The sequence below is a fragment of the Pseudomonas sp. NPDC089408 genome (assembly GCF_044749445.1).
Classification (GTDB): Bacteria; Pseudomonadota; Gammaproteobacteria; order Pseudomonadales; family Pseudomonadaceae; genus Aquipseudomonas.
The window spans coordinates 57,672-167,138 of sequence record NZ_JBIVHY010000013.1; the positions used below are offsets into that span (position 1 = coordinate 57,672).

General features: G+C 61.0%; 114 protein-coding genes, 5 tRNA genes and 1 riboswitch (1 of these 120 cut by a window edge). Of the genes, 33 read left to right on the forward strand and 86 right to left on the reverse strand.

Going from position 1 to position 109,467, the window contains the following annotated elements; genetic code table 11:
- Positions 1–1,638, forward strand: the 3' portion of a protein-coding gene (locus ACIP02_RS19785) for a C13 family peptidase (RefSeq protein WP_400619515.1). 96 nt of this gene lie to the left of the window's left edge; 1,638 of the gene's 1,734 nt are visible here — the last part of the coding sequence; its start codon lies beyond the left edge, outside the window; its stop codon occupies positions 1,636–1,638.
- A 27-nt stretch (positions 1,639–1,665) separates the two neighbouring features.
- The gene (locus ACIP02_RS19790) at positions 1,666–2,313 is read left to right on the forward strand and encodes an oxidoreductase (RefSeq protein ID WP_400619518.1); all 648 of its coding nucleotides are present in this window, start codon (positions 1,666–1,668) and stop codon (positions 2,311–2,313) included.
- A 151-nt stretch (positions 2,314–2,464) separates the two neighbouring features.
- Here the strand turns inward: ACIP02_RS19790 and ACIP02_RS19795 are convergent, their stop codons facing one another.
- The 4 genes from ACIP02_RS19795 to ACIP02_RS19810 all read right to left on the reverse strand — a co-directional run bounded on the left by ACIP02_RS19795 (position 2,465) and on the right by ACIP02_RS19810 (position 6,779).
- The gene (locus tag ACIP02_RS19795; RefSeq protein ID WP_400619521.1) at positions 2,465–2,752 is read right to left on the reverse strand and encodes a YceK/YidQ family lipoprotein; all 288 of its coding nucleotides are present in this window, start codon (positions 2,750–2,752) and stop codon (positions 2,465–2,467) included.
- Positions 2,749–3,378 carry a flavin prenyltransferase UbiX gene (ubiX, locus tag ACIP02_RS19800; RefSeq protein ID WP_400619524.1) on the reverse strand — a complete coding sequence of 210 codons (630 nt, stop codon included), beginning with the start codon at positions 3,376–3,378 and terminating at the stop codon, positions 2,749–2,751. Before ubiX ends, ACIP02_RS19795 begins: the two co-directional genes overlap by 4 nt.
- Positions 3,375–4,724, reverse strand: coding sequence for a UDP-N-acetylmuramate:L-alanyl-gamma-D-glutamyl-meso-diaminopimelate ligase (gene mpl, locus ACIP02_RS19805; RefSeq protein WP_400619527.1), 1,350 nt, complete (start codon positions 4,722–4,724; stop codon positions 3,375–3,377). Before mpl ends, ubiX begins: the two co-directional genes overlap by 4 nt.
- A 66-nt stretch (positions 4,725–4,790) precedes the next feature.
- Positions 4,791–6,779, reverse strand: a complete 1,989-nt coding sequence (locus ACIP02_RS19810) for a sigma-54-dependent Fis family transcriptional regulator (protein WP_400619530.1) — start codon at positions 6,777–6,779, stop codon at positions 4,791–4,793.
- Positions 6,780–7,034: 255 nt separating this feature from the next.
- Between ACIP02_RS19810 and ACIP02_RS19815 the strand changes: the two genes are divergently transcribed.
- The 9 genes from ACIP02_RS19815 (at position 7,035) to ACIP02_RS19855 (ending at position 16,416) form a co-directional block, all read left to right on the forward strand.
- Positions 7,035–8,555 carry an aldehyde dehydrogenase family protein gene (locus ACIP02_RS19815; RefSeq protein ID WP_400619533.1) on the forward strand — a complete coding sequence of 507 codons (1,521 nt, stop codon included), beginning with the start codon at positions 7,035–7,037 and terminating at the stop codon, positions 8,553–8,555.
- A gap of 206 nt (positions 8,556–8,761) precedes the next feature.
- On the forward strand, positions 8,762–10,210 hold the full coding sequence (gene eat, locus ACIP02_RS19820) for an ethanolamine permease (RefSeq protein ID WP_201199889.1): 1,449 nt from the start codon (positions 8,762–8,764) through the stop codon (positions 10,208–10,210).
- Positions 10,211–10,256: 46 nt separating this feature from the next.
- Positions 10,257–11,651 (forward strand): ethanolamine ammonia-lyase subunit EutB, encoded by a 1,395-nt coding sequence (locus tag ACIP02_RS19825; protein ID WP_400619536.1) that lies wholly within the window; start codon positions 10,257–10,259, stop codon positions 11,649–11,651.
- An 8-nt stretch (positions 11,652–11,659) separates the two neighbouring features.
- A complete protein-coding gene (eutC, locus tag ACIP02_RS19830; protein WP_400619539.1) occupies positions 11,660–12,478 on the forward strand; it encodes an ethanolamine ammonia-lyase subunit EutC in 819 nt (272 codons plus the stop codon).
- A 109-nt stretch (positions 12,479–12,587) separates the two neighbouring features.
- Complete coding sequence (locus ACIP02_RS19835) at positions 12,588–13,046, forward strand: GNAT family N-acetyltransferase (protein WP_400619542.1); 459 nt, start codon at positions 12,588–12,590, stop codon at positions 13,044–13,046.
- A 233-nt stretch (positions 13,047–13,279) separates the two neighbouring features.
- Positions 13,280–13,927 (forward strand): DedA family protein, encoded by a 648-nt coding sequence (locus ACIP02_RS19840; protein WP_019472362.1) that lies wholly within the window; start codon positions 13,280–13,282, stop codon positions 13,925–13,927.
- Between the two features lie 8 nt (positions 13,928–13,935).
- Positions 13,936–14,751 (forward strand): zinc-dependent peptidase, encoded by an 816-nt coding sequence (locus tag ACIP02_RS19845; protein WP_400619545.1) that lies wholly within the window; start codon positions 13,936–13,938, stop codon positions 14,749–14,751.
- Positions 14,752–14,842: 91 nt separating this feature from the next.
- Positions 14,843–15,370 (forward strand): inorganic diphosphatase, encoded by a 528-nt coding sequence (gene ppa, locus ACIP02_RS19850; RefSeq protein ID WP_016484715.1) that lies wholly within the window; start codon positions 14,843–14,845, stop codon positions 15,368–15,370.
- Positions 15,371–15,714: 344 nt separating this feature from the next.
- Positions 15,715–16,416, forward strand: a complete 702-nt coding sequence (locus tag ACIP02_RS19855) for a helix-turn-helix transcriptional regulator (protein ID WP_400619549.1) — start codon at positions 15,715–15,717, stop codon at positions 16,414–16,416.
- A 263-nt stretch (positions 16,417–16,679) separates the two neighbouring features.
- Here ACIP02_RS19855 and ACIP02_RS19860 read toward each other — a convergent pair whose 3' ends face one another.
- Together ACIP02_RS19860 and ACIP02_RS19865 are read right to left on the reverse strand one after the other, a co-directional pair.
- Entirely contained in the window at positions 16,680–17,891 is a 1,212-nt protein-coding gene (locus ACIP02_RS19860) for a glycosyltransferase family 4 protein (RefSeq protein ID WP_400619552.1), read from the reverse strand.
- Between the two features lie 370 nt (positions 17,892–18,261).
- Positions 18,262–20,439 (reverse strand): TonB-dependent siderophore receptor, encoded by a 2,178-nt coding sequence (locus tag ACIP02_RS19865; protein ID WP_400619555.1) that lies wholly within the window; start codon positions 20,437–20,439, stop codon positions 18,262–18,264.
- A 182-nt stretch (positions 20,440–20,621) separates the two neighbouring features.
- Between ACIP02_RS19865 and ACIP02_RS19870 the strand changes: the two genes are divergently transcribed.
- The 3 genes from ACIP02_RS19870 (at position 20,622) to ACIP02_RS19880 (ending at position 23,633) form a co-directional block, all read left to right on the forward strand.
- The gene (locus tag ACIP02_RS19870; protein WP_400619558.1) at positions 20,622–21,314 is read left to right on the forward strand and encodes a response regulator transcription factor; all 693 of its coding nucleotides are present in this window, start codon (positions 20,622–20,624) and stop codon (positions 21,312–21,314) included.
- Entirely contained in the window at positions 21,314–22,660 is a 1,347-nt protein-coding gene (locus ACIP02_RS19875; RefSeq protein ID WP_400619561.1) for a histidine kinase sensor domain-containing protein, read from the forward strand. The genes ACIP02_RS19870 and ACIP02_RS19875 overlap by 1 nt, the downstream gene beginning before the upstream one ends.
- An 82-nt stretch (positions 22,661–22,742) precedes the next feature.
- Positions 22,743–23,633 carry an alpha/beta hydrolase gene (locus ACIP02_RS19880; RefSeq protein WP_400619563.1) on the forward strand — a complete coding sequence of 297 codons (891 nt, stop codon included), beginning with the start codon at positions 22,743–22,745 and terminating at the stop codon, positions 23,631–23,633.
- An 18-nt stretch (positions 23,634–23,651) separates the two neighbouring features.
- Here the strand turns inward: ACIP02_RS19880 and ACIP02_RS19885 are convergent, their stop codons facing one another.
- Positions 23,652–24,638 carry a zeta toxin family protein gene (locus ACIP02_RS19885; protein ID WP_400619565.1) on the reverse strand — a complete coding sequence of 329 codons (987 nt, stop codon included), beginning with the start codon at positions 24,636–24,638 and terminating at the stop codon, positions 23,652–23,654.
- A gap of 142 nt (positions 24,639–24,780) precedes the next feature.
- Positions 24,781–24,922, forward strand: a riboswitch (FMN riboswitch).
- A gap of 80 nt (positions 24,923–25,002) precedes the next feature.
- On the opposite strand from ACIP02_RS19885, the gene ribB reads away from it, so the two are divergent.
- The 5 genes from ribB (at position 25,003) to ACIP02_RS19910 (ending at position 31,065) form a co-directional block, all read left to right on the forward strand.
- Positions 25,003–25,653 carry a 3,4-dihydroxy-2-butanone-4-phosphate synthase gene (gene ribB, locus ACIP02_RS19890; RefSeq protein ID WP_400619568.1) on the forward strand — a complete coding sequence of 217 codons (651 nt, stop codon included), beginning with the start codon at positions 25,003–25,005 and terminating at the stop codon, positions 25,651–25,653.
- 197 nt (positions 25,654–25,850) lie between these two features.
- Positions 25,851–26,093: an exodeoxyribonuclease VII small subunit gene (locus tag ACIP02_RS19895; RefSeq protein ID WP_003255380.1), complete on the forward strand. Its 243-nt coding sequence runs from the start codon at positions 25,851–25,853 to the stop codon at positions 26,091–26,093.
- The gene (gene ispA / locus ACIP02_RS19900; RefSeq protein ID WP_400619571.1) at positions 26,090–26,977 is read left to right on the forward strand and encodes a (2E,6E)-farnesyl diphosphate synthase; all 888 of its coding nucleotides are present in this window, start codon (positions 26,090–26,092) and stop codon (positions 26,975–26,977) included. Before ACIP02_RS19895 ends, ispA begins: the two co-directional genes overlap by 4 nt.
- Before the next feature lie 179 nt (positions 26,978–27,156).
- Positions 27,157–29,052, forward strand: coding sequence for a 1-deoxy-D-xylulose-5-phosphate synthase (gene dxs / locus ACIP02_RS19905; protein ID WP_400619573.1), 1,896 nt, complete (start codon positions 27,157–27,159; stop codon positions 29,050–29,052).
- A 141-nt stretch (positions 29,053–29,193) separates the two neighbouring features.
- Entirely contained in the window at positions 29,194–31,065 is a 1,872-nt protein-coding gene (locus tag ACIP02_RS19910) for a TonB-dependent receptor domain-containing protein (protein ID WP_400619576.1), read from the forward strand.
- Here ACIP02_RS19910 and ACIP02_RS19915 read toward each other — a convergent pair.
- The 12 genes from ACIP02_RS19915 to nrdR all read right to left on the reverse strand — a co-directional run bounded on the left by ACIP02_RS19915 (position 31,043) and on the right by nrdR (position 39,884).
- Positions 31,043–31,855, reverse strand: a complete 813-nt coding sequence (locus tag ACIP02_RS19915; RefSeq protein WP_400619579.1) for a cobalamin-binding protein — start codon at positions 31,853–31,855, stop codon at positions 31,043–31,045. The genes ACIP02_RS19910 and ACIP02_RS19915 overlap by 23 nt on opposite strands.
- On the reverse strand, positions 31,855–32,274 hold the full coding sequence (locus ACIP02_RS19920) for an MFS transporter (RefSeq protein WP_400619582.1): 420 nt from the start codon (positions 32,272–32,274) through the stop codon (positions 31,855–31,857). Before ACIP02_RS19920 ends, ACIP02_RS19915 begins: the two co-directional genes overlap by 1 nt.
- Complete coding sequence (ribA, locus tag ACIP02_RS19925) at positions 32,271–32,888, reverse strand: GTP cyclohydrolase II (protein WP_012270291.1); 618 nt, start codon at positions 32,886–32,888, stop codon at positions 32,271–32,273. The genes ACIP02_RS19920 and ribA overlap by 4 nt, the downstream gene beginning before the upstream one ends.
- Positions 32,889–33,156: 268 nt before the next feature.
- Entirely contained in the window at positions 33,157–33,900 is a 744-nt protein-coding gene (locus ACIP02_RS19930; RefSeq protein ID WP_400619586.1) for a substrate-binding periplasmic protein, read from the reverse strand.
- Positions 33,901–33,916: 16 nt separating this feature from the next.
- Entirely contained in the window at positions 33,917–34,420 is a 504-nt protein-coding gene (locus tag ACIP02_RS19935; protein WP_003255391.1) for a phosphatidylglycerophosphatase A, read from the reverse strand.
- On the reverse strand, positions 34,417–35,385 hold the full coding sequence (gene thiL / locus ACIP02_RS19940) for a thiamine-phosphate kinase (RefSeq protein WP_400619589.1): 969 nt from the start codon (positions 35,383–35,385) through the stop codon (positions 34,417–34,419). The genes ACIP02_RS19935 and thiL overlap by 4 nt, the downstream gene beginning before the upstream one ends.
- 18 nt (positions 35,386–35,403) lie before the next feature.
- Positions 35,404–35,904, reverse strand: coding sequence for a transcription antitermination factor NusB (gene nusB / locus ACIP02_RS19945; RefSeq protein ID WP_201199831.1), 501 nt, complete (start codon positions 35,902–35,904; stop codon positions 35,404–35,406).
- Positions 35,901–36,377: a 6,7-dimethyl-8-ribityllumazine synthase gene (gene ribE / locus ACIP02_RS19950; RefSeq protein WP_391131027.1), complete on the reverse strand. Its 477-nt coding sequence runs from the start codon at positions 36,375–36,377 to the stop codon at positions 35,901–35,903. The genes nusB and ribE overlap by 4 nt, the downstream gene beginning before the upstream one ends.
- Before the next feature lie 91 nt (positions 36,378–36,468).
- The gene (gene ribBA / locus ACIP02_RS19955; RefSeq protein ID WP_400619593.1) at positions 36,469–37,560 is read right to left on the reverse strand and encodes a bifunctional 3,4-dihydroxy-2-butanone-4-phosphate synthase/GTP cyclohydrolase II; all 1,092 of its coding nucleotides are present in this window, start codon (positions 37,558–37,560) and stop codon (positions 36,469–36,471) included.
- Positions 37,561–37,578: 18 nt separating this feature from the next.
- The gene (locus ACIP02_RS19960; RefSeq protein ID WP_201199828.1) at positions 37,579–38,244 is read right to left on the reverse strand and encodes a riboflavin synthase; all 666 of its coding nucleotides are present in this window, start codon (positions 38,242–38,244) and stop codon (positions 37,579–37,581) included.
- Between the two features lie 42 nt (positions 38,245–38,286).
- Positions 38,287–39,417 carry a bifunctional diaminohydroxyphosphoribosylaminopyrimidine deaminase/5-amino-6-(5-phosphoribosylamino)uracil reductase RibD gene (ribD, locus tag ACIP02_RS19965; RefSeq protein ID WP_400619596.1) on the reverse strand — a complete coding sequence of 377 codons (1,131 nt, stop codon included), beginning with the start codon at positions 39,415–39,417 and terminating at the stop codon, positions 38,287–38,289.
- 2 nt (positions 39,418–39,419) lie between these two features.
- A complete protein-coding gene (gene nrdR, locus ACIP02_RS19970; protein WP_009685710.1) occupies positions 39,420–39,884 on the reverse strand; it encodes a transcriptional regulator NrdR in 465 nt (154 codons plus the stop codon).
- Positions 39,885–39,990: 106 nt separating this feature from the next.
- Here nrdR and ACIP02_RS19975 point away from each other — a divergent pair, with 106 nt between their 5' ends.
- The 3 genes from ACIP02_RS19975 to trxA are packed head-to-tail and all read left to right on the forward strand — an operon-like array spanning position 39,991 to position 42,007.
- Positions 39,991–40,443 carry a YbaY family lipoprotein gene (locus tag ACIP02_RS19975; RefSeq protein WP_400619747.1) on the forward strand — a complete coding sequence of 151 codons (453 nt, stop codon included), beginning with the start codon at positions 39,991–39,993 and terminating at the stop codon, positions 40,441–40,443.
- The gene (locus ACIP02_RS19980; RefSeq protein WP_400619600.1) at positions 40,444–41,103 is read left to right on the forward strand and encodes a class I SAM-dependent methyltransferase; all 660 of its coding nucleotides are present in this window, start codon (positions 40,444–40,446) and stop codon (positions 41,101–41,103) included. It abuts the gene before it with no gap.
- Positions 41,104–41,134: 31 nt separating this feature from the next.
- Entirely contained in the window at positions 41,135–42,007 is an 873-nt protein-coding gene (trxA, locus tag ACIP02_RS19985) for a thioredoxin (protein ID WP_400619603.1), read from the forward strand.
- A 142-nt stretch (positions 42,008–42,149) separates the two neighbouring features.
- Here trxA and ACIP02_RS19990 read toward each other — a convergent pair whose 3' ends face one another.
- Positions 42,150–42,494 carry a hypothetical protein gene (locus ACIP02_RS19990; protein WP_400619606.1) on the reverse strand — a complete coding sequence of 115 codons (345 nt, stop codon included), beginning with the start codon at positions 42,492–42,494 and terminating at the stop codon, positions 42,150–42,152.
- A gap of 130 nt (positions 42,495–42,624) precedes the next feature.
- Between ACIP02_RS19990 and ACIP02_RS19995 the strand changes: the two genes are divergently transcribed.
- The 5 genes from ACIP02_RS19995 to ACIP02_RS20015 all read left to right on the forward strand — a co-directional run bounded on the left by ACIP02_RS19995 (position 42,625) and on the right by ACIP02_RS20015 (position 46,606).
- Positions 42,625–43,200, forward strand: a complete 576-nt coding sequence (locus tag ACIP02_RS19995; protein WP_400619608.1) for a DUF2796 domain-containing protein — start codon at positions 42,625–42,627, stop codon at positions 43,198–43,200.
- Between the two features lies 1 nt (position 43,201).
- Complete coding sequence (locus tag ACIP02_RS20000; protein WP_400619611.1) at positions 43,202–43,912, forward strand: ABC transporter ATP-binding protein; 711 nt, start codon at positions 43,202–43,204, stop codon at positions 43,910–43,912.
- A complete protein-coding gene (locus tag ACIP02_RS20005; RefSeq protein WP_400619614.1) occupies positions 43,912–45,177 on the forward strand; it encodes an ABC transporter permease in 1,266 nt (421 codons plus the stop codon). The genes ACIP02_RS20000 and ACIP02_RS20005 overlap by 1 nt, the downstream gene beginning before the upstream one ends.
- Positions 45,178–45,300: 123 nt before the next feature.
- Positions 45,301–45,813 (forward strand): DUF3299 domain-containing protein, encoded by a 513-nt coding sequence (locus ACIP02_RS20010; RefSeq protein ID WP_400619750.1) that lies wholly within the window; start codon positions 45,301–45,303, stop codon positions 45,811–45,813.
- A gap of 109 nt (positions 45,814–45,922) precedes the next feature.
- The gene (locus tag ACIP02_RS20015; RefSeq protein WP_400619617.1) at positions 45,923–46,606 is read left to right on the forward strand and encodes an OmpW family protein; all 684 of its coding nucleotides are present in this window, start codon (positions 45,923–45,925) and stop codon (positions 46,604–46,606) included.
- Here the strand turns inward: ACIP02_RS20015 and ACIP02_RS20020 are convergent.
- Entirely contained in the window at positions 46,594–47,799 is a 1,206-nt protein-coding gene (locus ACIP02_RS20020; protein ID WP_400619619.1) for an MFS transporter, read from the reverse strand. The genes ACIP02_RS20015 and ACIP02_RS20020 overlap by 13 nt on opposite strands.
- A 102-nt stretch (positions 47,800–47,901) precedes the next feature.
- Between ACIP02_RS20020 and ACIP02_RS20025 the strand changes: the two genes are divergently transcribed.
- Positions 47,902–48,345, forward strand: coding sequence for a winged helix-turn-helix transcriptional regulator (locus ACIP02_RS20025; protein WP_400619622.1), 444 nt, complete (start codon positions 47,902–47,904; stop codon positions 48,343–48,345).
- A gap of 144 nt (positions 48,346–48,489) precedes the next feature.
- On the opposite strand, the gene ACIP02_RS20030 is transcribed toward ACIP02_RS20025, so the two are convergent.
- Entirely contained in the window at positions 48,490–49,422 is a 933-nt protein-coding gene (locus ACIP02_RS20030; protein WP_400619625.1) for an NAD-dependent epimerase/dehydratase family protein, read from the reverse strand.
- Complete coding sequence (locus ACIP02_RS20035; protein WP_400619628.1) at positions 49,415–50,299, reverse strand: sugar nucleotide-binding protein; 885 nt, start codon at positions 50,297–50,299, stop codon at positions 49,415–49,417. Before ACIP02_RS20035 ends, ACIP02_RS20030 begins: the two co-directional genes overlap by 8 nt.
- A gap of 523 nt (positions 50,300–50,822) precedes the next feature.
- Here ACIP02_RS20035 and ACIP02_RS20040 point away from each other — a divergent pair.
- Both ACIP02_RS20040 and ACIP02_RS20045 read left to right on the forward strand, forming a co-directional pair.
- Complete coding sequence (locus ACIP02_RS20040; protein ID WP_400619630.1) at positions 50,823–51,596, forward strand: TauD/TfdA family dioxygenase; 774 nt, start codon at positions 50,823–50,825, stop codon at positions 51,594–51,596.
- Between the two features lie 16 nt (positions 51,597–51,612).
- Positions 51,613–52,398: a TSUP family transporter gene (locus ACIP02_RS20045; RefSeq protein ID WP_400619633.1), complete on the forward strand. Its 786-nt coding sequence runs from the start codon at positions 51,613–51,615 to the stop codon at positions 52,396–52,398.
- 213 nt (positions 52,399–52,611) lie between these two features.
- Here the strand turns inward: ACIP02_RS20045 and ACIP02_RS20050 are convergent, their stop codons facing one another.
- The gene (locus ACIP02_RS20050) at positions 52,612–53,421 is read right to left on the reverse strand and encodes a helix-turn-helix domain-containing protein (protein WP_400619636.1); all 810 of its coding nucleotides are present in this window, start codon (positions 53,419–53,421) and stop codon (positions 52,612–52,614) included.
- Between the two features lie 178 nt (positions 53,422–53,599).
- Between ACIP02_RS20050 and ACIP02_RS20055 the strand changes: the two genes are divergently transcribed.
- Both ACIP02_RS20055 and ACIP02_RS20060 read left to right on the forward strand, forming a co-directional pair.
- Positions 53,600–55,042 carry an alanine/glycine:cation symporter family protein gene (locus tag ACIP02_RS20055; protein ID WP_400619639.1) on the forward strand — a complete coding sequence of 481 codons (1,443 nt, stop codon included), beginning with the start codon at positions 53,600–53,602 and terminating at the stop codon, positions 55,040–55,042.
- A 71-nt stretch (positions 55,043–55,113) separates the two neighbouring features.
- A complete protein-coding gene (locus ACIP02_RS20060) occupies positions 55,114–56,103 on the forward strand; it encodes an asparaginase (RefSeq protein WP_400619642.1) in 990 nt (329 codons plus the stop codon).
- Positions 56,104–56,211: 108 nt separating this feature from the next.
- On the opposite strand, the gene ACIP02_RS20065 is transcribed toward ACIP02_RS20060, so the two are convergent.
- The 11 genes from ACIP02_RS20065 to ACIP02_RS20115 all read right to left on the reverse strand — a co-directional run bounded on the left by ACIP02_RS20065 (position 56,212) and on the right by ACIP02_RS20115 (position 69,615).
- A tRNA-Sec gene (locus ACIP02_RS20065) sits at positions 56,212–56,307 on the reverse strand.
- 6 nt (positions 56,308–56,313) lie between these two features.
- Positions 56,314–58,236 carry a selenocysteine-specific translation elongation factor gene (gene selB / locus ACIP02_RS20070; RefSeq protein ID WP_400619645.1) on the reverse strand — a complete coding sequence of 641 codons (1,923 nt, stop codon included), beginning with the start codon at positions 58,234–58,236 and terminating at the stop codon, positions 56,314–56,316.
- Positions 58,233–59,660 (reverse strand): L-seryl-tRNA(Sec) selenium transferase, encoded by a 1,428-nt coding sequence (gene selA / locus ACIP02_RS20075; protein WP_400619647.1) that lies wholly within the window; start codon positions 59,658–59,660, stop codon positions 58,233–58,235. Before selA ends, selB begins: the two co-directional genes overlap by 4 nt.
- A 162-nt stretch (positions 59,661–59,822) precedes the next feature.
- A complete protein-coding gene (gene fdhE, locus ACIP02_RS20080; RefSeq protein WP_400619651.1) occupies positions 59,823–60,743 on the reverse strand; it encodes a formate dehydrogenase accessory protein FdhE in 921 nt (306 codons plus the stop codon).
- Between the two features lie 4 nt (positions 60,744–60,747).
- Positions 60,748–61,404, reverse strand: a complete 657-nt coding sequence (locus ACIP02_RS20085; protein WP_400619655.1) for a formate dehydrogenase subunit gamma — start codon at positions 61,402–61,404, stop codon at positions 60,748–60,750.
- The gene (gene fdxH, locus ACIP02_RS20090) at positions 61,401–62,351 is read right to left on the reverse strand and encodes a formate dehydrogenase subunit beta (protein ID WP_400619658.1); all 951 of its coding nucleotides are present in this window, start codon (positions 62,349–62,351) and stop codon (positions 61,401–61,403) included. The genes ACIP02_RS20085 and fdxH overlap by 4 nt, the downstream gene beginning before the upstream one ends.
- Positions 62,351–65,419 (reverse strand): formate dehydrogenase-N subunit alpha, encoded by a 3,069-nt coding sequence (gene fdnG / locus ACIP02_RS20095; protein ID WP_400619661.1) that lies wholly within the window; start codon positions 65,417–65,419, stop codon positions 62,351–62,353. The genes fdxH and fdnG overlap by 1 nt, the downstream gene beginning before the upstream one ends.
- Before the next feature lie 488 nt (positions 65,420–65,907).
- Positions 65,908–66,777: a DMT family transporter gene (locus tag ACIP02_RS20100; RefSeq protein WP_400619663.1), complete on the reverse strand. Its 870-nt coding sequence runs from the start codon at positions 66,775–66,777 to the stop codon at positions 65,908–65,910.
- Between the two features lie 222 nt (positions 66,778–66,999).
- Positions 67,000–67,455, reverse strand: coding sequence for a hypothetical protein (locus tag ACIP02_RS20105; protein WP_400619668.1), 456 nt, complete (start codon positions 67,453–67,455; stop codon positions 67,000–67,002).
- A 204-nt stretch (positions 67,456–67,659) separates the two neighbouring features.
- Positions 67,660–68,211, reverse strand: a complete 552-nt coding sequence (locus tag ACIP02_RS20110) for a single-stranded DNA-binding protein (protein ID WP_400619671.1) — start codon at positions 68,209–68,211, stop codon at positions 67,660–67,662.
- 9 nt (positions 68,212–68,220) lie between these two features.
- On the reverse strand, positions 68,221–69,615 hold the full coding sequence (locus ACIP02_RS20115) for an MFS transporter (protein WP_400619674.1): 1,395 nt from the start codon (positions 69,613–69,615) through the stop codon (positions 68,221–68,223).
- Positions 69,616–69,744: 129 nt separating this feature from the next.
- On the opposite strand from ACIP02_RS20115, the gene uvrA reads away from it, so the two are divergent.
- Positions 69,745–72,579: an excinuclease ABC subunit UvrA gene (uvrA, locus tag ACIP02_RS20120; RefSeq protein ID WP_400619677.1), complete on the forward strand. Its 2,835-nt coding sequence runs from the start codon at positions 69,745–69,747 to the stop codon at positions 72,577–72,579.
- Positions 72,580–72,651: 72 nt separating this feature from the next.
- Here the strand turns inward: uvrA and bfr are convergent, their stop codons facing one another.
- From bfr to birA, 51 genes are all read right to left on the reverse strand, one after another.
- Complete coding sequence (gene bfr, locus ACIP02_RS20125; protein WP_003255449.1) at positions 72,652–73,116, reverse strand: bacterioferritin; 465 nt, start codon at positions 73,114–73,116, stop codon at positions 72,652–72,654.
- A 163-nt stretch (positions 73,117–73,279) separates the two neighbouring features.
- Positions 73,280–74,719 (reverse strand): catalase, encoded by a 1,440-nt coding sequence (locus tag ACIP02_RS20130; RefSeq protein ID WP_400619682.1) that lies wholly within the window; start codon positions 74,717–74,719, stop codon positions 73,280–73,282.
- A gap of 172 nt (positions 74,720–74,891) precedes the next feature.
- Complete coding sequence (rplQ, locus tag ACIP02_RS20135) at positions 74,892–75,278, reverse strand: 50S ribosomal protein L17 (RefSeq protein WP_003255451.1); 387 nt, start codon at positions 75,276–75,278, stop codon at positions 74,892–74,894.
- Positions 75,279–75,320: 42 nt separating this feature from the next.
- Positions 75,321–76,322, reverse strand: coding sequence for a DNA-directed RNA polymerase subunit alpha (locus ACIP02_RS20140; protein ID WP_003255452.1), 1,002 nt, complete (start codon positions 76,320–76,322; stop codon positions 75,321–75,323).
- A 22-nt stretch (positions 76,323–76,344) separates the two neighbouring features.
- Positions 76,345–76,965, reverse strand: a complete 621-nt coding sequence (rpsD, locus tag ACIP02_RS20145) for a 30S ribosomal protein S4 (protein WP_012270238.1) — start codon at positions 76,963–76,965, stop codon at positions 76,345–76,347.
- 15 nt (positions 76,966–76,980) lie between these two features.
- Positions 76,981–77,370: a 30S ribosomal protein S11 gene (gene rpsK, locus ACIP02_RS20150; protein ID WP_012270237.1), complete on the reverse strand. Its 390-nt coding sequence runs from the start codon at positions 77,368–77,370 to the stop codon at positions 76,981–76,983.
- A gap of 18 nt (positions 77,371–77,388) precedes the next feature.
- Positions 77,389–77,745 carry a 30S ribosomal protein S13 gene (rpsM, locus tag ACIP02_RS20155; RefSeq protein ID WP_003255457.1) on the reverse strand — a complete coding sequence of 119 codons (357 nt, stop codon included), beginning with the start codon at positions 77,743–77,745 and terminating at the stop codon, positions 77,389–77,391.
- A gap of 131 nt (positions 77,746–77,876) precedes the next feature.
- Positions 77,877–77,993: a 50S ribosomal protein L36 gene (gene rpmJ, locus ACIP02_RS20160; protein ID WP_002555468.1), complete on the reverse strand. Its 117-nt coding sequence runs from the start codon at positions 77,991–77,993 to the stop codon at positions 77,877–77,879.
- 28 nt (positions 77,994–78,021) lie between these two features.
- Positions 78,022–79,353, reverse strand: a complete 1,332-nt coding sequence (gene secY / locus ACIP02_RS20165) for a preprotein translocase subunit SecY (protein ID WP_003257108.1) — start codon at positions 79,351–79,353, stop codon at positions 78,022–78,024.
- Positions 79,354–79,788, reverse strand: coding sequence for a 50S ribosomal protein L15 (gene rplO / locus ACIP02_RS20170; protein WP_003255461.1), 435 nt, complete (start codon positions 79,786–79,788; stop codon positions 79,354–79,356).
- A 3-nt stretch (positions 79,789–79,791) separates the two neighbouring features.
- Positions 79,792–79,968: a 50S ribosomal protein L30 gene (gene rpmD / locus ACIP02_RS20175; protein WP_003255463.1), complete on the reverse strand. Its 177-nt coding sequence runs from the start codon at positions 79,966–79,968 to the stop codon at positions 79,792–79,794.
- A 2-nt stretch (positions 79,969–79,970) separates the two neighbouring features.
- On the reverse strand, positions 79,971–80,471 hold the full coding sequence (rpsE, locus tag ACIP02_RS20180; RefSeq protein WP_003255465.1) for a 30S ribosomal protein S5: 501 nt from the start codon (positions 80,469–80,471) through the stop codon (positions 79,971–79,973).
- 3 nt (positions 80,472–80,474) lie between these two features.
- Positions 80,475–80,825 (reverse strand): 50S ribosomal protein L18, encoded by a 351-nt coding sequence (rplR, locus tag ACIP02_RS20185; protein ID WP_003255467.1) that lies wholly within the window; start codon positions 80,823–80,825, stop codon positions 80,475–80,477.
- A gap of 10 nt (positions 80,826–80,835) precedes the next feature.
- Positions 80,836–81,369 carry a 50S ribosomal protein L6 gene (gene rplF, locus ACIP02_RS20190; RefSeq protein WP_003255469.1) on the reverse strand — a complete coding sequence of 178 codons (534 nt, stop codon included), beginning with the start codon at positions 81,367–81,369 and terminating at the stop codon, positions 80,836–80,838.
- A 12-nt stretch (positions 81,370–81,381) separates the two neighbouring features.
- Positions 81,382–81,774, reverse strand: coding sequence for a 30S ribosomal protein S8 (gene rpsH, locus ACIP02_RS20195; protein WP_003255471.1), 393 nt, complete (start codon positions 81,772–81,774; stop codon positions 81,382–81,384).
- A gap of 209 nt (positions 81,775–81,983) precedes the next feature.
- Entirely contained in the window at positions 81,984–82,289 is a 306-nt protein-coding gene (gene rpsN / locus ACIP02_RS20200) for a 30S ribosomal protein S14 (RefSeq protein ID WP_008089807.1), read from the reverse strand.
- A gap of 13 nt (positions 82,290–82,302) precedes the next feature.
- Positions 82,303–82,842, reverse strand: a complete 540-nt coding sequence (gene rplE, locus ACIP02_RS20205) for a 50S ribosomal protein L5 (RefSeq protein ID WP_003255474.1) — start codon at positions 82,840–82,842, stop codon at positions 82,303–82,305.
- 20 nt (positions 82,843–82,862) lie between these two features.
- The gene (gene rplX / locus ACIP02_RS20210; protein WP_003255476.1) at positions 82,863–83,177 is read right to left on the reverse strand and encodes a 50S ribosomal protein L24; all 315 of its coding nucleotides are present in this window, start codon (positions 83,175–83,177) and stop codon (positions 82,863–82,865) included.
- A gap of 11 nt (positions 83,178–83,188) precedes the next feature.
- Positions 83,189–83,557 (reverse strand): 50S ribosomal protein L14, encoded by a 369-nt coding sequence (gene rplN, locus ACIP02_RS20215; protein WP_002555479.1) that lies wholly within the window; start codon positions 83,555–83,557, stop codon positions 83,189–83,191.
- A 23-nt stretch (positions 83,558–83,580) separates the two neighbouring features.
- A complete protein-coding gene (gene rpsQ / locus ACIP02_RS20220; RefSeq protein ID WP_023534981.1) occupies positions 83,581–83,847 on the reverse strand; it encodes a 30S ribosomal protein S17 in 267 nt (88 codons plus the stop codon).
- 2 nt (positions 83,848–83,849) lie between these two features.
- On the reverse strand, positions 83,850–84,041 hold the full coding sequence (rpmC, locus tag ACIP02_RS20225; protein ID WP_002555481.1) for a 50S ribosomal protein L29: 192 nt from the start codon (positions 84,039–84,041) through the stop codon (positions 83,850–83,852).
- Complete coding sequence (rplP, locus tag ACIP02_RS20230; protein WP_003255479.1) at positions 84,041–84,454, reverse strand: 50S ribosomal protein L16; 414 nt, start codon at positions 84,452–84,454, stop codon at positions 84,041–84,043. Before rplP ends, rpmC begins: the two co-directional genes overlap by 1 nt.
- A gap of 12 nt (positions 84,455–84,466) precedes the next feature.
- Positions 84,467–85,153 (reverse strand): 30S ribosomal protein S3, encoded by a 687-nt coding sequence (gene rpsC / locus ACIP02_RS20235; RefSeq protein WP_003255481.1) that lies wholly within the window; start codon positions 85,151–85,153, stop codon positions 84,467–84,469.
- Between the two features lie 13 nt (positions 85,154–85,166).
- Positions 85,167–85,499: a 50S ribosomal protein L22 gene (rplV, locus tag ACIP02_RS20240; protein ID WP_003103908.1), complete on the reverse strand. Its 333-nt coding sequence runs from the start codon at positions 85,497–85,499 to the stop codon at positions 85,167–85,169.
- Between the two features lie 11 nt (positions 85,500–85,510).
- Complete coding sequence (gene rpsS, locus ACIP02_RS20245) at positions 85,511–85,786, reverse strand: 30S ribosomal protein S19 (protein ID WP_010486981.1); 276 nt, start codon at positions 85,784–85,786, stop codon at positions 85,511–85,513.
- Positions 85,787–85,802: 16 nt separating this feature from the next.
- On the reverse strand, positions 85,803–86,627 hold the full coding sequence (gene rplB / locus ACIP02_RS20250) for a 50S ribosomal protein L2 (RefSeq protein WP_400619706.1): 825 nt from the start codon (positions 86,625–86,627) through the stop codon (positions 85,803–85,805).
- Between the two features lie 14 nt (positions 86,628–86,641).
- A complete protein-coding gene (gene rplW / locus ACIP02_RS20255) occupies positions 86,642–86,941 on the reverse strand; it encodes a 50S ribosomal protein L23 (RefSeq protein WP_003255484.1) in 300 nt (99 codons plus the stop codon).
- The gene (rplD, locus tag ACIP02_RS20260; RefSeq protein WP_003255485.1) at positions 86,938–87,540 is read right to left on the reverse strand and encodes a 50S ribosomal protein L4; all 603 of its coding nucleotides are present in this window, start codon (positions 87,538–87,540) and stop codon (positions 86,938–86,940) included. Before rplD ends, rplW begins: the two co-directional genes overlap by 4 nt.
- Before the next feature lie 12 nt (positions 87,541–87,552).
- The gene (gene rplC, locus ACIP02_RS20265; protein ID WP_003255486.1) at positions 87,553–88,188 is read right to left on the reverse strand and encodes a 50S ribosomal protein L3; all 636 of its coding nucleotides are present in this window, start codon (positions 88,186–88,188) and stop codon (positions 87,553–87,555) included.
- Positions 88,189–88,268: 80 nt separating this feature from the next.
- Positions 88,269–88,580 (reverse strand): 30S ribosomal protein S10, encoded by a 312-nt coding sequence (gene rpsJ, locus ACIP02_RS20270; RefSeq protein WP_003186070.1) that lies wholly within the window; start codon positions 88,578–88,580, stop codon positions 88,269–88,271.
- 141 nt (positions 88,581–88,721) lie between these two features.
- Positions 88,722–89,915, reverse strand: a complete 1,194-nt coding sequence (gene tuf, locus ACIP02_RS20275) for an elongation factor Tu (RefSeq protein WP_400619712.1) — start codon at positions 89,913–89,915, stop codon at positions 88,722–88,724.
- Positions 89,916–89,942: 27 nt separating this feature from the next.
- The gene (gene fusA / locus ACIP02_RS20280; RefSeq protein ID WP_400619714.1) at positions 89,943–92,087 is read right to left on the reverse strand and encodes an elongation factor G; all 2,145 of its coding nucleotides are present in this window, start codon (positions 92,085–92,087) and stop codon (positions 89,943–89,945) included.
- Positions 92,088–92,117: 30 nt separating this feature from the next.
- Complete coding sequence (gene rpsG / locus ACIP02_RS20285; RefSeq protein WP_003246741.1) at positions 92,118–92,588, reverse strand: 30S ribosomal protein S7; 471 nt, start codon at positions 92,586–92,588, stop codon at positions 92,118–92,120.
- Positions 92,589–92,694: 106 nt separating this feature from the next.
- A complete protein-coding gene (rpsL, locus tag ACIP02_RS20290; RefSeq protein ID WP_003255492.1) occupies positions 92,695–93,066 on the reverse strand; it encodes a 30S ribosomal protein S12 in 372 nt (123 codons plus the stop codon).
- Between the two features lie 211 nt (positions 93,067–93,277).
- Complete coding sequence (rpoC, locus tag ACIP02_RS20295) at positions 93,278–97,477, reverse strand: DNA-directed RNA polymerase subunit beta' (RefSeq protein ID WP_400619719.1); 4,200 nt, start codon at positions 97,475–97,477, stop codon at positions 93,278–93,280.
- Between the two features lie 64 nt (positions 97,478–97,541).
- Positions 97,542–101,615: a DNA-directed RNA polymerase subunit beta gene (gene rpoB, locus ACIP02_RS20300; RefSeq protein WP_400619721.1), complete on the reverse strand. Its 4,074-nt coding sequence runs from the start codon at positions 101,613–101,615 to the stop codon at positions 97,542–97,544.
- Positions 101,615–101,785, reverse strand: a complete 171-nt coding sequence (locus ACIP02_RS20305; protein WP_155951450.1) for a hypothetical protein — start codon at positions 101,783–101,785, stop codon at positions 101,615–101,617. The genes rpoB and ACIP02_RS20305 overlap by 1 nt, the downstream gene beginning before the upstream one ends.
- A 50-nt stretch (positions 101,786–101,835) precedes the next feature.
- Positions 101,836–102,201: a 50S ribosomal protein L7/L12 gene (gene rplL / locus ACIP02_RS20310; protein WP_003255496.1), complete on the reverse strand. Its 366-nt coding sequence runs from the start codon at positions 102,199–102,201 to the stop codon at positions 101,836–101,838.
- 77 nt (positions 102,202–102,278) lie between these two features.
- Entirely contained in the window at positions 102,279–102,779 is a 501-nt protein-coding gene (gene rplJ / locus ACIP02_RS20315; protein WP_003255497.1) for a 50S ribosomal protein L10, read from the reverse strand.
- Between the two features lie 197 nt (positions 102,780–102,976).
- The gene (gene rplA, locus ACIP02_RS20320; RefSeq protein ID WP_016392127.1) at positions 102,977–103,672 is read right to left on the reverse strand and encodes a 50S ribosomal protein L1; all 696 of its coding nucleotides are present in this window, start codon (positions 103,670–103,672) and stop codon (positions 102,977–102,979) included.
- Positions 103,672–104,103: a 50S ribosomal protein L11 gene (gene rplK / locus ACIP02_RS20325; protein WP_003255500.1), complete on the reverse strand. Its 432-nt coding sequence runs from the start codon at positions 104,101–104,103 to the stop codon at positions 103,672–103,674. The genes rplA and rplK overlap by 1 nt, the downstream gene beginning before the upstream one ends.
- Before the next feature lie 119 nt (positions 104,104–104,222).
- Complete coding sequence (gene nusG / locus ACIP02_RS20330; protein ID WP_003255501.1) at positions 104,223–104,756, reverse strand: transcription termination/antitermination protein NusG; 534 nt, start codon at positions 104,754–104,756, stop codon at positions 104,223–104,225.
- Positions 104,757–104,765: 9 nt separating this feature from the next.
- Positions 104,766–105,134 (reverse strand): preprotein translocase subunit SecE, encoded by a 369-nt coding sequence (secE, locus tag ACIP02_RS20335; protein WP_008089117.1) that lies wholly within the window; start codon positions 105,132–105,134, stop codon positions 104,766–104,768.
- 44 nt (positions 105,135–105,178) lie between these two features.
- Positions 105,179–105,254: transfer RNA gene (locus ACIP02_RS20340), tRNA-Trp, on the reverse strand.
- A gap of 54 nt (positions 105,255–105,308) precedes the next feature.
- The gene (gene tuf / locus ACIP02_RS20345) at positions 105,309–106,502 is read right to left on the reverse strand and encodes an elongation factor Tu (protein ID WP_003255489.1); all 1,194 of its coding nucleotides are present in this window, start codon (positions 106,500–106,502) and stop codon (positions 105,309–105,311) included.
- Positions 106,503–106,580: 78 nt separating this feature from the next.
- Positions 106,581–106,656 (reverse strand) — tRNA-Thr (locus ACIP02_RS20350).
- 29 nt (positions 106,657–106,685) lie between these two features.
- A tRNA-Gly gene (locus ACIP02_RS20355) sits at positions 106,686–106,759 on the reverse strand.
- A 24-nt stretch (positions 106,760–106,783) separates the two neighbouring features.
- Positions 106,784–106,867, reverse strand: a tRNA-Tyr gene (locus ACIP02_RS20360).
- 153 nt (positions 106,868–107,020) lie between these two features.
- Entirely contained in the window at positions 107,021–107,446 is a 426-nt protein-coding gene (locus tag ACIP02_RS20365; RefSeq protein WP_400619729.1) for a hypothetical protein, read from the reverse strand.
- 7 nt (positions 107,447–107,453) lie between these two features.
- Positions 107,454–108,203: a pantothenate kinase gene (locus ACIP02_RS20370; RefSeq protein WP_400619732.1), complete on the reverse strand. Its 750-nt coding sequence runs from the start codon at positions 108,201–108,203 to the stop codon at positions 107,454–107,456.
- Positions 108,193–109,152 (reverse strand): bifunctional biotin--[acetyl-CoA-carboxylase] ligase/biotin operon repressor BirA, encoded by a 960-nt coding sequence (birA, locus tag ACIP02_RS20375; RefSeq protein WP_400619735.1) that lies wholly within the window; start codon positions 109,150–109,152, stop codon positions 108,193–108,195. The genes ACIP02_RS20370 and birA overlap by 11 nt, the downstream gene beginning before the upstream one ends.
- Between the last annotated feature and the right edge of the window lie 315 nt (positions 109,153–109,467).

Genomic DNA, 109,467 nt, shown 5'->3' on the forward strand with positions numbered 1-109,467 from the left:
GGGCGCTACCGGGGTGAGGTGGTCGATGGCCTTTTGCAAGGCGAGGGCCGTATCGACTACCCCAACGGCAGCTGGTACGCGGGCAGCTTCAAGGACGGCCAGTGGCACGGCCAGGGCGAATGGCATGGCCAGAACGGTGAGGTGTATCGGGGCCAGTTCGCCGAGGGGCTGTTCCAGGGGCTGGGTGACCTGACTACCCCGGGCAGCCATTATGGCGGTACCTTCAAGCATGGTCGCCGCGACGGCGAAGGCACCCTCAGGCAGGCCGACCAGACCTACCGCGGCCAGTTCAAGGACGACCAGTACGATGGCGCCGGCGAACTGGAACTGGCCGACGGCAGCCGCTACCAGGGCCTGTTCGCCAAGGGCAAGCCCAACGGCGCCGGGGTGCGCAGCGATGCCAGCGGCAACCAGTTCAGTGGCCACTTCCTCAACGGCCAGTTGCAGGGCAGCGGCACCTACGACAGCGTCGACGGCGAGCAGTACATCGGCGAATTCAAGGACAACCGCCTGGAGGGCCGTGGCCGCTACGAAAATGCCGATGGCGATGTGTGGATCGGCGAATTCAAGGATGGCTCACTGATCGGCGAAGGCGAGCTGCTGGGCAGCGATGGCAGCCACTACAAGGGCACCTTCGCCGACTGGCGCCTGTCGGGCGAGGGCAGCTTGCAGCTGGCCGACGGCAGCAAATACATCGGCGGTTTCCTCAACGATGCCTACCACGGCAAGGGCCGCTTGATCCTGCCCAGCGGCAAGGTCGAAAGCGGCGTGTGGGCCAACGGTGTGCGAGTGCGCGACCAGAAAGGCACGCTGCTGCCCGACCCATTGGACATTGCCCTGCTCAACCAGGGCCGTCTGCTGGAAGAGGCACTGGCCCGGGTGCCGCGCTCGGTGCCACCGATCCAGCTATACAGCCTGGTGGTGGCCGGCGATGGCCAGCAAAGCGTATTCCTGCGTGAAGCCGACTACGTCAGCAACATGCTCAAGGTGCGCTTTGGCGCCCATGGCCAGGTGACCCTGGTCAACCACCGCGACCACATGGCCAGCCGCCCCATGGCGACTCGCGAGAACCTGACCCGCGCCGCCCGCACCCTGGCCGAGCGCAGCGGCCCCGAAGACCTGGTGTTCATCTACCTCACCAGCCATGGCAGCGCTGACCACCAGCTGGTGCTCGACCAGCCGCGCCTGCAACTGGCCGACCTGTCCGCCGATGAACTGGCCACCGCACTGGCGCCATTGAAGGACCGCGACAAGGTAATCGTCATCTCCGCCTGCTATTCAGGGGGCTACATCGCCCCGCTCAAGGATGAGCGCACGCTGATCATGACCGCCGCCCGGGCCGACCGTGTGTCCTTCGGCTGCTCGGAAGAAGCCGACTTCACCTACTTTGGCGATGCCCTGTTCGCCGAAGCCCTGAACCAGACCGACGACCTGAAACAGGCGTTTGAACTGGCACGCACCAGCGTTGCCGAAAGAGAACAGAGGGAAGGTTTCGAGGCCTCCGAGCCGCAGTTGTGGGCGCCACCCGCGGTGCTTGAGCACTGGCAGCACCTGCGCCGACAACAGGCCGAAGAAGCATTGCGAAACGCCACGCAGGCCAAGGTGGGGGCACAGGCAGAAACGCCTGCCAACCACTAGACTTGTGTGTAACAAGGGAGAGACATCATGTATTTGACGCCTCAGCATGTCCTGCTTGCCGGTGCTACCGGCCTCACCGGTGAACACCTGCTCGATCGCTTGCTCAACGAGCCCACCATTACCCGCGTGCTGGCCCCTACCCGCCGGCCGCTGGCCGAGCACCCGCACCTGGAAAACCCGGTCGGTGACCCGGCCGTGTTCCTGCCGCAGCTGGCCGGCCGGGTGGATATCGCCTACTGCTGTTTGGGCACCACGTTGAAGCAGGCCGGATCGGAGTCGGCCTTCCGCGCGGTGGATCTGGACATGGTGGTCGCCTTCAGCAAGCGTGCCCGTGAAATGGGCGCGCGGCATTTGCTGGTGGTCAGCGCGTTGGGCGCCGACCCGAAGTCGTCGATTTTCTACAACCGGGTCAAGGGCGAGATGGAAGAAGCGCTCAAGGCGCAGGACTGGCCGCAACTGACCATCGTGCGGCCGTCGTTGCTGCTGGGTGAGCGGATTGAGCCACGGCTGGGTGAACAGTTGATTTCGCCGTTTTCCAAATTGATACCGGGTAAGTACCGCGGGATCGAGGCGTGTACCCTGGCGCGGGCGCTGTGGCGTTTGGCGCTGGAAGAAGAGGACGGGGTGCGGGTTGTGGAGTCGGATGAGTTACGCAGGTTGGGCAAGACTCCCTAAACGCTGCATGTTGCTGTTGTAGGAGCGGCCTTGTCTCGCGACAGGGCCGCGCAGCGGCCCCCGGATTTCAACTTTAGCACAACCCTTGCTGGGGCCGCTTTGCGACCCTTTCGCGACACAAGGCCGCTCCTACAGGGAACTGCGGCGCTCTCTAGAGGCCCCCTGTGGCCTGGAAGCCTACACCAGCGGCAGTCAGCAACGACAACGGCAACAACAAGGTGTCGAGCAACATGCTCCCTGGCAGGTCCAGCCCCGGATAGGCCGGCGCTTCAGCCCCATAGAGATCCCGCGGGCAGCACCCACCATTGATCACATACAAATCCAGGCGCGTGCCGGCATACACCACCGGCGCCCCCGGTTTGTTGGCATCCAGCGTGCGCACCGTGGCGCAGCCACTCAGCAACCCCAGCGCCAGCAAGCCGGCCAGCGTTCGCTTCAATCATCCACCCCGAAGTGGTGCTCGCCCCAACGCGGCAGCATGTCCTGGGGAATATTCAGCAGGTTGAGAATGCGCGCCACGACAAAGTCGACCAGGTCGTCGATGGTCTGTGGCTGGTGATAAAAGCCCGGTGCGGCCGGCAGGATCACAGCGCCCATCTGCGACAACTTGAGCATGTTCTCCAGGTGAATGGTGGAGAACGGTGCTTCACGTGGCACCAGGATCAACTGGCGACGCTCCTTGAGGGTGACGTCGGCAGCGCGTTCGATGAGGTTGTTGCAGGCACCGGTGGCAATCGCCGACAAGGTGCCGGTAGAACAAGGCACCACCACCATCGCCGCCGGAGCACCGGAGCCCGAGGCGACCGGCGACATCCAGTCTTCCTTGCCATACACGCGGATCTGCCCATCGGCAGCGCCGGTGTATTCAGTAAGAAAAGCCTGCATCGCCTGTGGCTTGGCCGGCAGCACCACGTCGGTCTCGGTGGCCATCACCAGTAGCGCGGCCTTGGAGATCAAAAAGTGCACCTCACGGTCTTCACGCACCAGGCAATCCAGCAGGCGCAGGCCATACTGGGCGCCCGAGGCGCCCGTCATGGCCAGGGTGATGCGTTCCGGCCCGCTCACTTCAGCGCCTCGGCCAGCTTGCCGTGCAGGCCGCCGAAGCCGCCGTTGCTCATGATCACCACGTGGGTGCCCGGGCGGGCCTGGCCCTTGATGCGTTCGATGATCGCTTCGAGGCTGTCGGCAACCACGCTCGGTACCTTGCACTGCGCAGCAGTAGCAGCCAGGTCCCAGCCGAGGTTGGCCGGCGCGTACCAGATCACCTGGTCGGCGTCGTTGACGCTTTCTGGCAAACCATCACGGTGTGCACCCAGCTTCATCGAGTTGGAGCGAGGTTCGATCACCGCGATCACCGGCGCCTCGCCAACGCGCTTGCGCAGGCCATCGAGGGTGGTGGCGATGGCGGTCGGGTGGTGAGCGAAGTCATCGTAGAGAGTCACGCCCTGCACTTCGGCAACCTTCTCCATGCGCCGCTTGACGCTCTTGAAGGCGCTGAGGCCCTCGATGCCCATGGCCGGCACCACGCCGACATGGCGGGCGGCGGCCAGGGTAGCCAGGGCGTTGGCGACATTGTGCTGGCCGGTCAGGGCCCAGTCGACAACGCCTTGCGCTTCGCCGTCGAACAGCACTTCGAAACGGGAACCGTCGGGGCTGAGCAAGCGGGCCTGCCACCGGCCGCCTTCACCGGTGGTTTGCACCGGGGTCCAGCAGCCCATACCGATGACCCGCTCCAGCGCTTGTTCGGTAGTCGGGTGGATGACCAGGCCTTCGCTGGGGATGGTGCGCACCAAGTGATGGAACTGCCGCTCGATCGCGGCCAGGTCCGGGAAGATGTCTGCGTGATCGAACTCAAGGTTGTTGAGGATCGCGGTGCGCGGGTGGTAATGCACGAACTTCGAGCGCTTGTCGAAGAAGGCACTGTCGTACTCGTCGGCTTCGACCACGAAGAACGGTGTGTCGCCCAGACGCGCCGACACCGAGAAGTTCTGCGGTACGCCGCCAATCAGAAAGCCCGGGCTCATGCCCGCGTGCTCCAGCACCCAGGCCAGCATGCTGCTGGTGGTGGTTTTGCCGTGGGTACCGGCAACGGCCAGCACCCAGCGGCCTTGCAGCACATGGTCGGCCAGCCACTGCGGGCCGGAGACATAGGGCAAACCCTTGTTCAGCACGTACTCAACTGCCGGGTTGCCGCGCGACATGGCGTTGCCGATCACCACCAGGTCGGGTGCCGGCTCCAACTGGGCCGGGTCATAGCCTTGGGTCAGTTCGATGCCCTGGGCCTCGAGCTGGGTGCTCATCGGTGGGTAGACGTTGGCGTCCGAGCCGGTGACGCGATGGCCAAGTTCCTTGGCCAGCACCGCCAGCGAGCCCATGAAAGTGCCGCAAATACCGAGAATGTGAATATGCATGGTCGACCTCGCAAAACATCGAGGCAGGGTAGCCCAGGGCGCGATAAATCGCACCCGCTGTTTCGCTTAGTCGCCCCTGGTGATGCCGTGTTTGCGCAGTTTTCGATACAAGGTATTGCGGCTGATGCCCAAGTGCTCGGCGACGCGGGTGAGGTGCCAGTGTTTTGCCTGCAAAATGGCCAGCAAGGCATCACGCTCGGCATCCTGTAGGAGCGGCCTTGCGTCGCGATCGGGCTGCGCAGCAGCCCCGGCAATCGGGGCTGCGCGGCTGAGGCACTGGGGCCGCTCTGCGGCCCTTTCGCGACACAAGGCCGCTCCTACAGGGACGGGGTTGTTGCGGATGATGGCGGGGAGATCCGGGAAGGTGATGCGGGCATCGTCGCTAAGCGCCACCAGGGTACGCAGCACATTGCGCATCTGCCGCACGTTGCCCGGCCAGGCAAAGTCGAGCAGTGCCTGGCGCGCCTGGGGTTCGATGTCGATCAGGTGCCCCTGCGCCTCCTGGCGCAGCAAAAAGTCCAGCAACTGCGCCTTGTCACTGCGCTCGCGTACCGCCGGCAACGCCACTTCCAGGCCATTCAGGCGGTAATACAGGTCTTCGCGGAAACTGCCCTGCTCCACCCGCTCCAGCAGGTCGCGGTGGGTGGCGCTGACAATGCGCACATCCACTGCTTGCGGCTCGCCGCCGATCGGCACCACCTGGCGCTCTTCCAGCACCCGCAGCAGGCGGGTTTGCAGGGCCAATGGCATGTCGCCGATCTCGTCCAGCAGCAAGGTGCCGCCGTCGGCCTGCAACAACTTGCCGCGCATGCCTTCCTTGCGTGCACCGGTAAAGCTGCCGCCGCGGTAACCGAACAGCTCGCTCTCGATCAGGCTTTCCGGGATCGAGGCACAGTTGATAGCGACGAACGGTTTGGCGCGGCGTTCACTGGCCTGATGCACAGCCTGCGCGAAGGCCTCCTTGCCGCTACCGGTCTCGCCGCACAGCAGCAAGGGCACATCACGCTCGAACACCCGCACACTGCGGCGGAAATCGTTTTGCAGGGCCGGGTCAAGCAGGCACACCAGTGGCTCCACTTCACGCATCGGCTGCGGCTGGGCGATGGGTACCGACCACACCGGCACCCGCGCCTGGCCGCGCAGGCTGGCGAACACCTCGCGACCGTCCAGGGTACGCAGCGGCCAGGCCGTGCTGCCGCCTGGCGTGGCGCGGCTGAACAGTTCGTCATGGCTACAGGCAAAGAAGCGTTCCAGCGGTTTGCCCAATACGCCGCCGCGCACGGTGCCGAGCAAATTGAGCGCGCTCTGGTTGGCCGCACAGATACGCCCGTCGCCGTCGAAGGCCAGCAGGCCTTCGCTGAACAGGCCGACCGACTCGGCCTGCAGGTGAAAACGCAGCAGCCATTGCTGCTCGAAGTGGCGCAGGAAGTAGCAGCTTTCGATCATTTTCGCCGACAGGTTGACCAGCGCCATGGTGTGGAACTGGCTTTGCCGCGATACGTCGGGCCGGGCCGAAGACACATCCAGCACGGCCAGCAACTCGCCATGCGGGTCGAATACCGGGCTGGCCGAGCAGGTCAGGCCGGTGTGGCGACCACGGAAGTGCTCGTTCTGGTGAATGGTCAGCGCCTGGCGCTCGACCAGGCAGGTGCCGATGCCGTTGGTGCCCTCGCGCGCCTCGCTCCAGTCGGCGCCCAGCCACAGCCCGGCATGCTCGAAGCTGCGCCGCTCGCTGGGGGCGCTGACGCAGTTGAGGATCACCCCGCGGGCATCCGTTAGCAGTACCGCGTGGCCCGCCCCGGAAAGCTGCTGGTGCAGGCTGTTCATTTCAGGGTCGGCAATCTGCAGCACCTGGCGCAGGCGTTCGCGGCTTTCCAGCAGGCGCCCATGTTCTAGCACCACCGGGGCCTCGATCACTGCAGGGTCGAGGTGGTAATCCTCCAGGCAGCGCAGCCAGGACCGGGCAATGGACGGGTCACTGCCGCCCTCCCCGGGGCCGCCGTGGGCAACGTCGTGCACCTGCCGCGCATGGCGACTGAAATGATTGCTCTGCATTGTTGTAGTTCTCCGCAGATAGAGAGTCCTGCCAGCATCCTCCACCCGCGAAGGCTTTGCAATGCACGCGCCGGTGACGTGTCGCAAATGGCACAAAGTGTCACCCCCATGCGTACCGGCCCTGGCACAACGGCGCTTGGCCAAGCCTGCCGTAATGACCCAAGTCATTGATTTGCCTGGTGCTGCCAACGCTGGCCCAACCTTTGCTCTACGCTTTTCAACTCCCTAACAAACACAATAGCCAGGAGACACACCATGCGTTACGCACATCCGGGTACCGAAGGCGCGAAGGTTTCCTTCAAGAGCCGCTACGGCAATTACATCGGTGGTGAGTTCGTTCCTCCGGTAAAAGGCCAGTATTTCGAAAATACCTCCCCGGTGAATGGCAAGCTGATCGCTGAATTCCCCCGCTCCACTGCCGAAGACATCGATAATGCGCTCGACGCCGCCCACGCCGCTGCCGACGCCTGGGGCCGTACCTCGGTACAGGACCGCTCCAATGTGCTGCTGAAGATTGCCGACCGCATCGAGCAGAACCTCGAACTGCTGGCCATTACCGAAACCTGGGACAACGGCAAGCCCATCCGCGAAACCCTGAATGCCGACATCCCGCTGGCGGTCGACCACTTCCGCTACTTTGCTGGCTGCATTCGCGCCCAAGAGGGCGGCGCTGCGGAGATCAACGAAGGCACCGTGGCCTACCACATCCACGAGCCGCTGGGCGTGGTCGGGCAGATCATCCCGTGGAACTTCCCGATCCTGATGGCCGCCTGGAAGCTCGCCCCGGCCCTGGCTGCCGGCAACTGCGTGGTGCTCAAGCCGGCCGAGCAGACCCCGCTGGGCATCACCGTGCTGCTGGAGGTGATCGGCGACCTGCTGCCAAAAGGCGTGCTCAACGTGGTGCAAGGCTATGGCCGCGAGGCCGGTGAAGCGCTGGCTACCAGCAAGCGCATTGCCAAGATCGCCTTCACCGGCTCCACCCCGGTGGGCTCGCACATCATGAAATGCGCGGCCGAAAACATCATCCCGTCCACCGTCGAACTGGGCGGCAAGTCGCCGAACGTGTACTTCGAAGACATCATGCAGGCCGAGCCGAGCTTCATCGAGAAGGCCGCCGAAGGCATGGTGCTGGCGTTCTTCAACCAGGGCGAAGTGTGCACCTGCCCGTCACGGGCGCTGGTACAGGAGTCGATCTACCCGCAGTTCATGGAAGTGGTGATGAAGAAGGTGCTGCAGATCAAGCGCGGCGACCCGCTGGACACCGACACCATGGTCGGCGCCCAGGCCTCGCAGCAGCAGTTCGAGAAGATCCTGTCGTACCTCGACATCGCCCAGGAGGAAGGCGCCGAGCTGCTGACAGGCGGCAAGGTGGAGAAACTGGAAGGTTCGCTGGCCACCGGTTACTACATCCAGCCGACCCTGCTCAAGGGCAACAACCGCATGCGCGTGTTCCAGGAAGAAATCTTTGGCCCGGTGGTAAGCGTAACCACCTTCAAGGATGAAGCCGAAGCGCTGGCGATTGCCAACGACACCGAGTTCGGCCTGGGTGCCGGCGTGTGGACCCGCGACATCAACCGGGCCTACCGCATGGGCCGCGGGATCAAGGCTGGCCGCGTGTGGACCAACTGCTACCACCTGTACCCGGCACATGCCGCATTCGGTGGCTACAAGAAGTCCGGGGTTGGCCGTGAGACGCACAAGATGATGCTCGACCATTATCAGCAGACCAAGAACCTGCTGGTGAGCTACGACATCAATCCGTTGGGCTTCTTCTAAACCGCGTCGTGGCCTTCGCGGGTAAACCCGCTCCTACATCTATCGCACAACCCTTGTAGGAGCGGGTTCACCCGCGAAGAGGCCAGACCTGCAAACACAAATACCGAGCGGCAACCGTGCACCAGCCGCTCTGGCTCGCTTCCTGCAGTACCCATCACCATCGGCCCGGAACCCTCCGGCCACCAAGAAAAACAACAGGTGAAACTATGCCAAGCGATCATTCCGCCGGCTCGCCGGCAGGCTCTTCCGTCGACTTCGAAAAGGTCGGCTCGGACTATTTCCAGCAACGTGAACTGAAAAAAGGCGCCGCCGGCTGGGTGCTGCTGGTCGGCCTGGGTGTGGCCTATGTCATCTCCGGCGATTACGCCGGCTGGAACTTCGGCCTGGCCCAGGGTGGCTGGGGCGGCATGTTCCTTGCCACCTTGCTGATGGCCACCATGTACCTGTGCATGTGCTTCTCGCTGGCCGAGCTGTCGTCGATGATCCCTACCGCGGGCGGCGGCTACGGCTTTGCCCGTAGCGCGTTCGGCCCATGGGGCGGCTTTCTTACCGGTACGGCCATCCTTATCGAATACGCCATCGCCCCCGCCGCCATCGCCACCTTCATCGGCGCCTACTGCCAGTCGTTGTTCGGCATCGGTGGCTGGATGATCTACCTGGCGTTCTACGTGGTGTTCATCGGCATCCACATTTTCGGCGTGGGTGAAGCACTGAAGCTGATGTTCATCATCACCGCCATCGCCGCCATTGCCCTGGGCGTGTTCCTGGTGGCAATGGTGCCCCATTTTGATGCAGCCAACCTGTTCGACATCGCCAAAACGGACGCCGCCGGCGCCAGCAGCTTCCTGCCATTCGGCTATGTCGGCGTATGGGCGGCCATCCCCTATGCCATCTGGTTCTTCCTGGCGGTCGAAGGCGTGCCGCTGGCCGCCGAAGAAACCAAGAACCCCAAGCGTGACCTGCCACGCGGCCTGATCGGCGCCATGCTGGTGCTGGTGGCATTCGCCCTGCTGATCCTGGTGGTCGGCCCCGGCGGCGCCGGTTCGGAAGCGCTGAAAGCCTCTGGCAACCCGCTGGTCGAAGCACTGGCCAAGGCCTACGGCGGCTCTACCTGGATGGGCAGCTTTGTCAACCTGGTCGGCCTGGCCGGGCTGATCGCCAGCTTCTTCTCGATCATCTACGCCTATTCCCGGCAGATCTTCGCCCTGTCCCGTGCCGGCTACTTGCCACGCAAGCTGTCGGAAACCAACAAGAGCAAGGCCCCGGTGCTGGCCCTGGTCATCCCCGGCATCATCGGCTTTGCGCTGTCGCTGACCGGCCAAGGCGACCTGCTGATTCTGGTAGCGGTGTTCGGCGCCACCCTGTCGTACGTGCTGATGATGGCCGCGCACATCACCCTGCGCATCCGCCGGCCGAAGATGGAGCGCCCGTATCGCACCCCTGGCGGCATCTTCACTTCCGGCCTGGCCCTGGTGCTGGCTTGCATCGCCGTGGTCGCCGGTTTCCTGGTCGACCCGCGCGTGGTGATTGGCGCCGCAGTGATCTATGCGGTATTAATTGCCTACTTTGCTTTCTACAGCCGCCACCACCTGGTCGCGGGCACACCGGAAGAGGAATTCGCCGCGATCCAGAAGGCCGAAGAGGCCCTGCACTGATCGCCGACACCCGCCGCGGGGCAACCCGCGGCTCTGGAGATTCTGTATGGCAAGTTTCGTACACACGGTCGGCCACCTGGTCTACCGCTTCGACAGCCTCAAGGACGTGATGGCCAAGGCCAGCCCGGCGCGTTCGGGTGACTACCTGGCAGGCGTTGCGGCCAGCAACGACGGCGAACGGGTCGCCGCACAGATGGCGTTGGCCAATATCCCGCTGACGCATTTTCTCAGCGAAGCCCTGATCCCCTACGAAACCGATGAAGTGACCCGGCTGATCATCGACACCCACAATGCCCAGGCCTTCGCCCCGGTCAGCCACCTGACCGTCGGCGGCCTGCGCGACTGGCTGCTCAGCGAGCAAGCCGATGAAGACAGCCTGCGCGCCCTGGCGCCCGGGCTGACACCGGAAATGGCGGCGGCGGTATCGAAGATCATGCGCGTGCAGGACCTGGTGCTGGTGGCGCAGAAAATCCGCGTGGTCACGCGCTTTCGCGGCACCATGGGCCTGCGCGGGCGCCTGTCGACCCGACTGCAGCCCAACCACCCGACCGATGAGCCGGCCGGCATTGCCGCCAGCATTCTCGACGGCCTGTTGTATGGCAACGGCGACGCCATGATCGGCATCAACCCGGCCACCGACAGCATCGCCTCGATCTGCGCCCTGCTGGAAATGCTCGACGCAATCATCCAGCGCTACGACATCCCCACCCAGTCCTGCGTGCTGACCCACGTCACCACCTCGATCGAGGCGATCAACCGTGGCGTGCCGCTTGACCTGGTGTTCCAGTCCATCGCCGGCACCGAGGCGGCCAACGCCGGCTTCGGCATCAACCTGAACGTACTGCAGGAAGGCTACGAAGCCGGCCTGTCGCTCAAGCGCGGCACCCTTGGGCAAAACCTGATGTACTTCGAAACCGGCCAGGGTAGCGCGCTGTCGGCCAACGCCCACCATGGCGTCGACCAGCAGACCTGCGAAACCCGCGCCTATGCCGTGGCCCGCCATTTCAAGCCATTCCTGGTCAACACCGTGGTCGGTTTCATTGGCCCGGAATACCTGTACAACGGCAAACAGATCATCCGCGCCGGCCTCGAAGACCACTTCTGCGGCAAACTGCTGGGCGTGCCGATGGGCTGCGACATCTGCTACACCAACCACGCCGAAGCCGACCAGGACGACATGGACACCCTGCTGACCCTGCTGGGGGTGGCCGGGATCAACTTCATCATGGGCATCCCCGGCTCCGACGACATCATGCTCAACTACCAGACCACCTCGTTCCATGACGCGCTGTACGCGCGCCAGACCCTGGGCCTGAAGCCCGGGCCGGAGTTCGAGGCATGGCTGGCCCGCACCGGCATCTTCACCCAGGCCGATGGCCGGGTGCGCTTCGGTGACAACCTGCCGCCGGCCTTCCGCCAGGCCTTGGCACAGCTTGCATAGGGATGACCATGGACCATCGCACGCCTACCCCCGACAACCCTTGGCTGGCCCTGCGCAACCTGACACCGGCGCGCATCGCCCTCGGCCGCACCGGCACCAGCCTGCCGACCGGAGCGCAACTGGACTTTCAGTTCGCTCATGCCCAGGCCCGTGATGCCGTGCACCTGGCCTTCGACCACGCTGGCCTGGCTACCCAACTGGGTGACCGCGGGCGCGAAAGCCTGGTGTTGCACAGCGCTGCCAGCGACCGCCACCAGTACCTGCAACGGCCAGACCTGGGGCGGCGCCTGAGCGAAGACTCGATCGCCACCCTGCGCCAGCACGCCCAGGCCAACCCCGGCGGCGTCGATTTGGCCATCGTCGTTGCCGACGGCCTATCGGCACTGGCCGTGCACCGCCACACCCTGCCATTCCTGAACCGTTTCGAAGAACAGGCTGCCGCCGACGGCTGGACCAGCGCCCCGGTCGTGCTGGTGCAGCAAGGCCGCGTGGCAGTGGCCGACGAAGTTGGCGAACTGCTGGGCGCCCGCATGACCGTGATGCTGATCGGCGAACGCCCCGGCCTCAGCTCGCCAGACAGCCTGGGCCTGTATTTCACCTACGCACCCAAGGTCGGCCTGACCGATGCCTATCGCAACTGTATTTCCAACATCCGCCTGGAGGGCTTGAGCTACGGCATGGCGGCGCACCGGCTGCTGTACTTGATGCGCGAAGCCTGCCGACGTCAGCTGTCCGGGGTGAATCTGAAGGACGAAGCCGAGGTCCATAGCCTGGAGAATGAAGGCAGCGCCAGCCAGAAAGGTAACTTTCTGCTCGGCAAAGGTTAAAGAACATGTCACGGAAGGCGGATTGCACTTGCTCCGTGCATTGGGGCAGCATGCCCTTGAAAGCTGCTGGCATTCCGCTGTTTCCCCAAATGGACTCTGAGGGCCGCACATGCGCATCATCAAGGCAACCCTGGAACACCTCGACCTGCTCACGCCGTTGTTCGTCAAATACCGTGAGTTCTATGGGCAGCTGCCCTACCCCGACAGTTCACGCAGTTTTCTGGAAAAGCGCCTGAAGCGGGATGAATCGGTGATCTACCTGGCACTGCCGGATGATGACAATTCCAAGTTGATGGGCTTCTGCCAGCTGTACCCGAGCTATTCGTCGCTGTCGCTGAAGCGGGTATGGATCCTCAACGATATCTATGTGGCCGAAGACTCGCGGCGCATGCTGGTAGCCGACCACCTGATGCGCGAAGCGAAGAAAATGGCCAAGGAAACCAACGCCGTGCGCATGCGGGTTTCGACCAGTGCGGACAATGAGGTTGCGCACAGGACCTACGAATCCATTGGGTTTCGTGAAGATACCGAGTTCAAGAGCTACATCCTGCCAATCAGCCAGGACTGACCTGTACCGGCCTCTTCGCGGGCACGCCCGCTCCCACAGGGCTAGACAGATCTCTGTGGGAGCGGGCGTGCCCGCGAAGAGGCCGGCACAGGCATACACCTGCATCGTAACCCCCCGCTACAAACTCCCCGGGCATGTTCTTCACTTAGCCGTATAATGCCCCTCCTGTCATGTGTGAAAATTTACCCATCCCCCGGTAACCGAGCCTACGCCCCAGAACACAGGTGCTGTACATGGATTTCAACCCGCTGGACCTTATCCTGCATCTCGATGCCTACCTCGATCTGCTGGTCACCAATTACGGTCCCTGGATCTACGCCATCCTGTTCACCGTGATCTTCTGTGAAACCGGGCTGGTGGTGATGCCGTTCCTGCCGGGCGATTCGCTGCTGTTCATCGCCGGTGCCGTGGCTGCTGGCGGTGGCATGGACCCGGTATTGCTGGCTGGCCTGCTGATGGCCGCCGCAATCCTGGGCGACAGTACCAATTACGTGATCGGGCGAACGGCCGGCGAGCGCCTGTTCAACAACCCCAATTCGAAAATCTTCCGCCGCGACTACCTGCAGCGCACCCACGAATTCTATGAACGCCACGGCGGCAAGACCGTGACCCTGGCGCGATTCCTGCCCATCCTGCGTACCTTCGCGCCGTTCGTCGCCGGTATCGCGCATATGCATTACCCGCGCTTTCTCGGCTTCAGCGTCGCCGGTTCGCTGCTGTGGGTCGGTGGCCTGGTCACCCTTGGTTACTTCTTCGGCAACGTGCCCTTCATCAAGCAGCACCTGTCGCTGATGGTGGTGGGTATCATCGTGCTGTCGCTGGTACCGATGATCCTCGGCCTGCTGCGTGGCCGCCTGGGCCGTGCGGCCAAGGCTCACTGATCGCCTCCATGTGGTCATTCAGCGCCTGGCGGCGCAAGCGCACCCTGGCGCGTTACCCGATCACGCCACAGCAATGGCAGGCCGTACGCGAGCGCCTGCCAATGCTGGACGGCATCAGTGACGAAGAAGACCACTGGCTGCGCGAAGCCTGCATCCTGTTCCTGCTCGACAAGCACCTCACCTGCCTGCCCGGCGTCGAACCGGACGACGTGCAGCGGCTGTTGCTCGCTGCCCAGGCGCAGTTGCCCCTGCTGCATTTGGGTGCGCTGAACTGGTACCAGGGCTTCCACGAAATCATCCTGTACCCCGACGATTTCAAGAGCCCGCAGCGCCACCGCGATGCCAGTGGCGTGGAGCACGTGTGGGACGGTGAACACAGCGGTGAAGCCTGGCAGCAAGGGCCGATCATCCTGGCCTGGAATGGCGTGCTGGCCAGTGGCGGCTGGGAAGCCTACAACCTGGTCATCCATGAGCTGGCGCACAAGCTCGACATGCTCAATGGCGATGCCAACGGCCTGCCACCGCTGCACAGCGGCATGCCGGTGGATGAATGGGCAACCGCCATGCAGCAGGCCTACGACGACCTCAACCGCCAGCTGGACGCCAACCCCGACGCCGAAACCGCCATCGACCCGTATGCTGCAGAAAACCCGGCAGAGTTCTTTGCGGTTACCAGCGAATACTTCTTTAGTGCCCCCGACCTGCTGCAACAGGCTTATCCGTTGGTCTACCGCCAGTTGTCGCTGTTCTACCGGCAAGACCCGCTGGCGCGCCTGTGCCGGCTGCAGGCCGAACACCCCGAGTACCGCGAAAGCCACGCCTGACGGGGCCGCACATCAGGCCAGGCGTGGCATGCCCCGGCAGAATGTGCCTATAATCGCCGCCACTTTTTGGTCAAACACGGGGGCAATGCCCATGAGCTACAGCAAGATTCCGGCGGGCAAAGACCTGCCGAACGACATCTACGTCGCCATCGAGATCCCGGCCAACCACGCGCCGATCAAATACGAGATCGACAAGGACAGCGACACCCTGTTCGTCGACCGTTTCATGGCTACCCCAATGTTCTACCCAGCCAACTACGGCTTCATCCCGAACACCCTGGCTGACGACGGTGATCCGCTGGACGTGCTGGTCGTTACCCCTTACCCGGTAGCCCCAGGCTCGGTTATCCGCGCCCGTCCGGTTGGCGTACTGAACATGACCGACGACGGCGGCGGCGACGCCAAGGTCATCGCTGTTCCTCACGACAAGCTGTCGCAGCTGTACGTCGACGTGAAGGAATACACCGACCTGCCAGCCCTGCTGATCCAGCAGATCGAGCACTTCTTTGCCAACTACAAAGATCTCGAGAAGGGCAAGTGGGTCAAGATCGAAGGCTGGGATGGCGCTGACGCTGCCCGTGCCGCGATCACCAAATCGGTTGCTGCCTACAAAGGCTGATACCGGTTGCAGAAAAACCCCGCTCTGCGGGGTTTTTTTATGCCTGAGGAAAAGACCTGGCGTCACGATGCCTGTAGGAGCGGCCTTGTGTCGCGATCGGGCGCGAAGCGGCCGTAAAATCAGCAAACGCGTTCTTTCAGACGCGTCGCGCAGGATGGCTTTACGGCCGCTTCGCGCCCGATCGCGACACAAGGCCGCTCCTACAAGGTGCGCGTTGATGTTAATGGCGGTAATAAATCCTACGCACTCCTACACCAACGCCCTACAAACAGCCTGTTTTCCCACAAGCCACATCAACACACGGTTCATATCCTTGCTGGCACCGCGCCGCTACACTCGCCGGCATGAACACTTCCGGTGACCGCCTCAAGGCCCTGCTCCATGAATGTGGCCTGACCCCTTCCGACTTCGCCGCCCAGCGCAGCGTCACAGCGCAGCACGTGAACAATTGGTTCAAGCGCGGGGTGCCGTTGGCCCGGCTGGACGAACTGGCCGACCTGTTCTGTGTGCACCGCCGCTGGCTGCGCAGCGGTGAGGGGCCCAAGCACCCCAACCCGATCCTGCGCAATGGCCCGCCGCGGCCCGCACCCGCCAACCCGCCTACACCGCTGTCGGTGGGCCAGGGTCGACTGGTGAATGTGCCGTACTACGAACTGAACAGGGGCCTGCTGTCACCGGTGCCCAGCAAGCACCTGCGCCTGCCGGCCAAAGCCCTGAAGGCCTTGGGTGTGCAGGCTGCCAACGCGATCAGCATGGCGATGCCCGACAGCAATATGTTCCCACTGATACCGCTGGAGGCCACCCTGGTCATCGACCTGGGCATGACCCAGGTGATCGACGGTGAAACCTATGCCTTGCTGCACAATGGCTCGCTCAGGGTACACAACCTCAGCCTTGGCCAGCACGGCACGCTGTACCTGCACAGCCATGACCGACGCAACTACGCAGTCGAACGCTACACCCTTGCGCAGCGTCAGGCGCAGGGCCTGGAAATACTGGGTTGGGTGTTTCACTGGTCGCATTTCCGTCAACAGCGGCCCGGCTGAAACACCCTGTGCCATTTTTTGCTGGGCATCCTGCGCGTGCCCTTGTATGCTACGCGGCACATTCAGCCCCGACCGGCGCAAGCCGCAGTCCAGAGGGCTCGGCGATATCCCACACGGGTATTTGCCATCTCTTTCAGGCCCCTGCTGGCCACACAGTTAAGGCGGTTGCGGCTTACCATAAATTAGTCGGAAGCGTCCCCGAGAAGCCGGCCACAAGCCGGCTTTTTAATGCCTCCAACCCATACGGTATCGCCGTTGGTCCTTCAGATGGACGGGCTGCCAGCGGGCGCGAGGCTGTTCTTCAAGAACGCTTCGCGGACCTGGTGCATCTGCAAGTGCGTCTTTCCCGCTGCATAATCCAGCCCCGCAAGCCCCATTTTCAACGCAAGTTCGGGGTATCGGGCAGCGTGCCGAATACGCTCAGCCAAGCTTGAGGGGTTACCGGTTTCAAACGTGAGCGCATTATGCTTGCTGGTAATATCCAGCACGCCGCACGTATCGGAGCCTATCACCGGCACGCCCTGGCTGAACGCGTCGAAGATGATTCGGGGTTGTTCCTGCTTCAGGGTCGGAACCAGCAGCCAATCATGTTGGGCAATAATCGTGAAGAAGTCTTTGCCATAGTCGACTGCGCTCATGAACCTCACCGCGACGGCGCCCCGGTGCTCAGTTGCAAAGCGCAGACAGTGCGCTTTCAAATCGCCCTCGCCCATGATGGTGAGTGTGACATCAACGCCTTCGACCTCTAGCTGCTCAATGGCTTCCAGGACGACCATCACACCTTTGTCCATGACCAGGCGTGAGGGGTAAAGCAAGTTGAGTGTGCGGCTGCGCCTGCTCTCGAACCTTTTTCTGACAGCCTCCGGGGTGGCCATGAATGATTTATCGAGCCAGCTGGCAGGGTTGATCAGTGTGTGCCTGTTGTCACTGCCCAGGAAGTATTCCTTGTAGAAGGACTGGGTGAATATCCTGGCGTTCGCCAGCCTCAGGCAGCGCTTCAATACAAAGGTGTGCACATGGTGTTCGATGATTTTCCTGGGGGTCCGTGCCTCCCCATGGCCCAGCATCCAGAATGAAGACTCTATGACAACAACCCACTGAAAGCGGAATAATGGCTTGAGCGGCAAGAGGTAGAAAGACAAAGGGAATGCCCAGCCGGCACCGTCAGAATGCACGACCTTCGCCTGTTTGCAGGCGTTGATGACCGTAATGAAATTCGGCAGGAAGTTCTTTAATACAGAGGCAAGGCCACGGTCTTTTTTTAATGCATGAAGCCATTTGATATTCAGGTGGCTGATACTCTGCAACCCTTCGACATGCTGGCTTTTCTCAACAGGGCAGCAGAGCCCGAAATGTTCGATGTAACTCAGGTGCAGCTCTATATCCTTGACCCACAAGGGGTCGGTGAAGCGTTCGCCTTGCTCATTGATTACTATTGGAATTCGGGTAAACAGGATGTATGGGTCGTCGATCATATTCCCCTCGCAGGGACGCCAAGACACGCGTAATTGATTGTTTACATGGGGCTTACTCCTCAATACCAGCCGTCCATTTCAACACTATTCCAGCGTCCTTGCAGACCTCCTGCATACGCAGCAAGCGCTCCGTAGGGCTTCACTGTAGTGTGACTTCATGGATCGCACACGGCGTGTTCAACAATTTCTCGTGGGGCGGTGAGTTTTCCATTGCCTGGGCTGGCCTCTTCGCGGGCACGCCCGCCCCCACAGGTACAGTGCAAGTCGTGAGAACTGCGATGACCTTGTAGGAGCGGGTTCACCCGCGAAGAGGCCAGCCCTGGCAACACATCAATGAAGCCTCGGCTCGACAGCCTCACCCCCCTGGCTATCAGAAGTCATACCGCGCCCCCACCATCATGCTTCGCGACGGCCCATAGAAATTGAACGTCGAGGTCGAGCCCACCCGCGACAGGTAGTCCCGGTCGAACAGGTTGTTGACGTTGAAGGTGGCGGTAAGCTTCGAGGTCACCGGGTACGACAGCATCGCATCCACGGTGGCATACCCCGGGGCATCGATGCGCACGCCGCCGTTCTCGGAGTAGAAGTTGCTCATCGCCGAAATACCGCCGCCTATTGCCAGGCCGGTCAGCGGGCCTTGGTTGATGGTGTACTTGCTCCACAGCGAAGCCTGGTTGCGCGGCATGATGAAGAACGTGGTTTCGGCATCGCCCTTGACGGTTTCGGTCTCCATCCAGGTGTAACCGGCCAGCAGCTCCCAGTTCGGCGTCAGCTTGCCGCTCACTTCTATTTCGGCACCCTTCACGCGTGTCTTGCCAGCGGCAACCGAGTCGGTGGTCGCCACACCATCAGCGTCGTACAGGGTGGTGGCGCGGTTCTTGTCGGTCAGGCGGAACACCGACAAGCGGGTGTTCAGGTCACCGCCAAAGTAGCTGCTCTTCAGGCCGAACTCGTACTGCTCGCCTTCACGCGGCTTCAGCACCCGGCCGTTGCTGTCGGTGTCGGACTGCGGCTTGAACACCTGCGAGTAGCTGGCGTACAGCGCGTGGTTGTCGGTGAGGTCGTAGACCAGGCCGCCATATGGGGTGAAGTGGCCGTCCACGCGCTTGCTGTCGTCGGTGGTGGCGCCGCTGCTGAGGGTGGTGGTGTAGAAGTCGCCGCGGTACCAGCTGAAGCGGCCACCGGCGATCAGCGCCAGGCGCTCGACCGGGCGGAAGGTGACCTTGGAGTACAGGCCGTATTCCTCTTCCTGCATGCCGGTCTCGGTGCTGTAGTTGGGCGACGGCTTGGCGAACTGCTTGGGCGAGTAGGTGTTGACGTTGATGGTGCCCAGGTTGGTGGTGCCATTGAGGTACTCGGTGTCGTAGTTCTTGTAGTCGCTGCCGACCACGAACTCGCTGACTTGCCCGAAGGTTTCGAACGGCTGGCTGTAGCTGGCATCCAGCGAATAGGTGTCCTGGGTGAAATCACGGGCGCTGGCGCGTTCGGAGTTTGCACCGGTGGTGGCATTGGTCGCCGTGAAGGCATACAGGTAGTTGGTGTCGCGGTGCGAACCACGCGCCGCAACGCGGCCATAGCCGCCGTTGTCGAAGCGGTGGGTCAGCTCGGCAACCAGGTCGGTGGCCTTGCCGTCGAAGTAGTTCCAGTCGGCACCAAGGAAGCGCGAGTGGCTGAAGTCGGGCACCTCGCCGGACAAGGTGGCCGGATAGCCGTTGTGCGGTGTTATGTTCTTCACTTCATGCATCAGGCCGAACGACAGCGTGGTGGCGTCGTCCAGGTCGATGTCCAGCGCACCGTAATAGCTGTTGCTGGTATTGGCGTTGTAGTCGACCTCGCCGTTGGTGTCGTCACGCGAGGCGATAAAACGCCCGCGCACGCGGCCGGCATCGTCCAGCGGCCCGCTCAGGTCGATTTCTTCGTGGTTGGTGTCCCAGGTGCCGTAGCTACCTTCGATATGCCCCTGGAACTCGGCGGTCGGGCGCTTGCGCACCATGTTGACGATACCGCCCAGCTCACTGGTGCTGCTGAACAGCCCGGCCGGACCGCGCATGATTTCGACGCGGTCGAACGCCGCCAGCGACGGCACGGTGCCGAAGATGCTGGCCATGGGCGCCGGCAAACCGTCGATGTTGAACTCGCTGTACTCGTAGCCTCGGGCGTAGATCGACGAACGGCCGCTGTCGTTGGTCAGGGTACGCAGGCCGGCGGTGTACTTGGCCAGGTCATCCAGGTGCACGAACTGGCGATCCTTGACGTAGTCCTGGGTGTAGACGGTGATCGACTGCGGGATGTCCTTGAGCGCTGCCGGTGTCTTGGTGCCCACGGTGGCCGCATCGACGCTGTAGCCACCGGTTTGTTCCGAAGGCAGCATGTCGTACAGCCGGTTGCCCTCGATGGTCAGTGCCGGCAGGTCGAGCGCGCCGTCCTCGGCGGCCGCCTGAGTGGCCACTGTTTCAGCCAGTGCCGACAACGAAAATGGCGCCAGCAAGCCCAGTACCAACCAGCCCCGCGCCCGTCGCGAGCGCCCCACACCTTTGAAACCGTTCATGACACACCTTCCGCCCAAGTGATAATAATTCGCAAACGAAACAAGTTGCTTTTTGCGAACGATACCGGAGCGAAAACGGGGGTGCAGCATCATTAACCTTCTTAACACATTGCAGCGTTGCCCTCGGCCCACCAGCAATGGGATGATCCGTAACTGATAGAAGTTCTCATTCAAGGCTCGCCGTGCCCACTTCACTTCTCCTTGCCGAAGACGACCCACGCCTGCGCCAGGACCTGGAACGCCATTTTCTCAATCGAGGCTTTCAGGTGCATGCCTGTGCCAGCGGCACTCAGGCCTTGCACGCCATACAGCAATCGCGCTTCGAATTGGTATTGCTGGACATTATGCTGCCGGGCATCGACGGCCTCAGCCTGCTCGACGAACTGCGCCGCCAACAGGCGGTGCCGGTGATGTTGATGTCGGCGCTGGGCGCCGAGCAGGATCGCATCAGCGGTTTTACCCGTGGCGCCGACGATTACCTGCCCAAGCCGTTCAGCCTGGCCGAACTGGACGCCCGGGTTGATGCCTTGCTGCGGCGCGTGGCGTTCGATCGTCGCCCGGCTGCGCGTGCCGACGTTGGCGAGGTGATGCTGGACCATGACCGCCAGGATGTTATCCACAACGGCCAGGCGGCCGGCCTTACCGCATCCGAATTCCGCTTGCTGGCCACCCTGCGTGCTCACCCCGGGGAGGCCCTGAGCAAACCATTCCTCTACCAGACCGTGCTGCACCGCGCCTACACCCGCCTGGACCGCGGCCTGGATGTGCATGTGTGCAACTTGCGCCGCAAGCTGGCCGACATCGCTGCCCAGCACTTGCAGATCCAGGCGGTGCGCGGCCAGGGTTACATTCTGGTCGACACGGAACAGCCCTGATGCGCCGCCACCCTTTGCTATGGAAACTAGCCATTCTGCAGGTCGGTTTCTGCCTGCTGCTGACCTGGCTGATCTGGACCTGGGGCCTGTCGGTGGAGCGCAGCACCTACTTTCTGTCGCAGGCCGACCAGGACTACCTGGCACGTTACGCACAGCAGGCCGAACAAGCCTGGAAACAGGGCGGCGCTCAGGGCGCCGAGGCATGGCGCCAGCAGCTGGCGCGCGCTGAAGACACCTGGGTAGCGGTGATCGGCCCGCGCCTGCAAAGCCTTGGCACCACACCGCTGAGTGCCGAGGAGGCCAGCCACCTGACCTTCATGCGCAAACTCGACTGGCCGATGAGCCGACGCCTGCAGGACGAGCTGCCTTACGTCAGCATGGCGTTCCCGCAACACCCGGAAAACGGCCGCCTGGTCATGCAGTTGCCCGAACACCTGCTGCCCACCGGCCTGACGCCCTGGACCCATGTGATCACCCACGGCGTCGCCCCCACCCTGCTCGCCCTGCTGCTGGGCCTGGCGCTGTACCGCCATCTTGTCGTGCCGCTGAACCGCCTGCGCGACCGCGCCGACGCCTTGCGAGCCGATGACCTCGACAGCCCCGCCCTGCCCTTGCAGCAGCGCCGCGATGAACTGGGCGAACTGGCACAAGCCTTCGAGCACATGGCCGGGCGCCTGCGCCAGAGCCTGGAACAACAGCGCCTGCTGCTGCGCACGCTGTCCCACGAACTGCGCACACCCCTGGCACGGCTGCGCATCGCCCATGACAGCGACTTGCCGCCGCAGCAGTTGCGCGAGCGCCTGGACCGCGAAGTCGCCGATATGCAAAAGCTGCTGGAAGACACGCTGGACCTGGCCTGGATGGACACTGAACAGCCCTGCTTGCCGACCGAGCCGGTGATGCTGGTGTCCGTGTGGGAGGCCTTGTGCCAGGACATCTGCTTCGAAAGCGGCTGGGAGCGCACCCGCCTGCCCTGCTCGCTCGGCACCGAGTGCCTGGTGCAGGCCCACCTCGACAGCCTGGCCCAGGCCCTGGAAAACCTGATGCGCAATGCCATTCGCCACTCGCCGGCCGAAGGCCGGGTCAGCCTGGATGGCTGGCGTGAGGGCGACTGTTGGCACCTGCGCCTGAGCGACCAGGGCCCCGGCGTACCGCACGCCGACCTTGAGCGTATCTTCCAGCCTTACCAGCGCCTGGCCGATAGCGGCGCAGGCTTCGGCCTGGGCCTGGCCATCGCCCGCCGCGCCATCGAACTGCAAGGTGGCCGCCTGTGGGCCAGCAATGCTCACCCGGGCCTGTGCCTGCACATGACCCTGCCACTGGCCCAGGACTGTTTAGAAAGTTAATGCGCTTTACGCTCAATCAGGACTGATTATCATCTGGGCGTTCCCGCCAGGTATTCCTGGCCATGTCCTAATGAGACGCCTGATGAACAAGACAACCCTGGCCCTGACGCTGGCACTGGCGCTTTCAGCCCCTGTTGCACTGGCACAGCCCGACCATGAACAGAAGATGGACGCGTCGCTGCTGCTCCGTCAGGACCTGGCCTACCGCTTCAGCCAAGTGGACCTGGACTCGGCCGATGGCCGACGTCATTACCGCTTGTGGATCGGCAAACCGAACCGCCCGGCGCCAGCATCGGGCTACCCGGTGCTGTGGATGCTCGATGGCAATGCCGCGCTGGGCGCACTGAACAGCCAGCAACTGGGCACGCTTGCCGCCGGCCAGGCGCCGTTGCTGGTGGTCGTGGGTTACCAGACCGAACAGCGCATCGAACGCGCCGGGCGCACGTATGACTACACCCCGGCCTTACCAGGGCAGGCTGAGCAGCTGGACCCGCTGACCGGGCAACCCAGTGGCGGAGTGGATGCATTTCTCGACCTGCTGACCGGGCGCATGCGCACGCTGGTGGCGGGTGTGGCACCGATCGACTTGCAGCGGCAGACGTTATGGGGGCATTCCTATGGCGGGTTGGCCGTGCTGCATGCGCTATTCACCCGCCCCGGGGCATTCAGTGACTATGCTGCGGCCAGCCCGTCGCTGTGGTGGCATGACGGCGCGATCATGGGCGAGGCGCAGGGGCTTGGGCAGCGCCTGGGTGGCAGCCGGCCCCGGTTGTTGCTGATGCGAGGCAGCGAGGAGCCCGCTACCCCAGGGGTTGAGGTAACAGGCGACGCGGAGCGCCCGGCCCGCGAGTTCGCCGCTGACCTGGCCCGTATCAAAGGTGTGCGCGTGCGCTTCGAGCGGTTTGAAGGGCTGGGCCATGGGCAGATGCTACTGGCTTCACTGAACAAGGTGATCGAGCAGTTTGCCGATTAACGCGTGAGCCAGTCGCACTCAAGGGTAAGAGAATTTGAGCACGTACTGGCTCAACTCGCGCAGCGCATCGGTTGATACCTGAGGCACCAGCTCTGTGCAGCGGCCCAGGGTCTTGCAGCAAGCCTTGAGCATCTGTTGGCGCACCTGCTCGTCAGCCATGCCGGCATGGACTACCTGGGCATATTGCAGGTAAGTGCTGGGGAAGCTGGCTGCAAGGTTGCGCCAAATCTGCAGGTCCGCATCGTGGTGAGGGGCACGGAAGAAGGGCTGCCCGTTATGAGCGGGCTGTGGTGTCAGCTCGCCCAGGCTTTCACACGTGCTGTGGCACAGCACCTTGCTGTCCTGGCCCGTCTCGAAACCACGTTCATAAAGAATGACCTGGGATCCAGGGGCCTGGATGCAGGCGTTTTCGAATGCGTTCAGGATCAGTTTTGCATTCGCCTGGGAAGCTTCGATCTTCGACAACGGCAGGAACCGCTCCAGCTCACCCTTGGCAACACTTTTTACCCCACGATCAAGGGAAGCCCAGTGGCTGAACGTTTCTTTGCAGGCAATCATGTGAACCTCAAAGCGATAGCCCGCCTCGACAGCCGCCGGTGGGAAGGCGGCAAACTCCACACTATCCAGCGCAGTTTCCATAATGATGTTGTAGCGGTTGGCGAAGGCGTACTCGAACACCTTGCCGCTCAATGCCCAGACGAATGCCTCGGTATGCTCGTAGGCATGCAGCACCCCCTGCTGGCTCATTTGTGCGTAGTGCGGGTGCAGTTGGCGATATTCCGGCAGGTAGAGCCGAACGTAGTTCGCATAGCGCTCGCTGGGCAGCAGGGTGTGCTCCAGCAGGTACGTTTTGCCTGAGCCCTGGGCACCGGCAACGATGAGCATCTTCGGGCTTGGGTCACGATCGGCCCCGTCGGCTTCGCGCGCCTTGTCAAACAACGTTTCGCTGAGTGTGGTGAAAGCCTGGACAACATCTTCATCGGTAAAAGGGTAATGGGTGGCCATGTCTGCAATCCTTGAATATCTGCCCGAAGCGGGCTGCCCGACACTCTAGGAATGGGCCCCGTTCTGTGTGTGGTAGCGGGCTACCGCCGAAGGTCGTAGAACCGTTGGGTTGCCAGTGGGGTGGCACTGTGCGGTATGCTTGGGCGGTCTTCAGGGCGGGGTGAAAGTCCCCACCGGCGGTAAATCGAAAGATGAGCCCGCGAGCGCCCCGGCCATGCCGGGGGTCAGCAGATCTGGTGCGACTCCAGAGCCGACGGTCATAGTCCGGATGAAAGAAGGCGTCAGGCAGGGGCCATTCGGGCGCCCCTGCGCGCGCATTTTGTTCGCCCCGAGACGTTCATCGATCATTCACGAGGAGCGTTTCATGTCCACCCAGCACCACTCGCAATTTCCCAATGTTTGCGCCGCCATCGCCGCCTTCAAGGCCGGGCGCCCAGTACTTTTGCTCGACGATGACGACCGCGAGGACGAAGCGGACATCATTGCCGCCGCCGAAAACATTTCGCTGCAGACCATGGCCATGATGATTCGCGATTGCAGCGGCATCGTCTGCCTGTGCCTGGACGAAGCCACCGTCGACGCGCTGCAACTGGCGCCCATGGTGCAGAACAACCAGGCCCGCCATGGCACCGGCTTCACTGTCACCATCGAGGCGGCGGAAGGGATCACCACCGGGGTCTCTGCCCAGGACCGCATCACCACCATTGCTGCGGCACTGCGTTCCAGCGCCGAACAGCGTCATATTGTCAGCCCGGGGCATGTGTTCCCGCTGCGCGCGCGCAATGGCGGCGTGCTGACCCGCCGTGGCCACACCGAGGGGTCGGTGGACTTGGCGCGCCTGGCCGGCCTGCGCCCGGCGGCGGTACTGTGTGAACTGATGAACCCCGACGGGACCATGGCCCGTGGCGAACAGGTGGCGGTTTATGCGCGGCAGTACAACTTGCCGGTGCTGACTATCGAAGAGCTGGCGCAGTACCGGGAGGCGATGGTCGAGCGGGAAGCCGAGCCTGCCTGATAGACCCCATTGGGCCCATTCGCGGGCTCGCCCGCTCCCACAGGGACATCACAGCCTTCCAGACCTGTGGTGAACCTGTGGGAGCGGGCAAGCCCGCGAAAGGGCCCTTGAAACCAACCTCATTGCCCCTGAAGTTTGCTCCCCCCGCCCCGCTCTGCTAGTGTCGCGCCGTTCTGAATGCCACCGAGACAGTCGCCATGGCCCGCAAAAAAGCCTCCCTCGATTTCGAGCAATCCCTCGCAGACCTGCAAGCACTGGTCGAGCGCCTGGAGAACGGCGAGTTGTCGCTGGAAGAGTCGCTGGCCGCCTTCGAGCAAGGCATCGCCCTGACCCGTGATTGCCAGGGCGCGTTGGCCCAGGCCGAACAAAAGGTGCAAATCCTGCTGGAGCGCGATGGTGAGCTGGCTGCTCAGCCCTTCGACGCGGAGCCGGAAGCATGATCGGCACCTATCAGGCCAGTTGCCAGGCGCGGGTCGACGCCGCCCTCGAACCGCTGTTCATCGCCCCGACCAAAGAGCTCGAACGCCTTTACGCCGCCATGCGCTACAGCGTGATGAACGGCGGCAAGCGCGTGCGCCCGCTGCTGGCCTACGCGGCCTGCGAAGCCCTGGGTGCCCCGGCCGAACAGGCCAATGGTGCGGCCTGCGCTGTTGAGCTGATCCATGCCTATTCGCTGGTGCATGACGACCTGCCGGCCATGGACGACGACGACCTGCGCCGCGGCCAGCCCACCACCCACAAAGCTTTCGATGAAGCCTGCGCCATCCTCGCCGGCGACGGCTTGCAGAGCCTGGCCTTCAGCGCCCTGCTCGACCCGGGCTTGAGCCCGCAGGCCGACGGTATCCGCCTGGCCATGGTCCAGGCCCTGGCCAAAGCGGCCGGCCCGGCCGGCATGGTTGGCGGCCAGGCGATCGACCTGGGCTCGGTAGGCGTAAAGCTGGACCAGCAGGCGCTGGAATTCATGCACCGGCACAAGACTGGCGCATTGATCGAAGCCAGCGTGCGCCTCGGCGCCCTGGCCAGCGCCCGTGCCGAACAGCCGCAGCTGGACGCCCTGCAAACGTATGCACAGGCCATCGGCCTGGCATTTCAGGTGCAGGACGACATCCTTGATGTAGAAAGCGACACCGCCACCCTGGGCAAGCGCCAAGGTGCTGACATCGCTCGTGACAAACCGACCTACCCGGCATTGCTGGGCCTGGAAGCGGCCAAGGCCTATGCGAACGAACTGCGCGACCAGGCGCTGGTCGCACTGGAAGGGTTCGGCGAAAAGGCCGAGCCGCTGCGGGCCTTGGCGCGTTACATCGTCGAACGCCGTAACTAAACACTGATACCACGCCCAGTGTAGGAGCGGGTTTACCCGCGAATGCGGCGGTGAATGCACCACCGTATTCGCGGGTAAACCCGCTCCTACACTGGCTATCGCAAACAGTGGTTGAATGGGCACTTTTCCCACAATGGGGTAAACTGCCGCGTCTTCACACACCTATAACGACTCGCCTGATGCCCACGACGTTTCAAGAGATCCCCCGCGAACGCCCGGTCACGCCGTTGCTCGACCGCGCTGACACGCCTGCCGGCCTGCGCCGGCTGGCCGAAGCCGACCTGGAGACCCTGGCCGACGAGTTGCGCCAGGAACTGCTCTATACCGTTGGGCAGACCGGTGGGCATTTTGGTGCCGGCCTGGGCGTGATCGAGTTGACCATCGCCCTGCACTACGTATTCGACACCCCGGATGACCGGCTGGTGTGGGACGTGGGCCATCAGGCCTACCCGCACAAGATACTCACCGGGCGCCGCAACCGCATGCTCAGTCTGCGTCAGAAAGACGGCATCGCCGCCTTCCCGCGCCGCAGCGAAAGCGAGTACGACACCTTTGGCGTCGGCCACTCCAGCACCTCGATCAGCGCCGCGCTGGGCATGGCCATTGCCGCCCGCCTGCAAAACAGCGCGCGCAAGTCGATTGCAGTGATCGGTGACGGCGCGCTGACTGCCGGCATGGCGTTCGAGGCGTTGAACCACGCCCAGGAAGTCAACGCCGACATGCTGGTGATCCTTAACGACAACGACATGTCGATTTCGCGCAATGTCGGCGGCCTGTCCAATTACCTGGCCAAGATCCTTTCCAGCCGCACCTACGCGAGCATGCGCGAAGGCAGCAAGAAAGTGCTGTCGCGCCTGCCAGGCGCCTGGGAAATCGCCCGCCGCACCGAGGAGTATGCCAAGGGCATGCTGGTGCCAGGCACGCTGTTCGAGGAACTGGGCTGGAACTACATCGGCCCGATCGACGGCCACGACCTGCCGACCATGATCGCCACCCTGCGCAACATGCGTGACCTCAAGGGCCCGCAGTTCCTGCACGTGGTCACCAAGAAGGGCAAGGGCTTCGCCCCGGCCGAGATCGACCCGATCGGCTACCACGCCATCACCAAGCTGGAACCGGCCGACAAGCCGGCCGCGCCGAAGAAAGCCAGCGGCCCGAAATACTCCGCCGTGTTCGGCCAGTGGCTGTGCGACATGGCCGCCGCCGACAACCGCCTGGTGGGCATTACCCCGGCGATGAAGGAAGGCTCCGACCTGGTCGACTTCAGCGAGCGCTACCCGGAGCGCTACTTCGATGTGGCGATTGCCGAGCAGCACGCTGTTACCTTGGCAGCCGGTATGGCCTGCGAGGGCAGCAAGCCGGTGGTGGCCATCTATTCCACCTTCCTGCAGCGTGCCTACGACCAGCTGATCCACGACGTGGCGGTGCAGAACCTCGACGTGCTGTTCGCCATCGACCGCGCCGGCCTGGTCGGCGAAGACGGCCCGACCCACGCGGGCAGCTACGACCTGTCGTACCTGCGCTGCATCCCGGGCATGCTGGTAATGACCCCGAGCGACGAGAACGAGCTGCGCAAGATGCTCAGCACTGGCCACTCGTACAACGGCCCGGCGGCGGTGCGCTACCCGCGTGGTACCGGCCCGAATGCACCGATCAGCGGTGACCTTGAACCGCTGGAGATCGGCAAGGGCGTGGTCCGCCGCCAGGGCGAGAAAGTCGCCTTGCTGGTCTTCGGCGTGCAGTTGGCCGAGGCCCTGCAGGTTGCCGAGCAGATCAACGCCACGGTGGTCGACATGCGCTTCGTCAAGCCGCTGGATGAGGCCTTGGTGCTGGAGCTGGCTGGCAGCCATGAGTTGCTGGTGACCATCGAAGAGAACGCCATCATGGGTGGTGCCGGTGCTGCGGTGGGTGAGTTCCTGGCCAGCCAGGCAGTGCTCAAGCCACTGCTGCACCTGGGGCTGCCTGATATTTATGTCGAGCATGCCAAGCCGGCGCAGATGCTGGCCGAGTGCGGGCTGGATGCGGCCGGGATCGAGGCTTCGGTGAAAGCCCGCATGGCCAGGCTCGGCCTGTAAATTTTGGGGGCCGCTTTGCGGCCCATCGCGACACAAGGCCGCTCCTACAGAGACCGTGCCGCTCTCCCGGTCTGTGCAATACCTGTAGGAGCGGCCTTGTGTCGCGATCGAGGGCGCAGCCCTCGCAAAATGGTACTGCCCATGAAATCTCCAGCCTTTGCCACCCTGCTCTGCCTCCCGCTGCCGCTGCTGGCCGCCGAACGCGACGACGCGCTCAAGCTCCCCGACGTGCTGATCAGCGCCAGCCGCCAGGTCGAATCGCGCACCGCCACCAGCGCCGCCAACACGGTCTTCACCCGCGCCGACATCGACCGCCTGCAACCCGGCAGCGTTACCGACCTGCTCAGCCGCGTACCCGGCGTGCAAGTGGCGCCTACCGGTGGCCGTGGCAGCCTGCCGGGCATCTTCATCCGCGGCACCAAGGCCGCGCAGAGCCTGGTGCTGGTCGACGGCGTGCGTATCGCCAACGCCACCTCCGGCGACAGCGGCTTGCAGTTTCTCGACGTCGACCAGATCGAACGGGTGGAAGTGCTGCGCGGCTCGCGCTCGGCGGTGTATGGCAGCGATGCCATCGGCGGGGTAATCCAGATCTTCACCCGGCGCAGCAACGGCCCCGGCCTGCAGCCACGCCTGCGCATGGCGGCCGGCAGCAACCAGACCTTCCAGCGCAGCCTGGGGCTTTCGGGTGGCAATGGCGCGACCCGTTTCAACCTTGGCGCCAGCCTGGATGAAACGGCCGGTATCGATTCCACTGGGCCGTCCTTCGCCAGCGACGGCGACCATGACGCCTATCGCAACAAGTCATTCAACCTGAGCCTGAGCCACACCTTCGGCGAGCGCTACGAAGCCGGCCTGAACCTGCTCGACAGCCGCGGCCGCAGCGAATACGACAACCCGTTCGGTGGCTTCGACCCGGTTACCTTCGAGAGCTTCGGCCAGCAGCCCTACACCGACTTCAGTGTCAGCAGCGTGGGCAGCTACTTTGACGCCCAGTTGACCGATACCTGGCACTCACGCCTGGAACTGGCCCACAGCGAGAACCGCGACGACAAGCGCGACAAACTCAGCGCCGAGCGCTTCGTGTTCAACACCCACCGCGATCAGGTCACCTGGCAGAACGACCTTGCCCTGAGCGAACACAACACCGTGCTGATCGGCGGCGACTGGTATGAAGACCGTGTCCATGGCAGTACCGACTTCACCGAGGATAGCCGCTGGAACCGCGCCGTGTTCATGCAGCACCGCTACCAGGGCGAGCAGTTCTCTACCGAACTGGGCGTGCGCCATGACCGCAACCAGCAGTTTGGCGGCCAGACCACCTGGAGCGGCAGCCTGACCGTGCCGTTGAACGCGAATAACGATGTACTGCTGTCCTACAGCGAAGGTTTCCGCGCCCCCACCTTCAACGACCTGTATTACCCCCAGTTCAGCAACCCGAACCTGGACCCGGAGCACTCGAAAAGCTATGAGCTGCAATGGCGCAGCCAGCTGTCGGCCGACACCCGCCTGGAAACCTCGCTGTACCGCACCGACCTGCGCGACGCGATCATCTTTGGCCAGGACTCGATCCCCCGCAACGTCGCCTCGGCGCGCATCAATGGCCTGGAAGTGGCGCTGACGCAGCAATGGGGCGCCTGGCATAGCCAGTTGGGCCTGGCACTGATCGACCCACGCGACCGCGACACCGGCCACACCCTGGCCCGCCGTGCCCGGCGCACCCTGAGCCTGGACCTGGACCGTGATTTCGGGCGTTTCAGTGCGGGCGCCAGCTGGCAGGCCGTCAGCAACAGCTATGACGATGAGGCCAACCGCAACCGTATCGGTGGGTATGGCCTGTTCGGGTTGCGCGGTAGCTGGGCGGCTACCGATGAAGTGAAACTGGAAGCCAAGCTGGATAACCTGCTGGACCACCGCTACAGCCGCGCCCTGTACAGCTACGAGGGCGCTTACCAGCCTTACCGCGAAGAAGGCCGCACCCTGCTGTTCAGCGTCACCTGGACGCCGGCGCTTTAGCCGCCAGCAGCGCGCACAAGCGGGCGGTGGCTTCGATCATCTGCCCGCTGGGGCGCTCCAGGCCTTTGTCAGGCACCACCAGCAAGCGCCCATCGGCGACCGCTCGCAGCTGTGGCCAGGCCTTCCAACTGGCCAGTTGCGCCTGATCACCGGCCAGGATGACCTGCGGGTTACGCAGCAATACAGACTCCACATTCACCTGTGGCGCCGGCTGGCTGAGGTCGGCGAACACGTTGCGCGCACCGCACACAGCCAATGCATCGCTTACCACCTGGCGGCCACCGAGGGTGTACAACGGCCGATCCCAGACCTGATAGAACACCTGCAAGGGCTCGTCGCGCCGATACTGCTGGCGAAGCTGCTGCAACCGCTCACGCAGGGCGTGAGCGTACTGCCCGCCCTGCTTGGCACGCCCGACGCGCCCGGCAATGACTTCGATCTGCTCGATCAACTGGTCAATGTTGTGGGGTTCGGCGCTGAAAGTGGCTATTCCGAGACGCTTGAGCTGGTCGCGCTGGGCCGGCGGCACGCTGCCCGGCCACAGCAGCAACAGGTCGGGGCGCAGGCTGAGCAGGCGCTCCATGTCCAATTGCCCCTGGCGCCCGACCGAGGGCAGGTCGCGCAATGCCGTAGGGCGATCACCACCGTCGAGCACGCCCACCAGCAGGTCATCGGCCTGCAGTTCGAGCATGATTTCAGTCATCGAAGGGGCAAGGCTGACAACCCGCAAGGGTTCGCCGGCCAGCACGGTGCAGGCGAACAGCGCCAGCAGGCCCGGCAGCAGGCGCATCAGCCGAGCTGGCGCGGAATGCGATAGAGGTAAAGCACTACCACGGTGGACAACGCCAACAGGATCTGTGGCACCGCCTCGAGGCCGACCAGCACCGACAGCGCAGCGACCCAGGCCGGGAAGCAGGCATAGAGCATGGCCAGGCGCCGCACCCGCGCCAGCTCGATCCAGGCGGCGGGCTCTTCACCAGTGCCAAGCACTTTGGAGGTCGCAATGAGTGCACGCTTGTAGGCACCGAAGCGAGGCAGGCTGAGGAACATGGTGGCCGCGCCGGCAATGAACAACGGCATGGCCAGCACCGGGATCAGTGCATCACCCCCACCAAAGGCCCAGGCCATGACCGGCAGCGGTACCAGGCCTATCGCAAGGTACTGCCACCAGGCCAGTGCCAGGCGCCGCTTGACCTCGCTGCGGGTCACGCCTGGGGCGCCTCGCCCTGATGTTCGTTGCCCAGCATGTGGCCCAGCTTGCCGGCCTTGGTCGCCAGGTAATAGCGGTTGTGCGGGTTGTGCCCAGTGTGCAGCGGCACACGCTCGGCGACGACAATGTTCATGTCGGTCAGGGCCTTTACCTTGCGCGGGTTGTTGGTCATCAGGCGCAGCGACTTCACGCCCAAGTGCTCGAGCATCGGCAGGCACATGGCGTAGTCACGCTGGTCGGCAGCAAAGCCCAGGCGCTCGTTGGCTTCGACGGTATCGGCGCCGCCATCCTGCAGCTCGTAGGCGCGGATCTTGTTCAGCAGGCCGATGCCGCGGCCTTCCTGACGCAGGTACAGCAGCACGCCGCGGCCTTCGCGAGCAATGGCCTGTAGCGCGGCCTCCAGCTGCGAGCCGCAGTCACAGCGCTGGCTGAACAGGGCATCGCCGGTCAGGCACTCGGAGTGCAGGCGCCCCAATACCGGCTGGCCATCCGCGATATCACCCAGGCTGAGCACCACGTGCTCACGGCCAGTGGCTTCGTCGAGAAAGCCATGCATGGTGAAGGTCGCGAAGGGAGTCGGGAGTTTAGAGGCGGCAACAAAGACGACGGGCACGTTGTGCTCCTGGCATAAGTAGGAAATTTCTCGTGAGCCGATTGTATCAGCAGGTTGGGCAATGTGGGCCGGCTGAATACCGTGGGGTAAGATCGAAAAGTTCGATGCTTAGTTGAGACCGACACCCAGTCAACTCCGGTTCGCACAATCCCTGTGGGAGCGGGTTTACCCGCGAACACGGGCGAAGCCCGTGCCAGGCACCGCGTTGTCTTCTTCGCGGGTGAACCCGCTCCCACAGGGAACCAAGCCGGGTCAGATGATCGCTGCCTCAGTGCGGTTTGCTGTCCGCGCTGAACGGATACGGCTGCCGCCAGTGCTCGAAAATCGGCTTCAGCTCACCACTGCGCACCAGCTCGGCCATGCGCTTGTCGAACAGGTCGCGCAGGGCCCTGGCCTGGTCGTTACGAGCAAAAGCCAGGTACAGCGGCAGTTCGGCGACATGGGTACGGCGGAAGCGCTCGGGCTGCGATGACTGGCCCAGGACATAATCGACTTCGGTCTGGGCATCGATATAGAAGTCCACACGGTCATGCTCGAGCATTGGCAGAATGCCTTCGCGGCGCTGGATTTCACGAAATTCATGCACATCGGGCAGGTAGCTGCCGTAATCGTAGCCACGCACCCAGGCCAGGCGGTACTTGCCAACATTCTGCGGCGTAGGCGCAGGCTTGCTGGCCAGCCCCAGGGCGTAGATATGGTCCATGTCGAAGTGCCAGCGCGGGTACAGGTTGCCGTTGTTCTCGTCCTTGTACGAGCCCACCCAGGCATCCGCCTCGCCACGCTTCACCAGCCCGATCGCGCGGCTGTAGGGCGCGCTTTGGGTAACCACCTTGACCCCGGCCGGCTCGAACACCTTGCGCAACACGTCCCAGGCTACCCCGGTACCGTCGGCGTTGGTGTAGTCGAGCCATTCCTCGCTGACCAGGTGGACCTGCTTCGGCACGCCTTCGGCAGCCGCCACCCATGGCGCAATACTCAGCAGCATTGCCAGCAGCCCAGTCCTTATGGCCATTCACGCGCTCCCTGTTTCAGGCAACCGCCCACACCAGAACCTGCATGCCCAGCCAGGCGAACACGCCGGCCAGGATATCGTCGAGCATGATGCCGACGCCCCCGTGCACATGGCGGTCGATCCAGCGGATCGGCCACGGTTTGAGGATGTCGAAGAAGCGGAACATCAGGAACCCTGCCAGCAACCATTGCCAGCCTTCCGGCACCAGCCAGAGGGTGATCCACATGCCGACAATCTCGTCCCAGACAATGCCTTCATGGTCGTGCACGCGCAAGTCATTGGCGACTTTGCCGCACAGCCAGAAGCCGAACAGCATGCTTACGCCGAGCAGCAGCCAGTAGCCCCAGTCGGGCAGCATCTGCCACAGCGGAATGAACGGTATGGCCACCAGCGAGCCCCAGGTACCCGGCGCCTTGGGCAAGGTACCAGAGCCGAAGCCGAACGCGATGAAGTGCCACGGGTTGCGCCAGACCGAAGGCGGAACAAACTCCGCAGGCACCTGGTTGGGGTGATCGGTCACGGTGTCTCCCTAAAGTGTTGATAGCCCCGCTGCACGGGGGTTATGTCCTGGCCTTGTGCGTCGCGCAGCGTCACGCCCTGCCCTTCGAGCACACGGCCAATGATATGTACCTCGATGAAACCGAGGTCAGCCAAGGGCGCCACTGCTTCGGGCGGCAACGTGAAGGCCAGCAGGTAATCGTCGCCACCGGTGAGTGCTGCCTGCAGCGCCGCTTCGCGGCCGAGGAACGCCTCTAGAGCTGGAGACACTGGTACCTGCGCCAGGTTCACCTCCAGCGCCACGCCGGACGCCTTGGCGATATGCCCGCAGTCCGCGAGCAGGCCATCGGAGATGTCCAGCGCCGCCGTGGCTTTGCCCCGCAGCCACGCGCCGAGGGTGAGCTGTGGCATTGGCGACCAGTAATGGGCCAGCAATGGCTCGGCCAGCTCGGCAGGCGCCTCACGCTCCCCCAGCACCAGCGGCAAGGCACCGGCGGCCTTGCCCAGCGAACCGCCAACACACAGCAGGTCGCCCGGCCGTGCGCCGCTGCGGCGCAACGCCTGGCCTGCCGGCACGCGGCCGAACACGGTCACGGTGATGCTCAGTGGACCACGGGTAGTATCCCCGCCAATCAGGCTCATGCGGCAACGGTGGGCCATGCGGCTGAGGCCGTCGGCGTAGGCTGCCAGCCAGTCCGGGCCAACGTCAGGCAGGGTCAGGGCGAGGGTAAAGCCGATGGCAGTCGCGCCCATGGCGGCCAGGTCACTGGCCGCCACGGCCAACGAACGCTGGCCCAGCAGCAGCGGGTCGCAAACAGCAGGAAAGTGCACCCCGGCGACCAGCGTGTCGGTCGACACGGCCAGTTGCTCACCGGGTGGGAGATCCAGCAGGGCACAGTCGTCGCCGATGCCCAGGGCCACGCCCTCGCCGCCCTGCGCACAGGGCGCGGCGGCGAAGTAATGGTTGATCAGCTCGAACTCACCCATGGCCAGGCAGCGCCAGGATCAGCGCTTGTTCGCCTTGACTTCTGCTTCACGCAGGGCCGGGGCAAGCTTGTCCAGCACGCCGTTGACGAACTTGTGGCCGTCGGTGGCACCGAAGACCTTGGCCAGCTCCACACCTTCGTTGATCACGACGCGGTACGGCACGTCAACGCGCTTGATCAGTTCCCAGGTGGAAAGGCGCAGCACGGCCAGCTCGACCGGGTCGAGCTCGTCCAGCGCGATGGTCATGCACGGCACCAGCGCCTTGTCGATTTCGCCCTTGATTGCCGGGACCCCATGCAGGATCTCGCGGAAATAGGCACCGTCGACATCGGTGAAATCGTTATCGACCCGGAACTGCGCTTCGATCTCGTTCAGCGAATGCTGGGCCATGTGCCACTGGTAGAGGGCCTGGGTCGCGAGCTTGCGGGCTTCGCGGCGCTTGGCGCTCTTCGAGGGCTTGCCGGCATCCGCAGGTTTTGGATCGCGCGGGTTGAAACGATCGCTTTCGTCGCTAATCACTTGGCCTCCAACTGCGCCAGCAGGCTGACCATTTCCAGAGCGGACAGGGCAGCTTCACCGCCTTTGTTGCCAGCCTTGGTGCCGGAACGCTCGATGGCTTGCTCGATGGAGTCGACGGTCAGTACGCCGAAGGCCACCGGAACACCGAACTCCATGGACACCTGGGCCAGGCCCTTGGTGCATTCGCCTGCCACGTATTCAAAGTGCGGGGTACCACCACGGATCACGGCGCCTAGGGCGATGATCGCGTCGTAGGCGCCTTGCTGGGCGACCTTCTGTGCTACCAGCGGGATCTCGAACGCACCCGGGGCACGGATGATGGTGATGTCGCTTTCGCTGACACCGTGGCGAACCAGGGTATCAACGGCACCGCTTACCAGGCTTTCGACAACGAAGCTGTTGAAGCGGCCAACCACCAAAGCATAGCGACCTTTGGGGGCGATGAAGGTACCTTCGATGGTCTTCAGGGTCATTCCGATATTCTCATCTTCAAGAGCGAGGCCGCATACAAGCGGCCTCGACAGGGGTCTGGACTCGAGCAGAGGGCGTCATTGCCGCCTCAAGTCACTCGGAGGGCACGTATTCTACAACTTCCAGATCGAATCCGGATATCGCGTTGAACTTCATCGGCGAACTCATCAGGCGCATCTTGCGCACACCGAGGTCGCGCAGAATCTGCGAACCGGCGCCAACAGTGCTGTAGGTGGTCGGTGCCTTGGTCGGTGCATCGCCCGCGCTTTCGCGGATGTGCGCCAGCAGCACGTCGCCGTCCAGCGGATGGCCCAGCAGCAACACCACGCCGCTGCCGGCCTCGGCCACGGCGGCCATGGCCGCGCGCAGGCTCCAGCGGCCCGGTTGCTTGACCAGCAGCAGGTCGCGCAGCGGGTCCATGTTGTGTACACGCACCAGAGTCGGCTCTTCGGCGCAGATGTTGCCCAGGGTCAGGGCCATGTGCACGTCGCCTTCCACCGCGTCGCGGTAGGTGACCAGGTTGAACTCACCCAGCTCGCTTTCCACCGGCTGCTCGGACACACGCTGCACAGTGCGCTCGTGGATCATGCGGTAGTGGATCAGGTCGGCAATGGTTCCGATCTTCAGGCCGTGTTCGGCGGCGAACACTTCCAGCTCGGCGCGACGCGACATGGTGCCGTCGTCGTTCATCACTTCGCAGATCACGCCGCTTGGCTCGAAACCGGCCATGCGCGCCAGGTCGCAGGCCGCTTCGGTGTGGCCGGCGCGGGCCAGGGTACCGCCAGGCTGGGCCATCAGCGGGAAGATGTGGCCAGGGCTGACGATGTCTTCGGCCTTGGCATCCTTGGCAGCGGCAGCCTGCACGGTACGGGCGCGGTCGGCGGCGGAGATGCCAGTGGTGACGCCTTCGGCGGCTTCGATCGACACGGTGAACTTGGTGCCGAAGCCCGAGCCGTTGCGCGGCGCCATCAGTGGCAGCTTCAGCGTTTCGCAACGCTCGCGGGTCATCGGCATGCAGATCAGGCCACGGGCGTGCTTGGCCATGAAATTGATGTGCTCGGGCAGGCAGCATTCGGCTGCCATGATGATGTCGCCTTCGTTCTCGCGGTCTTCGTCATCCATGAGGATGACCATTTTGCCCTGGCGGATGTCTTCGACCAGTTCTTCGATGCTGTTGAGCGCCACGCGGCACCCCCTTCTCAATCAGGATTTCAAGAAGCCGTTGGCGGCCAGGAAGCTTTCGGTAATGCCACTGCCCTTGCTCGGTTCGGCAGCCTTGTCACCCAGCAGCAAACGCTCCAGGTAACGGGCCAGCAGGTCGACCTCAAGGTTTACCCGACGCCCTGCGCGGTAGTCGGCCATGATGGTTTCGGACAGGGTGTGTGGGACAATGGTCAGCTCGAACTCGGCGCCATTGACCTCATTGACCGTCAGGCTGGTGCCGTCGACGGTGATCGAACCCTTGTGGGCGATGTACTTGGCCAGCTCCTTCGGTGCACGCACCCGGAACTGGATAGCGCGGGCGTTATCGCTGCGCGAAATGATTTCGCCGACCCCGTCGACATGGCCACTGACCAGGTGCCCGCCCAGGCGGGTAGTGGGGGTCAGGGCCTTTTCCAGGTTGACCTTGCTGCCGCTCTTGAGGTCGATGAACGCAGTGCGCTTGAGTGTTTCGACACTGACGTCGGCCCAGAAGCCGTTACCCGGCAGTTCCACGGCGGTCAGGCACACGCCGTTGACGGCGATGCTGTCGCCAAGCTTGACGTCAGCCAGGTCGAGCTTGCCGGTTTCGACGTAGACGCGCACGTCGCCACCCTTGGGGGTCAGGCTGCGGATGGTGCCGATGGATTCGATGATGCCGGTGAACATGGGGTCTTCCTCAAAAACGGTTTGCGCGGGGCAAGCCCGGCATTATACGCCGGGCGCCGGCAGGGGGATGGCCGTGACCCGCCAGTCATCGCCCACTGCACGCATTTCGGTAATTTTCAGCCGCGGTGCTTGGCTCATCTTCTCCAGTGGCCAGTCCAGCAGCGGGCGAGCCTGGGAGCCGAGGAAGGTACCGGCGACGAACAGCTGGTACTCGTCGACCAGGCCTTGGCGAGCAAAGGCCGCGACCAGGCCGGCACCGGCTTCCAGCAGGATTTCGTTGACGCCACGGGCGGCCAGTGCCTGCAGCAGCGCCGCCAGGTCGACCTGGCCATTGTCGCTCGGCAGGCGGAGCAGTTCGTGGCCGGCAGCGGCATAGCGCGGGTCATCCGCGACAGCGGTCACCACCAGTGCCGGGCCGGCCTGGAAGAATGGCGCATCCAGTGGCAGGCGCAGGCGGCCATCGACCAACACACGCAGCGGGGTGCGGCTGAGTGCTAGGGCGGTGGTTTCGGCATCCAGGCCCAGCTCGGTGCCTCGCACGGTCATGCGGGCGTTATCGGCCAGCACGCTGGCGGCGCTGGTGAGCACCACGCTCGACCGGGCGCGCAGGCGCTGCACTGCCGAGCGGGCAGCCGGCCCGGTGATCCACTGGCTTTCACCACTGGCCATGGCGGTGCGGCCGTCCAGGCTCATGGCCAGCTTGGCACGGACGAACGGCAAGCCGTGCTCCATGCGCTTGAGGAAACCCGGGTTGAGGGCACGGGCCTCGGCTTCGAGTACACCGCTGGCCACTTCGATACCGGCCGCGGCCAGGCGCCGCAGGCCCTGCCCCGCCACTTGCGGGTTAGGGTCCTGCATGGCTGCCACCACCCGCGCCACACCGGCATTGACCAGCGCCTCGGCACACGGCGGCGTGCGGCCATGGTGGCTGCACGGCTCCAGGGTGACGTAGGCACAGGCACCACGGGCACGCTCACCGGCCTGGCGCAAGGCATGCACTTCGGCATGCGGTTCGCCGGCGCGCACGTGCCAGCCTTCGCCGACCACTTCGCCATCGCGCACGATCACACAGCCTACGCGCGGGTTCGGGTGGGTGGTGTACAGGCCCTTGCGCGCCAGCTCCAGCGCGCGGGCCATGTAGTGGGCGTCAAGGATGGCGGCTTGGCTGGGCATGTTCACTCTTTAGCCGGCTCACGGGCCAGGCGATCGATTTCTTCGCGGAACTCGTCGAGGTCCTGGAAGCGCCGGTACACCGAGGCAAAGCGGATATAGGCCACTTCATCGAGCTTGCGCAACTCGGCCATGACCATTTCACCTACCACCAGCGATTTGACCTCGCGCTCGCCGGTGGCACGCAGGCGGCTCTTGATGTGCGCCAGTGCCGCTTCCAGGCGCTCGACGCTGACCGGTCGTTTTTCCAGCGCCCGCTGCATGCCGGCACGCAGTTTGTCTTCGTCGAAAGGCTGACGCGTGCCGTCCTGCTTGATCAGCCGGGGCAGCACCAGCTCGGCGGTTTCGAAGGTGGTGAAGCGCTCGCCACAGGCCACGCATTCGCGGCGGCGGCGCACCTGCTCGCCTTCGGCGACGAGGCGAGAGTCGATGACCTTGGTGTCGTTGGCACCGCAAAAGGGACAGTGCATGGTGGCAGGCAACAAAAAAAGGGAGGGCCATGGTAGCGCATTGCACTGGCAAGACAAGCCAAAGGGGTTAACATCCATGGGAAATCTGCCCGTGAAGGACTACTCCATGCACTACCGAGCGCTCGTCGTGCTGTGCTGCGCCGCCCTGCTCGCCGCCTGCGGCAGCGACAGGCCGAAGACCGATACCCCTCCCGCACCCGCGCCGGCCCGCTCGGCCAAGCCGGCCGAAGTACTCGGCCCGCTGCCGGCCTACCAGCGCGAACTCAGCGGCACCTTGCTCGAGATCCCGGCCGGTGCCGACGTAGAACTGGCCTTGCTGGTCATCGATGAACGCGACCGCCCGCAACGGCTGCTGGCCAGCAGCAACCTGACCGGTACCGGCCAGGCCCTGCCCTACCACCTGCGCTTCAACCCCGAGGCCTTCCCGGCCGGGGCGCGGGTCGAGCTGCGTGGCCGCGCCAGCAGTTCTGGCCAGCTGATCATGCACCTGCCGCCGGTGCGCATTACCCAGGCCCAGACCCAGGCCACCGGCCCGCTGCGTTTCGAGAAGGCGCCGTAAGTGGTGCCAGACGCCCTGCAACAGGCCCTCAGCGGCCTGATCGGCGAAGCGCGGCTGACCGTCAGCGAGCTGCCCGGCTGCGACCTGAAGCTGTGGCTGATCGACGAGCAGAACATGGACCGCGCCTTCAGCAGCGAAGAGACCCGGCGCATTCTTGAAGAGCCACCCTACTGGAGCTTCTGCTGGGCCAGCGGCCTGGCCATGGCCCGCTACCTGGCCGAGCGCCCGGAATGGGTGGCCGGCAAACGCGTGCTGGACTTTGGCGCCGGCTCCGGCATCGCAGGTATTGCTGCAGCGCGCGCGGGCGCCCTGGAGGTGGTGGCCTGCGACCTCGACCCGCTGGCACTCGATGCCTGCCGCGCGAATGCCGCGCTCAATGGGGTGGAGCTGAGCTACAGCAGCGACTTCTTCGCCGAAGACGACCGCTTCGACCTGATCCTGGTGGCCGACGTGCTGTACGACCGCGCCAACTTGCCACTACTGGATGCCTTCCTCGGTCGTGGTCGCCAGGCACTGGTGGCCGATTCGCGGGTACGCGACTTCAGCCACCCGCTCTACCAGCAACTTGGCGTGCTCGAAGCACTGACCCTGCCAGACCTGGCCGAGCCACACGAATTCCGCCGGGTCAGCCTGTACCACGCCAGCCGCGACACCTTATAGTGGTGTTATTCACGAGTTTGCGAGAGTCGCAATGAGCCAAGACACGCCTTACATTTTCGACGCCACCGATGCCACCTTCCAGCAACTGGTGATCGACAACTCCTTCCACAAGCCGGTGCTGGTGGACTTCTGGGCCGAGTGGTGCGCGCCGTGCAAGGCACTGATGCCGTTGCTGGCGAAGATCGCCGAGGGTTACCAGGGCGAACTGCTGCTGGCCAAGATCAACTGCGACGTGGAACAGCAGGTGGTTGCCCAGTTCGGCATCCGCAGCCTGCCGACCGTGGTGCTGTTCAAGGACGGCCAGCCGGTGGACGGTTTTGCCGGTGCACAGCCGGAATCGGCGATCCGCGCCATGCTCGAGCCGCACGTGCAAATGCCTGCCGCCCCTGTCGCTTCGCCGCTGGAGCAGGCCAAGGCGCTGTTTGCCGAAAGCCGTTTTGCCGAGGCCGAAGCGCTGTTGCAGGCGCTGCTGGGTGAGGACAACAGCAATGCCGAGGCGCTGATTCTGTACGCCCGTTGCCTGGCCGAGCGCGGTGAACTAGGGGAAGCCCAGGTGGTGCTGGATGCAGTCAAGACGGACGAACACAAGGCCGCGCTGGCGGGTGCCAAGGCCCAGCTGACGTTCCTGCGCCAGGCGGCCAGCCTGCCGGAAGTCGCCGACCTGAAAAGCCGCCTGGCGCAGAGCCCGCAGGATGACGAGGCGGCTTACCAGCTGAGCATCCAGCAACTGGCGCGCCAGCAGTATGAGGCGGCGCTGGAAGGGTTGCTGAAGTTGTTCCAGCGTAACCGTGGCTATGAGAACGGGCTGCCGCAGAAGGCGATGCTGCAGGTGTTCGAGTTGCTGGGTGGTGACCACCCGCTGGTTGGGGTTTATCGTCGCAAGCTGTCGGCGGCTATGTTCTGAGATTTTTGGGGCCGCTCTGCGGCCCATCGCGACGCAAGGCCGCTCCTACAAGGGACCGCGAGCAATCAGGCTTTCGCGTTTTTCTGTAGGAGCGGCCTTGCGTCGCGATGGGCTGCAAAGCAGCCCCAAAATTCTGAAACTTTCATCCCACCCAATGATAAACCGGCGCATCTACGCCACTTTCCACCTTCACCTCACTGCTGTGGCGCAAACGCACCAGCAGCCGCTTGCCCGCCGCCGTACTCCCGGCCAACCCTTCCAGCCGGTCGAGCAATTCCGGCCCGCTCATCTGCCCGGCCAGGCGCAACACCTCGCGCGCCGCCGTCCATTGCCCGTCATCCTGCCGTGGCGCTGCCGCCGGGGCAGCCGCCACTGCATGCGCCGCCACCGGCACCTCGATCTGCCGCCCCAGCTGCGCCCATTCTTCAGGCTCAAGCTCGATGGTCAGGTCCACTGGCCAATCACCAATCTGCCCACGAATTCTCACGATGCGTTCCTTGAACCCAGGTCAATGCCCCCATCCTACCGCAAGATGAAACCTGCACCACACAGGCTGGCGGCGCGCAGAAAAGTTGTTATAACATAACCAGATTATTCAGCCCGCCCCGGAGTCGTCCATGCGTCGCCTGCTGCTCGCCCTGCCCTTCGCCTTGCTGCCACTGGCCGTGGCCCATGCCCACGATGACCATGATCACGACCACGCGCATGGCACCCTCGGCGCCCACGAGCATGGCGTGGCCAAGCTCAACGTCGTGCTCGACGGCAACACCCTGGAGCTGGAGATGGACAGCCCGGCGATGAACCTGGTCGGTTTCGAACACGCCGCCAGCAGCGAGGCCGACAAAGCCAAGGTTGCCGCTGTGCGCCAGCAGCTCGAACAACCGCTGAAGCTGTTCGGCCTTGCCTCGGCTGCAGGCTGCAAGGAAGACCAGCAAGCGCTGGAAAGCCCGCTGTTCGGTGACGCAGCCAAGGCTGACGACGACGGTGACGAGCAGGAGAAAGGCCACGTGCACAGCGACATCAACGCCCACTACCAGTTGAACTGCGCCACCCCGGACAAACTCGCCCAGATCGACCTTGCCCCGCTTTACAAAGCCTTCCCGGCCACGCAGAAGATCAACGTGCAACTGATCGGCCCGAACGGCCAGAAAGGCGTCGAAACCTCGCCCGCCAAGGCTGTGGTCGCATTCTGAGATGAGCCAGGCGCTGATTGAACTGCAGGACCTGGTGTTCGCCTGGCCCAACCAGGCGCCGTTGCTGGATATTCCGGCATTGCGCCTGGAAGCCGGCGAAGCGTTGTTCCTGAAAGGCCCCAGCGGCAGTGGCAAGACCACGCTGCTGGGTTTGTTGGGTGGCGTCACCGTTCCGGGCCAGGGCCGCATCCATTTGCTCGGCCAGGACCTTGGCAGCCTTGGCCAAGGCGCCCGCGACCGCTTCCGGGTCGATCACACCGGCTACATCTTCCAGCAGTTCAACCTGCTGCCGTTTCTGTCGGTACGTGAGAACGTCGAGCTGCCCTGCCGCTTCTCGCGCAGCCGCAAGGCGCGCGCCGAGCAGCGCCATGGCAGTGTCGACCAGGCCGCCAGCACGCTGCTGGCCCACCTGGGCCTGGGCGACCCGGCCCTGCTCGCGCGCCGCGCCGACAGCCTGTCGATCGGCCAGCAGCAGCGGGTTGCCGCCGCCCGTGCACTGATCGGCCAGCCTGAACTGGTGATTGCCGACGAACCGACCTCGGCACTGGACGCCGACACCCGCGAAGCATTCATCCGCCTGCTGTTCGACGAGTGCCGCGCCGCCGGTGCCAGCCTGCTGTTCGTCAGCCACGACCAGAGCCTGGCCCCTCTGTTCGACCGCCACCTGTCGCTGGCCGAACTCAACCGCGCCGCCAAGCCCCGGGAGGCCTGATGTACCTGCTCCGCCTTGCCCTGGCCAGCCTGGCCAACCGCCGTTTCACCGCGTTCCTCACGGCTTTTGCCATTGCCCTGTCGGTTTGCCTGCTGCTGGCCGTGGAACGGGTGCGTACCGAAGCTCGCGCCAGCTTCGCCAGCACCATCAGCGGCACCGACCTGATCGTCGGTGCCCGCTCTGGCTCGGTGAACCTGCTGCTGTACTCGGTGTTCCGCATCGGCAACGCCACCAACAACATTCGCTGGGACAGCTATGAGCAGTACGCCAAAGACCCACGGGTAAAATGGGCCATACCGATCTCGCTGGGCGATTCGCACCGCGGTTATCGGGTGATGGGTACCACCACGGAGTATTTCAGCCATTACCAGTACGGTCGCCGCCAGCATCTGGCACTGAGCCAGGGCCGTGAGTTCGCCAGCGACCCGTTCGAAGTGGTGCTCGGCGCCGAAGTCGCCGAGGCGCTGCACTACAAGCTCGGTGACCAGCTGGTGCTGGCCCATGGTGTAGCCGCCATCAGCCTGGTCAAGCATGACGACAAGCCGTTTACCGTGGTTGGTGTGCTCAAGCGCACCGGCACGCCGGTCGACCGCACCTTGCACATCAGCCTGGGCGGCATGGAGGCGATTCACATCGACTGGCACAACGGCGTACCGGCCCGTGGCGCCGGGCGTATCAGCGCCGACCAGGCTCGCACCATGGACCTGCAACCGGCTGCCATCACCGCATTCATGCTGGGCCTGAACAACAAGATTGCCACGTTCAGCCTGCAACGGGAGATCAACGAGTACCGCAGCGAGCCGTTGCTGGCGATTCTGCCCGGGGTGGCCCTGCAAGAGCTGTGGAGCCTGATGGGCACTGCCGAACAGGCATTGTTCGTGGTCTCGTTGTTCGTGGTGCTTACCGGCCTGATCGGCATGCTCACGGCGATTCTCACCAGCCTCAACGAGCGCCGCCGGGAGATGGCGATCCTGCGCTCGGTCGGGGCCAGACCGTGGCATATTGCCGGGCTGCTGGTGCTGGAGGCGCTGTCGCTGGCGGCGGTCGGCATTGTCGCCGGGTTGGGCTTGCTGTATGCGGGGATTGCCCTGGCGCAGGGGTATGTGCAGGTCAACTATGGTTTGTACTTGCCCTTGGCAATGCCGAGCGCCCATGAATGGACCTTGCTGGCTATCATTCTTGGCGCAGCCTTGCTGATGGGCAGCGTGCCGGCGTGGCGGGCCTATCGGCAGTCGTTGGCCGATGGTTTGTCGATCCACCTCTGAGAGCCAGTAATGATCCAGTACCTCATGCGCTTCTTCGCGGGTAAACCCGCTCCTACATTGGATTGCGTTCCCCTTGTAGGAGCGGGTTCATCGAGGCGTCGAACCGCCGCGAAGAGGCCAGCCCTGCAAATGCTGCTGATCCTGCTGCTTACGGTAGCGATGCCCCTATGGGCCGCCGAACCCAAGGAGCTGGACTGGCCCGCCCTGATCCCCGAGGGCGCCCCGGTCATCCCGCCACAACTCGCCCCGCTGCACGACCTGTCGCAACTCAGCAATGCCTTGTCTGCCGAGTCCGCACCGGCAGCACGCCAGCAAGCCCCCGACGCGCCAGTGGTGAAAAGCCTTGACGGCCAGAAGATCAAGCTGCCCGGCTACATCGTGCCACTGGAGGTCAGCGAAGAGGGCCGCACGACAGAGTTCCTGCTGGTCCCCTACTACGGCGCCTGCATCCACGTACCGCCACCACCGTCGAACCAGATCGTGCACATCTTCAGCGAAATGGGCGTGCGCGTCGAAGACCTCTACCAGCCCTACTGGATCGAGGGGAAGATGCAGGTTAGAGCCTCCAGCAGCGAGCTGGCCGATGCCGGATACCAGATGGAAGCCGAGAAAATATATGCTTATGAGCTGAAATGAGAACTGTTACCGACTTGTGACAACGCTTCTTTGAGCTGGGTCAAACTTTCTGTTTAGACGCATCCGTACCATTGGACTACTCGATTACTCACGTCCTTTGGGAGCTTCCATGAACAAGTCCTTGCTCGGTGCCGCATTCGCGGCCCTGGCGCTCGCCGCCCCTGTTGCCCACGCCCACCAGGCGGGTGATGTCATCGTCCGCGCCGGGGCCATCACCACGGCGCCGAACGAGAGCAGCGGCGACCTGAAATTTGATGGCAACAAGGTTTCGGGCACCAAGGCGACCCTGGACAGCGATACCCAGTTGGGCCTGACGTTCGCCTACATGCTCACCGATCACATCGGCCTGGAACTGCTGGCCGCCACACCGTTCAAGCACACCGTCGGCGTAAAAGGCCTGGGTGGCGGCCTGGACGGCAAGCTGGCCGACATCAAGCAACTGCCACCGACCCTGTCGCTGCAGTACTACCCGATGGAGCCGAACTCCAGGTTCCAGCCGTATGCCGGTGTGGGCATCAACTACACCCTGTTCTTTGATGAAGACCTCAGCAGCACCCGCAAGCAGCAGGGCTTCAGCAACCTGAAGCTGCAGGACTCGATCGGCATTGCCGGCCAGTTGGGCATGGACTACATGATCACTGACAACCTGCTGGTCAACGCCTCGGTCTGGTACGTCGACATCGACACCAAGGCCAGCGTCAACGGCCCAACCGCGCTGGGCTATAGCAAAACCAAGGTCGACGTCGAAGTCGACCCATGGGTATACATGGTCGGCCTTGGCTACAAGTTCTGACCAGAACACTGCAGGGCGGCTTCGGCCGCCCGGTTTTTTGGCTGCCATAGCCAGTAACCCAGAGCAGCCGCGCTGATGGCCATGCCCAGGCCGCACACCGCAGCCCACCCCCAATGGGCATATACCCAGCTCGCCAGCACCGCCCCCACACCGCTACCCAGCGAATAGCAACACATGTAGGCACCAATCAAACGGCTGGCCATCTCGCCACGACCGCCCAGCAACAGGCTCTGGTTGGTGACATGCACCGCCTGCACGGCAAAGTCCAGCACCAGCACACCCAGCACAAAGGCCGTCAGCGATTGCCCGACAAAGGCTGTGGGCAGCCATGACAGCGTCAGCAACACCAGCGCCAGCCCGGTGGTGCGCTCCCCCAGCCCTTGGTCGGCCAGGCGGCCGGCGCGCGACGCGGCCAATGTGCCTGCAACACCCGCCAGGCCGAACAGGCCGATCTCGGTGTGGCTCAGCGACAGCGGTGCAGCGCTGAGGGGCATGACCATCGCACTCCAAAGCACGCTGAATGCGGCGAAGATCAACACACCGAACACACCGCGCTGGCGCAGCAACCTGTCGTGCCGGTACAGGCTGAACTGGGCCACGATCAGCGCCCGGTAGCTGGAGCGGTACTTGGCTGAAGCCACCGAGGGCAAGCTACGCCACATCACCAGTGCCAGCAGTATCAACATACCTGCGGCTATCCAGTAAACGCTGCGCCAGCCCGCCAGATCGGCCAGCCCACCCGAAACCAGACGTGCGAGCAGAATGCCCAGCACCACGCCGCTGGTGACAGTGCCCACTGCCCGCCCTTGCAGGCCAGGTGCGGCCAGGCTCGCGGCATGCGCCACCATGACCTGCACCATGACGGCCATCAAACCCGTGACTGCCAGCGCCAGCAGCAGTACCGCCCAGTTCGGCGCCAGGGCGACCCCACCCAGCGCCAGCGCCGAGAACAGCAACTGGCCAAGCAGCAAGCGTTTGCGGTCCAGAAGGTCACCCAGCGGCACGATCAACAACAAGCCCAAGGCGTAGCCCGCCTGAGTCGCACCCACTACCCAGCCAATCTGCTGCTGCGCCACGCCCAGGTCGGCGGCCATCGATTCTAGCAAAGGCTGGGCAAAATAGACGGTCGCCACGGCCATCGCGCTGGTCGTGGCCAGCAGCAGGGTTATCCAGCGTATCTGTGTGGGCGTCATCGGGCTGACCTCTCGATTCTGGTTTCGATTTGAAACCATATGCTGGCTATTTAACAAATGTGGTTTTAATATGCAACCAGGTACTCAAGACAGGTCTGTCTCATGCTCGATGAAAACAATGCGCAGTGCCCCGTCGCCCGAGCCTTGGAAGTGCTGGGTGACCGCTGGGCGTTGATGATCTTGCGTGATGCCTTCGACGGCCTGCGGCGCTTTAGCGAGTTCCAGAAGAACCTGGGGCTGGCGAAGAACATCCTTGCCTCGCGGCTCAAACTATTGGTGGAAAGTGGGTTGCTGGCGATGCAACCGGCTTCGGATGGCAGCGCCTACAAGGAATATGTGCTGACCGAGAAAGGGCGCTCGGTGTTTCCGGTGGTGGTTGGCTTGAGGCAGTGGGGGGAGAGGTTTCTGTTCGAGGCGGGCGAGGCGCGATCTGAACTGGTAGAGGGTGCTAGTGGGCAGGGGCTTGAGACGATGCAGGTGCGGGCCATCGATGGGCGGGTCTTGAATGCTGAAGATTGCCTGCGCAGGAATGTGCGGCATGGGTGATTTTGGGGCTGCTGTGCAGCCCATCGCGACACAAGGCCGCTCCTGCAGCGACCGCGAATCGTCGACATTGCGCGATCCCTGTAGGAGCGGCCTTGCCGGGGCGCCGGACCGGTCGGATAGGGCCGCAAAGCGGCCCCGGCGCTATCAGCCTTTACCCAAAAGTCGCGCCAGCCCGTCTACCATCGGCGTCACCTGCGCAACCTCGAACCGCGCCAGCAACCGCTGGTTATCTGCCCGCGAATGGCGAATATCCCCCGAGCGCGCCGGCGCATAGCTGACCGCCGGCAAACTTCCGACCACCTGCCCCAACGCCGCTAGCATCTGGTTGATCGACGTCGCCTGGTTGAGGCCGATGTTCACCGCCCCCTCCTCGACCTGCGGCTGCTCCAGCGCCTGCACCATTACCTGCACCAGGTCGCCCACATAAAGGAAATCGCGGGTCTGCTCGCCATCACCGAACACGGTGATCGGCAAGCCCTGCACTGCTCGCTCACAGAAGATGCTGATCACCCCGGAATACGGCGAGGAAGGGTCCTGGCGCGGCCCGAAGATATTGAAGAAGCGGAACACCACCGGCTCCAGGCCATGCTGGCGACGGTAGAAGTCCAGGTATTGCTCACTGGCCAGCTTGTCCACCGCATAGGGGGTCAGCGGCGCCTTGGGCGTGTCTTCGGCAATTGACTCACCCTCGCCATTGTTGCCGTACACCGCCGCACTGGATGCGAACAGCACCCGGCGCAGGCCATGCACGCGCATGGCTTCACAGACGTTCAGGGTGCCGATGAAGTTGCTCTGGTGGGTGCGCACCGGGTCTTCGACCGAAGCCTGCACCGAAGCCACCGCTGCCAGGTGCACCACAGCACTGCAGCCGGCCGCAGCCTGCGTGACCAACCCGGCATCGGCGACATCGCCTTCGATCAGCTCCAATCGAGGGTGATCAACTTGCAGGTTACCCCGCCGGCCAGTGGAAAAGTCGTCGAGAATGCGGACGGCGTAGCCTTTGTCCAACAACGCATCGCACAGGTGGGAACCAATGAAGCCGGCACCGCCGGTGATCAGGATGGGGGCATCAGCCATGGCGGTAGAACCGGTCCAGTAGGGGCGGCAAGCCGGCGCGCCAGGCACGCGGCTTGATGCCGAAGGTATGAAGGATTTTCTTGCAGGCCAGCACTGCGTGCTGCGGCTCTTCGCTGGCATCCGGGCGCGCGGCATGGGCCTGCGGGGTCGGCGCCTGCACTGCCAGCTGGCGGTACTGCCCCGCCTCGGTGAGGATCGCCTGGCCCAGCGCCAGCGGCGTCGTCGCCTCGTTGCCGGCGTAATGGTAGGTGCCCCACAGCGGCGCGCTGCAATCGAGCTGCTTGAGCACCGACAGGATCACCCGTGCGGCATCATCAACCGGCGTCGGGTTACCGCGCCGGTCATCGGCCAGCAGCAGTTCCGCCGGTTGTTCGGCGCGGGTCAGGAAGCGGCCCAGCGAGCCATCGATGCTTTCGTCCAGCAGCCAGCCAAAGCGCAGCAATACATGCTGCGGGCAGGTGGCACGCACACTCTGCTCGATGCGCCACAGCGCCTGGCCGCGCAGGCCTAGCGGTACAGGTTCGTCCTTTTCGCTGTAGGCCGTAGCCCGCGAACCATCGAACACCCGGTAGCTGGAAGGCTGCACCAGGGTTATCTGGTGGTGTTGGCACAGCTCGGCCAGCCGCTCCACAGCGCGCTCCTGTTGCGCCAGGCGCGGCTCACTGACCGACTCGGCCTGGAACCAGTCGAAGTAATAAGCCAGGTTCACCAGCGCGTCGGGGCGATGGTCGTCGAGCAGCTGAGTGAGGTTGGCCGGCGTCCAGCCGTTCTCGGGCGGGCGCGGCGCCAGGAATGCGATGTCCTCCTCGGCCCCAAGACGAATCAGCGCTTGCCCGAGGGCATTGCCACCACCCAACAGCATTAGGCGCATACGCATAGAGTCAGCAGATCCGGAGAGGTTGATGAAGGAAAGGGGTCATTTTGCGGTTTCCGGGCGGGGAAGTCCAACCCTCGGGAAGTGAGCACATACGCAGGACCATTCCTACCATCACCAGAGACATTCCCTACAGCTCACGGGGACTAGGTCCTGCATCCCCGGTTAAAAACATCTGGCTAAATGATCGCCGAGCCAACAAAAGGTTTCACTTTCCCCTACAGACAAGGAAAAAAACAATGACAGGGAATCAATCTCGGCGCTCGCCTGAAATAATCAGTTTCCCGTTTACGGAGCAGCAAGCTCGGTTACTGGATTCAGGGTCCAGAGAAGCTGCCGCTAGCGGTGGACCTGATATAGCAGAAACGGCAAAAACCTCCGCACATCACGCAAGTGTTCTCATGCTTTCAATGAGCCCTCGGCAACGCGACATGCTCGAAATGTTCACCTATGGCAGGGCGGCTGCAATTGAGTTCACTGCGATGCAAATTCCCTGCATCGATCCTGCGCCCGAGCACTTGCGCCCATGGACATCATCAGTACCGAACTAGTCACTCTCTATCTGGCCTCTCGAAACCAGATTTTGTTGAACCTTGTCGATTACCGTTCCTTCGCTTTTGATATAGACAACGGTGGCAAGCAAGTCAGACTCGTTGGCAACTTTAAAGGTGGCGGCCAAAATTTGTTATCGGATGAACTTGATCATCATGAAGCCGAACTCAGCTCCCATTCAGGACTGATGCTGGGTCCGCATACAGAACCTCCTTACAATTGCTCGATCAACTCGGAGAGTGGACATTCACCAGCCCCGAGCGCATTGATTCTGACAGCCAGATGGAACCCCTTGAAGGAACCAACGAGCTTGATACCTGTTCGCGATGCGGTTGCAAGACTGAACGGACTTGAGGCTCTCGCGCTTTCATCGAAATCATTCTGTTTCACACGCAGCGACTGCTTCGTCAAGGATGACAGTGAGCAGACGGTCGAAAATTCCATTCTCCAATTTGATCCGAAGGGTGAGTTCACGTTGCGCTTCAGTAGCTATCGTTACTCTTTACATAACGAGGCCAGCCAGCCGGCGCGACAAGCTTATCGCTCGCTCGTGCACCTGTTGGGCCAAGCAAAATCCCACGAATTCATCCTTCATCCCGGATCAGCACTACTAATCAACAACAGCCAGACACTCCATGCACGGGAAATTGTCAAGGACAACAGGAGACTATTGATCCGACTGTTTGGTTATTCACCGGATGCCCGACCATTGATCTTGAAACAAGATCCACTTGTAGTGCGCGGTTAATGCAGGGGACAAACAAGTGGAAATTGAAACCTCGATATTTGTTGTACTCGCCGCTGTCGCCCTGCTAGCCGGCTTTTTCGATGCAATAGCAGGCGGCGGCGGACTGCTTACACTCCCCGCCCTGTTCATTGCAGGCATCGACCCGTTGGCGGCAATGGCTACCAACAAATTTCAGGCATCCTCAGCCAGTGCCTCAGCAGTCTGGGCGTTCACTCGCAAGCGAATGATCGAGTGGCGGGCAGACTGGCCCATGGCTTGCCTCTCGTTTACCGGAGGTATTGCAGGCGCCCTGTCGATTAGCATGCTCGACAGGGCTGTCCTGGAGTCAATTGTGCCGATCTTGCTGATTGCGGTGGCCGCCTACTTTGCATTCAGTCCCACGCTCGGTGATCAGAATCGTAAGCAACGGCTATCGCGCTTCACCTTCACATTGGCAGTAGTTCCAGCCATTGGGTTCTACGACGGTATTTTTGGCCCAGGTACCGGATCATTCTTCATGGTCGCCTGCACACTGCTGCTGGGGCAGCAGCTTATGCAGGCAATCTGCAGAAGCAAACTATTGAACGCTTGCTGTAACCTCGGAGCGCTGTCGGTATTCGCATTCAGTGGGGCGATCATCTGGCCTTTGGCATTGGCTATGGCAGTCTGTGCCATCATCGGTGCTCAAATTGGCGCGCATTGCGCGCTCTACTTCGGACCACGGCTGATCAAACCGCTACTGATCGTTGTCTGTTGCCTGATGGCAATCAAGTTACTGTTCGGTGATGGGCACCCGATAGGAGAGTGGTTGCAGAAACTTTGAGTAATTACCGAGCTTGCTTCTCTCCCCCTTGTTTCAACCATTGGTTATCGCGGTCATCTGTAGGAGCGGCCTTGCCGGGGCGCCGGACCGGTCGGAAAGGGCTGCGCAGCGGCCCCGGCAATTTGTGCATCCATGTTCAATCCTTGGGCAGCCCTTTCGCGACGCAAGGCCGCTCCTACAACAGGTACAGGGCCGATTCTTGGCAGAATGGTGCTATTCAATCTCGAACAAGCTGTTACGCAACGGCCCCACGCTCAGCCGCTCGCGTACATCATCATCTATACGCGGATCATCCGGGCGGTACAGTCTCACCTGCCGATAGGCATTGATGCGATTGATCTCTTCGCCCAGGTACTCCCACACCACCCGGGTGCAGGCCGGGTTGCGCCGGTCGCCGCTGGAAACACCGGCCTTCAGGCCGTTCAGGCGAGTGATGCGGCTTTTGAAACTGGGGATGAGGATGGTCTGGCTCATCTCGTTGAAGGTCAGCGACTCGTAGTCGATGAGGAATACCCGGTCCTGCAGCTGGAATGCCGCGCCCAGGTAGCGGCAGCGTACTTCGGCATGCTGGTCGGTGGCGCTGGAGCGCTCCTGACGTTCCTGGCGCTCGAACAGGAAGCGGCCGCGTTCTTCCCATAGATGCACCAGCGACACCAGGATCGTGCCCGGTACCGACATGCAGTTGGAGTACTCGAAGTAGTAACCGCAATAGCGCGACAGGTTGCCGGCATGCTCGTGCAGCGGGCGGAACAGTTCACTGATCGGGTCGCTGGGCTGCTCGGCCAGGGTCGACACGCGAGCACCAATCAGGCGGGCGAACTGATCGGCCGGCAGGCTCAGTTCGTAATCCTCGACGCCGAAGAAATCACCAATGCGCTTGAGGTTGAAAGCCGTCGGACGGCTCTGCCCGCTCAGGTACTTGTTGAACTGCGCGCGGTTGATCGACAGCTGGCGGCAAACTTCGGAAATAGAGCGGTAGTGGCTGCAGGCCAGTTTGAGATTGGTAGCGAAATGATCGCTCATGTGTGGAATCCAGGTGACGCGAATGACGCCATTGTAGCATCAAGTCGCATCAAGTCAGAGCAACCCGCGAAATTGTAACGACTCTTGTCATGGCCAACCATGCGCCCCAACGAATAGCGGTGCGCCTGCCGTCCGCTGGTCTTTCCACACGAAGAATAAGAATCGAGGTCATTTTCCAATGCTCGAAGTACTCAACGATTTCCTTTCGGGGAAACTTCTCATCGTGCTGATCGTAGGGCTGGGTAGCTATTTCACCATCCGCTCCCGTTTCGTCCAGTTCCGCCATTTCGGCCACATGTTCACTGTGTTCAAGGAATCGCTGCGTGGCCAGGCAGGCCAGCTGAGCTCCTTCCAGGCCCTGATGCTGAGCCTGGCCGGCCGCGTAGGCGCCGGTAACATCGCCGGTGTTGGCATTGCCGTGACCCTGGGTGGCCCAGGCGCGGTGTTCTGGATGTGGGTCACTGCCCTGGTCGGCATGGCCAGCAGTTTCTTCGAATGTACCCTGGCCCAGGTGTACAAGCGCGCTGACGGCGACGGCCTGTACCGCGGCGGCCCGGCGTACTACATCCTGCACGGCCTGAAGCTGAAGAGCATGGCCATCGTGTTCTCGATCCTGCTGCTGGTTACCTATGGTTTCGCCTTCATCGGCCTGCAGTCGTACACCGTGACGCACTCGCTGCAAAATGCCTTTGCCTTCGACCCAAGCCACACCGGCATCGTCCTGGCCGTGCTGCTGGCAATCACCTTCATCGGTGGCATCAAGCGCATCGCAGCGGTGTCCGACCTGCTGGTACCGGTCAAGACCCTGGCCTACATCGGCGTGACCCTGTACGTGATCGGCACCCAGATCGAACACGTACCCGCCATGCTGGAAACCATCTTCAAGAGCGCCTTCGGCCTCGACCCAGCCTTTGGCGGCCTGCTCGGCAGCGCCATCGTCATGGGCGTGAAGCGTGGTGTGTTCGCCAACGAAGCAGGCCTGGGCAGTGCACCGAACGTTGCCGCCGTGGCTGCAGTGAAGCACCCGGGCGCCCAGGGCGTGGTCCAGGCCTTCAGCGTGTTTCTCGACACCTTCGTGATCTGCACCTGCACCGCACTGCTGATCCTGCTGTCGGGCTTCTACACCCCGGGCTTCGAAGGTGACGGCATTGTCCTGACCCAGAACTCGCTGGCCGCCGTGGTCGGTGACTGGGGCCGTATATTCGTCAGCGTTGCACTGTCGCTGTTCGTCTTCACCTGCATCCTCTACAACTACTACCTGGGCGAAAACAGCCTGCAGTTCCTCAGCCGCAACCGCGTGGTACTGATGGCATTCCGTGGCCTGGTGCTGGCACTGGTGGTGTGGGGTTCGATGCAAGACCTGTCGACCGTGTTCGCCTTCGCCGACATCACCATGACCTGCCTGGCCTTCGTCAACTTGATCGCCCTGGCCCTGCTGTTCAAGGTCGGCCTGCGGGTGATGCGCGACTACGACAACCAGCGCAAGGCCGGTATCCAGCAACCGGTGTTCGATTCGACCCAGTTCGCCGACCTGGACCTGGACCGCAACGCCTGGCCTGCCAACCCGCAGGTGGAAACAGCCGCTGACAAAGCAGCTGGCCAAGCTCAGCCCCAGCGCTGATATCCTCCCCTGCCCAAGCCGCCCCGTCCGTGGGCGGCTTTTTTCTCCGCTCACCGCTACGGATGCTTTCCATGCGTGCAGTCAAGAATCTTCTCGTTCTCTATACCGGTGGCACCATCGGCATGCTCGAAACCCCGGAGGGCCTGGCGCCGGCCGGTGGTTTTGAAGCGCGGATGCGTGAACACTTCGCTCAACTGCCCGATGCACCCCAGGTGCACTGGACCCTGCAAGAGCTGAACCCGCTGCTGGACAGCGCCAACATGCAACAACACAACTGGCTGGCGATGCGCGATGCCATCGTCGCGGCGGTGGATGTGGCTGGCCATGATGGTGTGCTGGTATTGCACGGCACCGACAGCCTGGCCTACAGCGCTGCAGCATTGTCGTTCCTGCTGCTGGGCCTGCCGGTGCCGGTGCTGTTGACCGGTTCGATGCTGCCGGCCGGCGCTCCCGACAGCGACGCCTGGCCCAACCTGTATGGTGCGCTGCGCCAGTTTGAACAGGGTTTGGAGGACGGCGTGCAGCTGTACTTCCATGGGCAACTGCTGCATGGCTGCCGAGCGTCGAAGCTGCGTAGTGAGGCGTTCAATGCGTTTGCCGCACTGCCGCGCCATCGCGACGGGGAGCATGCCGAGGCAGTCCCTGTGGAGCTTGGCTACAAGCACCCGCGCCAGCCGGTCAACCTGGCGGTAGTGCCTGTTTTCCCCGGGCTGCAGGCCGGCCACTTGCAAGGCCTGCTCGACAGCGGCGTGCAAGGGTTGCTGCTGGAGTGCTATGGCAGTGGTACCGGGCCGTCGGATGACTTGGCGTTGCTGGAGGTGCTGCGTGCAGCGCGCCAGCGCGGTGTACTGCTGGCCGCGATCAGCCAGTGCCCTGAGGGGTCGGTGGTGTTCGATACCTATGCGGCGGGTAACCGACTGCGCGGGGCCGGGCTGGTCAGTGGGGGTGGCATGACCCGTGAGGCGGCGCTGGGCAAGATGGTTGCGTTGCTGGGGGCGGGGTTGGATGTGGATGCGGCAGAGCGGTGGTTTGCGCTGGATCTGTGTGGGGAGCGGGCTTAGGTTTCAGCCTGACAGGGGCTATTCGCGGGTAAACCCGCTCCTACACAGGGCATGCAATCGTTGTAGGAGCGGGTTTACCCGCGAAATGGCCCTGACAGGTAAAAATAATGGCGGAAGGCAGCGGGAGTCGAACCTGCCCGGGAACGGCTGCCGTCCCCAACCGGGTTTGAAGCCCGGCCGCGCCACCGGGCGCGATTGCCTTCCTTGTACTCAGTGCCTGGCCTGCTGCTGGGCCAGGGCGCTGTCGGCACGGATATGACGCTGATCGGCTACCCTGCGGGTCAGGCCGATGCGGTCGAAGTATTCCAGAATCTGCACACTGCGCTTGCGACCGATGCCCAACATATCGCGAAACGCGGCAACCTGCACTAACGGCGTCTCTTTTGTCTGCCCCAGCAACAGCTCTGCCATGCGCTGTAGGGTCGCCTCGGGGTAGAACAGGTCGCGCACCACTTGGTGCACCAGGCCCAACCGCGCCAGCTTGCGCAGCAAAAGGCGCACATCAGCTTCTGCACAGTTCTGCTCACTGGCCAACGTCCTGACCCAGGGCGGATCGTATTGGCCTGCCAGCAGCTTCGGCTGCAACCGCGCCCACAACGAGCTGTCAGCTTCACTCAACTGTACCTTGTGATCGGGCATGTGCAACCAGGGTCCGCTGCTGGCAATCGCCCCTTCATCAAGCAGCTCGTCCAGCAGGCTGACAAATGCTGGCCGCTCCAACGGCAAGGCCGCAAAGCGACGAAGGCGGTCACGGTCCGGCCCAAGCTGATCGGGCTCCTGTTGGTGAAACCGCGCCAATTGCTCCAGCACCTGCTGCTTCAGTGCTTGCCACTGGGTGTTGGCAAACAGCAGCTGGCCCTGTCGCGTGGCCACCACCCGCACATCTTCCGGTAATTGCCAGGTTTCCCGCCGGCGGTTGAACTGCCGCTCGAGGCGCTGCGGGTCAAGACCACCGGGGGCACTGTCAAGCAGTGCCGGCAGGGCCTGCTCCAGCCCCTCGGCATCGCGCAGCACCTGCAACTGGCGCAGGCGCTCATCGCTGCGGCGTTGTCGACTCGGCGCGAACGGGTCGAGCACCTTGCCGCCGCCGAGGGTGCGCTGGGCACGCTGGTCCCTCAGCACCAGACGATCGCCATGTACCGCCTGCAACGGTGCGTTGAGCAGCAGCTGGGCAAACATGCGCTGGCCGGCGGCCAGGGTTTCGCCCTCGAGCAAGGCCACCCGAGCCGTCACGTCCTGGGTACCGAGGTGCACATGAACAGCACTGAAATGTTCAAAAATGCGGGTTTCCCCGGGTAACAGACAAAGTTCGATGTCCACCCGCACGCTGGGTGCATGCAGCCATTCGGGCACCAGCCAGTCGCCGCGGTGCACATGCTCCACCGCCAAGCGTTCGGCGGCGATGTTCAGCGCCACTCGCTGGCCCGCCTCGGCCACCAATGCAACCTGGTTCTGCGCGTGCAGGCCACGTACTCGCACCGGCTTGCCGGCCTTGCCCAGCAGCAACGTGTCGCCAGCGCTGATGCGCCCGGCCAGCGCTGTGCCAGTCACTACCACCCCGGCGCCGGTCACGGCGAAGGCGCGATCGACCGCCAGGCGAAAGCCACCGCGCACGCTGCGCTGACGCACCCGCACCTCGGCTTCCAGCAAGGCCCGGCGCAACACCTCGATACCTTGCCCGTTGATGCTCGACACGGGGAATTGCCGTGCCTTGGCATAAGGCCCATCAGCCAGCAATTCCCTGACCTGCGCCTGCACCTCTTCCCGTCGCGCGGGCTCGACCCTGTCGCATTTGCTGATTACCACCAGCGCCTGGGGAATACCCAGCAGTTCGATGATCGCCAGGTGCTCGCGGGTCTGAGGCATTACTCCGTCGTCGGCGGCCACCACCAGCAGCACTAGGTCGATGCCATGGGCGCCGGCCAGCATGTTGTGGATAAAGCGCTCGTGGCCCGGCACATCGATGAAGCCCGTCAGTGCTGCGCCTTCTGCCAGCGCGGCATAGCGGTAGCCCAGGTCGATGGTCATGCCACGCTCGCGCTCTTCCTGGCGATGGTCACCGGCCTGGCCGGTCAGCGCCTGCAGCAATGCCGTCTTGCCGTGGTCGATGTGGCCGGCGGTACCCACAATCATTGCACCGGCCCCAGTTGCAGGCTGGGCAACTGCGCCAGCCACTGGGCTTCGTCATCCAGCTGGCGCAGGTCCAGCCACAGAGCGTCGTCGTCGATACGGCCAAGCACCGGCACCGGTAAATAGCGCAAGGCCCGCTCAAGCACATGCAGGCTGCGCCCGCGCAGTTTCTTCGACACCTGCGGGCGCAGGCACAGCGCCGCGCTCGGCAAGCGTGCCACCGGCTGACTGCCACTGCCGATCATGCCCAACGCCGGTTCTACGCTGACTGCCCATTGCTCGCCGAGGTGGGCCTTGAGCTCGAGCATCAGGCGCTCGGCCTGGGCCTGGATCTCGGCCTGGCTGCGGGTCAGCAGTCGCAGGCTGGGCAGGCGTTCGGCCAGGCGGTCGGGATTGCGGTACAGCGCCAGCACCGCTTCCAGTGCGGCGAGGGTGATCTTATCGACGCGCAGTGCGCGCTTGAGCGGGTTCTTCTTGATTTTGGCGATCAGTTCCTTGCGACCGACGATGATTCCGGCTTGCGGCCCGCCCAGCAGTTTGTCGCCACTGAAGGTGACGATATCGGCACCCTCGGCCAGGGCCTGGCGCACCGTCGGCTCCGCAGGCAGGCCCCAGCGGGTGAGGTCGAGCAGGCTACCGCTGCCAAGGTCTTCGAGCAGCGGCAAGTCATGCTGGTGGGCGATGCGCGCCAGCTCGGCAGTGGGCACCTGGTGGGTGAAACCCTGGATACTGTAGTTGCTGCAATGTACGCGCATCAGCAGGCCGGTGCGTGGGCCTATGGCGGCTTCGTAGTCGCGGGCATGGGTACGGTTGGTGGTACCGATTTCGTGCAGTTTGACGCCAGCACGGGCCATGATGTCGGGAATGCGGAAGGCCCCGCCGATCTCGATCAGCTCGCCGCGCGAGATGATGCCCTCTTTGCGTGCGCCCAGGCTGTTCAGCGCCAGCAGCACGGCGGCGGCATTGTTGTTGACCACGGTGACGGCTTCGGCGCCGGTCAGCTCGCGAATCAAGCCTTCAATCAGGTCGTCGCGGTCGCCGCGCTTGCCGGTGGCCAGGTCGAATTCCAGGTTGAGCGGGTAGCGGGCGGCGGTCTGCATGGCCTCGATGGCCTCTTCGGGCAACAGGGCACGGCCGAGGTTGGTGTGCAGCACGGTGCCGGTGAGGTTGAAGACACGGCGGACCTGGCTGCGTTGCTGGATGGCGAGGCGTTCGCCGGTACGGCCCAGCAGGACTTCAGTGGCCAGTTCGGCGGCGCCGAGCTGGCCATTGCGTGCGGGGTCGCGCAGGTCGTCGAGCAGTTGGCGCAGGGTCGCCAGGACGGCGTCGCGACCGTGGCGGTCGATCAGTGGCAGGCAGGCCGGGTGGCGCAGGAGGGTATCGATGGACGGCAGGCGTGGGGTGTCGCTGGCGAGGCTGTTGGACATGCGGTACTACCTTGGACTGATCCGTTGTCTGTGCTGGCCCTTTCGCGGGTGAACCCGCTCCTACAGCGTTCTCTACAACTCTCGAGACCTGCGCAATTCCTTGTAGGAGCGGGTTTACCCGCGAAGAAGGCAACTCGGTATTTCAGTGTAGACACTCACCCACTAACCGGGCGCAAGCATCAGATTGGGTGCCAGGCGATGAAAGCCCTCCTCGTCCAGACGCATATCCAGCGCCAGGCTCGCCAGATCGTCGGCCAATGGCTCGGCCGCCGCATCGTTCTCCAGGTAATTCTGCTTCAAGTAACTCACGCACCCCGGGCAACACTCGGCGCGCAGCGGCGCCTTGCCCGACGCATGGCGATCATCTTCCAGGCTGGTGTAGCGCAAATCCTTGCTCGACTCGCAATACACGCACTTGACCCGCACCACATGCCATTCGCAGGCGCACAGCGAACAGGCCAGGTAACGCAGGCCGTTATGCTTGCCACGGTTACGCACCACCCCCGCCATCGCCGGCGAACCGCAGGCCGGGCACTGGGCCAGGCTGCCGGCGGGCTTGAGCTCAGCGGTTGGCAACGTCAGCAGCCAGCTCGACCACGCGGCCTGCAAGGCCGCGCCAATGAACGGCACCAGCGCCGCCGGCACCGCATCGTATTGCCCGGCGAGCAAGGCGATACCCCAGCCCTTGCGCTGACGATCGTCGCTGTCGCGCAGGGCCTGTAACGCCTCGCCCAGGGCGCCACTGGCCTCGCTGTCGAAGTGCGAGAGCAAGGCCTGCAACCAGTCCAGCCACGGCCCTTCACGCACCAGGCTGTCAGCTGCCAAGGGTGGCAGGCCATGACTTATGCACAGGCGTTGACGTTCTTCGGCCACTGGCAATCCGCCGGGCGGGTTATCCACAAGCTGCTGCTGGACGCGGCACAGCTGCGCGATAAACCGCAGGTAATCAACCAGCGCGTTGCCCTCGGCCAGGTGCTCCAGGCGCGCGGCGCGCAGTGCAAACAGGTCGGCCGGGGGCAGGTGCAGAAACGGCGGCATCACCGCCGACGCTTCGATCTGCCCGGGTTCGAGTATCGTGCTCAAGCGCTTATCCTTCTTTTCGTCCGTGATTGCCCGGCGTCTTGTCGCCGGTTACCTCGCGGTACCACAACGCATGGTGCTTGCGTGCCCAGGCGCGGCTTACCCAGCCATGCAGCATGGCGCCGATCGAACCCTTGATCCAGATACCGGCATAGATGTGCACGATGATGCTGAGGATCAGCACGAACGCCGCCAGGGCATGGGCCAGCGCCGACAGGCGAATGACCTCGATGCCGAACAGGTGGCTGAAATACGCCCGCCAGATGACCACGCCGCTAAGCAGCAGCACCAGCATACATGCCAGCAAGGTCCAGAACAGTAGCTTCTGCCCGGCATTGTACTTGCCGACCGGCGGCACGCCCTCCTCCTTGTTCAGCATCACCCGGTCCACGCGACGCAGCCACAGGCGGTCGTTGGCAGTGATGAAGTTGGCCCGCCAGAACCGCAGCACCAGGCCAAGGAAGAACACGAACATTGCCACGCCCAGGAACGGGTGCAAGATACGCGTCCATGGTCCGCCACCGAACAGGTGGCTCAGCCAGAACAGCGCCGGGTGGAACAGCGCCAGCCCGGAAAGCCCTGCCGTAATGAACAGGATCGCGACGATCCAGTGGTTGGTGCGCTCGTTGGCGTTGTAGCGCAGGATGGGCTTGTTGTCGTTCATGGCCGCTGCTCCCCTTGCCCACCGGGCTTGCTCGGATCATAGACATGCACCGCAGGGTCCACCTGATGCACGCTTGGGTCTGGCGTGGCCGGGTGTTCTTCCTCCTCCACCCGCTGTGGCCCAATACGCACGTAGTGGAAGAACCCGGCCAGCACCGCGGCCCCCATCGCCAACAGCGCCAGCGGCTTGGTAAAGCCTTTCCACAGCCCCACCAGCGGGCTGATCACCGGCTGGTCCGGCAAGCCGGCATACAGCTTGGGCGTGTCGGCATGGTGCAGCACGTACATCACGTGGGTACCGCCGACGCCATCCGGGTCATACAACCCGGCCTTGTCGTAGCCGCGTGACTTCAGGTCGACGATGCGCTCGTCGGCATGCACCTTCATTTCGTCCTTGGTGCCGAACACGATTGCCCCGGTCGGGCAGGTCTTCACGCAGGCCGGTTCCAGGCCCACGGTCACCCGGTCGGAACACAGGGTGCACTTGTACGCCTTGTGGTCCTTTTGCGAGATGCGCGGGATGTTGAACGGGCAGCCGGTGATGCAGTAACCGCAACCGATGCAGTGGTCTTGGTTGAAGTCGACGATGCCATTGGCGTGTTTGATGATCGCCCCCGGGCTGGGGCAGGCCTTCAGGCAACCTGGCTCGGCGCAGTGCATGCAGCCATCCTTGCGGATCAGCCACTCCAGGTTGCCGTCGTCGCGCTCGTGCTCGGTAAAGCGCATCAGCGTCCAGGTCTCGGCCGTGAGGTCCTGGGGGTTGTCGTAGGTGCCGTGGTTGTGGCCGACCTCGTCACGCAGTTCGTTCCACTCCGAGCACGCCACCTGGCACGCCTTGCAACCGATGCACTTGGTGGTGTCGATCAGCTTGGCGACTTCCTGCTGCTGGCGTACCGAGGGCGGTACGGTGGTGGTGGCCGAGCGGGCGATTATGTCTTGGCTGGCCATCAGAGTTTCTCCACTTTGACGAGGAACGACTTGGACTCCGGCGTCTGAGTGTTGCCGTCACCGAGGAATGGCACCAGGGTGTTGGTCAGGTAGCCATGCCGGGTCGCGCCGGTGAAGCCCCAGTGCAGCGGGATGCCGATCTGGTGCACGGTCTGGTTGTTGACCTGCAGCGGGCGAATCCGCTTGGTCACCACCGCTACCGCGTCGATATGCCCGCGCTTGCTCGACACCCGCACCCGGTCACCGGCCTTGATGCCTTTTTCGTTGGCCAGCACCTCGCCGATCTCGACGAACTGCTCGGGCTGGGCAATGGCGTTGAGCCGGCAATGCTTGCTCCAGAAGTGGAAGTGTTCAGTCAGCCGGTAGGTAGTCGCCGCATACGGGAATTCGTCGTGCGTACCGAGGGTGCCCCACACCGAATCGAAGATGCGCCCGGCCGGGTTGCTGATGGCCTTCTTGTTCTGCGGGTGCAGCGGGTTGATGCCAATCGGCGTTTCGAACGGCTCGTAGTGCTCGGGGAATGGCCCTTCGGCCATCTTGTCGATAGCGAAGAAACGCGCTACACCTTCGGGGTTCATGATGAACGGGTTCATCCCCGCCTCAGGTGGCGAATCGACCTTGAAGTCAGGCACGTCGGTACCGGTCCAAGCCTTGCCGTTCCACCACACCAGGCGCTTTTTCTCCGGGTCCCACGGCTTGCCTTGCGGGTCACTGGAGGCACGGTTGTAAAGGATGCGCCGGTTGGCCGGCCAGGCCCAGGCCCAGTTCTGCACCTGGTGCATGCCGTACGGGTCACTGTTGTCGCGGCGGGCCATCTGGTTGCCCTGTTCGGTCCAGCAGCCGGCGAAGATCCAGCAGCCGGAGGCCGTGCTGCCGTCGTCCTTCAGCTGGCCGAAGCCCGACAATTGCTGACCCGCCTTGAGCATGGCGCCAGTGGGGTCGGTAAGGTCAGTCACGGCCCAACCGTTCATCTCTTTGGCCAATTCCTCCGGGGATGGCTCGTCAGGGATCTTGTACGGCCAGTTGATGTTCATGATCGCATCAGGGTAGGCACCACCCTCCGCCTGGTAGCGTTGGCGCAGGCGCAGGAACAGTTCGCTCATGATCTGCACGTCGGTACGGGTCTCGCCCGGGCCATCGGCCCCCTTCCAGTGCCACTGCAGCCAGCGGCTGCTGTTGACCAGCGAGCCGTCTTCCTCGGCGAAGCAGGTAGTGGGCAAGCGAATCACTTCGGTCTGGATGTTGGCCGTATCGACATCGTTGAACGGCCCGGCGTTGCGCCAGAACTCCGAGGTTTCGGTGGCCAGCGGGTCCATGATCACCAACCACTTGAGCTTGGCCAGCGCCGCTGTGACGCGGTTCTTGTCCGGCAGCGCGGCGATCGGGTTGAAGCCCTGGCACATGTAGCCGTTGACCTTGCCCTGGCCCATCATCTCGAACATGCGCAGCACGTCGTAGGCCGGTACATCGAGCTTGGGCAGCCAGTCGTAGCCCCAATTGTTTTCTGCCGTGGCGTTGGCGCCGTACCAGGCTTTCATCAGGCTGACGTGGAACTTGCCGTAGTTCTGCCAGTACGACAGCTGCCCCGGGCGCAGCGGCTTGGAAGCGCGCTTGTCGATGTACGCGGCATAGTCCTGCTCGGCATCGCCAGCCAGGGTCAGGTAACCCGGCAGCGAATTGGACAGCAGGCCGAGGTCGGTAAGGCCCTGGATATTGGAGTGCCCGCGCAAGGCGTTGACCCCGCCACCCGGCATGCCGACGTTACCCAGCAGCAGCTGGACCATGGCCGCACTGCGGATGATCTGCGCACCGATCGAGTGCTGCGTCCAGCCCAGCGCATAGAGAATCGTCATGGTCTTGCCCGGTACCGAGCAGGTGGCGATCTCTTCCCACACCTTCATCATCGCGTCCTGTGGCATACCACAGGTCATGCTCGCCAGTTCAGGGGTGTAGCGGCTGTAGTGCTGCTTCATCAGCTGGAACACGCAGCGCGGGTGCTGCAGGGTCGGGTCGACCTTGGCATAGCCGTCTTCACCCAGCTCGTAACCCCAGCCGGACTTATCGACATACACACGCTTGGCCTCGTCGTAGCCGCTGAACAGCCCGTCCTCGAAGCCATAGCTTTCTTTGACGATGAACGACACGTCGGTGTAGTTGCGCACGTACTCGTGCTGGATCTTGTCAGTGGTCAGCAGGTAATTGATCAGCCCGCCCATGAAGGCGATGTCGGTACCGGTCCGGATCGGCGCGTAGTAGTCCGCCACCGAAGCGGTACGGGTAAACCTTGGGTCGACCACGATCAGCCGCGCCTTGTTGTGCGCCTTGGCCTCGGTCACCCACTTGAAGCCGCACGGATGCGCTTCTGCTGCGTTGCCACCCATCACCAGGACCAGATTCGCGTTGGCGATATCGGACCAGTGGTTGGTCATGGCGCCACGGCCGTACGTCGGGGCAAGACTTGCCACCGTCGGGCCGTGTCAGACACGTGCCTGGTTATCGAACCCCAGCATGCCTGTTGCGCGGACGACCTTGTGGGTCAGGTAGCCTGCCTCGCTGGAGGCGGCGGAAGCAGCAAGAAAACCGGTGGTGAGCCAGCGGTTTACGGTTTGCCCCTGGGCGTTCTTCTCGATGAAGTTGGCGTCGCGGTCCTGTTTCATCAAGTCGGCGACACGGTCGAGCGCCTCGTCCCAGCTGACACGCACCCACTCCTTGCTGCCCGGCTTGCGTACCTCTGGGTACTGCAGGCGGCTCGGGCTGTGGATAAAGTCCAGCAGGCCGGCGCCTTTCGGGCAGAGGGTACCGCGGTTGACCGGGTGGTCGGCGTCCCCTTCGATATGGATGATGTTCTGTTTGACGTTCTTGCCCGCATCGCCCTGGCTATACAGGATCAGGCCGCAGCCGACCGAGCAGTAAGGGCAAGTGTTACGGGTCTCGATAGTATGCGCCAGCTTGAAGTGGCGCACCTGCTCGGCGAAGGCCGGCGTCGGGGCCATGCCCAACGCCGCCAGGCTCGAGCCTCCAAGGCCGACAGCGGCGACCTTGAAGAACTGCCGACGGTTCAGGTCCATCGTGCACTCCTGATCAGATGGTGGACGCACGGAACATGGCCGGCGCCTCTTGGTAGTCACGGTGGCGGCTTTTTGATGGCTGCCAATAGGTAAGACTAGTCAAGAATCGGGAAGGTGCGATGACATGGGTCAGTGGCAGGCGCTGTTGCTGGCGCTGCCGGTGCCCAGCACTGCGCGCAGGCCTGTGCCATGGCGTTATTCCTGTGGGAGCGGGTTCACCCGCGAAGAGGCCGCCACAGGCAGCCATGTTCAGAGTCCTGATCCAAGATCGCCGGGGCCGCTTTGCGGCCCATCGCAGGCAAGCCAGCTCACACAGATACCGCGCAGGCTCTGGGCTGACGCTATCCCTGTGGGAGCGGGCATGTCGTGGCGACGAACCGCGTCCATGGGATGCGCAGCAGCCCCTGTAGTTTTATCTGACTGGCATTCGGGCAAGCCTGCTTCCACAGAGCCCCGCCATGGCTCGCTACATCTGGACGGAATCAATGTCACTCAAGCAGATGCAGCAGAACAGCACCCGCCAAAACCAGGCTCACGCCCACTACCTGAAAACTGGATAACCGCTCTCGATAGAAGAAATAGCCAAGTATTGCAGCGATGCCGCCCGACAGTGTGCTGATCACCGTGACAATGGAAATCGAACCATTGAGTACCCCCCAGGAAAATGCAGTAAAACCACCCAGGTTAAACAAGCTGGCACAGCACAATGTTGCACAGGTTCGTGGCCCGATTGCCGACCACCCTCTCATCAGCCTGAGCGCTTCGGGCATCAGGAATATCACCCCTACTGCATACCCTAGCGCCAGCATGTTCACAGGGCCGAGCGACGGCAGCGCATACTTCCCTTGAAGCCAGAAACTGATGCCGTAGAGCGTCGCAGCCAACAAAGCGAAACCAATTGGCAAACGGCTCATTAAGCTGCCCTGCTCATCCGCCTTCTTACCGCTGCTGCTGGCCATCAAGACACCCAGGAAACAGGTCAGCAAGCCAAGGAACTGCCAAAGCGATAACTCATCACCGCCCAACCAGGCCAGCAGCGTAGTAATGACGCCATAAGATGTCACCAGCGGGGCCACGACCGCCGTTTTGCCGATAGCGAAGGCCTTGGAAAGTGACAGCGCCCCTAACACCGTGCAAAGCGCCCCAACCCCACCGAGCAGCAATGCGCTAACAGGTGCCGCCAGCATCTTTTCCAGTTGATTGGCCGACACGAAGATAATCAGCCCCATCAGCAGCAGACCCAGTATCTGTCCAAAAAAGACAGATCGTCGAATGCCCACCGCGCGGGCGTTCACACCCACCAAAAAATCCGTTGCGCCCCACAACACGGCAGCGACCAGACCCATTATGACGTCCATTTGCCCATCCCCTCTGCCTTTGGTGGAGCAGATAGTAAGCAGCGAAGGCGGCGATGGGGGGCTCTATCAATATTTTCAGATGCTTCCTACACAGGATGGCTATCCATAAAAGAACAAAGCAGTTGTCCTGGATTTCTGGTCGTGCTCGAAGCCTTACCTTTGTGATCAGAACATCCAGGAATGACTGGTCAAGCCTCGATTCGGTTCTTTTAACAACTGAATTTAGGGGATGGATATATTGAATGTGTCGCCTTCCAGATGGCGCAGCTGAGCTTCGCCACTGACATCTTTCCCGTCATGAGCGATAAGCGTGTAGCGCATCAACAGAAACACTTCACGGCTAACGGCCTTTTTTGCATAAAGGTGAGTCCCCAAAGCAAATAGGGCTCCACCCACGCTGAATATCGGACCTGGATACATCTCTATATATTGAAACAAGGTCGGCCCCGTGATTCTGTTATAGGTAATCGTCTCAGGGCCAAAAACCATCGTGCCGAACCCCAGCAGGGCAATCAAGCCACCTACCGCCATCACGAAGCCTCCGGAGTATCCTGCCCCTTCGGTGCAACCTTCGAGATATGCTGCATAGTCCTCACTGAATCCAGGGACCTGATAGGTACCTGCCAAATCCTTCAGCGTTATTTGTTTTTGAACTAATTCCTCATTGCCTGATTGCATGATCCACTCCTTTTAAAAGCGTCGATACTAAGCAATCGCGGCAATAAATAGTTGACGCAAGACCAACTTCAGAAATGCCCTACAGCCAAAAAAGACATTACGCGGAAATCATAAAAGCTCTGGCACCATTACCCTACGTAAAGCAAAAAAAAACCCAAGGCGGTTGCCCTGGGTTTCTGTTCCAGCTAGACGCCAAACGCTCAATCAGAACGGAATATCGTCATCAAAGCTGTCAAAGTCAGCTGCCGGCTGCGGTGCTGCCTGCTGTGGCGCCGGGCGCTGCTGTTGCTGTTGCGGGCGCGGGGCCTGCTGACGCGGCGGGGCCTGGTTGTACTGTTGTTGCTGGCCACCGCCCTGGTTGTAGTTGCCGCCACCCTGGTTGTACGGGTCACCGCCCTGCTGCTGGCCCTGCGGACGACCGCCGAGCAGCTGCATGGTGCCGTTGATGTCGACGATGATCTCGGTGGTGTAGCGCTTGATACCGTCTTTTTCCCACTCACGGGTCTGCAGCTTGCCTTCGATGTAGCACTGCGAACCTTTGCGCAGGTACTCGCCGGCGATTTCGGCAACTTTGCCGAACAGCGACACACGGTGCCACTCGGTACGCTCGACCTTTTGGCCCGACTGCTTGTCGGTCCACTGCTCGCTGGTAGCCAGGCTCAGGTTGGTCACGGCGTTACCGTTGGGCAGGTAGCGGACTTCGGGATCCTGGCCACAGGTGCCGACCAGAATGACTTTGTTAACCCCACGGGCCATAACGTTCTCCTAGGCTTCGCACGCCGAAGAGGCTGGATTCACCAGTCGCTCGAGGGTCGCACGGTCCAAAATTTTCGTATCCAGTTTGATATAGATGGCGGCCTCTTCTGCCACCACCACAGCGTCGGTCACACCCGGCACGGCCATCAGACGCTCGGTCAGGCCGGCTTCCCGGACTGCCTCAGGCGTCAGCGGCATGCGCAGGCTGGTCACATACGGCGGCTCGTTCATGCGCAAGGCGACGATCAGCCAGATGGCACACAGCACCGCACAACCGAGGAACACCGTGTCCAGCCCACCGTGCTGGAACAACCAGCCACCAAGCATCCCGCCCAGCGCTGCACCCAGGAACTGGCTGGTGGAATACACCCCCATTGCCGTCCCCTTGCCACCGGCAGGCGACACCTTGCTCACCAGCGAAGGCAGCGACGCCTCCAGCAGGTTGAATGCGGTAAAGAATACCACGGTGCCAATCACCAGTCCGCGCAAACCGTCAGCCCACTCCCAGAAGTATATCTCTGTCAGCAGCAGGACACTGACTGCGCCGGCCAACACACGTTTCATCTTGCGCTTTTTTTCGCCGTAGATGATGAACGGGACCATTGCAAAAAATGAGATGAACAACGCGGTCAGGTATACCCACCAGTGCTGTTCCTTCGGCAGGCCGCCGCGCTCGACGAAGGCCAGGGGCAGCGCAACGAAGCTGGCCATGAGAATGGCATGCAGGATGAAGATGCCCACGTCCAGGCGTAGAAGGTCCGGGTGGCGCAGGGTCGGGCCGATGGCCTTGCGTGCCACACCCGATTCGCGGTGCTGCAGGATGCTGTGGGTGTTGGGCACGACAAAGGCGATCAGCAGGATGCCGACCAGGGCAAGGCCTGCCGTGGCCAGGAACAATCCTGACAAGCCGAAGGCACTTGTCAGCAATGGCCCGACGACCATGGCCACAGCGAACGACAGGCCGATGCTCATGCCGATCATGGCCATGGCCTTGGTCCGGTGTTGTTCGCGGGTAAGGTCGGATAACAGCGCCATGACTGCGGCCGAAATGGCCCCCGCGCCCTGCAGGATTCGCCCGGCAATCACGCCCCAGATGGAGTCGGCCTGGGCCGCCAGCACACTGCCGAGGGCAAAGATCACCAGCCCCAGGTAAATGACCGGTCGGCGACCGATGCGGTCGGAAATCATCCCGAACGGTATCTGCAACACCGCCTGGGTCAGGCCATAGGCACCAATGGCCAGGCCGATCAGCGCAGGCGTGGCACCGGCGAGGTCCATGCCGTAGGTGGCCAGTACCGGCAAGACCATGAACATGCCCAGCATACGAAAGGCAAAGACCAGGGCCAGGCCGCCAGCAGCGCGGGTTTCGCCGCTGCTCATGCGCTCGTTGTGGGTGTCGTGCATGGAGTAACCTCGTGTGAACCGGCGGCGATTCTATCAGTCCGACAGCTTGACGGCATCTACGCGACGCTTTGCCGCGTACTGGCAGGGGGCCGTATAATTCTTTGTTTATGCCCGCCAAGCGAGGCCGCAGTGGACAAGATCCTGATTCGTGGGGCACGTACCCACAACCTGAAGAACATCGACCTGACTCTGCCCCGGGACAAGTTGATCGTGATCACCGGCCTGTCCGGTTCCGGCAAGTCGTCCCTGGCGTTCGATACCTTGTACGCCGAAGGCCAGCGCCGCTACGTCGAGTCGCTGTCGGCCTACGCCCGACAGTTCCTGTCGATGATGGAAAAGCCCGACGTGGACACCATCGAAGGCCTGTCGCCGGCAATCTCCATCGAACAGAAGTCGACGTCGCACAACCCGCGCTCCACGGTCGGCACCATCACCGAAATCTACGACTACCTGCGCCTGCTGTACGCCCGCGTCGGTACGCCTCGCTGCCCGGACCACGATATCCCGCTGGAGGCGCAAACGATCAGCCAGATGGTCGACCTGGTGCTGGAGCGCCCGGAAGGCAGCAAGCTGATGCTGCTGGCACCGGTGGTGCGCGAGCGCAAGGGTGAGCACCTGGCTGTGTTCGACGAACTGCGCGCCCAGGGCTTCGTGCGGGCCCGGGTCAATGGCAAGCTCTATGAGCTTGATGAACTGCCCAAGCTGGACAAGCAGAAAAAGCACAGCATCGATGTGGTGGTGGACCGCTTCAAGGTTCGCGCCGACCTGCAGCAGCGCCTGGCCGAATCGTTCGAGACTGCATTGAAGCTGGCCGATGGCATCGCCCTGGTGGCACCGATGGACGATGAACAAGGCGAAGAGATGATCTTCTCCGCTCGCTTCGCCTGCCCGGTGTGTGGCCATGCCATCAGCGAGCTGGAGCCGAAGCTGTTCTCCTTCAACAACCCGGCCGGCGCCTGCCCGACCTGCGATGGCCTGGGGGTGAAGCAGTTCTTCGACACCAAGCGCCTGGTCAATACCGAACTGACCCTGGCCGAAGGGGCGATCCGCGGTTGGGACCGGCGTAACGTGTACTACTTCCAGATGCTCGGCTCGCTGGCCACGCATTATGGCTTTAGCCTGGAAAAGCCGTTTGGCGAACTTTCAGCCGACCATCAGAAGGTGATCCTGCAAGGCAGTGGCAAGCAGAGTGTCGACTTCAAGTACCTCAATGACCGCGGCGATATCGTCAAGCGCTCGCACCCGTTCGAAGGCATCGTGCCGAACCTGGAACGCCGCTACCGCGAAACCGAGTCGGCCACCGTACGTGAAGAACTGGCAAAGTTCCTCGGCAACCAGCCCTGCCCGGACTGCCGCGGCACCCGTCTGCGCCGCGAGGCACGCCACGTGTGGGTAGGCGAAAAGACCCTCCCGGCAGTGACCAACATGCCGATTGGCGACGCCAGCAACTACTTCGGCGAGCTGACCCTGACCGGCCGCCGTGGCGAGATTGCAACGAAGATCCTCAAGGAAATCTGCGAACGCCTGCAGTTCCTGGTCAACGTCGGCCTCGACTACCTCACCCTGGACCGCAGCGCCGATACCTTGTCTGGTGGTGAAGCCCAGCGTATCCGCCTGGCCAGCCAGATCGGCGCCGGCCTGGTGGGGGTCATGTACATCCTTGATGAACCGTCCATCGGCCTTCATCAACGGGATAACGACCGCCTGCTGGCCACCCTCAACCACCTGCGTGACCTGGGCAACACGGTAATCGTGGTGGAGCACGACGAGGACGCCATTCGCCTGGCCGACTACGTGGTCGACATCGGCCCAGGTGCTGGTGTGCATGGCGGTCAGATCGTCGCTGAGGGCTCGCCACAGGAGGTCATGGACCACCCTGACTCGCTGACCGGCAAGTACCTGTCGGGGCGCAAGAAGATCGTCGTGCCGGCCAAGCGCACACCGCGCAACAAGAAGCTGCAACTCAAGCTCAAGGGCGCTCGGGGCAACAACCTGCAGAACGTTGACCTGGAGGTGCCGATCGGGCTGCTGACCTGCGTGACCGGGGTTTCCGGCTCGGGCAAGTCGACACTGATTAACAACACCCTGTACCCGCTCGCTGCTACGGCCCTGAATGGCGCAAGCAGCCTGGAAGCGGCACCCCATGCCAGCATGGACGGCCTGCAGCACCTGGACAAGGTGGTGGACATTGATCAGAGCCCGATCGGACGCACGCCACGCTCGAACCCGGCGACCTACACCGGTATTTTCACCCCGATCCGCGAGCTGTTCTCGGGCGTGCCGGAGTCGCGCTCGCGCGGTTATGGCCCGGGGCGTTTCTCGTTCAACGTCAAGGGCGGCCGTTGCGAGGCCTGCCAGGGCGACGGCCTGATCAAGGTGGAAATGCACTTCCTGCCGGACATCTACGTGCCGTGCGACGTCTGCAAGAGCAAGCGTTACAACCGCGAGACCCTTGAAATCAAATACAAGGGCAAGAACATCCACGAGGTGCTGGAAATGACCATCGAGGATGCCCGCGAGTTCTTCGACGCTGTGCCGGCGCTGGCGCGCAAGCTGCAAACCCTGATGGATGTAGGCCTGTCTTACATCAAGCTGGGGCAATCAGCGACCACGCTGTCCGGTGGTGAGGCGCAGCGGGTGAAGCTGTCGCGCGAGCTGTCCAAACGTGACACCGGCAAGACCCTGTACATCCTCGACGAGCCGACCACGGGCTTGCACTTTGCCGATATCCAGCAACTGCTGGATGTGCTGCATCGCCTGCGTGACCATGGCAATACCGTGGTGGTGATCGAGCACAACCTGGATGTGATCAAGACGGCCGACTGGCTGGTGGACCTGGGGCCTGAGGGTGGCTCCAAGGGTGGGCAGATCATTGCCTGCGGTACACCGGAAGAACTGAGCGAGATGAAGCAGTCGTATACCGGGCACTACCTGAAGCCGCTGCTGAAGCGGGATCGGGCCTGAGTGCTGGAGCGCAAATAAAAAAGCCCCTGTTACCGTTGGTGCCAGGGGCTTTTAATTGAATCTGTGGATAACTTACATCTGCGATTGCAGGTAGTTCTCCAGGCCAATGGCCTTGATCAGGCCCTGCTGCTTCTCCAGCCAGTAGGTGTGATCTTCTTCGGTATCGGCCAACTGCGCACGCAGGATGTCACGGCTGACGTAGTCCTTGTGCAGTTCGCACAACTCGATGCCTTTGCACAGCGCACCACGCACCTTGTACTCCAGCTTGAGGTCGGCCTCGATCATTTCCGGCACAGTGCTGCCGACTTCCAGGTCGTCTGCACGCATGTCAGGGGTACCTTCGAGCATGAGGATACGACGCATCAGGGCATCGGCGTGCTGCGTCTCTTCTTCCATCTCGTGGTTGATGCGCTCGTAGAGCTTGGACAGGCCCCAGTCTTCGTACATGCGCGAATGAATGAAGTACTGGTCGCGTGCCGCCAGTTCGCCCTTCAGCAGCGTGACGAGGTAGTTGATTACGTCCGGGTGGCCTTGCATCGCCCTGTTTCTCCGTGTGAAAACGTGTATGCCACATAGTGTGAACCAGCTTTTGCCCACGGTCACTGAAAAACGCGCAATTAGAAGCAAAAAATCGGTTAAACAGTAGTGATATTCATTGAAAAACCGCCCAAATGAGGGCGGTTCTTCTTATCACTTCGACTTAGGCGAGATTGATACCCAAGGCTTTGGCAATACCTTCGCCGTAGGCCGGGTCGGCCTTGTAGAAGTACTGCAACTGGCGCTGGATCACATCTTCGCTGACGCCCGCCATGGTACCGGCAATGTTGCCGATCAGCAGGGCCTTCTGTTCATCAGTCATCAGGCGGAACAGCGCGCCGGCATGGCTGAAGTAGTCGGTATCCTCGCGGTGGTCGTAGCGATCAGCCGAGCCATTCAGGGCCAGCGCTGGCTCAGCATGACGAGGCGACTGCTTGGGTGCATCGCTGAAGCTGTTTGGTTCGTAGTTCGGTGCACTGCCGTAGCTGCCGGCGGCCATCGAGCCGTCGCGCTGATAGCTGTTGACCGGGCAGCGCGGTGCGTTCACCGGCAGTTGCTGGTGATTGGTACCCACGCGGTAGCGATGCGCGTCAGCGTAGGCGAATACACGCCCTTGCAGCATGCGGTCTGGCGACAGGCCAACGCCAGGCACCATGTTGCTTGGCCCAAATGCGGCCTGCTCGACTTCGGCGAAGTAGTTGAGCGGGTTACGGTTGAGTTCCAGCACGCCCACTTCGATCAGTGGGTAATCCTTCTGCGACCAGGTCTTGGTGACGTCGAACGGGTTCTCGTCGCGGCTGGCCGCCTCGGCTTCGCTCATTACCTGAATGCATACGGTCCAACGCGGATAGTCACCACGCTCGATGGCCTCGAACAGGTCGCGCTGGGCGTAGTCCGGGTCAGTACCTGCCAGGCGCGCGGCATCCGCCGGAGCGAGGTTCTTGATGCCCTGCTGGGTCTTGAAATGCCACTTGACCCAGGTGCGCTCACCCTCGGCATTGATCAGGCTGTAGGTATGGCTGCCAAAGCCGTGCATGTGGCGATAGCCATCCGGAATGCCACGGTCGGAGAACAGGATGGTGACCTGGTGCAACGCCTCTGGCGAGTGCGACCAGAAATCCCACATCATTTGGGCATTCTTCAGGTTGGACTGCGGGTGGCGCTTCTGGGTGTGGATAAAGTCTGGGAACTTTAGCGGATCGCGAATGAAGAACACCGGTGTGTTGTTGCCGACGATGTCCCAGTTGCCTTCCTCGGTGTAGAACTTGACCGCGAAACCACGTGGATCGCGTTCAGTGTCCGCAGAGCCGCGCTCGCCACCGACGGTAGAGAAGCGCAAGAAAGTCTCGGTCTGCTTACCAATCTGTTCAAACAGCCTGGCACTGGTATAGCCAGTAATATCGCGGGTGACGGTGAAGGTGCCATAGGCGCCCGAACCTTTGGCGTGAACGCGACGCTCAGGGATGTTCTCGCGGTTGAAGTGAGCGAGCTTCTCGATCAGGTGGAAGTCGTCGAGCAGCAATGGGCCGCGTGGGCCGGCGGAACGGGAATTCTGGTTGTCGGCTACGGGTGCACCGCTGGCGGTGGTGAGAATCTTGCTCATGGGCTCTCCTTATCGGTCTTCAAGCGCCGGCTAATCGGCTATAGAGAGAGTATTGACGAGCGAGGTTACAGGAACAAATTCATTACATAACTTACATCAATAGAAATAAACAATACTTACAGGCACAAAAAACCGGGCACTAGGCCCGGTTCTTTGTAGCAGACAGAACGTCTTACTCAGCAGCTTCTACAGCACCGCCGACCGGACGATCAACCAGCTCGACATACGCCATAGGCGCGTTGTCGCCAGCGCGGAAACCGCACTTCAGGATGCGCAGGTAGCCGCCCTGACGGGTGGCGTAACGCTTGCCCAGGTCGTTGAACAGTTTGCCAACAGCGGACTTCGAACGGGTACGGTCGAAGGCCAGACGACGGTTAGCAACGCTGTCTTCCTTGGCCAGGGTGATCAGCGGCTCGGCAACGCGGCGCAGTTCCTTGGCTTTCGGCAGGGTGGTTTTGATCAGCTCGTGCTCGATCAACGACACTGCCATGTTCTGGAACATAGCCTTGCGGTGAGAGCTGGTACGGCTCAGGTGACGTCCACTTTTACGATGACGCATGATTCATTCCTTACCAAACACTACGTTCGGTGATTACGACGATCAGGCGGTCGCCTTGTCGTCTTTCTTAAGACTTGCAGGCGGCCAGTTGTCGAGGCGCATGCCGAGAGACAGACCACGAGAGGCCAGGACGTCCTTGATTTCAGTCAGGGACTTCTTGCCCAGGTTAGGAGTCTTCAACAGCTCTACTTCGGTACGCTGAATCAGGTCGCCGATGTAGTAGATGTTCTCCGCCTTGAGGCAGTTGGCCGAACGTACAGTCAGTTCCAGGTCGTCAACCGGACGCAGCAGGATCGGATCGATCTCGTCTTCCTGCTCGACTACGACAGGCTCGCTGTCACCTTTGAGGTCGACGAACGCGGCCAGCTGCTGTTGCAGGATGGTCGCAGCGCGGCGGATAGCCTCTTCAGGGTCCAGGGTGCCGTTGGTTTCCAGATCAATGACCAGCTTGTCCAGGTTGGTACGCTGTTCAACACGGGCGTTTTCGACCACATAGGCGATACGACGCACCGGGCTGAACGAAGCGTCCAACTGCAGACGGCCAATGCTACGGCTTTCGTCTTCGTCGGTTTGACGGGAGTCGGCCGGCTCGTAACCACGACCACGAGCTACAGTGAGCTTCATGTTCAGGGCGCCATTCGACGCCAGGTTCGCGATTACGTGATCGGGGTTGACGATCTCGACATCGTGATCCAGCTGAATATCGGCAGCGGTAACCACCCCCGAACCCTTTTTCGACAAGGTCAGCGTAACTTCGTCACGACCGTGCAGTTTGATAGCCAGGCCTTTCAGGTTCAACAGGATTTCAATTACGTCTTCCTGAACACCTTCGATCGCGGAGTACTCGTGGAGTACGCCATCGATCTCGGCCTCGACTACTGCACAGCCAGGCATAGAGGACAACAGGATGCGGCGCAGCGCGTTGCCCAGGGTGTGGCCAAAGCCACGCTCGAGAGGCTCGAGCGTGATCTTGGCGCGGGTCGGACTGACTACCTGCACATCAATATGGCGGGGAGTCAGGAACTCATTTACCGAAATCTGCATGGATGCACCTATTTTCTAGCCCTTACTTGGAGTAGAGCTCGACAATCAGGTTTTCGTTGATGTCGGCAGACAGGTCGCTGCGAGCAGGAACGTTCTTGAAAACGCCCGACTTTTTAGCAGCATCCACGTCAACCCACTCAACGCGGCCACGCTGGGCGCACAGTTCAAGGGCTTGAACAATGCGCAGCTGGGCCAGCGACTTCTCGCGGACCGCGACCACGTCACCCGGACGAACTTGGTAGGATGGAATGTTTACAGTCTTACCGTTGACGCTGATCGCTTTGTGCGAAACCAGCTGACGCGACTCGGAACGAGTCGAGCCGAAGCCCATACGGTAAACGACGTTATCCAGACGGCACTCGAGCAGTTGCAGCAGGTTCTCACCGGTTGCGCCTTTTTTCGAGGCAGCAGCTTGGTAGTAACCGCGGAACTGACGCTCCAGAACACCGTAGATACGACGGACTTTTTGTTTCTCACGCAGCTGGGTGCCGTAGTCGGACTGACGGCCACGGCGCTGGCCGTGGATACCTGGGGCTGCTTCGATGTTGCACTTCGATTCCAGAGCGCGAACGCCGCTCTTCAGGAACAGATCGGTGCCTTCACGACGAGACAGTTTGCATTTTGGACCAATGTAACGTGCCATTCTTCTGTCTCCTGATTACACGCGACGCTTCTTCGGCGGACGGCACCCGTTATGCGGGATAGGCGTCACGTCGGTGATGCTGGCGATCTTGTAGCCGCAGCTGTTCAATGCACGAACGGCGGACTCACGACCTGGACCTGGACCCTTGACGTTAACGTCGAGGTTCTTCAGACCGTATTCCAGCGCAGCTTGACCAGCACGCTCAGCAGCGATCTGAGCTGCGAACGGGGTGGATTTGCGCGAACCACGGAAACCCGAACCACCGGAGGTCGCCCAGGACAAAGCATTGCCCTGACGGTCGGTGATGGTCACGATGGTGTTGTTGAAAGACGCATGGATGTGGGCGATGCCATCAACCACTGTCTTTTTGATTTTTTTACGAGGACGAGCAGCAGGTTTTGCCATGTCTATATTCCTGGGCGATTACTTGCGGATCGGCTTACGCGGGCCCTTACGGGTGCGTGCGTTGGTCTTGGTGCGCTGACCGCGAACCGGCAGACCTTTACGATGACGCAGGCCGCGGTAGCAACCCAGGTCCATCAAGCGCTTGATCTTCATGTTGATGTCACGGCGCAGGTCACCTTCGGTGGTGAACTTCGCGACTTCGCCACGCAGGGTTTCGATTTGCTCGTCGCTCAGATCCTTGATCTTTGCGGCTGGGTTTACGCCAGCGTCTGCACAGATCTTCTGCGCAGTTGTGCGACCGACACCATAGATGTAGGTCAGCGAGATAACAGTATGCTTGTTATCTGGAATGTTGACGCCTGCAATACGGGCCATTCAGTGGGACTCCAATTGACAGCTACCTACGCCCCGGAAGCCAAGAAATAGGGCGCGAGATAATATCGCTGTAGAAACAAATAATCAACCCAGCAGCACACTAGCTGCTGGGTTTGAAGCGCAGATCACACTCAGCCTTGGCGCTGTTTGTGACGCGGTTCCGCGCTGCAGATCACTCGTACGACGCCTTCGCGACGGATGATCTTGCAGTTACGGCACAGCTTTTTCACCGATGCACGAACTTTCATTACCGACTCCTCGAACCTTAGGGGCGTATCAGCGCAGCAAACCGCTGCCACCGTAGCCTTTCAGGTTGGCTTTCTTCATCAGGGATTCGTACTGGTGCGAAACGAGGTGCGATTGTACTTGGGACATGAAGTCCATCACAACCACTACCACAATCAGCAACGAGGTCCCGCCAAGGTAGAACGGCACATTTGCTGCCACCACCAGGAACTGGGGCAGAAGGCAGACGGCCATCATGTAAAGAGCACCGAACATGGTCAAACGGGTCAGAACGCCATCAATGTAGCGCGCCGACTGTTCACCAGGACGGATGCCCGGAATAAAGGCACCGGACTTCTTCAGGTTTTCCGCTACGTCTTTCGGGTTGAACATCAACGCTGTGTAGAAGAAGCAGAAGAAAATGATCCCTGCACTAAACAGCAGAATGTTCAACGGCTGACCAGGAGCGATCGACTGCGAGATGTCCTGCAGCCAGCCCATACCTTCGGACTGACCGAACCAGGCACCCAGCGAAGCCGGGAACAGCAGAATGCTGCTGGCGAAAATGGCCGGGATAACCCCCGCCATGTTCACCTTCAACGGCAGGTGGCTGGTCTGCGCAGCAAAGACCTTGCGGCCTTGCTGACGCTTGGCGTAGTGAACGGCGATACGACGCTGACCACGCTCAATGAACACCACGAAACCGATAATCGCTACTGCCAGCAAACCGATTGCGACCAGGGCGAAAATGTTGATATCGCCTGTGCGTGCAGACTCGAAAGACTGCCCGATTGCTCTCGGAAGACCGGCAACGATACCTGCGAAGATCAACATCGAGATACCGTTGCCCACACCGCGCTCGGTGATCTGCTCGCCCAGCCACATCATGAACATCGCACCAGCCACGAAGGTGGAGACGGCGACGACATGGAAGCCCAGGCCTACAGAAAACGCCACGCCCTGGTTGGCCAGGCCAATGGACATGCCAATGGCTTGAACCAGTGCCAGGATAACGGTGCCGTAGCGGGTGTACTGGCTGATCTTGCGACGGCCAGCTTCACCTTCCTTCTTCAACTGCTCCAGTTGCGGGCTGACCGCCGTCATCAGCTGCATGATGATCGATGCCGAGATATACGGCATGATCCCCAGTGCAAAGATGCTCATGCGCTCAAGCGCGCCACCGGAAAACATGTTGAACAAGCTAAGAATGGTCCCCTCATTCTGCCGAAACAGATCCGCCAGACGGTCTGGATTGATGCCAGGAACCGGGATATGCGCACCTATCCGATAGACGATGATCGCCATGAACAGAAAGCGCAGACGAGCCCAGAGTTCCGACATCCCGCCCTTACCGAGCGAAGAGAGAGCACCTTGCTTAGCCATTTATTCCTCGAATTTGCCGCCAGCTGCTTCGATAGCCGCACGCGCACCCTTGGTGGCTGCGATGCCCTTGATGGTGACTGCGCGAGTAACTTCGCCAGACAGCATGATTTTCACACGCTGAATGTGCTGGTTGATCACGTTGGCATCCTTCAGGGACTGCACGGAGATCACGTCGCCTTCCACTTTGGCCAGCTCGGACAGACGCACTTCTGCGCGGTCCATGGCTTTCAGGGAAACGAAGCCGAACTTCGGCAGACGACGGTGCAGCGGCTGTTGACCGCCTTCGAAGCCAGGAGCGATCGAACCACCCGAACGGGAAGTCTGACCTTTGTGGCCACGGCCGCCGGTCTTACCCAGACCGCTACCGATACCACGACCTGGACGATGCTTCTCGCGACGGGAACCCGGCGCTGGACTCAGATCATTGAGTTTCATCGATTAACCCTCGACCTTCAGCATGTAGTAAGCCTTGTTGATCATCCCGCGGTTCTCGGGAGTATCCTGGACTTCTACAGTGTGACCGATACGACGCAGACCCAGGCCTTTAACACACAGCTTGTGGTTAGGCAGACGGCCCGAGACGCTCTTGATCAGCGTTACTTTTACGGTTGCCATGATCAGAAGATCTCCTCAACGCTCTTGCCGCGCTTGGCAGCAATGGATTCAGGAGATTGCATGGCTTTCAGACCCTTGAAGGTGGCATAAACCACGTTCACTGGGTTGGTCGAACCGTAGCACTTGGCCAGAACGTTCTGAACGCCAGCAACTTCCAGGACAGCACGCATTGCGCCACCGGCGATGATACCGGTACCTTCCGAGGCAGGCTGCATGTAAACCTTCGAGGCGCCGTGGGCAGCCTTGGTGGCGTACTGCAGGGTGGTGCCCTTCAGGTCAACCTGAATCATGTTGCGGCGAGCAGCTTCCATGGCTTTCTGGATCGCAGCTGGTACTTCGCGCGACTTGCCACGGCCGAAGCCGACACGACCTTTACCATCACCAACCACGGTCAACGCGGTGAAGGTGAAGATACGGCCGCCTTTTACGGTTTTGGCAACGCGGTTAACTTGGACCAGCTTCTCGATGTAGCCTTCGTCGCGCTTTTGATCGTTATTTGCCATAACTTAGAACTCCAGCCCGCCTTCACGAGCAGCATCAGCCAGCGCTTTGACGCGGCCATGGTACTTGAAGCCGGAACGGTCAAAGGCAACTTGAGATACACCGGCGGCTTTCGCACGCTCAGCTACCAGCTTGCCAACCTTAGTGGCCGCGTCGATGTTGCCAGTGGCGCCATCACGCAGGTCTTTGTCCAAGGTCGAGGCGCTTGCCAGAACCTTGCTGCCGTCGGCCGAAATGACCTGGGCGTAGATGTGCTGCGAGGAGCGGAACACGCACAGGCGCACGACTTCGAGTTCGTGCATCTTGAGACGTGCTTTGCGAGCGCGACGCAGTCGAATAACTTTTTTGTCGGTCATTTACTAGGCCCTACTTCTTCTTGGCTTCTTTACGACGGACTACTTCGTCCGCGTAACGCACACCTTTACCTTTGTAAGGCTCTGGTGGACGGAAGTCGCGGATTTCAGCGGCCACCTGACCTACCAGCTGCTTGTCGATACCCTTGATCAGGATGTCGGTCTGGCTAGGCGTTTCAGCGGTGATACCGGCTGGCAGTTCGTAGTCCACTGGGTGAGAGAAGCCCAGGGCCAGGTTCAGGACGGTGCCCTTGGCCTGTGCCTTGTAACCAACACCGACCAGCTGGAGCTTGCGCTCGAAGCCTTGGCTTACGCCTTGGACCATGTTGTTGACCAGAGCACGGGTAGTACCGGCCATGGCACGAGCTTGCTGGTCACCATTGCGAGCGACGAAACGCAGCTCACCAGACTCTTCGGTAACTTCAACAGACGAGTGAACGTTCAGTTCGAGAGTGCCTTTGGCACCCTTCACCGAAAGCTGTTGGCCGGCGAATTTGACTTCGACGCCGGATGGCAGCTTAACGGGGTTCTTAGCGACGCGAGACATGTCTATCCCCCCTTAGAACACTGTGCACAGAACTTCGCCGCCGACACCGGCAGCGCGCGCAGCGCGATCAGTCATCACACCTTTGTTGGTGGAGACGATAGACACGCCCAGACCGCCACGTACTTTCGGCAGATCGGTGACGGCCTTGTACTGGCGCAGGCCTGGACGGCTGGAGCGCTTCAGTTCCTCGATGACCGGACGGCCTTCGAAGTACTTCAGTTCGATCGACAGGGAAGGCTTGGCCTCACCAGTTACCTGGTAGCCAGCGATGTAACCTTCGTCCTTCAGAACTTTGGCAACCGCGACCTTCAGGGTAGAGGAAGGCATGCTTACGACGGACTTTTCAGCCATCTGGGCATTACGGATGCGAGTTAGCATGTCCGCTAACGGGTCCTGCATACTCATGGGCTAGATGCTCCTGATACAAGAATTATTAGCCTTGCGGCTATGACAACCACCCGAGCGGATTGGGCACGAAACCCAGGCTCAGGTGAGCCGGTCATTCTAGACACAAGGCAGAAACGAAACAAGCCCCATATAGGGGCTTGTTTGTTCGCGAGGTCACCGACGGTCGGAAGATTGCTCCCCTTCCGTCGGGTTCCTGCCTGCAGCGATTACCAGGAGGCCTTGACCAGACCTGGTACGTCGCCGCGCATTGCAGCTTGACGCAGCATGTTACGGCCCAGGCCGAACTTACGGTATACACCGTGAGGACGACCGGTCAGGCGGCAACGGTTACGCAGACGCGCAGCGCTGGCATCACGTGGTTGCTTCTGCAGAGCGACAACGGCAGCGAAACGCTCTTCTGGAGAGGCATTCACGTTGACGATGGTCGCTTTCAGCTCAGCACGCTTCTTAGCGAACTTGGCTACCGTGAGCTGACGCTTCAGCTCGCGGTTTTTCATGCTCTTCTTGGCCATTTTCCTACTCCAATCAGTTGCGGAACGGGAACTTGAAAGCACGCAGCAGAGCGCGGCCTTCGTCGTCCGAACGAGCAGTGGTGGTCAGGGTGATGTCCAAACCGCGCAGAGCATCGATCTTGTCGTAATCGATTTCCGGGAAGATGATCTGCTCTTTCACGCCCATGCTGTAGTTGCCACGGCCATCGAAGGACTTGGCATTCAGGCCGCGGAAGTCGCGTACCCGAGGCAGGGAGATCGCCAGCAGGCGGTCCAGGAATTCGTACATCTTGTCGCTACGCAGGGTCACCTTGACGCCGATCGGCCAGCCTTCGCGGACTTTGAAGCCAGCGATGGATTTGCGAGCGAAAGTCACGACCGGCTTTTGACCGGTGATCTTTTCCAGGTCGGCAACAGCGTGCTCGATGACTTTCTTGTCGCCGATCGCTTCGCCCAGACCCATGTTCAGGGTGATCTTGGTAACGCGCGGAACTTCCATCACGTTCGACAGCTTAAGTTCTTCCTTAAGCTTAGGAGCGATTTCGTTCCGGTAAATCTCTTTCAGTCGTGCCATGGTCTTCTACCTAGCAGTGTTCAAGCATCAACCGCTTTTTGGGTCGACTTGAAGACACGAATTTTCTTACCGTCTTCTACTTTGAAACCAACGCGGTCAGCCTTGTTGGTTTCGCCATTGAAGATGGCAACGTTGGAAGCGTGCAGAGGCGCTTCTTTCTCGACGATACCGCCCTGAACGCCCGCCATCGGGTTAGGCTTGGTATGACGCTTGACCAGGTTCACGCCACCGATAACCAGACGGTCATCAGCCAGAACCTTCAGCACCTTACCGCGCTTACCTTTGTCTTTGCCGGCGATCACGATGATCTCGTCGTCACGACGAATCTTTTGCATGTCGGATCTCCTTACAGCACTTCAGGGGCGAGCGAGACGATCTTCATGAACTTCTCAGTGCGAAGTTCACGGGTCACTGGCCCGAAGATGCGAGTGCCGATCGGCTCTTGCTTGTTGTTCAGCAGAACAGCAGCGTTGCCGTCGAAACGAATGATGGAACCGTCAGCGCGACGTACACCGTGACGGGTACGGACGACAACAGCAGTCATCACCTGGCCTTTTTTGACCTTACCGCGCGGAATTGCTTCCTTGACGGTTACTTTGATGATGTCACCGATGCCGGCGTAACGGCGGTGCGAACCGCCGAGCACCTTGATGCACATGACGCGACGCGCGCCGCTGTTATCGGCCACATCGAGCATGGATTGAGTCTGAATCATAAAATTTCTCCGACCCCTAGCCCTTAGACTTCAACAGCGCGTTCGAGGACTTCAACCAGTGCCCAGGACTTGGTCTTGGCCAGCGGACGGGTTTCGGTAATCGAAACCTTGTCGCCGATCTTGCACTGGTTGGTTTCGTCGTGCGCGTGCAGCTTAGTCGAACGCTTAACGTATTTACCGTAGATCGGGTGCTTTACGCGACGCTCGATCAGAACGGTGATGGTCTTGTCCATTTTGTCGCTGACGACACGGCCAGTCAGCGTACGGACGGTTTTTTCAGCTTCAGCCATGATCACTTACCTGCCTGCTGGTTGAGCACAGTTTTCACGCGAGCGATGTCACGCTTAACTTGCGAGAGCAGGTGCGACTGCCCCAACTGGCCAGTTGCTTTCTGCATACGCAGATTGAACTGGTCGCGCAGCAAGCCGAGCAGTTGCTCGTTCAGTTGCTGTGCCGATTTTTCACGAAGTTCATTCGCTTTCATCACATCACCGTCCGCTTAACAAAGGAGGTGGCGAGAGGCAGCTTTGCAGCAGCCAGGGCGAAAGCTTCGCGCGCCAGCTCTTCAGAAACACCCTCGATCTCGTACAGGACTTTACCTGGCTGGATCTGGGCAACCCAGTATTCCACGGAGCCCTTACCTTTACCCATACGAACCTCGAGAGGTTTCTTGGAGATCGGCTTGTCCGGGAACACACGGATCCAGATCTTACCGCCACGCTTAACGTGACGGGTCAGCGCACGACGTGCGGACTCGATCTGGCGAGCGGTGAGGCGACCGCGAGCAACAGCTTTCAGGGCGAATTCGCCGAAGCTGACTTTGCTACCGCGCAGTGCCAGACCACGGTTGTGGCCGGTCATCTGCTTGCGGAATTTTGTACGCTTTGGTTGCAACATTTGGCGTACCCCTTACTTAGCAGCTTTTTTACGAGGCGCTGGTGCTTGTGGTTTCAGTTCTTCTTGGCGACCACCAATAACTTCGCCTTTGAAGATCCAAACCTTCACACCGATCACACCGTAAGTGGTGTGAGCTTCGTAGGTGTTGTAGTCGATATCGGCACGCAGGGTGTGCAGAGGCACACGACCTTCGCGATACCACTCGGTACGAGCAATCTCAGCACCGCCGAGACGACCGCTCACCTGGATCTTGATGCCCTTGGCACCAATACGCATGGCGTTTTGTACGGCGCGCTTCATGGCGCGACGGAACATTACGCGGCGTTCCAGCTGCTGAGCTACGCTCTGCGCAACCAGCATAGCGTCGAGTTCCGGCTTGCGGATCTCTTCGATGTTGATGTGCACAGGCACACCCATCTGCTTGGTCAGGTCCTGACGCAGCTTCTCGACATCTTCACCTTTCTTCCCGATAACGATACCTGGACGAGCGGTGTGGATGGTGATGCGTGCAGTTTGAGCCGGACGATGAATATCGATACGGCTTACGGACGCGCTTTTTAGTTTGTCTTGGAGGTACTCACGCGTTTTCAGATCCTTCAACAGGTAATCTGCGTAAGTAGCACCGTCTGCGTACCAGACGGAGGTGTGCTCCTTGACGATTCCCAGGCGAATGCCAGTGGGATGTACTTTCTGACCCATCTGATCGACTCCGTTACTTGTCCGCAACCTTGACAGTGATATGGCAAGACCGCTTGACGATGCGATCAGCACGGCCTTTGGCACGTGGCATGATGCGCTTCAGCGAACGCCCTTCGTTGACGAAGACGGTGGAGACCTTCAGGTCATCAACGTCTGCGCCTTCGTTGTGTTCGGCGTTGGCTACGGCCGACTCGAGGACTTTCTTCATGATTTCAGCGGCTTTCTTGCTGCTGAAGGCCAACAGGTTGAGCGCTTCGCCCACCTTCTTCCCGCGGATCTGGTCGGCGACCAAGCGGGCTTTCTGGGCGGAGATGCGAGCGCCCGACAACTTAGCGGCTACTTCCATTTCCTTACCCCTTAACGCTTGGCTTTCTTGTCAGCCACGTGCCCGCGATAGGTGCGGGTACCGGCGAACTCGCCCAGTTTGTGGCCGACCATGTCTTCGTTCACGAGAACTGGAACATGCTGGCGACCGTTGTGAACCGCGATGGTCAGACCGACCATTTGTGGCAGGATCATCGAGCGACGCGACCAGGTTTTAACTGGCTTGCGATCGTTCTTCTCCACCGCCACTTCGATCTTCTTCAGCAGGTGAAGATCGATAAAAGGACCTTTTTTCAGAGAACGTGGCACTGTCGTATCCCTCTAGTTACTTGCGACGACGGACGATCATGTTGTCGGTACGCTTATTACCACGGGTTTTAGCACCCTTGGTTGGGAAGCCCCATGGCGATACCGGATGACGACCACCGGAGGTACGACCTTCACCACCACCATGTGGGTGGTCAACCGGGTTCATGGCAACACCACGAACGGTTGGGCGAACGCCGCGCCAGCGTTTGGCACCTGCTTTACCCAGCGTACGCTGGCTGTGCTCGGAGTTCGAGACTTCGCCCAGGGTCGCACGGCACTCAGCCAGTACTTTACGCATTTCACCGGAACGCAGACGCAGAGTCACGTATACGCCGTCACGAGCGATCAGCTGAGCCGAAGCACCAGCGGAACGAGCGATCTGAGCACCTTTACCCGGCTTCAGTTCGACGCCGTGAATGGTGCTACCTACTGGGATGTTGCGCAGCTGCAGGGAGTTACCGGCCTTGATTGGGGCCAGGGCACCTGCGATCAGCTGGTCGCCAGCGCTCACGCCTTTAGGGGCGATGATGTAGCGACGCTCACCGTCTGCATAGCACAGCAGGGCGATGTGAGCAGTACGGTTTGGATCGTATTCGATACGCTCGACAGTGGCTGGAATGCCATCTTTGTCGTTGCGACGGAAGTCGACCAGACGGTAATGCTGCTTATGACCACCACCAACGTGACGAGTGGTAATGCGGCCATTGTTGTTACGACCACCAGACTTCGATTTCTTCTCGAGCAGCGGTGCGTGAGGAGCGCCTTTGTGCAGCTCCTTGTTGACCACCTTGACCACGAAACGGCGGCCAGGGGAAGTCGGTTTGCATTTAACGATTGCCATGATGCACCCCTTCCTTACTCAGCACTGCTGCTGAAATCGAGATCTTGGCCTGGCTGAAGGGAGACGATCGCCTTCTTCCAGTCATTACGCTTGCCCAGACCACGTGCGGTACGCTTGGTTTTACCCAGAACGTTAACAGTCGACACGTTTTCAACTTTTACGTTGAACAGGCCTTCGACAGCTTTCTTGATTTCCAGCTTGGTTGCATCGGTAGCAACCTTGAATACGAACTGGCCTTTCTTCTCAGCCAGAACGGTAGCCTTCTCGGAAACGTGCGGGCCAAGGAGGACTTTGAATACGCGTTCCTGGTTCATCCCAGCAGCTCCTCGAATTTCTTCACGGCCGAGACAGTGATCAACACTTTCTCGTATGCGATCAGACTGACCGGGTCGGAACCTTGTACGTCACGTACGTCGACGTGCGGCAGGTTACGAGCAGCCAGGTACAGGTTCTGATCAACAGCGTCGGAAACGATCAATACATCGCTCAGACCCATGCCGTTCAGCTTGTTCAGCAGATCTTTGGTTTTCGGTGCTTCAACAGCGAAGTCCTGAACCACGACCAGACGGTCGCTACGCACCAGCTCAGCGAGGATGGAGCGCAGTGCTGCGCGGTACATCTTCTTGTTGAGCTTCTGCGAGTGATCTTGAGGGCGAGCTGCGAAGGTTACACCACCGCCACGCCAGATCGGACCACGAGTGGTACCAGCACGAGCACGGCCAGTACCCTTCTGACGCCATGGGCGCTTACCGCCACCAGCCACGTCGGAACGGGTCTTCTGCTGCTTGGTGCCCTGACGGCCGCCGGCCATGTAGGCCACGACTGCTTGGTGAACCAGCGTCTCGTTGAATTCGCCACCGAAAGTCAGTTCGGAAACTTCGATCGCCTGAGCGTCATTTACATTAAGTTGCATGTCAGTTTCCCCTTAACCGCGAGCCTTGACAGCTGGACGTACAACCACGTCGCCACCAGTAGCGCCAGGTACGGCACCCTTGATCAGCAGCAGGTTGCGTTCAGCGTCTACGCGAACTACTTCCAGGGACTGAACAGTCACGCGCTCGGCGCCCATGTGACCGGACATTTTCTTGCCCTTGAACACACGACCAGGAGTCTGGCACTGGCCGATGGAACCAGGAACACGGTGCGACACGGAGTTACCGTGGGTGTTGTCCTGACCACGGAAGTTCCAGCGCTTGATGGTACCGGCGAAGCCTTTACCTTTGGACTGACCAGTAACGTCAACCAGCTGGCCTGCAGTGAAGAGTTCAGCTTTGATCAGATCGCCAGCCTGGAAATCGCCTTCTTCAAGACGGAACTCCCAAACACCGCGACCAGCGGCAACGTTAGCCTTGGCGAAGTGGCCTGCCTGAGCGGCAGTCACACGCGAAGCACGACGCTCGCCGACAGTGACTTGCACTGCACGGTAGCCATCGGTTTCTTCAGTTTTGAACTGGGTGACGCGATTCGGCTCGATCTCAATGACCGTGACCGGAATGGAGACACCTTCTTCGGTGAAAATGCGGGTCATACCGCACTTGCGACCGATTACACCAATAGTCATGTTGTAAACCTCATGAGTGTACGGGGCTTTCACCCGCTATGGCCGCCCATTTCAGAGCGTTACACGACTAGACCGAAGTCTTAGCCGAGGCTGATCTGTACTTCCACACCTGCCGCCAGATCAAGCTTCATCAGCGCATCAACGGTTTTATCCGTTGGCTGGACGATGTCCAGAACACGCTTATGAGTGCGGATCTCGTACTGGTCACGCGCGTCTTTGTTGACGTGCGGGGAGACCAGAACGGTGAAACGCTCTTTGCGGGTAGGCAGTGGAATTGGACCACGCACTTGTGCACCAGTACGTTTCGCGGTTTCCACGATTTCCTGGGTGGATTGGTCGATCAGGCGATGGTCGAAAGCCTTCAACCTGATACGGATTTGCTGATTTTGCATTGGATTTCAGACTCCAGGCTGTTCCCAACGGACGCACTACGCCCGCTAAAAGGAGGCGTGATTCTATAGACGCCCCCATTTAGTGTCAACCCAATAAAAAAAACCCCCGCTGAGCGGGGGTTTTTTCAATCGGTCGAGTGATTACTCGATGATTTTGGCTACGACGCCGGCGCCGACGGTACGACCGCCTTCACGGATAGCGAAGCGCAGACCGTCTTCCATTGCGATGGTCTTGATCAGGGTAACAGTCATCTGAATGTTGTCACCTGGCATTACCATTTCAACGCCTTCCGGCAGTTCGCAGTTACCGGTCACGTCAGTGGTACGGAAGTAGAACTGTGGACGGTAGCCCTTGAAGAACGGAGTGTGACGACCGCCTTCTTCCTTCGACAGAACGTAGACTTCTGCGGTGAACTTGGTGTGCGGCTTGACCGAACCTGGCTTGACCAGAACCTGGCCACGCTCAACGTCGTCACGCTTGGTACCACGCAGCAGAACGCCGCAGTTCTCGCCAGCACGACCTTCGTCCAGCAGCTTGCGGAACATCTCAACACCGGTGCAGGTGGTGGTGGTGGTGTCACGCAGACCAACGATTTCCAGCGGATCCTGAACGCGGACGATACCACGCTCGATACGACCGGTAACAACGGTACCACGACCCGAGATCGAGAATACGTCTTCGATCGGCATCAGGAACGGCTGGTCGATGGCACGAACTGGCTCAGGAATGTAGCTGTCCAGAGTCTCTACCAGCTTCTTGACAGCGGTAGTGCCCATTTCGTTGTCGTCTTTGCCTTCCAGGGCCATACGAGCGGAACCGATGATGATCGGAGTGTCGTCGCCTGGGAAGTCGTAGGTGGACAGCAGGTCGCGAACTTCCATCTCGACCAGTTCCCGCAGCTCAGCGTCGTCTACCAGGTCAGCCTTGTTCAGGAAGACCACGATGTACGGAACGCCAACCTGACGGGACAGCAGGATGTGCTCCCGGGTTGGTGGCATCGGACCATCGGCGGCCGAGCAAACCAGGATCGCGCCGTCCATCTGGGCAGCACCGGTGATCATGTTCTTCACGTAGTCAGCGTGACCTGGGCAGTCAACGTGAGCGTAGTGACGAATGGTCGAGTTGTACTCAACGTGAGCGGTGTTGATGGTGATACCGCGCGCTTTTTCTTCCGGAGCCGAGTCGATCTTGTCGAACTCAACGATTGCCGAACCGAAAACTTCGGAGCAAACGCGAGTCAGAGCTGCGGTCAGAGTGGTCTTACCGTGGTCAACGTGGCCGATAGTGCCGACGTTAACGTGAGGAAGGGAACGATCAAATTTTTCTTTAGCCACGACAGTGAACCTCTTGCCTAAAGGGGATTAGCCTTGTTTTTTAACGAGTGCTTCGACGATGTTCGACGGAGCTTCGGCGTATTTGGAGAATTCCATGGAGTAGCTTGCGCGACCCTGAGACATGGAACGAACGTCGGTTGCGTAACCGAACATCTCTCCGAGCGGAACTTCAGCGCGGACGACACGGCCAGAGACCGATTCATCCATACCCTGTACCAGACCACGACGACGGTTCAGGTCACCCATCACGTCACCCAGGTAGTCTTCCGGGGTTACAACTTCGACCTTCATGATCGGCTCGAGAACCACGCCGCCGCCCTTGGTGGCCAGCTGCTTGGTTGCCATCGAAGCAGCGATCTTGAACGCCATTTCGTTGGAGTCGACGTCGTGGTACGAACCGTCGAATACCGCGGCCTTCAGGCCGATCAGAGGATAGCCGGCAACAACGCCGTTCTTCATCTGCTCTTCGATACCCTTCTGGATCGGGGCAATGAATTCCTTAGGAATCACACCACCAACGACTTCGTTCGAGAACACCAGACCTTCGGTGATGTTGCCTTTCTCGTCGACTTCCGGCTCCGAGAAGCGGATCCAGCAGTGACCGAACTGACCACGGCCGCCCGACTGACGAACGAACTTGCCTTCGATCTCGACGTTGGACTTGGTGATCTTCTCGCGGTACGAAACCTGCGGCTTGCCGATGTTGGCTTCGACGTTGAACTCGCGCTTCATGCGGTCAACGAGGATGTCCAGGTGCAGCTCACCCATACCCGAGATGATGGTCTGGCCAGTCTCTTCGTCGGTCTTGACGCGGAACGACGGGTCTTCCTGGGCCAGCTTGCCCAGTGCAATACCCATCTTCTCCTGGTCAGCCTTGGTTTTCGGCTCTACGGAGAGCGAAATGACCGGCTCAGGGAAGTCCATGCGCTCGAGGATGATTGGCTTGTCGGCGTTGCACAGGGTTTCGCCCGTGGTCACGTCCTTCATGCCGATCAGAGCCGCGATGTCGCCTGCGCGAACCTCTTTGATCTCTTCACGCTGGTTGGCGTGCATCTGCACCATACGACCAACGCGCTCTTTCTTGCCTTTGACCGAGTTGATGACCGAGTCACCAGAGGTCAGAACGCCCGAATAGACGCGAACGAAGGTCAGAGTACCCACGAACGGGTCAGTCGCGATCTTGAACGCCAGAGCCGAGAACGGCTCGTCGTCGTCAGCGTGACGCACGTCTTTACGAACGGCCGGATCTTCTTTGTCCAGGTCCTTGTCGTCCGGGTTGATACCCTGAATTGCAGGGATCTCGGTCGGAGCAGGCAAGAACTCGATGACGGCGTCGAGAACCAGGGGAACGCCCTTGTTCTTGAACGACGAACCGCAGACAGCCGGAACGATCTCGCTGGCCAGGGTGCGCGCACGCAGGCCTGCCTTGATCTCTTCGACGGTCAGCTCACCTTCTTCAAGGTACTTGTTCATCAGCTCTTCGTTGGCTTCGGCAGCAGCTTCAACCATGTTGGAGCGCCACTCTTCAGCCAGCTCCAGCATATCGGCAGGAATTTCTTCCTCGCGATAAGTGGTGCCCTTGTCGTCGTCGTTCCAGTAGATAGCCTTCATCTTGATCAGGTCGACCTGACCCTGGAAGTTATCTTCCGAACCGATGGCCAGCTGAATCGGAACCGGGGTGTGACCCAGACGGTTCTTGATCTGACCTACGACGCGCAGGAAGTTTGCACCGGCACGGTCCATCTTGTTCACGTAGACAACACGTGGAACGCCGTATTTGTTGGCCTGACGCCATACGGTTTCGGACTGAGGCTCAACGCCGGAGGTACCGCAGAACACAACGACCGCGCCGTCGAGTACGCGCAGCGAACGCTCTACTTCAATGGTGAAGTCAACGTGGCCGGGGGTATCGATGACGTTTACGCGGTAGTTGTCATACTGACCAACAGAACCTTTCCAGAAGGTGGTAACGGCAGCGGAGGTAATGGTAATACCCCGCTCCTGCTCCTGCACCATCCAGTCGGTGGTCGCGGCGCCGTCGTGCACCTCGCCCATCTTGTGGCTCAAACCTGTGTAGAACAGGATCCGCTCGGTAGTGGTGGTCTTGCCCGCGTCAACGTGGGCACAGATACCAATGTTACGGTAGCGGTTAATTGCTGTAGTACGAGCCATAAAGCCCTCGCAAAATGATTGATGCTTGAATTAGAAGCGGTAGTGCGAGAACGCTTTGTTGGCTTCAGCCATACGGTGAACGTCTTCACGCTTCTTGACTGCAGCACCTTTGCCTTCGGCAGCATCCAGCAGTTCACCGGCCAGGCGCAGAGCCATCGACTTCTCGCCGCGCTTGCGGGCGTAGTCTACGAGCCAACGCATTGCCAGAGCATTACGACGGGAAGGACGAACTTCAACCGGAACCTGGTAAGTGGCACCGCCAACACGGCGGGACTTTACTTCGACCAGCGGAGCGATGGCGTCGAGAGCTTTCTCGAAGATTTCCAGGGGGTCGCTGTTCTTGCGTGCTTTGACGGTATCCAGGGCACCGTAAACGATGCGCTCGGCTACGGCCTTCTTGCCGCTTTCCATCACGTGGTTCATGAACTTGGCGAGGATTTGGGATCCGTATTTAGGATCGTCCAGAATCTCACGTTTTGCTGCTACACGACGTCTTGGCATGATAAGCCCTCAAACGGTCTTCAGGTTAGCCCGGGACGTGGGTCTTCGACCCCTGCCCGACCTTACTCTTATCGACTCAAAAAAATGGATGTCTGCAAACGGCCGATTACTTCGGACGCTTGGTACCGTACTTCGAACGACCCTGGTTACGGCCTTTAACGCCCGAAGTATCCAGAGAGCCGCGAACGGTGTGGTAACGAACACCTGGCAAGTCTTTTACACGGCCGCCACGGATCAGGACGACGCTGTGCTCTTGCAGGTTGTGGCCTTCACCACCGATGTACGAGGAAACCTCGAAACCGTTGGTCAGACGCACACGGCATACTTTACGCAGTGCCGAGTTAGGTTTTTTCGGCGTGGTGGTGTACACACGGGTGCACACGCCACGACGTTGCGGGCAGTTCTGCAGCGCAGGAACGTCGGACTTTTCGACCGAACGCTTACGCGGCTGACGTACCAGCTGGTTGATAGTTGCCATCTACTAGCTCCACTGATTGTCTTGCGACTCTATTGTCTTGCAAGAAAGCCAAAAATTGGCGAGACGGAGCCTCACCAAATTTAAGGGTACAAAAGTCTACGGAGGATCTTGCACCCAGTCAAGACGAGGCCCCGGCCCTCCTCGCCCGATCATCGGCAACATTTTATGTCGCCGATGGCCGTTCGAGGCTTGCCGGGGCCCTGCCCTGTACTTAGTTACCGCTGGAATTCAGCGCTTCGGTCAGTGCGGCTTCCACCTCACTGGCGCTTACACGCAGCGGTTTGTCGGCATCACGGCGACGCTTGCGCTCGCTGTGGTAAGCCAGACCGGTACCGGCCGGGATCAGACGACCCACGACCACGTTCTCTTTCAGGCCGCGCAGGTAGTCGCGCTTGCCGGTTACCGCCGCTTCGGTCAGTACGCGGGTGGTTTCCTGGAAGGAAGCCGCCGAGATGAACGATTCGGTCGACAACGAGGCCTTGGTGATACCCAGCAGCACACGGGTGAACTTGGAGATGAACTTGTCTTCCCCTGCCAGGCGCTCGTTTTCCATCAGCACGTGGGTCAGTTCCATCTGGTCGCCCTTGATGAAGCTGGAATCACCCGACTCGGCGATCTCGACCTTGCGCAGCATCTGACGCAGGATGGTCTCAATGTGCTTGTCGTTGATCTTCACGCCCTGCAGACGGTAAACGTCCTGGATCTCGTTGACGATGTACTTCGCCAGCGCGCTCACACCCAGCAGACGCAGGATATCGTGCGGATCGCTCGGGCCGTCGGAGATAACTTCACCGCGGTTTACCTGTTCACCTTCGAAGACGTTCAGGTGGCGCCACTTCGGAATCAGCTCTTCGTACGGATCGCTACCGTCGGTCGGAGTGATGACCAGGCGACGCTTGCCCTTGGTCTCTTTACCGAATGCGATGGTGCCGCTGACTTCAGCCAGAATCGAGGCTTCTTTCGGACGACGCGCTTCGAACAAGTCGGCAACGCGCGGCAGACCACCGGTGATGTCGCGGGTCTTCGACGTTTCTTGCGGGATACGCGCGATAACGTCACCAACGCCGATCTGTGCACCGTCAGCCACACCGACGAGGGCGTTGGCCGGCAGGAAGTACTGGGCAGGTACGTCGGTACCTGGCAGGTACAGGTCCTTGCCTGCAGCATCGACCATCTTGATTGCCGGACGGATTTCCTTGCCTGCGGCAGGGCGATCCTTGACGTCCAGTACTTCAATGTTGGTCAAGCCGGTCAGCTCATCGGTCTGACGCTTGATGGTGATGTTTTCTTCCATGCCCACGAAGGTCACGGTACCTTTCAGCTCGGTAACGATCGGGTGGGTGTGCGGGTCCCACTTGGCGACGATGGCGCCAGCTTCAACCTTTTCACCTTCCTTGACCGAAATCACCGCACCGTAAGGCAGCTTGTAACGCTCACGCTCACGGCCGAATTCGTCGGCAATGGCCAACTCACCGGAACGCGATACGGCAACCAGGTTACCGTCGGCACGCTCAACCTGCTTCAGGTTGTGCAGGCGCACCATACCGCCGTTCTTCACCTGGACGCTGTCGGCAGCCGAAGTACGGCTTGCAGCACCACCGATGTGGAACGTACGCATGGTCAGCTGGGTACCCGGCTCACCAATCGACTGTGCAGCGATAACGCCGACAGCTTCACCGATGTTCACCTGGTGACCACGCGCCAGGTCACGACCGTAGCACTTGGCGCAGATACCGAAGCGGGTTTCGCAGTTGATCGGCGAACGCACGATCACTTCGTCGATGCTGTTCAGCTCGATGAACTCGACCCACTGCTCGTCAACCAGGGTGCCAGCCGGAACGATGACGTCCTCGGTGCCTGGCTTGAACACGTCACGGGCAATAACACGGCCCAGTACACGCTCACCCAGCGGCTCCACTACGTCACCGCCTTCAATGTGCGGCGTCATCAGCAGGCCGTGGTCGGTGCCACAGTCGATCTCGGTAACCACCAGATCCTGGGCAACGTCTACCAGACGACGGGTCAGGTAACCGGAGTTAGCGGTCTTCAGTGCGGTATCCGCCAGACCCTTACGAGCACCGTGAGTCGAAATGAAGTACTGAAGTACGCTCAAACCTTCACGGAAGTTCGCGGTGATCGGCGTCTCGATGATCGAGCCGTCCGGCTTGGCCATCAGGCCACGCATACCAGCCAGCTGACGGATCTGTGCTGCGGAACCCCGCGCACCCGAGTCAGCCATCATGTACATCGAGTTGAAGGACTCTTGCTCGACTTCCTTGCCCTCGCGGTCGATGACCTTCTCTTTCGAGAGGTTGGCCATCATCGCCTTGGACACTTCGTCGTTCGCCTTCGACCACAAGTCGATGACCTTGTTGTACTTCTCGCCCTGGGTTACCAGGCCGGAGGCGTACTGGCTCTCGATTTCCTTCACTTCATCGGTAGCGTTGTTGATGATGCGCGCTTTCTCATCAGGGATGACAAAGTCGTTCACACCAATGGACACGCCAGAGATGGTGGAGTAAGCGAAACCGGTGTACATCAACTGGTCAGCGAAGATAACGGTCTCTTTCAGACCAACCACGCGGTAGCACTGGTTGATCAGCTTGGAAATCGCCTTTTTCTTCATTGGCTGGTTGACCACGTCGTACGGCAGGCCTGCCGGTACAACCTGGAACAGCAGCGCACGGCCGACAGTCGTGTCGACGATACGGGTGTTCTTGGTAACGCTGCCATCACGGTCTTTCACGGTTTCGTTGATACGAACCTTGATTTTCGCGTGCAGGGCAGCTTCGCCGGCGCGGAATACGCGGTCGACTTCCTGCAGGTCGGCGAACACGCGACCTTCGCCCTTGGCGTTGATGGCTTCACGGGTCATGTAGTACAGACCCAGTACAACGTCCTGCGACGGAACGATGATTGGCTCACCGTTGGCTGGCGACAGGATGTTGTTGGTCGACATCATCAGCGCACGTGCTTCGAGCTGGGCTTCCAGGGTCAGCGGCACGTGAACGGCCATCTGGTCACCGTCGAAGTCGGCGTTGTACGCGGCGCAAACCAGCGGGTGCAGCTGGATAGCCTTACCTTCGATCAGTACTGGCTCGAAGGCCTGGATACCCAGACGGTGCAGGGTCGGTGCACGGTTGAGCAGCACGGGGTGTTCGCGAATCACTTCGGCGAGAACGTCCCACACCTCTGGCAGTTCGCGCTCGACCATCTTCTTGGCAGCCTTGATGGTGGTCGCCAGACCACGCATTTCCAGCTTGCCGAAAATGAACGGTTTGAACAGCTCGAGGGCCATCTTCTTCGGCAGACCGCACTGGTGCAGACGCAGGGTCGGGCCTACGGTAATTACCGAACGGCCGGAGTAGTCCACACGCTTACCGAGCAAGTTCTGACGGAAGCGGCCTTGCTTACCTTTGATCATGTCAGCCAGGGACTTCAGCGGACGCTTGTTCGAGCCAGTAATGGCGCGACCACGACGGCCGTTGTCCAGCAGGGCGTCGACCGCTTCCTGCAGCATGCGCTTTTCGTTGCGCACGATGATGTCCGGCGCCGACAGATCCAGCAGGCGCTTCAGACGGTTGTTACGGTTGATCACCCGACGATACAGGTCGTTCAGGTCGGAGGTCGCGAAGCGGCCGCCATCCAGCGGTACCAGCGGACGCAGGTCCGGCGGCAGTACTGGCAGGACGGTCAGGACCATCCACTCAGGCAGGTTGCCCGAGCCCTGGAAAGCTTCCATCAGCTTCAGGCGCTTGGACAGCTTCTTGATCTTGGTTTCCGAGTTGGTCTGCGGGATTTCTTCGCGCAGGCGGCCAATCTCGTGCTCCAGGTCGATAGCGTGCAGCAGCTCGCGGACAGCCTCGGCACCCATGCGGGCGTCGAAGTCATCACCGAACTCTTCCAGCGCTTCGAAGTACTGCTCGTCGTTCAGCAGCTGGCCCTTTTCCAGGGTGGTCATGCCCGGGTCGATAACGACATAGCTCTCGAAGTAGAGAACGCGCTCGATATCACGCAGGGTCATGTCCATCAGCAGGCCGATACGGGACGGCAGCGACTTCAGGAACCAGATGTGGGCAACCGGCGAGGCCAGTTCGATGTGCGCCATGCGCTCACGACGAACCTTGGCCAGGGCAACTTCAACGCCACACTTCTCGCAGATTACGCCGCGGTGCTTGAGGCGCTTGTACTTGCCGCACAGGCACTCGTAGTCCTTGACTGGGCCAAAGATCTTGGCGCAGAACAGGCCGTCACGCTCAGGTTTGAACGTACGGTAGTTGATGGTTTCCGGCTTCTTAACTTCACCGAACGACCACGAACGGATCATTTCAGGCGACGCCAGACCGATGCGGATGGCGTCGAACTCTTCGACTTGACCCTGGTTTTTCAGCAAATTCAGTAGGTCTTTCAAGGCCTTTCCTCCTGGCGGAGCAGGGAGCGGGCATTACCTGCCCCACCCCCCTTCGCGTCACGTGTTATTCGGTTTCCAGATCGATATCGATACCGAGCGAACGGATCTCTTTGATCAACACGTTGAAGGACTCGGGCATGCCCGGCTCCATACGGTGATCGCCATCCACGATGTTCTTGTACATCTTGGTACGGCCGTTCACGTCGTCCGACTTCACTGTGAGCATTTCTTGCAGGGTGTATGCCGCGCCGTATGCTTCCAGCGCCCACACTTCCATCTCCCCGAAACGCTGACCACCGAACTGTGCCTTACCACCCAGCGGCTGCTGGGTAACCAGGCTGTAAGAACCAGTGGAACGCGCGTGCATCTTGTCGTCCACCAAGTGGTTCAGCTTGAGCATGTACATGTAACCAACGGTCACAGGACGCTCGAACTTGTTGCCGGTACGGCCATCGAACAGCACCATCTGGCCGCTTTCTGGCAGGTCTGCCAGTTTCAGCATGGCCTTGATCTCGCGCTCTTTGGCACCGTCGAAGACCGGAGTAGCCATAGGCACGCCTTTCTTCAGGTTGTGGGCCAGAGCCAGGATCTCTGCGTCGGTGAACTCTTCGAGGTTTTCCTGACGACCGCCGATCTCGTTGTAGACCTCGGTCAGGAACACACGCAGTTCAGCCGCTTTGCGCTGCTCTTCGAGCATGCGGTCGATCTTCTCGCCCAGGCCTTTGGCCGCCAGGCCAAGGTGGGTTTCGAGGATCTGGCCAACGTTCATACGCGAAGGTACGCCCAGCGGGTTCAGTACGACGTCGACCGGAGTACCGTTGGCATCGTGCGGCATGTCTTCAACCGGCATGATGACCGAGACAACACCTTTGTTACCGTGACGGCCGGCCATCTTGTCACCCGGCTGGATGCGACGGCGGATTGCCAGGTAAACCTTGACGATCTTCAGTACGCCCGGTGCCAGGTCATCGCCCTGCTGCAGCTTGCGCTTCTTGTCTTCGAACTTGTCGTCCAGCAGACGGCGACGGTCGACGATGTACTGCTGAGCCTTTTCCAGCTGCTCGTTCAGTGCATCTTCAGCCATGCGCAGTTTGAACCACTGGCCGTGCTCCAGACCGCTCAGCACTTCGTCAGTGATCACGGTGCCTTTTTTCAGGCCCGCGCCACCGTCGACCACCTGGCCGTTCAGGGCAGAACGCAGACGCTCGAAGGTTGCACCTTCGACGATGCGGAACTCTTCGTTGAGGTCCTTGCGAATCTCGTCCAGCTGCATCTTCTCGATGGCCAGGGCGCGGCTGTCGCGCTCAACGCCATCTCGGGTGAAGACCTGTACGTCGATGACTGTACCCTTGGTGCCGGTTGGCACGCGCAGGGAGGTGTCCTTAACGTCGCTAGCCTTCTCACCGAAGATAGCGCGCAGCAGTTTTTCTTCCGGCGTCAGTTGGGTTTCGCCTTTTGGCGTGACCTTGCCGACCAGGATGTCGCCAGCGCCGACTTCAGCACCTACGTAAACGATACCGGCTTCGTCCAGCTTGTTCAGTGCGGCTTCACCCACGTTCGGGATGTCCGCAGTGATTTCCTCTGGGCCAAGCTTGGTGTCACGCGCCACACAGGTCAGTTCCTGAATGTGGATAGTGGTGAAGCGGTCTTCCTGAACCACACGCTCGGACAGGCAGATGGAGTCTTCGAAGTTGAAGCCGTTCCACGCCATGAACGCGATGCGCATGTTCTGACCCAGTGCCAGTTCACCCATGTCGGTGGACGGGCCGTCGGCCATGATGTCGCTACGCTGAACTTTGTCACCTTTGCTTACCAGCGGACGCTGGTTGATGCAGGTGTTCTGGTTCGAACGGGTGTACTTGGTCAGGTTGTAGATATCCACACCTGCTTCGCCGGTCTCGACTTCGTCGTCATTGACGCGAACAACGATACGGCTGGCGTCGACAGAGTCGATCACACCACCGCGGCGAGCAACCACGCAGACACCGGAGTCACGGGCAACGTTGCGCTCCATGCCGGTACCTACCAGCGGCTTGTCGGCGCGCAGGGTTGGTACAGCCTGACGCTGCATGTTCGAACCCATCAATGCACGGTTGGCGTCGTCGTGCTCGAGGAACGGAATCAGCGAGGCAGCAACGGAAACAACCTGCTTCGGCGAAACGTCCATCAGGGTGACGTCTTCCGGCGCCTTGACGGTGAATTCGTTCAGGTGACGAACGGCTACCAGCTCATCGATCAGCTGCTTCTTCTCGTTCATCGCGGCCGAAGCCTGGGCGATGACGTGATCCGCTTCTTCGATGGCCGACAGGAATACGATGTCGTCGCTGACCACGCCTTCCTTCACCACACGGTATGGGCTTTCCAGGAAGCCGTACTGGTTGGTGCGGGCATAAGCTGCCAGGGAGTTGATCAGACCGATGTTCGGACCTTCAGGGGTCTCGATCGGGCACACACGGCCGTAGTGGGTCGGGTGTACGTCACGGACTTCGAAGCCGGCACGCTCACGGGTCAGACCGCCAGGGCCGAGTGCAGAAACGCGGCGCTTGTGGGTGATCTCGGAGAGCGGATTGTTCTGGTCCATGAACTGGGACAGCTGGCTGGAACCGAAGAACTCTTTCACCGCCGCCGCAACCGGCTTGGCGTTGATCAGGTCTTGCGGCATCAGGCCTTCGCTTTCCGCCATCGACAGGCGTTCCTTGACCGCGCGCTCAACACGCACCAGGCCAACGCGGAACTGGTTTTCGGCCATCTCGCCGACGCAACGCACGCGACGGTTACCCAGGTGGTCGATGTCGTCGACAATGCCTTTGCCGTTACGGATATCGACCAGGGTCTTCAGAACCTCGACGATGTCTTCCTTGCTCAGCACGCCCGAACCTTCGATCTCGGTACGACCGATACGACGGTTGAACTTCATGCGACCTACGGCAGACAGGTCGTAACGCTCGGCGCTGAAGAACAGGTTGTTGAACAGGGTCTCGGCTGCATCCTTGGTCGGCGGCTCGCCTGGACGCATCATGCGGTAGATCTCGACCAGGGCTTCCAGCTGGTTGCTGGTGGTGTCGATCTTCAGGGTGTCGGAGATGAACGGACCGCAATCGATGTCGTTGGTGTACAGGGTCTCGATACGGACAACCTGTGCCTTGGCGACTTTGATCAGCAGCTCGGTGGTCATCTCGGTGTTGCACTCGGCGAGGATCTCACCGGTAGCCGGATGCACGATAGCCTTGGCAGTAGTGCGGCCCAGGACGTATTCCATCGGAACGTCCAGCTGCTTGACGCCGGCTTTCTCGAGCTGGTTGATGTGGCGCGCGGTAATACGGCGGCCCTGCTCGACAATGACTTTGCCGGTTTCGTCATGGATGTCCATGACTGCAACTTCACCACGCAGACGCTGAGGTACCAGTTCCAGGCTGAGTTTTTCGCCGGAAACGTGGAACACGTTGGTGGTGTAGAAGGTGTTCAGCACTTCTTCAGTGCTGTAGCCCAGGGCGCGCAGCAGCACCGAGGCCGGCAGCTTGCGGCGACGGTCGATACGCACGAACACGCAGTCCTTCGGGTCGAACTCGAAGTCCAGCCAGGAACCGCGGTAAGGGATGATGCGAGCGGAGTACAGCAGCTTGCCGGAGCTGTGAGTCTTGCCACGGTCGTGGTCGAAGAACACACCAGGCGAACGGTGCAGCTGGGAAACGATCACTCGCTCGGTACCGTTGATAACGAAGGTACCGTTCTCAGTCATCAGGGGGATTTCACCCATGTAGACTTCTTGCTCTTTGATGTCCTTGATCGCTTTGTTCGACGATTCCTTGTCGAAGATGATCAGGCGCACCTTGACCCGCAGTGGGACCGCGAAGGTCACGCCACGCAGGACACATTCCTTCACATCGAAGGCGGGCTCGCCCAGGCGATAGCCTACGTACTCCAAGGCAGCATTGCCGGAGTAGCTGATGATCGGGAATACCGATTTGAAGGCCGCGTGCAGGCCGACGTCGCGGAAGTTATCCTTGGATGCTCCCGCTTGCAGGAATTCGCGATACGAATCCAGCTGGATGGCCAGGAGGTAAGGCACATCCATGACGTCCGGCAACTTGCTAAAGTCCTTGCGGATACGTTTTTTCTCAGTATATGAGTAAGCCATCAGCGTTCCCCAGCTTGGTCACCTGCTTGTTTGGCTTCTCCCGGCGGGAGCAGCCAGAAAATCGTGCAAACCCCTTGGTTTGCGCCACCCACATGGGTGTCTTGCAGCTCGTTATCGGGGCCGATCTGATCGGCCACCAATAACGGAAAAAGGCCGGTGGCATAAGCCACCAGCCATCAGCCTTTCGCTCAACGCTCAGGCTGGCATCGCAAGGTCGAGATTACTTCAGCTCGACTTTAGCGCCTGCTTCTTCCAGCTTCTTCTTAGCGTCTTCAGCGGCTTCTTTCGAAACGCCTTCAGCTACAACCTGAGGAGCGCCATCGACTTTCTCTTTGGCTTCTTTCAGGCCCAGACCGGTCAGTTCGCGAACGGCTTTGATCACGTTCACTTTCTTGTCGCCGGCTTCAACCAGAACAACGTTGAACTCGGTCTGCTCTTCAACAACGGCAGCAGCAGCAGCTGGGCCAGCAGCGGCAACAGCAGCGGTAACGCCGAAGGTTTCTTCCATTGCTTTGATCAGCTCAACAACTTCCAGAACGGTTTTCTGGCCGATTGCTTCGATGATTTGTTCGTTAGTCAGAGACATGACTTAAATCCTGTATTGGGGTGACAGCCTACGCAGCCATCAAATTAAACGTATGATTTTGAAAGAGTTCGCGCGCCTTAGGCTGCGGTAGCTTCTTTCTGGTCGCGAATGGCTGCCAGAGTACGAGCCAGCTTGCTGGTGGCGCCTTGAATCACGCTCATCAGTCGTGCAATAGCTTCGTCGCGGGTCGGCAGGGTAGCCAACACGTCGATCTGGTTCGCTGCAATGAAATTGCCGTCAAACGCAGCTGCCTTGATCTCGAACTTGTCCTGACCCTTGGCGAACTCTTTGAACAGACGGGCAGCAGCGCCCGGGTGTTCGTTGGAGAAAGCAATCAGGGTCGGGCCTTTGAACGCGTCGTTGAGGATCGAGAATTCGGTGCCTTCAACAGCGCGCTTGAGCAGGGTGTTACGTACGACACGTACGTATACGCCAGCTTCGCGGGCCTCTTTACGGAGTCCGGTCATTGCGCTTACAGTCACACCACGGGCATCAGCCACGACAGCGGACAGAGCGACTTTGGCAGCCTCGTTGACTTCAGCGACGATGGCCTTCTTGTCTTCGAGTTTAATTGCCACGGGTTTACTCCTGGTTTTTACCGTTGCATCTGGCCGAAGCCTGATGTCGTTTTGGTGTCTGATTCGAAAACGAATCGGGAGCACCATCTGCGTGGGCTGATGTTTTAAGGCTTGCGCCGCCTACGGTCTTGGATAGCCCCCGCCAGGCAGGGACCCCAATTTTGGCTGGCGGCGCGACTGGTCGCACCGCCATGTTCTTACACGTTCAGCGAGCTCTGGTCGATGACCAGACCTGGGCCCATGGTGGTGCTCAGGGTAACGCGCTTGACGTAAATACCTTTCGAGGAAGCTGGCTTGATACGCTTCAGGTCAGCGATCAGGGCTTCAACGTTTTCCTTCAGCTTGCCGGCTTCGAAGCCGACCTTGCCAACGGAGGTATGGATAATACCGTTTTTGTCGGTACGGTAGCGAACCTGACCAGCCTTGGCGTTTTTCACGGCAGTGGCTACGTCTGGGCTCACGGTACCCACTTTCGGGTTAGGCATCAGGCCACGAGGACCCAGAACCTGACCCAGTTGACCTACAACGCGCATGGCATCAGGCGATGCGATGACGACGTCATAGTTCAGGTCGCCGGCTTTCATTTCGGCAGCCAGATCATCCATACCTACGCGGTCAGCGCCGGCAGCCAGAGCAGCTTCAGCAGCTGGACCCTGGGTGAAGACAGCAACGCGAACGGTCTTGCCAGTGCCGTGTGGCAGCACGGTAGCGCTACGTACGACCTGGTCGGATTTACGCGGGTCAACACCGAGGTTAACAGCGATGTCGTAGGACTCGACGAACTTGGCAGCAGGCAGCGAGGCCAGCAGAGTTGCCGCTTCTTCGAAGTTGTAGGCCTTGCCTGCTTCGATTTTCTCGGCGATTGCCTTTTGGCGTTTGGTCAGCTTAGCCATTACACACCCTCCACGTTCAGGCCCATGCTGCGGGCAGAGCCAGCGATGGTGCGTACAGCAGCGTCCAGGTCAGCGGCAGTCAGGTCAGCCTGTTTGGCTTTCGCGATGTCTTCCAGCTGAGCACGGGTAACGGTACCGACTTTAACGGTGTTCGGACGAGCCGAACCACTGGTCAGGCCAGCAGCTTTCTTCAGCAGAACCGAGGCAGGGGTGCTCTTGGTCTCGAAGGTGAAGCTACGGTCGCTGTAGACAGTGATGATCACAGGAGTCGGCAGGCCAGCTTCTTGACCCTGAGTACGGGCGTTGAAGGCCTTGCAGAATTCCATGATGTTCACACCATGTTGGCCCAGTGCTGGACCAACGGGTGGGCTTGGGTTGGCCTGGCCGGCCTTAACTTGCAGCTTGATGTAAGCCTGAATCTTCTTAGCCATGAGCTACTCCAAAATCGGGTACGAACGCCTGATGGCTCCCCGGATGACTTGCGTTTTATCCCAGTGACGACAAAACCCCGCAGCACACAGGGCTGCGGGGTATGGGATGCTTTGTCCGCCTAGACCTTTTCGACCTGGCTGAACTCGAGCTCTACCGGAGTAGAGCGACCGAAAATGAGCACTGCAACCTGCAGGCGGCTCTTTTCGTAGTTAACCTCTTCGACACTACCATTGAAGTCAGCGAACGGACCGTCAATGACTCGAACCACTTCACCTGGCTCGAACAGCGTCTTCGGCTTCGGCTTGTCACTGCCGTCGGCAACGCGACGCAGGATAGCTTCAGCTTCTTTATCAGTGATTGGCGCAGGCTTGTCTGCGGTACCACCGATAAAGCCCATCACACGAGGGGTGTCCTTGACCAAGTGCCAAGTCCCTTCGTTCATCTCCATCTGGACCAGTACATAGCCAGGGAAGAATTTGCGCTCACTCTTGCGCTTCTGGCCATTGCGCATTTCTACGACTTCTTCGGTCGGGACCAGGATCTCGCCGAAACCGTCTTCCATGCCAGCCAGCTTGACGCGCTCAATCAGGGAGCGCATTACATGCTTCTCGTAACCCGAGTAAGCATGCACAACATACCAACGCTTAGCCACGGGACACCTTTAGCCAACGATCAAGGAGACCGCCCAGCCGAGCAGGGAATCGAGCCCCCACAACAGCAGTGCCATAACCAGCACGACAGCCACGACAATCAGCGTGGTCTGGGTGGTTTCCTGGCGGGTCGGCCACACGACTTTACGAATCTCGGTACGAGCTTCCTTCGCCAACGCAAAGAACGACTTACCCTTCGCAGTCTGCAGAGCTACAAAGCCTGCGACAGCAGCCAGGGCGAGAAGCGCGAGAACGCGATACAGGATTGGGGAAGCAGAGTAATATTGATTACCCACAACACCAACTACCACCAAAGCCACTACAGCCAGCCACTTGAACAGATCAAAACGCGATTCTTGGGCTTCAGTTTTGGGGGTCATCGAGGAGGATCCTGTAAGAAGAAAGCCATCACACCGAGGTGAAATGGCAGGTCAGGAGGGAATCGAACCCCCAACCTACGGTTTTGGAGACCGTCGCTCTGCCAATTGAGCTACTGACCTGTAACGCTGTATCAGGCCGGCCATTATACCGGCCTGATCAAGTAAATCAACTACTTATTCAATAATTTTTGCTACGACGCCGGCGCCGACGGTACGACCGCCTTCACGGATAGCGAAGCGCAGACCGTCTTCCATTGCGATGGTCTTGATCAGGGTAACAGTCATCTGAATGTTGTCACCTGGCATTACCATTTCAACGCCTTCCGGCAGTTCGCAGTTACCGGTCACGTCAGTGGTACGGAAGTAGAACTGTGGACGGTAGCCTTTGAAGAACGGAGTGTGACGACCGCCTTCTTCCTTCGACAGAACGTAGACTTCTGCGGTGAACTTGGTGTGCGGCTTGACCGAACCTGGCTTGACCAGAACCTGGCCACGCTCAACGTCGTCACGCTTGGTACCACGCAGCAGAACGCCGCAGTTCTCGCCAGCACGACCTTCGTCCAGCAGCTTGCGGAACATCTCAACACCGGTGCAGGTGGTGGTGGTGGTGTCACGCAGACCAACGATTTCCAGCGGATCCTGAACGCGGACGATACCACGCTCGATACGACCGGTAACAACGGTACCACGACCCGAGATCGAGAATACGTCTTCGATCGGCATCAGGAACGGCTGGTCGATGGCACGAACTGGCTCAGGAATGTAGCTGTCCAGAGTCTCTACCAGCTTCTTGACAGCGGTAGTGCCCATTTCGTTGTCGTCTTTGCCTTCCAGGGCCATACGAGCGGAACCGATGATGATCGGAGTGTCGTCGCCTGGGAAGTCGTAGGTGGACAGCAGGTCGCGAACTTCCATCTCGACCAGTTCCAGCAGCTCAGCGTCGTCTACCAGGTCAGCCTTGTTCAGGAAGACCACGATGTACGGAACGCCAACCTGACGGGACAGCAGGATGTGCTCACGGGTTTGTGGCATCGGACCATCGGCGGCCGAGCAAACCAGGATCGCGCCGTCCATCTGGGCAGCACCGGTGATCATGTTCTTCACGTAGTCAGCGTGACCTGGGCAGTCAACGTGAGCGTAGTGACGAATGGTCGAGTTGTACTCAACGTGAGCGGTGTTGATGGTGATACCGCGCGCTTTTTCTTCCGGAGCCGAGTCGATCTTGTCGAACTCAACGATTGCCGAACCGAAAACTTCGGAGCAAACGCGAGTCAGAGCTGCGGTCAGAGTGGTCTTACCGTGGTCAACGTGGCCGATAGTGCCGACGTTAACGTGGGGAAGGGAACGATCAAACTTTTCCTTAGCCATCGATACAATCCTCCGCAGAAGAAATAGTCTTGCGCTGATAAAACAAAGGCAGATATTTTCATATCTGCCTTGTTTGTATGGAGCTCTTGAGCGGATTTGAACCGCTGACCTCACCCTTACCAAGGGTGTGCTCTACCAACTGAGCTACAAGAGCGAAACACTTTGTGCAATATCCAGCAAACTTGGAGCGGGTAGCGGGAATCGAACCCGCATCATCAGCTTGGAAGGCTGAGGTTCTACCACTAAACTATACCCGCGGAGCTTGCGGCTCTCGCTAAAACTGGTGGAGGGAGAAGGATTCGAACCTTCGAAGCTCTCGCAACGGATTTACAGTCCGTCCCCTTTGGCCGCTCGGGAATCCCTCCAGATGTGGCCGGCATTCTATGTGCCTGCCGCCCTAGTGTCAAGCGTTTTTTCAAATTTTTTTCAATCAAATCTGAAACTTAGCTGCTTTGACACCGCTCCTGGTTCTGCCACCTGAGTGGTGTTCCCTGTGAAGCGGGCGCCATTCTATCAAGCTATTCGCCAGTTGCAATACCCTGGCAGAAAATAATTTTATGTTTTAAGTCTTTGAAATCATTGGAAAGAGTTGAGATCACCGTTTGGTCCAGCAAACGCTCGCTTTCCGGGGCCACCTTGAGCCAGCGGCCATCTGCCCCAGGCAGCTGCCCCGCCACCGGCAACGTAGCAATATCCAGGCTCAGCAGCCGTTGGCGCAGCGCTTCGAGCTGTTCCTGGGCCATTGCGCCACCGATTACCAGGCATTCGTCCCGGCGCTTGGGCGGCGCCGACACACCGGTTTCACGCAACAGCCGGATTTCTTGCTGACTTCCCTTGTACAGCGACAACGGGGCGACTTCCTTGACCTTCAGCGGGGCTTCCTGCTGATGCCACACGTAATAAAAGACGTTGAGCACCAGTAACAGCAGAAACAACCAACGCATAGGCACCTCAATCCAATGGACAGGCCATGGCCAGGCCAACAAAAACCAGATCAGGCACAACACGCGCCTGTGGCACGGCCTCCCTCACCAGCGGAGCATCGCCACCGGTGAGGAACACTGTGAACTCCTCCCCCCACAATGCACGCGCCTGTTCGAGCTGGGTGCGCGCAAACCCTTGAAGCATCAACACGCAGCCGCGCTCTACCGCCTCGACGGTCGAGCGACCTGGTGACAGGCTGGTCAGTGCACGCTCGGCAGAGGCGTCGTCATAGCGGATGCGCCGGGTGTGCGTGCGCAGCTGGCTACGCATCAACGGCATACCAGGGCAGATGTATCCTCCAAGGTGTTCGCCGTCCGCAGCAACAAAGTCCGCTTTTGCGGCAGTACCCAAATCAATGACCAGGCACGCGCCCTTGGCCAGGTGAAACGCGCCCAACGCAGCCAGCCAACGATCCATGCCGAGACGTTGATGATCGTCATAGCCATTGCGCACACCTGCCATTTCCCGGGCTGGGTGCGCAACTCGCGCCTGCACGGCAAATGCCTGGCAAATCACGGCACAAAGCGCGTCGGTTTCCTCTTCGCTTCGCACACTGACAATGCGACAGCCCGTAAGGCGTACCGAAGCGAGCGCCTGCACCTCGGCAACCAGCGCCTGGTCGGAGTCGACAATCCCGCCACCCTCAATCACCGCATCAGCGGCATGGATTACCCGCCACTTGATGAAGCTGTTACCGCAATCGAGCTCAAGAATCATCACGCAACCTCAAACTGAGCTCACCACCGCTGAAGCTCTTCTCTACTCCGTCCACCTCAAGGCGCAAGCCGCCTTGCCCGTCGACGCCAAGAACCACACCATCGATACGTGTGTTGCCGGCAACCAGCGATACATTACGCCCTTGCCACAGATGCGCCTGCTCCCACTCCTCCTGGAATGCGGCAAAGCCGTAGCGACGATGGCGCGCCAACTCATGCTGCAACTGCTGGCTAAGCGACGCTACCAGCTGGTTGCGATCAACTGCCACACCCATTTCACGCCGCATCGAGGTCCATTGTTGGTCGACCTGATCGTTTACCTGCATGTTCACATTGATACCGACGCCTAGTACTACGTGGCAGACATCGGCCGGATCACCCACCAGTTCCAGGAGAATACCGGTGATCTTTTGCCCGCGAACCAGGACATCATTAGGCCACTTGAGCCCCACATCCTTTACCCCGAATGCCTGCAAAGTGCGCATTACCGACAATCCCACAACCAGACTCAAGCCTTCGAGTTGGCGCATGCCGCCATCGACGCGCAGCACCAGGCTGTAATAGAGGTTTTCGGCAAACGGGCTCACCCATTGCCGACCACGCCGACCACGGCCAGCGCTCTGGCGCTCGGCCAGAACGAGGAATGGTGCAGCCTGCCCTTCACCAGCAAGACGCAAACCTTCGGCATTGGTGGAGTCGATGGTTTCGCGGATGAAGACCGGCCACTGTTCGCCCTCGGCAAACCCGGCGATTGCCTGCGCCTCAAGCAAAGCCAGCGGCGCCGCCAGCTGATAGCCGCGCCCACGAACCTTGTGAATGGTGAGGTTCAGCTCACTTTCCAGATGCTGCAGCTGCTTCCACACGGCGCTGCGACTCACCCCCAGGGCTGCCCCCAGAGCTTCTCCGGAATGGAACCGGCCATCCTTGAGGAGATTCAACAACTTCAGCATGCCAGTCTCGACTTGGAATAAGGCAGGCATGATAGCCATGGGCTGGGGGCTTGCATAGGAAAAGGGCCGAATGCATGCAGGCTGTTACCACATTCCCTGCGGGGGCGGGCTAGCCCGCGAACACCGGCGAAGCCGGTGCCATGCACCGCGTTGCATTCTCCGCGGGCTCGCCCGCTCCCACAGGGATTTTTGTGAAGCTGGGGGACTGTTTTCGGACCACAAAGACAAAACCCCTACCTGCATGTGCAGATAGGGGTTTTGCGAAATGAATCTTGACGATGACCTACTCTCACATGGGGAAACCCCACACTACCA

Coding starts and splice junctions, on each gene's coding strand:
- ACIP02_RS19790 (WP_400619518.1), top strand. CDS start 1,666: ATGTATTTGACGCCTCAGCATGTCCTGCTTGCCGGTGCTACCGGCCTC.
- mpl (WP_400619527.1), bottom strand. CDS start 4,724: ATGCATATTCACATTCTCGGTATTTGCGGCACTTTCATGGGCTCGCTG.
- ACIP02_RS19810 (WP_400619530.1), bottom strand. CDS start 6,779: ATGCAGAGCAATCATTTCAGTCGCCATGCGCGGCAGGTGCACGACGTT.
- ACIP02_RS19815 (WP_400619533.1), top strand. CDS start 7,035: ATGCGTTACGCACATCCGGGTACCGAAGGCGCGAAGGTTTCCTTCAAG.
- eat (WP_201199889.1), top strand. CDS start 8,762: ATGCCAAGCGATCATTCCGCCGGCTCGCCGGCAGGCTCTTCCGTCGAC.
- ACIP02_RS19825 (WP_400619536.1), top strand. CDS start 10,257: ATGGCAAGTTTCGTACACACGGTCGGCCACCTGGTCTACCGCTTCGAC.
- eutC (WP_400619539.1), top strand. CDS start 11,660: ATGGACCATCGCACGCCTACCCCCGACAACCCTTGGCTGGCCCTGCGC.
- ACIP02_RS19835 (WP_400619542.1), top strand. CDS start 12,588: ATGCGCATCATCAAGGCAACCCTGGAACACCTCGACCTGCTCACGCCG.
- ACIP02_RS19840 (WP_019472362.1), top strand. CDS start 13,280: ATGGATTTCAACCCGCTGGACCTTATCCTGCATCTCGATGCCTACCTC.
- ACIP02_RS19845 (WP_400619545.1), top strand. CDS start 13,936: ATGTGGTCATTCAGCGCCTGGCGGCGCAAGCGCACCCTGGCGCGTTAC.
- ppa (WP_016484715.1), top strand. CDS start 14,843: ATGAGCTACAGCAAGATTCCGGCGGGCAAAGACCTGCCGAACGACATC.
- ACIP02_RS19855 (WP_400619549.1), top strand. CDS start 15,715: ATGAACACTTCCGGTGACCGCCTCAAGGCCCTGCTCCATGAATGTGGC.
- ACIP02_RS19860 (WP_400619552.1), bottom strand. CDS start 17,891: ATGATCGACGACCCATACATCCTGTTTACCCGAATTCCAATAGTAATC.
- ACIP02_RS19865 (WP_400619555.1), bottom strand. CDS start 20,439: ATGAACGGTTTCAAAGGTGTGGGGCGCTCGCGACGGGCGCGGGGCTGG.
- ACIP02_RS19875 (WP_400619561.1), top strand. CDS start 21,314: ATGCGCCGCCACCCTTTGCTATGGAAACTAGCCATTCTGCAGGTCGGT.
- ACIP02_RS19880 (WP_400619563.1), top strand. CDS start 22,743: ATGAACAAGACAACCCTGGCCCTGACGCTGGCACTGGCGCTTTCAGCC.
- ACIP02_RS19885 (WP_400619565.1), bottom strand. CDS start 24,638: ATGGCCACCCATTACCCTTTTACCGATGAAGATGTTGTCCAGGCTTTC.
- ribB (WP_400619568.1), top strand. CDS start 25,003: ATGTCCACCCAGCACCACTCGCAATTTCCCAATGTTTGCGCCGCCATC.
- ACIP02_RS19895 (WP_003255380.1), top strand. CDS start 25,851: ATGGCCCGCAAAAAAGCCTCCCTCGATTTCGAGCAATCCCTCGCAGAC.
- ispA (WP_400619571.1), top strand. CDS start 26,090: ATGATCGGCACCTATCAGGCCAGTTGCCAGGCGCGGGTCGACGCCGCC.
- dxs (WP_400619573.1), top strand. CDS start 27,157: ATGCCCACGACGTTTCAAGAGATCCCCCGCGAACGCCCGGTCACGCCG.
- ACIP02_RS19910 (WP_400619576.1), top strand. CDS start 29,194: ATGAAATCTCCAGCCTTTGCCACCCTGCTCTGCCTCCCGCTGCCGCTG.
- ACIP02_RS19915 (WP_400619579.1), bottom strand. CDS start 31,855: ATGCGCCTGCTGCCGGGCCTGCTGGCGCTGTTCGCCTGCACCGTGCTG.
- ACIP02_RS19930 (WP_400619586.1), bottom strand. CDS start 33,900: ATGGCCATAAGGACTGGGCTGCTGGCAATGCTGCTGAGTATTGCGCCA.
- thiL (WP_400619589.1), bottom strand. CDS start 35,385: ATGGGTGAGTTCGAGCTGATCAACCATTACTTCGCCGCCGCGCCCTGT.
- ribE (WP_391131027.1), bottom strand. CDS start 36,377: ATGACCCTGAAGACCATCGAAGGTACCTTCATCGCCCCCAAAGGTCGC.
- ACIP02_RS19960 (WP_201199828.1), bottom strand. CDS start 38,244: ATGTTCACCGGCATCATCGAATCCATCGGCACCATCCGCAGCCTGACC.
- ribD (WP_400619596.1), bottom strand. CDS start 39,417: ATGCCCAGCCAAGCCGCCATCCTTGACGCCCACTACATGGCCCGCGCG.
- nrdR (WP_009685710.1), bottom strand. CDS start 39,884: ATGCACTGTCCCTTTTGCGGTGCCAACGACACCAAGGTCATCGACTCT.
- ACIP02_RS19975 (WP_400619747.1), top strand. CDS start 39,991: ATGCACTACCGAGCGCTCGTCGTGCTGTGCTGCGCCGCCCTGCTCGCC.
- trxA (WP_400619603.1), top strand. CDS start 41,135: ATGAGCCAAGACACGCCTTACATTTTCGACGCCACCGATGCCACCTTC.
- ACIP02_RS19995 (WP_400619608.1), top strand. CDS start 42,625: ATGCGTCGCCTGCTGCTCGCCCTGCCCTTCGCCTTGCTGCCACTGGCC.
- ACIP02_RS20000 (WP_400619611.1), top strand. CDS start 43,202: ATGAGCCAGGCGCTGATTGAACTGCAGGACCTGGTGTTCGCCTGGCCC.
- ACIP02_RS20005 (WP_400619614.1), top strand. CDS start 43,912: ATGTACCTGCTCCGCCTTGCCCTGGCCAGCCTGGCCAACCGCCGTTTC.
- ACIP02_RS20015 (WP_400619617.1), top strand. CDS start 45,923: ATGAACAAGTCCTTGCTCGGTGCCGCATTCGCGGCCCTGGCGCTCGCC.
- ACIP02_RS20020 (WP_400619619.1), bottom strand. CDS start 47,799: ATGACGCCCACACAGATACGCTGGATAACCCTGCTGCTGGCCACGACC.
- ACIP02_RS20025 (WP_400619622.1), top strand. CDS start 47,902: ATGCTCGATGAAAACAATGCGCAGTGCCCCGTCGCCCGAGCCTTGGAA.
- ACIP02_RS20030 (WP_400619625.1), bottom strand. CDS start 49,422: ATGGCTGATGCCCCCATCCTGATCACCGGCGGTGCCGGCTTCATTGGT.
- ACIP02_RS20035 (WP_400619628.1), bottom strand. CDS start 50,299: ATGCGTATGCGCCTAATGCTGTTGGGTGGTGGCAATGCCCTCGGGCAA.
- ACIP02_RS20040 (WP_400619630.1), top strand. CDS start 50,823: ATGGACATCATCAGTACCGAACTAGTCACTCTCTATCTGGCCTCTCGA.
- ACIP02_RS20050 (WP_400619636.1), bottom strand. CDS start 53,421: ATGAGCGATCATTTCGCTACCAATCTCAAACTGGCCTGCAGCCACTAC.
- ACIP02_RS20055 (WP_400619639.1), top strand. CDS start 53,600: ATGCTCGAAGTACTCAACGATTTCCTTTCGGGGAAACTTCTCATCGTG.
- ACIP02_RS20060 (WP_400619642.1), top strand. CDS start 55,114: ATGCGTGCAGTCAAGAATCTTCTCGTTCTCTATACCGGTGGCACCATC.
- selB (WP_400619645.1), bottom strand. CDS start 58,236: ATGATTGTGGGTACCGCCGGCCACATCGACCACGGCAAGACGGCATTG.
- selA (WP_400619647.1), bottom strand. CDS start 59,660: ATGTCCAACAGCCTCGCCAGCGACACCCCACGCCTGCCGTCCATCGAT.
- ACIP02_RS20085 (WP_400619655.1), bottom strand. CDS start 61,404: ATGAACGACAACAAGCCCATCCTGCGCTACAACGCCAACGAGCGCACC.
- fdxH (WP_400619658.1), bottom strand. CDS start 62,351: ATGGCCAGCCAAGACATAATCGCCCGCTCGGCCACCACCACCGTACCG.
- ACIP02_RS20100 (WP_400619663.1), bottom strand. CDS start 66,777: ATGGACGTCATAATGGGTCTGGTCGCTGCCGTGTTGTGGGGCGCAACG.
- ACIP02_RS20105 (WP_400619668.1), bottom strand. CDS start 67,455: ATGCAATCAGGCAATGAGGAATTAGTTCAAAAACAAATAACGCTGAAG.
- ACIP02_RS20110 (WP_400619671.1), bottom strand. CDS start 68,211: ATGGCCCGTGGGGTTAACAAAGTCATTCTGGTCGGCACCTGTGGCCAG.
- ACIP02_RS20115 (WP_400619674.1), bottom strand. CDS start 69,615: ATGCACGACACCCACAACGAGCGCATGAGCAGCGGCGAAACCCGCGCT.
- bfr (WP_003255449.1), bottom strand. CDS start 73,116: ATGCAAGGCCACCCGGACGTAATCAACTACCTCGTCACGCTGCTGAAG.
- ACIP02_RS20130 (WP_400619682.1), bottom strand. CDS start 74,719: ATGAGCAAGATTCTCACCACCGCCAGCGGTGCACCCGTAGCCGACAAC.
- rplQ (WP_003255451.1), bottom strand. CDS start 75,278: ATGCGTCATCGTAAAAGTGGACGTCACCTGAGCCGTACCAGCTCTCAC.
- ACIP02_RS20140 (WP_003255452.1), bottom strand. CDS start 76,322: ATGCAGATTTCGGTAAATGAGTTCCTGACTCCCCGCCATATTGATGTG.
- rpsD (WP_012270238.1), bottom strand. CDS start 76,965: ATGGCACGTTACATTGGTCCAAAATGCAAACTGTCTCGTCGTGAAGGC.
- rpsK (WP_012270237.1), bottom strand. CDS start 77,370: ATGGCAAAACCTGCTGCTCGTCCTCGTAAAAAAATCAAAAAGACAGTG.
- rpsM (WP_003255457.1), bottom strand. CDS start 77,745: ATGGCCCGTATTGCAGGCGTCAACATTCCAGATAACAAGCATACTGTT.
- rpmJ (WP_002555468.1), bottom strand. CDS start 77,993: ATGAAAGTTCGTGCATCGGTGAAAAAGCTGTGCCGTAACTGCAAGATC.
- secY (WP_003257108.1), bottom strand. CDS start 79,353: ATGGCTAAGCAAGGTGCTCTCTCTTCGCTCGGTAAGGGCGGGATGTCG.
- rplO (WP_003255461.1), bottom strand. CDS start 79,788: ATGAAACTCAATGATCTGAGTCCAGCGCCGGGTTCCCGTCGCGAGAAG.
- rpmD (WP_003255463.1), bottom strand. CDS start 79,968: ATGGCAACCGTAAAAGTAACGCTGATCAAGAGCGTCTCGGGCCGTCTG.
- rpsE (WP_003255465.1), bottom strand. CDS start 80,471: ATGGCAAATAACGATCAAAAGCGCGACGAAGGCTACATCGAGAAGCTG.
- rplR (WP_003255467.1), bottom strand. CDS start 80,825: ATGACCGACAAAAAAGTTATTCGACTGCGTCGCGCTCGCAAAGCACGT.
- rplF (WP_003255469.1), bottom strand. CDS start 81,369: ATGTCTCGCGTCGCTAAGAACCCCGTTAAGCTGCCATCCGGCGTCGAA.
- rpsH (WP_003255471.1), bottom strand. CDS start 81,774: ATGAGTATGCAGGACCCGTTAGCGGACATGCTAACTCGCATCCGTAAT.
- rpsN (WP_008089807.1), bottom strand. CDS start 82,289: ATGGCCAAGAAGAGCATGAAAAACCGCGAGCTGAAGCGTCAGCTCACG.
- rplE (WP_003255474.1), bottom strand. CDS start 82,842: ATGGCACGACTGAAAGAGATTTACCGGAACGAAATCGCTCCTAAGCTT.
- rplX (WP_003255476.1), bottom strand. CDS start 83,177: ATGCAAAAGATTCGTCGTGACGACGAGATCATCGTGATCGCCGGCAAA.
- rplN (WP_002555479.1), bottom strand. CDS start 83,557: ATGATTCAGACTCAATCCATGCTCGATGTGGCCGATAACAGCGGCGCG.
- rpsQ (WP_023534981.1), bottom strand. CDS start 83,847: ATGGCTGAAGCTGAAAAAACCGTCCGTACGCTGACTGGCCGTGTCGTC.
- rpmC (WP_002555481.1), bottom strand. CDS start 84,041: ATGAAAGCGAATGAACTTCGTGAAAAATCGGCACAGCAACTGAACGAG.
- rplP (WP_003255479.1), bottom strand. CDS start 84,454: ATGTTGCAACCAAAGCGTACAAAATTCCGCAAGCAGATGACCGGCCAC.
- rpsC (WP_003255481.1), bottom strand. CDS start 85,153: ATGGGTCAGAAAGTACATCCCACTGGCATTCGCCTGGGAATCGTCAAG.
- rplV (WP_003103908.1), bottom strand. CDS start 85,499: ATGGAAGTAGCCGCTAAGTTGTCGGGCGCTCGCATCTCCGCCCAGAAA.
- rplB (WP_400619706.1), bottom strand. CDS start 86,627: ATGGCAATCGTTAAATGCAAACCGACTTCCCCTGGCCGCCGTTTCGTG.
- rplW (WP_003255484.1), bottom strand. CDS start 86,941: ATGAACCAGGAACGCGTATTCAAAGTCCTCCTTGGCCCGCACGTTTCC.
- rplD (WP_003255485.1), bottom strand. CDS start 87,540: ATGCAACTTAATGTAAATGACGCTCAGGCGATCGAAGTTTCCGAACTG.
- rplC (WP_003255486.1), bottom strand. CDS start 88,188: ATGACTATTGGTGTAATCGGTCGCAAGTGCGGTATGACCCGCATTTTC.
- rpsJ (WP_003186070.1), bottom strand. CDS start 88,580: ATGCAAAATCAGCAAATCCGTATCAGGTTGAAGGCTTTCGACCATCGC.
- fusA (WP_400619714.1), bottom strand. CDS start 92,087: ATGGCTCGTACTACAGCAATTAACCGCTACCGTAACATTGGTATCTGT.
- rpsG (WP_003246741.1), bottom strand. CDS start 92,588: ATGCCAAGACGTCGTGTAGCAGCAAAACGTGAGATTCTGGACGATCCT.
- rpsL (WP_003255492.1), bottom strand. CDS start 93,066: ATGGCAACTATCAACCAGCTGGTACGTCAGCCGCGTAAGCGTTCGGTC.
- rpoB (WP_400619721.1), bottom strand. CDS start 101,615: ATGGCTTACTCATATACTGAGAAAAAACGTATCCGCAAGGACTTTAGC.
- rplL (WP_003255496.1), bottom strand. CDS start 102,201: ATGTCTCTGACTAACGAACAAATCATCGAAGCAATCGGCCAGAAAACC.
- rplA (WP_016392127.1), bottom strand. CDS start 103,672: ATGGCTAAGCTGACCAAACGCCAAAAGGCAATCGCCGAGAAAATCGAA.
- rplK (WP_003255500.1), bottom strand. CDS start 104,103: ATGGCTAAGAAGATTCAGGCTTACATCAAGCTGCAAGTTAAGGCCGGC.
- secE (WP_008089117.1), bottom strand. CDS start 105,134: ATGACCCCCAAAACTGAAGCCCAAGAATCGCGTTTTGATCTGTTCAAG.
- tuf (WP_003255489.1), bottom strand. CDS start 106,502: ATGGCTAAGGAAAAGTTTGATCGTTCCCTTCCCCACGTTAACGTCGGC.
- ACIP02_RS20365 (WP_400619729.1), bottom strand. CDS start 107,446: ATGCGTTGGTTGTTTCTGCTGTTACTGGTGCTCAACGTCTTTTATTAC.
- ACIP02_RS20370 (WP_400619732.1), bottom strand. CDS start 108,203: ATGATTCTTGAGCTCGATTGCGGTAACAGCTTCATCAAGTGGCGGGTA.
- birA (WP_400619735.1), bottom strand. CDS start 109,152: ATGCTGAAGTTGTTGAATCTCCTCAAGGATGGCCGGTTCCATTCCGGA.